An 89,788-nucleotide genomic window follows, 5' to 3' on the forward strand; every position below is an offset into this window, starting at 1 on the left:
TCATCCTGAGAACTTTGTAAAAATTGTATCAATCTCTTTAGAATAAAATCATTGCTCCCTATTTTCAAATACATCCACAATACAACGGATTCTTGATTTCTAGTAAATTAATTCCCAAATAAATCATAGCCATACCTTTTAGTATAAGTAGGTACATCTTATTGCAAAAGCAAATAATAGCACTCCAAATTTATATAAAGTGGAATACGAATTCCAAAACTTTATTTCCTTTCTTTATTTCAGTTTTTCTTTGAGATAGTATGCAGTATGAGATTCTTTAACCTTTAACAATCCTTCTGGAGTTCCTTCAAATAATAATTTGCCCCCATGTTTACCACCACCAGGACCAAGATCGATAATCCAATCGGCCGTTTTTAATACATCCATATTATGTTCAATGACAAGCACCGTATGCCCTTTTTCAACCAAACTGTGTAATGCAAATAATAATTTTTTAATATCATCAAAATGTAAACCTGTTGTAGGTTCGTCGAAAATAAAAAATAAATGGTCTGCGTTACTTTCCAATCCTAAATAATAAGCAAGCTTCAATCTTTGAGCTTCTCCTCCTGACAAGGTAGAAGAAGATTGTCCGAGTTTGAGATAAGACAAGCCAACATCATGAAGTGGTTTTAATTTCTTTACAATTTCCTTTCTATCTGAAAAAAAATGCAAGGCTTCTTCAATACTCAATTCCAATATATCAAATATATTTTTTTCCTTGCATTTTACTTCCAGGATTTCATTTGTAAACCGTTTACCGTTGCAATCTTCACATACTAAAGTTACATCTGCCAAAAATTGCATTTCCACTACAATTTCTCCGTCTCCTTTACAATTTTCACACCGACCTCCTTCTACATTAAATGAAAAATGTTTTGGCAAATAACCCCTTAATTTTGAAAGTGGCTGTTGTTTAAATATGTCCCGAATTTCATCATATGCTTTAACATAAGTAGCGGGATTACTTCTGGAAGACCGGCCAATTGCTTGCTGATTTACTAATTCAACCTGATGAATTCTTTTATAAGCACCACTTATTTTTGCAAGATTTTGATCATCCCGTAGCTCATCATTTAACTTAGATTGCAATAAAGGATAAAGCACATGTTTTATCAAGGTTGTTTTACCTGACCCAGATACACCGGAAACACAAATCATTGTTTGCAATGGAAAATGGACCGTCAAATTCTCAATATTATGCAAATTCACTTCTTCCAAAATAATTTGGTCCATATTCGATTTGCGGTATAATGGAATTGGAATTGTGTTTTCACCTGTAATATAAGAGGCTGTCAAATTCTTTTTTGACTCTTTTAAAAAATCGGCATAACTACCGGAATACACAACTTCACCTCCATGGATTCCAGCTCCCGGACCAATGTCTAGAATTTCATCTGCTTTCTTGATTACTTCTTCTTCATGCTCTATTACGATAACTGTATTCCCTAGATCCCTTAAGTGCATGAGGGCTTCTACTAATTTGGAAGTATCCTTGGGGTGTAAGCCAATACTGGGTTCATCTAATATATAAAGGGAAGCCGTTAAATTAGAACCTAAAGTTCTTGTAAGATGGATTCTTTGAGATTCTCCACCACTCAAAGTACTGGATAGTCTATCAAGTGTTAAATAACCTAAACCAATCTTATTTAAAACTGCTAACCTATTTTGGATTTCAAACAATAATCTCTTACCAATTTCAAAATCGTAATCATTGAGTTTAATTTTTTCAAAAAAATAGATTAGCTCTTCAATAGGTATAAACATTAAATCCAAAAATGTTTTCTCTGCAAATTTTACATACAATGCCTCCTTCCTCAATCGACTTCCTTTGCATTCATAGCAAATTGTTTTTCCTCTATACCTAGCCAGTAAAATTCGATTTTGAATTTTATATAATTTTTCTTCCAATTCCTTAAAAAATGCTCGGATACCAAGAAAAGCTCCACTTCCATTCCACAAAATATCTTTTTGAACCTGACTTAATTGCCGATAAGGCGTGTGCAATGGAAATTTAATTTTTGCAGCCATAGTCAATAATGGCGTTAACCATTCACTCACTTTCTCACCAGACCAACATGCAATGGCTCCATCATATACTGTCTTTCCTGGATTCGGAATCACCTTATTTTCATCTATCCCAATAATACGTCCATACCCTTCACATTTTGGACAAGCACCAAAGGAATTATTATAATTAAAAAACTGCGGACTAGGCTCTGGAAATAAGATACCATCTAATTCAAATCTAGATGAAAATGAATGCACTGAGCTTTCTTCCAAAATTAATTCACAATCACCTAGACTTTCTGCAAATGCTGTCAAAATAGAATCCGCAATGCGTTTTCGGAAATCCTCATCCACTTCTCCTAGAATGATGCGATCGACTACAATCATACATGACTTTAAGGCTGCATCTGTTACCTTTTTCGTTAATAGTTTATTCTTTTGGCTTATAACATCCTCAATTACACTCAATTGATGATTCCAAAATATCCTTGTAAAGCCCTTTTGTGACAGCATTTCCAACTCTTGAGAAAAGCTGCGTTCTGGATAGTGTTGTTGCATTTTAAAGGCGATATAAATTTTTGACCCTTTTTTCTGGGCTAAAATAAAATCAACCACATCCTTAACTTCATTTTTTTTAACTTCATTCCCTGATATTGGAGAATATGTTTTACCTAATTTGGCAAATAAAAGGCGTAAAAAATCATAAATTTCGGTCATAGACCCTACCGTAGATCGGGCGTTTGAAGAACTTACTTTTTGTTCAATTGCAATTGCTGGACAAAGACCTTTTATATAATCTATCTCTGGCTTTTTCATGCGATTCAAAAACTGTCTTGCATAAGCAGATAAACTCTCGACATAACGTCTTTGGCCTTCAGCATAAAGCGTATCTAAAATCAAAGAGGATTTTCCAGATCCTGAAACACCAGTTACAACAACCAGTCTATTTTTGGGAATCAAAACATCCACATTTTTTAAATTATTGGATCTGGCTCCTTTAATTTCTATAAAATTGGAAGTCTGTCGAGCTTTAGGTAATGTCATTTAATTTAAATCAAACTGCAAAAAGACTCATTTTTAAGCGAATCTGGAAGAAAATTAATAAAAAGCTCTAATATTTGGCATTTATTTTGATATGTTTGTACTGGTAATCATTGAATGCGGTTAAAATTTCGTTAAAACGACTTAAAGAATGCAGCGGCTACGATGATTATCGTATCTTTATATCATAATTGTTTTATAAACCATCAATTAACGCGCCTATAGATTAAAACTTCTACACTTTATTAATTCTTAAATAAATAAGGGTATGCAAGCAATTAATCTATCCGATCAGGCTCTGATCGACCAGTATCTACAAGGCAGCGAATCCGCTTTCGCAGAATTAATTCGCCGACATGAACAAAAGATTTATACATCTATATATTTGTTTGTGAAAGACCGAGAATTGGCCGAAGACCTCTTTCAAGATGTATTTATCAAAATTATAGACACCTTACGTAAAGGCACCTATAATCATGAAGGTAAATTCTCACAATGGGCTATAAGGATAGCTTATAATATGTGTGTTGACCAATTCCGGAGGAATAAGCGTCGTACAAAAGTTTCGGGAGGTGATGATTTTGACATTTTTGATGTCTTAGAATTACCCGATGAAAACAGGGAAGACCAATTGATTCGTTCAGAAACGCACGACCGTATCCGTCAATTAGTGGATTTATTGCCAGAAGAACAACGAGAAGTAGTGATTTTAAGGCATTATGCCGATATGAGTTTTAAAGAAATCTCACTTTTAACCAGAGTTAGTATAAATACTGCTTTGGGTCGTATGCGCTACGCTTTAATCAATATCCGGAAAATGATGGAGGAACGTTCTATGGTTTTACAATAATTTCTTTAGCAAAACCTTAACACAAATTTGAAACCAACAGCAAGAAATTGTCGTTAAGATATTAAATGAGAGTTTTTAAGCTTCGTTAAAATCGGGATTACATTTCCCACAGGGATTAGGAGGACCGCGTCGCCAGATGCGGTCTTTTTTATTTTAACACGCTTCCTCTCCAATTCTTATCTCAACATAAATTTACATAATCTTCACTTCCTAAAATAGTGCACGTCTTTGCACAAAGTTCTATAGATAAAGGGCTTTTTAGAAGTTCGACTATTTATTGATTCGCAGTGTATTTATTGAGTCCACCGTAATATATTAATCTCCATCCTCCAGACGCTTTTGCAAACCTGCGGATAATCATTAATTGATATTTTTTTTCTTGAATCCGTTCTTCAATAATAACATTCGCCATATTGATGTAATAAATTACATTGTCATTCCGGTCAAATGAAGTATGCAATACCCATTGGTCGGCTGTATAATAATATGCGTCTTTACGAACATCTTCAGGGTCTGCATGATCTGGTAATCCTTCCAAAGGAAAAACAATATGCTCCATTTGAAAAACACTATCCGTATGAAATTTTTGATAGAAGGTTTTAAAATCATTCGGCAATCCTTCAAAATTTAAATAGTGCGATTCCTGCTCCTGGGATTTTTCATGAATAGCAACTCCAGTTTTAGGCTTACAAGCACTAAAAATTGAAAGGATAAGGAAAAATATAAAAATTCTAATATTGAATGGCAACGGCCCATCCAAAATTCTCAAACCAATCGTGAAATATGGTATAATTTTTTTCTTCATTTTCTGAAATTAAGCTAGCTTTTTGAATTCTATATTGCGATTCATTAAAAGTGTCTAAATCCAATTTTATCTGTTCGGCAAAATGAATTCCTTTTTTCCCATGGGCTTTATAAACTGCCTCTTTAATAGCCCAACTCACAATTAAATTTTCATCTACCTGTGAGTTTAAATTAACTTGATACTCTTTCGAACTTAAAAATCGTTTTGCAATTTTATGAATTTTATTTGAATAAATTTGTAAATCAAATCCAATGATATTATTTGAAATCGCCAAACCAGTCCAATCACCAGAATGCGAAATAGAAAGATGCTGATTTGTGTCATGCAAATGTAATTTGCCTGCTTCGTCTTTATATAAATGACTATCTAATTTCCCAGTAACCTTAAAAATTAAATATCTGGATGCTAAATATTCCCGCATTTTATCCGGATGAATAGAATGTATCCAAACAATTTGCTTATCATCCCAAGGCATTTCATTTAAGAAAAAATCATTATCTTCTACTATATGCCAAATAATTACATCTGCATTCTGGAGTGAAACGTTCTTTACAATAGGCATGTTAAAGAATTATTTTTGAGCATATTTCAATGAAAAAGATCTAAAATTAAAACAGGAATGTAAATGATTTTTAAAGCAATTCAAAAAATTTAATTTATATAATTAGAAAATCCAGTATTTCCTGTCTAAAACACTTTATCATTGACCATTAGCTATTGATTCTTGACGCTTAACCATTAACTCTTAACCATTGACTATTGACCATTAACTAGTAACCATTGACTCTTAACTATTGACCATTAACTATTGATTCTTGACTCTTGACTATTAACTCTTAACTATTGACTCTTAACTATTAACCATTAACTATTGACTCTTAACTCTTAACCATTAACCATTAACTATTGACTCTTAACTCTTAACCATTGACTCTTGACTCTTAACCATTGATTCTTGACTATTAACTATTAACTATTAACTCCTTCCCCATTGAAATGAATTGGTATCAATTCCTATTAATTCTAAAGCTCTATTTGTAATTGTACGAACAAGTTCTTCTATTGATTTAGGTTTAGAATAAAAAGATGGGATTGCAGGACAGATAATTCCTCCAGCTAAACTAATCCGCTGCATATTTTCTATATGAATTAAATTGAAGGGACTCTCTCGAAATACAAGCACTAATTTTTTTCTTTCCTTTAACATAACATCTGCAGCTCGACTTATTAAATCATCAGAAACACCATTCGCTATTCTTCCCAGTAATCCCGCAGAACATGGACAAATTATCATAGCATCAAATTTTCCTGATCCAGATGCAAAGGGCGCATTAAAATCACTTTTTGCATACCTTTTAAATGAATATTTTTCCAATGCATGATGCTCATTTTCCAAAGCCCAATTAATCTCTGCATTTTCAGAAAGTACTATTGCAACTTCATGTTCCTTTATGTTTTCCAAAGTATCTAATAATATTCTGGCAAAAATAGAACCACTTGCTCCTCCTATTGCTATAACAATCTTCATTTTTGGAATTTTATAAAACTTCACCTACTACAAAAATACTTCCGGTAACAAGAATCAAATCCTCTTTCTGTGCATTTCGTTTTGACTGTGTAAAGGCTCCACGTACAGATTTATAAACTTTGCCTTTCAAACCAAAATGCAATGCTTGTTCTTGTAATTGTAACGCTTCCAATGCTCTAGGCAAATTTGCCTTGACAAAATAATAGTTTGCATCCTTAGGTAATAAACTCAAAACAGGACCCAAAGGTTTATCTTTCACAAACCCACAAATCAAATGCAGCTGCTTATAATTCATGTCTTTTAATTGCTCCACTAAGAACTTGATTCCATCTTCATTATGGGCACTTTCTAATACAATCATTGGTTCTAACGATTGAATTTGCCACCTTCCTATCATCCGGGTCAATTCAACGACCTGTTCCATAGCATAAATTATCTTGTCTTTATTTAAATGAATTCCAAGTGTGCTATGTAAAATTTGACAAGCAGCTAATACCGTTCTAATGTTTTCAGATTGATAATTACCCTTTAAAGATGGATTTATCTGAATTTGTTCATCAAAAATTTCAGTTTGAATTTTTTCAATGCCATATAAATTTTTTTGCCAATTAAACTTTAAAATTAATTCGTCTGCATAATATAAAGTTGCATTTTTAGATTTGCTATAATTTGAAAACACTTCCTTTGTTTCATCTTGTCTTCTACCTATTAGAACTGGAACCCCATCCTTAATAATACCTGCCTTTTCAGCTGCAATTGCTTCCAGTGTATCTCCTAACATGTCACTGTGATCCCAACTTATATTTGTAATAATACTCAGAAGTGGTTTAATAATATTTGTAGAATCTAATCTACCACCAAGTCCAGTTTCAATGACTGCATAATCAACTTTCTGATCTTTAAACCATGAAAATGCCATAGCAACTGTCATTTCAAAAAAAGAAGGTTTTATTTCTTCAAATAAATTCTTATAACGATCTACAAAATTGCGAACAAAAAGCTTAGAAATATAAACACCATCTATTTTTATCCGCTCTCTATAATCTTTATAATGTGGGGAAACATATAAACCAGTCTTAAATCCATGTGCTTGTAAAACGGCAGCCAGTAAATGGGAAACAGAGCCTTTTCCATTCGTCCCAGCAATATGAAAACATGGAATTGACTGTTCTGGATTTCCCATTGCATCACAAAGAGATTTAATATTCGTAAGATCTTTTTTGAATGCGGATTTTCCGAGTCGATGATACATAGGTAATGCATCATACATATATTGCAGTGCCTCTGAGTATTTCATGATGAATAAAAAATATTTTTCCTTTTCAAGAATTCAATTTCAGGCGATACTATTTTGCAATAATTATTTTCTTGAATATTAAGTGTTGTTTTGTTTCAAAACTGCAGATGTAAATTCCAGCTTGCAAATGGGTAGGATCAAATTGATACTTTTTATGAAAACTAAACATAAAAATGGTTCGACCTTTATCATCTATTAGTTTTGTCTTCACCTCGCCTTCCAATGTTGTTTCAATGTTAAATAGTTGATCCCCGGTTAAAGGGTTTGGATAAATTGCAAGTTCAGGATTTTCATTCCAGGCAATCGGTTTGTCAATCCCTACTACTAAAGTATCGGATATGGCTTTTGTAATTAAAAATTGACCTTGCGTCTGTACTTTGGTTTTGTTAAATTGAGCAGATGCATTATTGCCTGCTTGTAAACCAACGCTAACATCAGAAAATAACCAAGTACTTGTATCTGCATTTGGAACTCTTTTAAAAAGTTTCAATTCATCCATTGTAGTTTGAGTTGAAACGGCTCCAATATTTTGAAAATTCATATTTTTAAAAGCAGTAAATGAGGTATTTGATCCAAAATTATGCAATATCCAATAAGCAGGACTCACGGGTTTCTGAATTGGATTGAATCCAATTGTAGGGATATAATTAATTCTGGTAATACAAAGCTCTCCATTCGGATAAACACCACTATCTTCAGAATCAATGATTAATCCTGTTAATCCAAATGAGTAACTTCCTTTATTGCGAATATCCAGTCGATGGCTAAAACCTGGTCCTACAGGTGCCGTCGAATTTATGATGCTTACATTTCCTGACAAGGAGGCATGAAACGAATTTTGCTTGTCAAGAATTAAATCTACACCTTCATTAAATTGATGATAACTAAGCATTCCTGGATTATTTGTATGTGTCCTTGTCAAATGCATGATTTCGCGGATTTCACTTTGACTTAATGCGCGATCATAGGTACAGATTTCATCCATTTCACCTTTAAAATAACGATCTCCTCCATTTAAATCCGCACCTATAATGAGTGGACTTTCAAAGGATTGAGGTACAACCGTTACCGTATTTGTAAACGGGACGCCATCTTTATAAATTGTAATTGCATCCGGACTCGCAACGATTGCTACATGTGTCCATTCACCAGGTATTAATCGCGCTTTAGATACCCAATTATACCCTCCTGCGTCCCAATGATATCGAATATCTCCATTATTTAATACACTTAAACCTGCAGCAGTACCTGCATTGCGTTTAAATAAGAGGCCAGCCCAATCTTTTTGATTTCCGTTTGATTTTATCCATGCCATCATTGTAATTGTATTTGTAATCTTACCGAGTGGCGGAATTTGAGCATAGGAACCAGCTCCGGTTAAAGACAATGCTCCTCCTGGTAAACTATCTTTTTCACATTGATTTTTTACATTCACATAGATCGTATCGTAAAAACTTCCGGTAGCATTTTTCAAATTCATGACGATCTGTTTTAATCCTTGCGAATTAAAAATAGCTTTTGGTGTTCGTGTTTTATCTCCAGTCAAATACCGGGTATCTGGTATTGTCCAAGTCCAACTTGCCCCGTTATGATTAACTGCAGAATAATCATCAAAATAAAATGTATCGCGAATACAGAAGGATTCTAATTTATCTACCATTGCTTGTGCAACTACTTTCGATTCTTCAAATAAAGAATTTTCCCAAACTCCAAATCCCCAACATCCATTTCGGATTTTGCCATCCCGATAAAACGGTTTTAAGCGATTGGTTTCTGCACTGACAGGCAATCCATCAGAATACGCTTGCCAATCGACCATTCCATCCGTCTTATAAAAAACACCTCTAGAGGTACCTAAATACACTCCTCCATTGGTACCATATTGATGCAAAATATCAGTAATTGTGATGTTATCTAATTTAGTACTTGTAAGATTGATCCAACTCAAACCACCATCTATAGTTTTATAAACTTTTTTTCCATTGGAACCATAGGTCAGAGCAATCCAAAGTTCATTGGGATTTGTTGCGCTCAAAGAAATTTTTGCACGGTCGTTATTATTTGGCAACGGCAACGGGGTACATCGATTCCAGGTTTTCCCACCATCTAAGGTTTTCCATAATGAATCATCGGTTCCATCCCATTGGGTTGTATAAATTATTTGCGGATTAAACCTTGAAATTTCAATTTCGAAAACTTTGTTATCGACATTCCCAGGAAAGGTATACAATAGCTGGAATGTTCCACCACCATCCAAGCTTTTCCAGATTTTATTATCTCTTCCCAAGTAAATGATATTCCAACATTGAGGATGCCAAGTCATTTGACTATTCGCATAATATGCATAGGTTTCATTTGGGAAAAGTCCAACGGGGAAATAACTAACACCAGAGGTAAATCCAGTTTTTAAAGCATATCCTCCAATATCAGAAAAATAAGTTTTCCTTCCAGGTCCAGGATTTACATAACCTGTAGCGGCTTCTGCTCCACCCATTCGATAAAATGAAGTGGCTGGAAAACTTTCGTGCCAGGCCATATTGCCATTGTGATATCTTCCACCGACCAAAATATCTTCATTCCAACCGGCATCAAATCCCCACAAATTTGCTCCAGAAATACCATCCATTCTGGCTTCACTAGTTTGGCCAAAATCATTTGAATAATTGATTCCACCGTCACTTCCAATCCACAAATCATTTCCTTGTGCAACCATACATTGTATATCTGGATGACTCCAGGGTAGACTGCCTACATATCCGCCTAATCCGGTCCAGGTTGCTCCTCCATCAACACTTTTAAACCAAGAAGTTCCTCCTGCAATTAATTGATTTTCATTTTTAGGATTTACAATAATTGCCATATCATAAAATCCTTGATTAAATCCATTGGTCCCATTATGAGCCATTAAATTTGTATGTGTAGGGATTGAATAGGTTCCGCCAATTGCATTCGTTGGGTTGGTATTATTCCAGCTATCTCCTCCATTTAGGCTCACAAAAACTCCTACATATCCATTCAATGTGCCTCCATTTCCACATAAATAAGCATAAAGTTTATTGCTATTGGATGGGCAAACTGCAATAAGTGCTCCTGTAACTGTTTCATTAATTCCAGGATTATACCATCCATTTCCAATTGTAAACCAGAAAGTGCCACCATCCGTAGACCTCAAAAAACTAGAGGAATTGCCATTTTGTTTTACACAATAAATGGTAGCTTGATTATTTCTTCTAAATTTTATGGTCCAACATTCTTCTGGAAAGACTTTTGTCCATGTTTTACCACCATCTGTTGATTTTATAAGTCCTTTATTTGTTGCTGCAAAAATTAATTGTCCATCCGTTGTTCTGATTGCTAAATCATTTGTCCACAAACCATTTTCAGAATACACTGTGGTCCAATTCTTACCACCATCATTTGTTTTAATAATTTTTCCACTTGTTCCAGCATACACTGTATCCGGATTTTTAGGATGAATTTTAACGGCTCCAAATGCTCCATGAAGAATATTACTCGTGGTTAATGTCCAGTTTTTACCATGATCTGTGGTTTTCCATACGCCCCCATCTTCACCTCCTGCATAAAGTACTGTTGAATCTGATAGTGCGATATCCATAGAATAGATATTAGTTTGCCAGGTAACTTTCGTTAATCCATCGGTATCAAAAGTTTTATTCGGGCCTGCAAATTTCCAATTTCCTGCGGGAGATCTTGAATGAATACCCTGTGATTTTCGCAATTGAATTCGTTCAACTTCTTCAAGATTTATTTCTTCGTTTGTTTTTTCATAGACTTGACCATCATGATGCATATTTTTTTGTGCCCAATACATCCATCGTTTATAATATTGAGTGTAGCTACTTTTAACAAATGGGATTTCAGCGAAATAATCCCGATATGCTTTTTCGACTTCAAATACATTTGGGTTTTCCTTAAAAATAAATTTAATAAATTCAGGTGTATTTTTATCAATAACTAAATGACCCGGTTTCTCTTGTGCAAAAAGGAAATTACTGTAGCTAAGAATTAGATAAAGTGCGAAAAAGATATTTCTCATTTTAATGAATTAATTAATAAAGGTATTGCTGATTTCAATGATTCGTACCGAATTTTTTCTAGAGCGACCATTTCTCTTGTAGAATTGGCTGATTCTTATTTTCTTCCAAACAGTCAAAAAATCGTTTTTTCGATATCAATTCTGCGCCCATCGTTCGGAGATGTGGAGTGTCTTGCTGACAATCGATAAATTTAAAATTTTTCTTTTGAAGAAATTTCGCAAGATGAATTAATGCAAATTTTGAAGCATTTGAAGTTTTTGAAAACATAGATTCTCCACAAAATATTTTCCCAATTGCCAAACCATAAAGGCCTCCTACCAGATATTCATCTTTCCAAACTTCAACAGAATGAGCAATTCCCATTGCATGTAATTCAAGAAATGTGTCAATAATTTCCTGGTGTATCCAGGACCCCCCTTGCCCTTCCCGTTCGCTTGTTTTACATTGGAGTATTACAGAAAGAAAATCTTTATCAAAACTTAGAGTAAACTTTGATTGATTAAAATAGCTGTGCATACTTTTAGAAATGTTTATATTTTCAGGATATAATACCAATCTAGGAGTTATACACCACCAAAGTATGGGTTCGCCAGCAGAATACCATGGAAAAATTCCATTCTGGTATGCTAATAAAATCCGTTCAACTTGCAGGTCTCCGCCAATACCCAATAAGCCATCTTCTTGAGCTAATGCCGGATGTGGAAAAATGAATTGATTTTCCGGTATTGTATAAACCGGCAACTTAATTACACTTTGATGGTTTCAATGACGGCTGATAATCCCCTTTCACAAAGGGCATCTTTCATCGGACGTAAAACGGAAAAGCTAGCCGTTTTTACGATGGCTTTGCCTTTAAAGTGAACAAGCAATGACAATTGTTCTGCTTGTTCAAATGAATGGCTACAAATGTCCATAAGACTTTCTATTACCCAATCAAACGTATTGATATCATCATTATATACGATTAATTCTGATAAATTTCCAACTGAATCTTCTACCAACACGTCTTCTTCAATTGCTTCCCAGGTACCTGGATTTGTTTGCGTCATGAAAGTAAATTAAATAAGATTATTCAATGTTTGATTTATAGCCTCGAAATTAGGTAAATTTCCTGGATTTTCCAAAATTTCTGAATACCGAAGCAATCCTTCTTTGTCAAGAATAAATGCAGATCTTTTTGAAACCCCTTTTAGTCCGAAATTCCATTCTTCTTGTAAGCAATCATATGCTTTGCATGTAATTTTATTAAAATCTGAAAGTAGAGGAAATGGTATCTGATTCAGTTCTTTAAATTTATTTAAAGTGAATGGTGAGTCTACCGATATGCCAAAAATTTGTGCATTTGCTTTCTCATATATAGCTATATCATCTCTCATTTGACACATTTCGGCAGTACATGCTCCGGTAAATGCGAATGGAAAGAATAAAAGCAAAATGTTTTGTCCCTTAAAGTCTTCCAGATTAACCATTGTTTTGTCACTGGAAACTAAATTAAAACCTGGGGCTTTTTCTCCAATATGTAATGTATGCATCTAATTCTCGTTTATGAGGGCACAAAATTAGATATTTGTTTTTATTTTCAAAATACAAAATGGATAGTTTACGAAAGTCTTTCATTTTATTGCATATTGGGGTGTTTTTATTCGGTTTTACAGGTATTTTAGGCAAATTAATACTTTTACCTGCACTCATTTTGGTTTGGTGGCGGTCATTATTGACCTGGATTCTGCTTTTGCCACAGATGTTTAAGAATAATGGATTTCAAACCATGAATCGCAAAAACTTATTCACATTTCTTGGAATTGGTTTACTTGTTGGTTTGCATTGGATTTGTTTTTATGGTTCCATTAAACTCTCCAACTCTTCAATTGCTATGATTTGTTTAGCTTTTATTCCTTTATTTACTGCATTTTTTGAAGCCTGGTTTCACAAAAAGAAGCTCAAACGACTAGATATCTTTATAGGATTGATTACACTTCCAGGCATGTGGATGATTTTACAAAATATAGAATTAAACTATAGGCTTGGATTTGGCATCGGAATTCTGGCTGCCATTTTATCAGCAAGTTTTGCAACTTTAAATAAAAAATATATAAGTAAAAGTGATCCCATAAGTATTACCTGGATCGAACTATTTTCTGTTTGGTTATTCATGACCATTTTACTCCCAGTTGTATTTATAATAGATCCTTCTGCAAATTTTTTACCATCCAAAATGGATTGGTTGTATTTATTTATATTATCCTATTTATGTACGGTGGTATCCTATGTTTTTGTGGTCCGTTCCTTAAAAAATTTAAGTGCTTTTACAGCCATGCTTGCCTTTAATTTAGAACCTGTATATGGTATCATTTTAGCGGTTGTATTAATCCAAGAACATAAACAATTGAATGGAATGTTTTATTTAGGTGTTATTATTATATTGGCAAGTGTTTTTCTTCATCCTTTCCTTGAAAAAAACTTAAAATCCTTTACGAAATTAGAATCTGATTAAAATAATTGTAGAACTTTTGAAAAAAAACTATCGGATCAGCTTTTTTTAAATTTCTGTGATTTACATTTACAACCTGAAACAAAAAATAGATTATGCCTTTTTCACTACCCGAATTACCTTATCCACCACAAGCACTTGAACCGCATATAGATAGTCGCACCATGGAAATTCATCATGGAAAACATCATGCTGCATATACCAATAATCTCAATGCTGCAATTAAAGATAAACCAGAGGACACTATGTCTATCGAAGATATTTTAAAAAATCTGGATATGACAAATATGCCTTTACGCAATAATGGAGGTGGTTTTTATAACCATTGCTTATTTTGGGAACTCATGTCTCCACATGGAGGTGGAAATCCAAATGGCAATTTATCAATTGCTTTAGAACGAGATTTTGGTTCTTTCGATACTTTTAAAGAAAAATTCGCACAAGCAGCCGTTAGTAGATTTGGATCCGGTTGGGCGTGGTTATGTGTACATCCAGGTGGTAAATTAGAAATTTGTTCGACCCCTAACCAAGATAATCCATTAATGCCAAATACTGGTTGTGGTGGATATCCGATAATAGGTTTGGATGTATGGGAACATGCTTATTACTTATTGTATCAAAATCGTCGTCCAGACTACATCGCTGGATTTTACAATGTGCTCAATTGGGAATTCGCTGAAAAAAGATATAATTCCTTTAATTCGTAATTCTTTTTTACAACTTGTATAATTTTGCATGCGTTCAGATATCACTATTGAAATCTGTTGTGCAGATATTCATTCCGTTATCCTTGCACAAAAATATAATGTAGATGCTATTGAACTGTGTGTTGATCTTCATCATGGCGGATTAACACCTAGTATTGCTTTAATAAAAAAAGCCAGAAGTATCTTTAAAAAAGAAATGGCAGTTTTCTTTCGACCCCGAAATGGAAATTTTGTCTACGATGAAATAGAACAAGAAATCATATTAGAAGATATTCAAACTGCAATCGATTTAGGCATAGATACCATTGTAGCTGGTGGATTAACAAATACTGGAAATCTTGATATTTCATTTTTAAAAAAATTACGTGCTATTTCTCAAGGTAAAATCTTAAGTTATCATCGCGCTATTGATGTTGCTGAAAATCCATTGAACGTTTTATCTCAATTAATAGAATTCAATGTTGATCGGCTTTTAAGTTCGGGATGTGCATCCAATGCAGTAAACGGAATTCAAACTTTAAAAAACTGGAATCAAAAATTTGGTGATCAAATAGAAATTATGGCAGCCGGAGGAATACAAGCTGAAAATATTGGGGATATCCTCAACAAAACTGGATTAAAAAGATTTCATGCTTCTTTACGTCAGGCTTCAAATCAAATAGAAGGAATTATGAATCTTGGATGCAAGGAACAAGCAGATGAAGCATTGATCCAGGAATTGATCCATAAGGTAAGTATAATTAATTCGAAGTGAGCTTTTGCAATTCCCTCCTATTCTTAGTCGTTGGTTTATGTTCCAAAAAAATAAGCTAAAATTTGAAAATTCCTGCCTTAAAATCTCTTCCTCTATTTAATAAATAACAACCATTATAAGCCATCTAAATTTTGTATTACATGGTTTGGCTTTCAAGAGTTCAAACAAAACAAATATTCTTACAGGTAACTTGACTCATTCTTGAAGAGCTAACAATGTTTACTGCCTGACAAGTATTTATAAACAGAAAACAAATATTTCATTAATAAAAAATTACGCCGTAGAAAAGTTTGATTCTAATACCCCCACATTTGACGCTCCATTTACTATATCCAATGTCAGATGCCGTTTAGTTTTTAAATCTATCAGAAAACAAGAACAGGACTTATTTAAAATTTGCTTTCCAAAGTAGTTTTTGGATTTCTTCATCAGGTTCTAATTGATACATTTGTTGAAGGACCCACGGAGTGCGGAAAGCGACATAAGGAGAAAGTGGTTTTACTTTATACCTTTTTGGACTTGGCAAACAAGCTGCAATTTTTGCCGCTTCCTCTCTACTAAGATATTTAGCATCTTTATTAAAATACTTTTTTGAGGCCGCCTGAATACCATAGATGCCATCTCCCATTTCAATGACATTCAAGTACATTTCCATGATACGTTTTTTACTCCATAAGGTTTCGATCATTAAGGTAAAATATACTTCCAATCCTTTTCTAATCCAGCTTCGGCCTTGCCACAAAAAAACATTTTTGGCCACTTGTTGGCTTATCGTAGATGCCCCCCGTGTTTTTTTAGGTTTTCTTTTATTATGCTCCATAGCTTTTTCGATACTTTCCATATCAAAGCCATAATGTTCCATAAAAATTTGATCTTCAGCACCAATTACTGCCAATACTGCATTTGAAGAAATATTTTTTAAACAAACATAATCCCGGTTAATCCCATGACCAGAAAGCAGACTCGAAATTTGGGTCACGGTAAATGGTGGGAAAACTAATATGAGTGCAAATAAATAGAAAAAATGAAGGAAAATAATCAGGCCTAACCAACTTAAAGCTTTTAGATACCATCGCCAGGAACTGTATTTTTGGAAAAGTTTCCATAAACCTGTTTTTAATTTTAATATGCTAAGCTTTAATTGCATTTAGTTCCCTTCATCTATGGTCAAAATTATATACTTTTGGCATATAATTATCCATATGATTTGGTTTTTAAGAATCTTCCTGTTTTTTATTGCTAGTTTTTTTATTTTGCCATTTTTTCGGGTTGAAGATCCTTTCCGGTCTATTGCATTGCGTTATTTTTCGATTCCCGGAGAAGCTTGGATATACGACCATAACTGTATAGGTGACCGCATCTATTTTTATGAATATTCACTTAATCAAACCCAATATCAGCAGCGTTACGATGGGTATAATAAAATCCTGGATTATAAGATCCCTGAAAACGACCGATGCAAAGGTGTATTAGCTTCTAAAGTTATGATTCCCATTAAATACTTTCCGTACTTCAGATACTGGAGCGAACCTCTTGATGCGGATCGTCCGTCCTTTATTCTTTTTTTAATGGTCAATCTTGTCAAAGTATTTTCCATATTATTATTGATATTGACTTTTGTCAGAAAACGTTGAAAACAGAATTCTACTATAATTTCATTTTTTTTCAATTGAATTTTACGGGTTATTTAAAAATATAAATTTCTTTAAAAGGATTTATTTTTGAATGTTTAAATAAATTTACAATTGAATATTTAATAAATAAAATAAATTCGATTCCAAATTACATCCTGAGTAAACCCACAATTAAAATAGAGAACAACCCTGGGATCACCTTATGCTCTATTCATAATTTGAATTCAGGCATTCCGATTTTCATTTTAATTTTTCTACTTTGCGGTTCATCGGATGAAATTGAAGTACGGTTTCTCTTAAAAAATTTAAATCTAAATGTGTGTAAATTTCAGTTGTCGTAATGCTCTCATGTCCCAACATTTCCTGCACAGCTCTAAGATTTGCACCACCTTCAACAAGATGCGTTGCAAAAGAATGTCTAAATGTATGTGGACTAATGGTTTTATGAATACCGGCTCTTCGCACATTTTCTTTTACGATTTCAAAAATACTTACACGGCTTAATTTTTTTCCAAATCGATTTAAAAAGATAAAATCCTCATGGCCATTAATTCTAGGTAGTTGATTTCTAAAATGATCCCGATAGTACTTAATTTGCAAAATAGCTTCCTGACCGATTGGAACAAGACGTTCTTTGTTACCTTTTCCAACTACTTTTAAAAATCCACTTTCCTCATGCATATTTGAAATCAATAATTCAGTGAGTTCACTTACTCTCAAACCACAGGAATACAAAGTTTCGATAATGGCCCGATTTCGGTGCCCTTGATCATTACTCAAATCAACAGCATTCAAAATAGCATCTATTTCTTGGATGCTCAGCACATCCGGTAATTTTCGACTTAATTTCGGACCTTCAATGAGTTCCGTTGGATCATTTTGTATTAGATCTTCAATCAAACAATATTTATAGAAAGCTCTAATGCCAGATAAAATTCTGGCTTGTGATCGATCTTCTAAAGCAAATTGCTGCAGCCAAGATAAAAAATCTTCAATATGATTCATTTTGACTTGATCCGGGGATAAGCTCAGGTGTTTTTGTTCTGCATACATCCTCAATTTATCGATATCCCTCACATAGGCTTCCACTGAATTTAAGGAAAGGGAGCGCTCTAAACCCAAATAATGCTTAAAACCTGTTACACTTGAATGCCAATCCATTGGACAAAATTAAGATGGAAGGGATTTCATGCGCTATAATTCAAAAGACTTATTTTTGAGCTCAATTCTGAATATGAGTGTACAAAGAAAAGAAGTTATTGCTTTAGATGAACAAGATCCTTTAAAACATTTTAAAAGTCAGTTTTTGTTTCCAAAAACCATTGAAGGCCATGATTATCTGTATTTCTGTGGCAATTCTTTAGGACTACAAGCTCAAAAAACCCGAGGATATGTAGATCAGGAACTACTGGATTGGGCTCAATTTGGGGTCACCGGACATCACAATGCTAAAAATCCTTGGTATAAATATCATGAATTTTTAACCGATGCTATGGCCAATATTATAGGAGCTAAGCCCATTGAAACAGTTATTATGAATACCCTTACTGTTAATCTTCATTTGATGATGGTAAGTTTTTACAGACCCACTAAGCAGCGATTTAAAATTTTAATTGAACATAGTACATTCCCTTCAGACCGATATGCCGTCGAATCTCAAATCCGTTTTCATGGATTTGATCCGAAAGAAGCCTTATTGATCTTAAAACCAGAGCCTGGAGAAGATTATATTTCAAAAGAAACAATTCAATCGATTTTTGAAAAAGAAGGAGATACTATTGCACTTGCCTTAATAGGATCGGTAAATTATTATACTGGCCAAGCATATCCAATTCCATTTATAACCAAATTAGCGCATGAATCAGGTTGTAAAATTGGTTTTGATCTTGCACATGGTGCTGGAAATTTATTTTTAAATCTTCATGAGGATGGCCCAGATTTTGCAACTTGGTGTGGATACAAATATTTGAATGGTGGTCCTGGAAGTTTGGCGGGTTGTTTTGTACATGAACGACACGCCTATAATTACACAATTCCAAAATTTGCAGGTTGGTGGGGACATAATAAAATGACACGATTTAAAATGGAACCACTTTATGAATCTATGCCTGGTGCAGAAGGATGGCAGCTTAGTAATCCACCAATTTTACCAATGGCATGCCTTTTGGCATCCTTAGAATTATTTAAAGAAGCTGGAATGAAATCCTTACGAAAAAAATCTCTAGAACTCGGAAATTTACTATTTACTTTATTAGATGAATTAAAAGATCCAAATATTTCAATAATCACTCCAAAATCAGAAGATGAACGAGGTTGTCAGATTTCAATTAAAATAAAAAATGCAGATAAAAAAATATTCCATAGAATTTCAAAAAATGGAGTTATTGCAGATTGGCGCGAACCAGATGTTATCAGAATTGCCCCAGTACCACTTTATAATACATTTACAGATGTTTTTGAATTTATGGAAATTTTAAAGAACGCAATACATGATTAATAAACATAATAAAATTATTATTGCAGGAAGTGGCTTGGTTGGCAGTTTACTTGGTTTAAGATTGTTACAAAGGGGATTTGATGTAGAACTTTTTGAATCCAGATCAGACATGCGAAAGACCGATATAAGTGCCGGTAGATCTATCAATCTTGCATTATCTCATAGAGGCATTCGGGCTTTAAAATTAGCAGGTATAGATCAGGAAATACTATCTCAGGCAATTCAAATGAAAGGCCGCATGATTCATGATTTGAAAGGAAATCTCCAGTTTCAAGATTATAGCTTAAGACCTGGAGAACACATCAATTCAATATCCAGGAGAAACTTGAATGTAATTCTTATGGATGCCATTGAAAAAATAAAACCCCATGCGATCCATTTCAATACGCGTTTAGTTCGAACAGAAAAAGATTGCAGCGTATATTTTTTTGAAGATCAAGATAAAGTTGAAAAATCCATCTATAATGCAACCTTAATTGGTACGGATGGTGCAGCGTCCATTGCACGAAAAATGATGTTTGAAAGAACCCCTCAATTGCGATTTAATTATAGCCAGTCATTTCAAAATTATGGATATAAAGAATTGACCATTCCGCCAGGCATCCATAAATCTTTTGCAATTGAAAAAAATGCATTGCATATCTGGCCAAGAGGAAATTTTATGATGATTGGACTTCCGAACCCAGATGCTACCTACACGGCTACAATTTTTTTGCCATATCATGGAAAGGATAGTTTTGAACTTTTACAAACAAAAGAAAACGTATTCCAATTCTTTGAGACCTATTTTTCAGATGCAGTACCTATCATGCCAGATTTATTAGAAGAATTTTTTGCGCATGCTACAGGCCATCTTTATACTGTTAAATGTGCACCCTGGAATTTTGAAGATAAAATTTTATTAATGGGCGATGCTGCACATGCTATCATCCCATTTTATGGTCAAGGAATGAATTGTGGGTTTGAAGATGTTTATGAATTTGATACCTTATTAGACAGTTATTCAGATTGGGGCAATTTGTTTCATCATTTTTCTAATATTAGAAAACCCAATGGGGATGCAATTGCAGACTTAGCAGACGATAATTTTATTGAAATGCGGGATAAGGTTGCCGACCCTGTTTTTCAACGCAAACGCAAGTTGGAAATGCAGCTTGAAAAACAATTTCCAGCATATTTTTCAAAATATGCCTTGGTAACGTTTCGTCCAGATATTTCTTATTACGACGCGATGATTAGAGGCCGAAAACAAGATGCTATTTTAATGAAGATCTGTCAAAATGAAAAAATGGAATGGAGTGAATTAGAGATTGAAACTATTTTTAATAGTATGAACTCTGAAATTGGTGTTTTAAATTCAGAAACATAAGCAAAAAAAATTGGGCTTGGATCCAAAATTATTCAGATCAAACATATTTGCCGATTACAAACAAAAGTAAGTAGTACTCTAAAATCACTTATCCTGTTTGGAAAATACCCGTTTTAACAGATCTGTAGTTCTGGATGCGAAATTATGTCGAATGTCTTTCTCTTCTTCTTCTATTTTTTTAAACAATCCTTCTAAAGCTTTATTGGTCACATAATCTGACATATCAGGATTTGCTTTCTTAACAAATGGTATTTGGTTATACTTACCGATCGCTGAAGCCCATAGTTGAATTGCTCCAACTCTTTCCATGGACTCTGTAATAATCGGCTTAAATTCATTATAAAGTGCCTGGTTAGTAGTGCGTTGCAAAAAAACAGTAGCTGCATTATCTTGTCCTTTCAAAATATTCCAGGCATCGGCAATCGTCATTTGTTTAATGGCATTTAAAAAAATAGGTTTTGCTTTTACAGCGGCATCTTCTGCTGCACGATTTAATTTTTCAATAACATCTTCTTCAATGGAACTAAAACCTGGCACTACTCTTAATTTATTACATACATTTTGTGCTTCTTCAGGCAAGAAGATTTTATAAGCACTTTTAAAATATCCGTCTTTTTGAGCAAGCAAATCAGATCCTTTACTAGTACCATTTGACAAAGCTTCTTTCAACCCTGCGGCAACATCTTCTGTACTTAAGTCCGTTTTTATAACTTTTTTCAAAAGCTTATCAAATTGAGCCGAACAAGAGCTTAAAAAAAGTACCGAACTTACTGCAATACATATAAATTTCATGGTTTTCATTTTAATTAGAACAGCAAAACTATCTTATTTAGCTGGTTGGTTTGGTTAAATCTTTGTGAAAAATAATGCTGGTGGTTCTAATAAATTAATAATAGCCTATTGATTTTTTCATTAAAAATTAGAATAAGCGCGTCGGAATAGTAATTTTATGCCCACATTTGAACAAAAATAGTTTCAATTTAAGATTATGAAGATAAGTGGTCAGCATCATAAATTTAGTGTTGGTGGTTTATTAGTCACCTTGGGAATAATTTTTGGAGATATTGGGACTTCCCCTTTATATGTAATGCAGGCCATAACTAAGGGAAAGATTATTTCTCCTGAATTAGTTTTAGGAGGCGTTTCATGTGTTTTATGGACATTGATAATATTGACAACTGTCAAATATATTTATTTAGCTTTAAATGCAGATAATAAAGGCGAGGGTGGAATTTTCGCACTTTATGCATTGGTTCGTAGATATAATACGAGTTGGGTTATTTATCCTGCAATATTAGGCTGTGCCACCTTAATTGCAGATGGATTTATCACACCTCCTATTTCAATTTCTTCTGCGGTAGAAGGGATTACATTAATATATCCTGATATTAAAACGGTACCCATAGTCATTGGCATTATCATCGCAATTTTTGCTTTTCAACAAGTTGGAACACAAACTGTTGGCATCACATTTGGCCCTATAATGTTCATTTGGTTTACTATGATTGGAATTTTAGGTTTTAATCAAATAACCAATCACTTAGAAGTCTTAGCTGCTTTTAATCCGCAATATGCTATTAATTTATTAATGAATTACCCACAAGGATTTTGGCTACTTGGAGCTGTTTTTCTCTGTACTACTGGAGGGGAAGCCCTATATTCGGATTTAGGCCATTGTGGCAAATTAAACATTAGAATAAGTTGGAGTTTTGTTATTGTTTGCCTGGTTCTCAATTATTTTGGACAAGCTGCCTGGTTGCTTAGTAATCTGAATGGTCAACCATTGGCTGAAGGCCAGCGTATCTTTTTTCAACTTATGCCTGAATGGTTTTTGCCAATTGGAATTGGAATCGCAACCATTTCAACCATTATCGCAAGCCAGGCTTTAATTAGCGGGGTATTTACTTTGGTTAATGAAGCCATGAAACTTCATCTATGGTTTCGAACCCGGGTTAACTATCCATCCACTTTAAAAGGTCAAATTTATATACCAAGTATTAATTGGTTTTTAATGTTTGGATGTATTGCAGTTCAATTAATTTTTCAAACTTCGGAAAACATGGAAGCAGCCTATGGGCTTGCGATTATAATAAATATGTTGATGACGACTATGTTGTTGAGCTATTATTATAAAATTAGGTTTCATCGCACCTGGATCGGATTAAGTTTGCTTATCTTTTATATGTGTTTTGAAACTGTATTTTTAATATCGAATATTGATAAACTGGCACATGGTGGATGGTTCACATTGACTTTGACAGCAATTTTTGCGACTATGGTATTTGTATTATATAATGCCCAAAAAATTCGCGACAAGCATACCCGTTTTGTTCAGTTAAAAGATTTTATTCCTGTTTTAAAAGATTTACAAGACGATAATACAATTCAAAAAGAAGCTAGCCACTTGGTTTATCTAAGTATGTCTGAAAGTAAACAACTTATAGATTCCAATATTATGTATTCTATTTTGCGTAAAAAACCAAAACGAGCAGATGTTTATTGGTTTGTGCATGTACAGATTTTGGATGAACCTTATAATAAATCATTTCATGTAGATACCATTGTACCAAAAGAAGTATTTTTTGTGCACTTACGATTTGGTTTTAAAGTAGAACACAGAGTAAATTCAATGTTTCATGAAATCGTTGATCAAATGGTCGCGAGTGGAGAGGTAAGTGTGAAAAGTCCTTATCCTTCTATCCGAAAACACCATATTGATGCCGATTTCAAATTTATACTTTTACACACCAGAGTTTCCGCCGATACTGAATTAACCGGTTTCGAGCAATGGGTTGTAAGAACGTATCGCATGATTAAAAAAATCAGTCTACCAGCTGTTGAAGATTTTGGACTTGAAATGTCCAATGTAGAAGAAGAAATCGTGCCTATTCTTGTTGGCAAAAAAGCAGAGATGCATTTAGAACGCGAACACTAAATTAGGATTCGTCTGTTAGATTTGACAATATTTTTGATTTAACCCAGATCATGTTTCATTTTGAATGAAGCCCAAAATAAATTCAAAGATCACAGCGCATATTCAAAGTTAATTCTATTTTTTTTTGAAAGAAAACGTACGCAGGTAGAACTTAAATATTTGCAAAAATATACGAACAATAAGACATTTTAATGTGTTGGTCAATTCGTCTTAAACGTTTAAAACGTATTCTTCCACATCATACTTTCTACAGGCTTCGTAGTGCGATCATTGTATTTTGCATTTGATTTTTTATTATAATAGTTTTCTATTTTACCTTCAACAGCAAAATAAATTAATTGTCCAATTGGCATTCCTGCATAAATACGAACAGGATGAACGCAACTAATTTCTAAAGTCCAAGTATTGCAAAATCCTACATCCCCTTTTCCAGCAGTAGCATGTATATCAATTCCTAAACGACCAACACTGGATTTGCCTTCTAAAAATGGCACTGCATGATGTGCTTCTGTATATTCTTCAGTAACTCCTAAGTATAAGGTACCTGGACAAATTACAAATCCATCTTCTGGAATTTCAATATAAGAAATGGTATTATGCTTTTTCGCATCTAATACTGGAGCATCATAAACTGCGAGCGTTTTTCCTAAATGCACATCGTATGAATTCGTTCCAAGACATTTAATATCAAATGGTTCAATTAAGATATCCCCCCTTTCAATAGCCTCTAAAATTTTAGTATCACTTAGTATCATTTTCAATATTTAATTTCCACCCATAAATAATTCCATCATCTCCACAAGAAAATAAGGTCTCCATAAATTGCATCCAATAAAGGCTATTCACAGAATGCATGTGAGCTGCAAATTTAGGTGAAGAAATTTCCTTAACCAAACTCCAATTTGCTTTATTCCATATTCTTATACTTTTATCTCTGCTAGCCGTTGCAAAAAATGGACTCCCCTCTAGATTACAGATATCATTCACACAAAACCAATGCGATTTAATTTCTATTACAGATTGGTTGTCAGCATTTAAAACCCGAATCATTGCGTCTAAGCCACCGGTAATCAAATACTTTTCTGATTCCAAATAACACATTGAAAAAATGGTTTTCTGATGATACTCATGAATTTGATGAATTATTTGTAAATCTGGCAAACTAAGAATATGAATGGTTCCATTAGAGTCCCCAATAAAAGCAGTATTATTCTTTGAATCAATTGCTAAACTCCTCAATTTTGCATTGCTAATTTTTAAATGATCCATAAGCTTACCATCTCTTGCGTTCCACAAGGAAATAATTCCATCTCCAGCTATTGCAACCAGAATTTCATTCCATTTAGCTAAGCGGTATATAGAATGTTGATGAAATCGAAATCGTTTAGCTGTGCTACCTTTTTCAAAATCAATATAAAAAAGATCTCCAAGCATGGTTCCGGCAAACAATACTCCAAATTCGGAAAAAGCGGCCAATGAAAAAATACGCTCCCCTGTAGAAGCAAATAAGATACCATCAGATGTAAGTTCCGAATTCCATTTGCAGATTATTCCATCACTTCCAGCACTAAAAAAAGTATGCCTCTCAAACCCATTGCATAAACAATAAACGGCTGCCTTATGGCCTTGAAGTTTATGTGTCTGAATAATGAAATTAGATTGCATGAAATAAAAATTATAGGATCGCAAAATACTTGAATTAAAATTTTACAAAATCGAGAATTCAAATATTGATTTTATAAAATGAAAGTAAAGTAAATTCTAAATCATATAGTGCCTTCAATAAAATACTGCTACCTCTTCTAAAGTTTTCCGATGCAATGCAGGAACACTAACTTGTTCAGCAGGAAAACCAACAGGTATCAATAAAAAAGGTTTTTCGTTTTCTGGTCTCTTTAAAATTTCTTGTAAAAAATTCATCGGACTCGGTGTATGTGTAAGACAAACTAAACCAACATAATGGATTGCTGCAATTAAGAAACCACATGCAATCCCGACAGACTCTTGCACATAATAATTCTTACATTTATTGCCATTCTTTAGGTCATAGGTTTTTTTAAACACAATAATTAAAAATGGAGCCGTTTCCAAAAATGGCTTTTCACAATCGGTTCCTAATTTAGCAAGATCATCCAGCCATTCCTGAGGCATCCGGCCATGATAGTTTTCATATTCTTCTTCTTCTGCCGCAACTCTGATTTTTTTCTTAAGAAGAGGATCCTGTACGATACAAAAAGTCCAGGGTTGTTTATGCGCTCCAGAAGGTGCAGTACTTGCTGTGCGAATTAATTGTTGAATAAGTGATATGGGCACTGGTTTTGAAGAAAACTCCCGAACGGTTCGCCGATAATCCATCATATTGTAAAAATCATCCCCTCGGGAAAGCATTTTTTGATCCGTATAAGTAAACGGTTGATATGAAATAAAAGAAGGCTCCATATTTGCAAATTTTTTCAAAGATCTCCTAGCTGTGGTCTTACAATAATTTCTTCTAAAACCGCCGAAGGACTTAATTCAATGGCACATAGTACAATTTTGGCGATATCTGTTGCTTGCATTATTCTATCTATAGGTAAATTAGCACCTTTCCAGGAATCAGACCAGGTAGCTCCAGGTAAAATAGATGTTACCCGGATCCCCTTATCTTTCAATTCTTCACGCAGACATTTACTAAATCCCAACAATGCAAACTTGCTTATACAATATGAACTTCCTCCAGGATAAGAATCAAGACTTGCAATTGAACACATATTAAATATATGCCCTGAATTGCGATGAAGCATATTTGGCAATATAGCACGAGTCAAATGATATGCACTATATAGATTTGTGTTTAACAATTGCTCTAAAGTCCCTTCGGGTTCAGCACTTATAGTACCTGGCAAATATACACCTGCATTATTAATTAATATATCCACTTCTCTAAATACGGATAAAATAGAAATCGCCAATGCTTTTATTGCTTCTTTGTTAGAGATGTCACAAGCGAAATAAAAAACTTTACATTTTGGGTTTAAAGCAAGCAGCTCTTGCTTTACTTTATCTAAATCACCCTCTGATCGGGAATGTATAAAAACATTAAAACCTTTTTGTACTAATGCAATCGCAATGGCCTTTCCTAAGCCTTTACTTGCACCTGTTATAACTGCATTCATGTTGCAAGATAAATAAGCTATTGCTAAATTACAACAACTATTCTAAAATCAGCCTGAACTTAATATTGAATCCCGCTTAAATTATTACAAACAAAAATAAAATACAAAAAGTAAATTTCAAACGTAGAGTCCCTAAATAGTTAGAACAAATAAAAGACACCTGAAGTAGTACTTAATGTGCTACTTTATAATGAGTACATCACTTCCTATAAAATTTGTTCCGGCTGAACAGGAAAGAATGTAGGTTCCCTTTATCAAATGATTTGTACTCAATGGTTGCTGTTTAAGCACTTCATTCGTTTGAATGAGTCTTCCATCAAGATTATAAATACGCAATTGAAATACATCATTGGGTATTTTAAAATAAATTTTATCAGTGGTTGGATTCGGATAAAATAGATTTGAATTTCCAAACACTGAATTCATTTGCACCTTGTTAAATTTGATAGCAAATTCTTGCAAATATTGATCATACCAAGCCATTTCAAAAGACGGATCCAATATAATATCTTTTGGGTCCCCGGCTTTAATGTAAAATAGTGGTAAATCCTGATTCCATTTTAGTGGTATGCCTTCGCTCCAACTTATAGCAATTGAATTTCCATTCATAAAAGTACTGGAAGTTTCTAATTGCAATCCACATATTTCAAGTGAATCCGTTTTTAAATTTTGCAATCGAAATTGAATTCCGAGCATTGGTACATTTGAATTTAAAAAAACAGGAATCCAATAATTTCCATTATTAAAAACAGCCTCTTTAATATTTAAAATCACATCATCAGAAATCGCTCTGGTAATCATGGTCTCTGATTTAAATCCATCATAACTTAAATCGATATCACCCATTTTTAAAGCGAATACATTGACATTGGTCAATGGAAAATTTGGCACATTGATCCCTTTAAATTCAATTTCGGAAATAGGTCGATTCGGTTTAGCAACAGAACGCCAATCTGAACGTAAAAAATACCAAGGTTTTACGTTTGTAAAACTCTCTTTAATACCTAAAATTAATCTTCTTAACTCTGTGATATCAGAAGCCGTTATATTAAAATTGTTATTTACATCCGCAGCAATATTTTGAAGTGTATCCTTAAACCTACTTATATTTAAAATATGTCGCTGAATTAAAATTATATCTTTTGTAGTAATAGCATCTCTTGCTCCAGTATTTTTAACAAATCGATAATTATACTGCCCTATTTTTTTTGTTTTTAAAGTAAAGCCATAATGAATTCCACTTTGTTGCGAAACACAATATTTCTGAATTAAACTTGGATTCTCAAAGACAAGAGAATCTGGTACTACTCTGATTCCAACATCCGTAGCAATCTTGCCACCAATATCAGCTCGTTGCGACATAGAAAGCAAATTGTATACAATACTTGCAGTACAATTAAAACGATCTGTAACTGTCAAAGTATAGCTTCCGGGTGATTTATTGTTTAAAAATGAAACCGTATCACCTGTGGACCATTTATAAGTATAGGGTTTAAAATCTCCAACCGGACTTAAATTGACAAATCCTTCATCCACACAAATTGCATCAGATTGATTATTGAATTGTTTAAAACTGTTAAAATATTTGTGGATATTTAAAAAGGTAGTTCCAGTTCTTATTTGTCCGTTACAGATATCTTCCAAAGACCATTGTCGCCGAACTCGGATAGGAATATTACAATTTTGCGAAATTCTAGTATCAAAATAAGATATTTTAACAGAACCTAATGTCTTCGGTAATTTTAACAATTTCTGAGTAAAATCATTCAGACTATCTGGATAATCAATCGTTGTATCTGCAGGCATATAAATATCCGTAACATTCAAATGTTTAATTGTAATATTTTGATTACAACGAACTTGCTCGCCAATTGAATTTGTAATTGTAAATATTCGCAACACCAAATCTGCATGATTCTTGCAATCCCCTTTTTGATAAACTTCTAAATAAGAAATTGTGACTGCACCACCATTGTTTTCTGTAACTTTTGGAACTCCAGTTACTGAAGTATCATATTTAGACCCTTCAATTAAAGTAATTGGAGCAGGGCAATCAACCAAAAGTGTGTTGGGACCTTTAGGTTTGGCAAACAGGTAAAAAACACTCCCTGTCAGAATTATAACCATTAACCATGAATTACTTCGTCTCATTTCTCCGGTTTAAAACAGTTTAAAAATAACTCCACTTTCGCGAAAAACAAAATGCACAAGTGTAAGCAAATGTTAAAATTACATATTAAAATAAGTGTTAATCTATATTCGTGTTTTCTGACGAGGATTATCCAACAGAAATAGTTTTATATAAACAAAAAATATGTTTTAAAAGTTCCAGGAATTGATTGCTTAAAAAATTTCTGACCTAGGATTTGCGTTTTTCAATAAAGCGAATATTGCGTTGAATACCCTTTAAGCCCGTCCGTTTTAAAGCTGAATTATTAAAACGATATTGAAATTCAGATTCGTTCATTTCCAACCATTCTAAACTTGTTATAGTTCCTGGATTTTTTGAATTCACAAATTCTTCTTCATCTGTATTTGTAGAAAATCGGTTCCACGGACAAACCTGCTGACAAATATCGCAACCAAAAATCCAGTTTTCCATTTTGCCATGAAACGTATCCGGGATAGCATTCTTTAACTCAATGGTTAAATAAGAAATACATTTACTAGCATCCAAAAGATAACCATTTGAATGGAAAGCTTGTGTAGGACATGCATCGATACATTTTCGACAAGTACCACAATAGTCCTTTATGGGTTGATCATATTCAAATTCAAGATCTGTTAAGATACATGCTAAAAAAAAATAAGAACCGCTTTTAGGATGGATAGAGAGTGTATTCTTTCCAGTCCAGGCAATTCCTGCTTCATGTGCCCAAACGCGCTCTAATACAGGCCCGGAATCAACAAAGGCTCTGGCTTGAATATCCCCAAATTCTGATTTCATCCATCGAATCAATGCTTTCGTTTTAGTCCGGATAACTTTGTGATAATCTTTCCCTATGGCATACATTGATATTTTAGGACGATCATCAGAAATTTCTTCAACTTTTTGAAAATAATTTAGTGAAAATACTAGAATTGATTTGGTTCCAGGTATTAGTTTATTTGGGTCTATTCGAAAATCGAAATATCGCTCCAGATAACTCATTTCTCCATGATAATTTTGATGCAACCAGTGTTCCAGTTTACGAGCTTCGTCCTCTAATTGTCTTGATTTAACAACGCCAACTTTGTCGAAACCCAATTGTTTTGCAAATTTTTTTAATCCTTCCGCTGAATGCTTCATGAATACTTAAAAAATATGGAATTAATTCAAAATTTATAAAATGCGAATACAAGATTAATGTAAGTTTAAGTAATAATTGCAATTTTAACAAGAAGAACAGAATTCATGGATAAATACATAAAAAAAAAGCCTGCAGGAACTTCAACCTACAGGCTTACCACATTATGAAGAAAGTCAAACGATAATACGCTTTGATTTTATCTCTTAAATGCAACTTTGGCTTTTAAAAATCAAACCAAATACCACATTCTATATTCTTGATATCATTATCCTTCCATAATTTATTCATATCCATATTGGCAAATAATTTAATAGCCCCAATATCAACTTGTGCACTCAAACCATACCTAAAATCTTCAAAACCAAAATCTTCCTCCGTTTCAATAGACCTTTTAGGATCTTCTGTTTTAGTTTCCAATTCCTGATGAATTAAAAGTCCAGCATAGCCACCTAAACCAATTCCAATTTTACCAAGCCCTTTTATTTTATTACTTTGCAAATAAAATCCCAGTGGTATTTGCAATTGATGAATTACAAATTGTGATTTTTTAATTTGATCATTTTTAGTATACACCAGTGATTGCTTTGGCACAAAATCTATTTTTTCCTTAAACTCAAATTGACCAATTCTCCAACCAAAACCAGTCATCAACATAAAATTTGGAGATCCTAGATAAATTTTTGTAGGTAAGAATGTAAACGTATAACTCCAGGATCCCCAAGATTTAATTTTTAAATCATCTTGTGTAGATTCCGGAATAGAATTTCCGAAATTCAAAATATTAAATCCTAAATTAAAATCAAGAAATCCAACATTGGCAGAAGATTTCTTTTTATCCATTTTCTTTGAATGGTCCTTATCAGGAGCCTTGTTTTCACCATGACTTCCTTTTCCTAATTTTCTTTCCTGTTCGCGCTTTGCATTATCTAGTTCCCTTTTGTGTTCTTCTATTTCTATTTTAATATCTTTCATAGACTCTTCTAATTCTTCGTCGATTTCAGAATTTGAATTCTGCGACTTAGAATCAATGATTAAAATTTGTTTATTTCCTAAGTTAAATCTCGTAGTATCCACTATTTTAGGAATAGGCTGGACTTCTGGTGCCACTGGAGGCGTAGGAGGTTCAGGAGGAGTTACCTGTGCATTGATTAAACTACAACTTAAGAATATAAGCATAGCTATAGAAAAGACTTTGTTTTTCATTTTATATTGTTTTATGAGTAAGTGAATGTTTTACTTAATTACTTGAATTTCTTAGATTAATGGATTTAGAAAATTCCAATTTTTCATTTTTAAAATGTATTGCTAAAACTGGACGATCATTTTTTTCTATATTTTCAATACTTAACGCATCGCCTGACCATTGCTTGGCCTTTTTTGAAATAAACCCAAAAAAACCTCTTTTAATACTTCCCTTTAAAGTTTGGTCCTGTGGCTTTGACTTTACATTATCTTCTGGATTCAAAGTTTCTACATTCTCAACATCAGAATTCATTGGTGCCTCTGCTAAAATAGGGTCATTGGCTATTTGAGTTGCTTGGTATTTATTTTGAACTTCCAATGTTTCCCCTTTAAAAGTAGCAGGATTATTTTCTAACAGATTTATGCTCTGTTTTTCTAATTGGTTTGCTTTTGAATTCTCTTGGACTGATTCATTCATTGCAATTTCTTGAACTATTTCTTTAAGGTGAACAACATTTTCTTGATTTTTAAAATTTACAGTAACCGGAGCTTCATCCTTAACCCGGATCGTAGTGGAATTTACTTTTGTATTTTTGACCGGGATTTCCTTTGCATTATTAAATACATCCACAAGCTGAGGTGCTTTATCTACTGCTATTAAACTCTTGTTCAAATCATTCGAGTTTGATTTGATATTTGATTGTTCAACAATTTCAGAATTTTTAGCTGGAGAATTATTGGAAACTTGTTTTAGAATAATTGTAGCAGATATTAATAGCACAAATGATGCGGCGATTAAAAACCATTGTTTATTATTTTTAAAGTGTGTTTTTAGTGCAAATTTATTCGTTTGATTTATTTCAACTTGATTCAAAATCTTATTAAAAAGATTTGGATTTGGTTCTTCAACATCAAACGAATGTTTAGATTGCTGAATATATTTTTTCAACTGGTCTGACATTGTTAGTATTTTTTTTTAAAATTTCAATCAATTTTTGTTTGGCTCTCAAGTACTGACTTCTAGATGTTCCTGAAACTATTCCTAAGGTCTTTGATATTTCTTCATGACTATATTCTTCAAATACATGCAATGTAAAAACGATCCGGTATCGATCTGGCAACATTGCTATAGCTTTGTGTATTGCCTGGATATTATTCTCAAATTCCAATTCATGAATCACCTCTTTTTCTTCTTGAAGGTTTATCATCCCCGGATTTTCATCCAATTCTTCAAACTGAATTTTTTTTCTGTTTTTAACTGCTTGTATTGCCGTATTTACACAAATTCGCTTTATCCATGCACTTAATAATTCCTTGTTTTGAAGTTGGTCAATGTTTTCAAAGATCTTAATAAAACTTTCCTGCAAAATATCATGTGCATCATCTTCCTGGTTTAAAATCCGAAAACATAGATTATACATCGGCTTGGAATACATATCATACAGTGTTTTAAAGGCTGCATGATCTTTCCGTTTAACCCGATCTACCAAATGTTCCATAAAGGTTTTTCGTTTGCTTTCATTCTAAAGATTGGCCAAAATAGAAATCGTTGCATTAAAATTAATAATTTTTTTTAAACCGTTCACTACGATACGTTGTAGGATCAAAGTATAAAATGATTTATCCTCTAAATTATTTTAAAATTAAATGAATTAATATACCTCCAAATATTGCGTTTATCTTGTTTGGCATTATTCTATCATGCACTTTGCCGTATTTTCAATATTAAAGTTTAATATTGCCTAAGAATTAAATTATAAAGCCATTCATAGTTTACCGTGTTTTTTAAAAAATATCTGATTTACCTATCCCTTGCTATTTGTATTAATCCAGTAATGGCGACTCAATTAATTGATAACCAATATTTTACCAATAATTTAAAAGTATATTCAAACATTTGTAAAGCGCCCTCAGCATGCATAAACAACCTGCATCTGGTTCCTGCTGGATTCACTGTTGAAAAAATAATTGGCTATTTTGATAATCCATTGGTGGATCCGAATGCATATGTAAACTGCAACTCACAGTCTTCACAAACAAAAACTGGAACTATTGGTAAAGATGAAAAACTTCCAAACTTGCAATCTTCTTGCAACTTGTTATGCAATAAAGACTTTGAAGATGACAAATTGGTTCAAAATGGTGCATTTGGGTTTTTTCACCAAGACCTTGTATCCTGTTGGAGCACCACTGCTACAGATCAACAAATTGAAATTTGGGGAAGCGGCTTTGGTGGAGTACCTGCTTATTCTGGAAATCAATTTGTAGAATTAAATGCAAATATGGTTTCTACTTTATTTCAAAATTTTACAGCAGCTTTAGGGGGCAGGGTACAAATCTCATTTGCACATAGAGGACGAGCAGGGACTGATGTTCTAAGTGTTGAAATTGGACCTGTAGGAGGCATACTACAAAATCTTGGAAACTTTTCAGCAGACAGAAATGCTTGGAAATATAATACGATAAATTATACATTTCCGGATACTGGAAAGACGAACTATACTTTGCGATTTAAATCCGTAAGTGCCGCAGGAGGTGCCACTGTAGGAAATTTTTTGGATGCGATATCCATTAGCCTACCGCAACCTTCAGCTTCCTTTACAATCATTCAACCAAATTGCCCGAATGATCAAAATGGAATAATTAAAATACAAGGAAAACAGGGTTCACCTCCGTATAAGTATAACTGGTTGTCGCCAATTAATTCAATGGATTCAACAGTTTACGACGTGTCTCCAGGAGTATATCAGGTAGAAATAAATGATTTTTATGGTTGTAGCGAGACCTTAACAGTGCGTATGGATTCGAATTTTAAAAGCGATTCTGTAAACCAGATTCAAAAGGTTTGCGAATCCTATAAATGGCCGGCAAATGGCCAAACTTATACCCAAGATGGTTTATACAAAACGGTTTTAAAAAACTTAAATGGATGTGATTCTATCATAAACCTGGATTTAGAGATATTTAAAGTACATTTTAAAATAGATTCATTTAAAATATGTCATGCGTTTACCTGGCCAATAACGGGTAAAACATATTACAAAAATGGAAGGTACCATGATACGCTAAAAACCATTTACGGTTGTGATTCAATTTTTAGTTTGAATCTAGAGATTCTTCCAGAAAACAAACAAATTGAAACTATAAAAATTTGCAATTCATATACTTGGCAAGTCACCGGATTAACCTACACGCAAAGTGGAATCTATTCAGACACTTTCACCAATGCATATGGATGCGATTCAATACTAGTTTTGGATCTCCAAATTTGGACATCAAATCAATCGACAGAAACCATAAAAAAATGTGAATCTTATAGCTGGCCAATAAATGGTCAAACGTATACCCAAAGTGGCTTCTACTATGATACTTTAAAAAATGTATTTGGATGTGATTCTATACTTACTTTAGACTTAGATATTTTACCAATCACAGGAAGTAAGTTAACAGTAAAAAATTGCGAATCTTATGTTTGGTTAGTAAATGGCAAAAAATTTATTCGAAGTGGTATATATTCAGATACACTTACAAATATTTTTGGATGCGACTCTATACTTTTACTTGATTTGGAAATATTTCCAAGTTTTAAGCGATTCGATACAATAAAAATTTGCGAATCCTACACATGGCCAGTAACTGGAAAGCATTATCTGAGCAATGGAATTTATACTGCGAACTTTCTGAGCCAATTCGGATGCGACTCTTCCTATTATCTTAAACTTGAAATCCTTGAAAGCACCACAGCGGTGCAAACTGTTTCTGCTTGCAATGAATACACCTGGAGCGCAAATGGAATAAACTATCTAAAAAGCGGAACCTACCCATTGCATTTGATCAACAAAGATGGATGTGATTCCATCCTGTTTCTAAATCTTGAGATTCATCCTGAATATAGATCCGAAAATGATGTTCAGGTATGCGATTCATATACCTGGCCAATAAATGGAAAGACATACAATAAAGCGGGTAAGTATTTATTTAAGTTCAATACAAATGATGCTTGTGATTCCATTTTTATTTTAAATTTAAAGATTAATCCAAACTATACGTTTTATGATACTGCAAGTGTATTTGATCATTTTATTTGGCCTGTAAATCAAAAATTATATGATCAATCTGGTGTATTTCATCAACTTTATAAAAGTGTTGAAGGCTGCGATTCTTTGCGAATATTGCTATTAGAAATTAAATATATAGGAACTGTTTATGTACCCAATGTGTTTACACCAAATGGAGATGGAATAAATGACCAATTCACAGTATTTGCAAGTAAGGAAATAAATACTATCGATCGACTTAGAATTTTTAATCGTTGGGGTGAATTGCTTTATGAATTATTGAATTTTCCACCAAATGTTTCGCATTATGGTTGGGACGGCAATTTCCAAATGCAAAAAATGTTATCCGGTGTATATATTTATACAATAGATTGGACAGACCTTAAAGGTGAAAAACATATTGAGTTTGGAGATGTGACTTTAATCCGATAATTCAACTAAATTTAAAGGATACTTTTAATATGATTTCATCAAATACCAGCACTCGCATTAATTGTTATGTGTCACCCTATAACGACCGTGCAACAAAAGAACAGAAAGACAAAAAATGAAATTAATAACCTGGAATTGCCAAGGAGCATTTAGAAAAAAAGCAGAAACAATTTTGCTTCAGCGACCAGACATTTTAGTAATTCAAGAATGTGAGCATCCAGAGAAATTAAAATTTAGTTCAACGACACAATTACCAAATGACATTTATTGGTATAGTGATGGCAAAAAAAAAGGAATTGGGATATTTTCATATTCAGATTATAAATTTGAACTTCTACCTGATTTTAATCCAATGTTCCGCTACATAATTCCACTTCGTGTGACGGGTAACGGACAAACATTTACACTTTTGGCGGTTTGGGCTATGAATAATAAAGAAAACCGTGAAGCACGTTACATAGGACAAGTATGGTTTGCTATTAATTACTACAAAAATATAATAGGTAACTCGACAATTTTAATTGGGGACTTTAACAGTAACAAAATTTGGGACTATAAAGACCGTGTTGGAAATCATTCAGAGGTTGTAAACAATCTTGCTAAAATAAATATTCATAGTGTTTACCATAAGCACTATGACATCGAGCAAGGAAAAGAAAATCATCCGACCTTTTTCTTACAACGCAACAAAGACAAGCCTTATCACATTGACTATTGCTTTGCTTCGGAAGACCTTTATATCAAAGTAAAGAATATAGAAATTGGAACATACGCAAATTGGATAACTCACAGCGACCATACACCGATGACAATAAACTTCGACCTATGAAACAAGAAGGGCGAACGCATGAACACGGGTTTGGCAAAAATGGCGGTTCAGTGTTCCACAAACACCTTTGTGGTTAATCAAATTGGTTCTCCGCATCAACATTAGTGGTGAAAATCGCCACCTTCGCCAAGCCCAAAACCGTTAGCTGAATAAATAATAATAGTTTAAAATAAACTCGACAGAGCTCCCTTAATTTTTAGGTTCACATATATTAAAGCCATCTCTATGGCTAATATCTTCTCGTTAGCCTAAAAATTTAGCTCGACGGAGCTCCCTTAATTTTTAGGTTCACATATATTAAAGCCATCTCTATGGCTAATATCTTCTCGTTAGCCTAAAAATTTAGCTCGACGGAGCTCCCTTAATTTTTAGGTTCACATATATTAAAGCCATCTCTATGGCTAATATCTTCTCGTTAGCCTAAAAATTTAGCTCGACGGAGCTCCCTTAATTTTTAGGTTCACATAAATTAAAGCCATCTCTATGGCTTTAATTTATGTTCACCAATTACAGGTTTCACCATTTTTGTTTAGCCATTTTTCAGCTTTTTGATATTCTGGCATTACTTTTTCAACTAAAGCCCAAAATCGGGGAGAATGATTCATATGCACTAGATGCGCTAATTCATGCACAATGATGTAATCTGTTATAAATTGTGGCGTCAATAGTAAGCGTGAGGATAAATTTATTATTTTATTTGAACTGCAGCTCCCCCAATTACTTACATTATATTTTATACGGACAGATTTAATTTCCTTTTTAAAAAACTGATCATTGATTTCAAAAACCCTTTTAGAAATTTCTGATTGAAAAAAAGAAGCCATGATCCGACTAATTATGGTACTGCATAATTTGTGTTTTTGATATGCATTAATTCCAATTGGAAGATGAATCACCAAGGTCTTTCCTTTTAGGTTGCCCAGGGCAGTTTTTCGATCTATATCTTCTAAAATTTCCAAGACAAATTCCTGATTTCGCAATTGAATGCATTGACCAGATTGATAGTTTCTAGGGACATATCGGCTTCTTAAATTTTGATCTTGTTCAAATTTTTTAATAACCCAATTTTTAGCCCAATCCAGATGTTTTTCCTTTTGACTTATGCTTAATAAAATGGGTAATCTTAAGATCGCATGATGTTTACCAAGACTGATCCTGGCCGATCTTCGGTTTTCATAAACCGTTTCCATTTTTAATGAAAAATCACGAAAATGGATCTCCGAAAATTCTGAAAAAGCCTTTAAATTAGGCATATTTGTTTTCAAAATCTTTCATAACATCAATCAATACGTTTACACTTTCCTGTGCCAAAGCATTATATAAAGATGCTCTAAAACCACCGACTAAACGATGCCCATTTAAGCCAACACATCCTGCTTGTTTACAGCTTTCAAGAAATGCTGTTTCATGCTCTTGATGCTTTGCTATAAATACTACATTCATCCGGGATCGATCCTCCAAATTTACAGTCCCTTCAAAAAGGGCATTTCGGTCAATTTCTGCATATAAACTAGAAGCTTTTTGTTCATTTCTTTTCTCCAATTCTTGTAAACCGATCTCTTTAATCCACCGTAAAGTCAACATTGTTACATAAATTGGAAAAACAGGAGGTGTGTTATACATGCTCTCCTTATCAATATGGGACTTATAATTTAACATGCTCGGAAGCTTGCGATTTATTTTATTCAGAATAGACTTCTTGATTATTACAAGGGTCACTCCCGCCGGCCCTAGATTCTTTTGAGCACCTGCATAAATCAGTGAAAACTTTGAAAAATCCAGTTGACGGCTAAATATATCACTTGACATATCACAAACCAAGGGTACTGAAATTTCAGGCCAGGAATGGTATTGAGATCCATAAATTGTATTATTAGATGTGATATGAAGATAGGTCGCATCTGGTGGCACTATGAAATCTTTAGGAATATGCCTGAATTGATCCGATTCTGAACTTGCTATCACTTCTACTGGACCAAATAGTTTGGCCTCCTTTATTGCCCCTGCAGCCCATACTCCTGTATTGATATAGCAGGCTTTTCCTGATTCATCTAATAAGTTCATTGGAATCATATAAAATTGACTGCTGGCACCCCCTGATAAGAATAAAACCTCGTAATCTTCAGATAGACCCATTAATTCCTTAACCAGGTTTGCAGATTCTACCATTACAGCCTCAAATTGTTTACTCCGATGAGAAATTTCCAGGATAGATAAACCCATACCTGCGAAGTCTTTTATTGCTTCTCCTGCTTGAATCAATACTTCTGGTGGTAAAATTGCAGGGCCGGCGTAAAAATTATGTTTTTTCATACTTCTGATTAAAAAGGCAAAGTTAAAGATCCTGTCGGGTCAAAGTAACATTATTGAATGTTTTAATATGAACTTTTTAGCATAAAATATTAGCCATTTCGTCCTTTTTAAAGGCATTTTAAAATAAAGCTCACCTTTTCGCATAGGTCGCGCTTTAATTTTATGCTACTCTAATTCACTATTCTAAACTATTTAAACGAAACATGATGGAAAAATCAGTCCAAAGTAACCTGAAAATGTCCCTTCAAATTCAAAATCCTGTTGTTGTATTCAACAGAGTAGCCTTATTTGTAGTTTACTTTTGGTTCGGATTTTTAAAAGTACTTGCCATTTCTCCTGCTGAAGGTTTAGTTACCAGGCTACATACACAAACTATCAGTTCTTATATTACCATCACGCATTTTCTAATTCTTTTAGGCGCTTTTGAATGCTTGATTGGCATATTATGGTTATTTCCAAAATATACAAATATTGCATTTGCCTTATTTTCAGCACAAATGCTCACTACCTTTTTACCTTTATTTTACTTGCCAAATGATACCTGGCAAAATGGATTTGCACTTACATTAACAGGTCAATACATTATCAAAAATGTGGTTTTAATTGCCAGTGCTTTTACCGTTTTAATGTATGGTAAATACAAACTTGTAAAAATTAACTCTCAAAATATTTAATCCATCTTTTTATGAAAAAACCAAGCTCAAAATTCAATGCATTCATTGTATTAAGTATAATTACTATTAGTCTAAACCAAATCGAGGCACAAGGTTGTGTTGCAATACGCAATGGAAGTGCAACCTGCTCACATGAAATGAATCCAGGCCAGGGTGGAGAAGGTTGGCAATTTAATACTTCCTATAGATATTATAAATCGTTTCGCCATTATCGGGGTAAAGAAGAACAAGTAGAACGGGTTGAAAATGGTTCCGATGTTAGAAATTATTCAAATTTTCTGGATATGTCCCTAATACGGAATTTCAATAACCGTTGGTCATTAAGTGTAAATTTACCATTTCAATCTGTTAGAAGAACCTCCCTTTATGAGCATGATGGAAAAACCAGACATGAAACTTCTGCAGTAGGTCTAGGTGATGTTAGATTTTCTGTAAATGCATGGTTATTTAAGCCATCTGAAAAAGGAAATATTCAAATAGGATTAGGCATAAAATTACCAACGGGTGATTATAGATATCAAGATTTTTTCTATAAAAATGATACAACCGAGTTACTTGGAGCCGTTGATCAATCGATTCAACCAGGCGATGGTGGAACAGGATTTTCTACAGAGCTGAATGCTTATTATAACATTACAAAATCGATTGGTTTTTATGGCAATCTGTACTACCTTATTAACCCAAGAGATCAAAATGGCACTTCCACAACACGGGGAGGAACAGCATCTGCAACAGCCATTAAATACAGAACTGCAACGATGAGTGTCCCTGACCAATATATGGTAAGAGCTGGTGTGAATTATAGTATTTCAAAATTTACAGTTTCTGCTGGTGCCCGTTTGGAAGGGATTCCTAGTGAAGATTTAGTTGGTGAAAGTAATGGTTTTAGAAGACCTGGATATGTAATCGCTTTAGAACCATCCATTTCTTATCAATTAAATCGCTTTAATATTTTTGCAGCAGTACCTATTGCACTTGAAAGAGATCGCGTTCAAAGCGATTCAGACAAAAGAAGAACAGCCGATACCGGTACCTTTACACAAGGAGATGCAGCTTTTGCTGACTATTCAATTAACCTTGGGTTTAGCTTCCGTTTTGGTAACTCTGGAATGTAATTTCAAATTATAATATTCCCTTTTTAAACGATGTGGAATGGAGGGAGATGTATTATTACATCTCCCTCTTTTTATTAAATGTAGTTTAAGAATTTAATAAATTAAACCAATTTGCATTTAATTCCATAGACACCAATTCCATATTTATCTTTGCAAGTATCAAAATCATGCACTAAAGGATATGCCAAGAATTTCAATAACTGTTAAAAATGCCATTGTATATTTTTTCTTATTAGCATTTACCTCCTTAGTTCTAGGCTATTCTATTTATAGGATCAGCTCAAATAAAATACTCGAAAACGCTACCCTGTCATTAAATCATAACAATGAATCGGTGGTCACACAATTCAACACCTTTTTAGAAGACATTCGAAGAGATATTTGGTTCCTATCTGAAAATCCATTTTTGTATGCATTTTTAACTAATAGAAATGATCAGGAATTAAAAAATAACTTATCGAAAGAGCTTTTATCCCTTTTAGCAATTAAAAAACATTATTTCCAAATTCGCTTAATAGGATTAGATCAAAAAGGAAAAGAAATTATACGAGCTGAAAAATTTATTGATAGTATTGGTTTAGTTGATAATTTACATTTACAAGAAAAAGGAGAACGGGACTATTTCAGAGAAACCATTCAGTTACCGAAAGATTCTCTTTATTTTTCAGAAATTAATCTAAATCAGGAATATGGTAAAATAATTATGCCCATGGTTCCTACCATGCGTGTAGCAAAGCCCATATTTCAGAATGATAAAATATTTGGAATTCTAATTATAAATATAGATCTAAGTTATGTATTTAATGAGCTTAAAAAAATAGCAGGAGCACAATATAATTTAAGATTGATTAACTCCAATGGTTACTACTTAATCCATCCTGATAGTTCACTAATATATGGTTTTGAATTTGACAAAGCACCTTCCATTTTTCCGGCCAATACCAATCAGGATATTCTTCAAGGATTGTTATCCACTGAAAATGAAATTTATGCTATCCAGGATTATTTTTATCCGCGCGATAATTATCACTTGCACTTTTGCTTAAGTGCTAATAAAAATATACTACTATCTGTTTTTAATCAATGGAAATCAGATATTATACTTCTAACAGTATTTCTAACCCTTATCTCCTTATTTATAGCTTGGTGGTGGACACAAAGGCAAACTAAAGAATTTAAATCAATAACTAAAACGATCATTAATTTTGGCAAAAACCCAGAAAATGTTAAATTGCAAATTGATCGGGATGATGAAATTGGAGATTTAGCAAATTCCTTTCAGGAAATGGCAAATAAAATTAATCTCAATTTAACGGAATTAAAAATAGCTAAAACGGAAGCCATTGAAGCAAATAAAGCCAAATCCGAGTTTCTGGAAAATATGAGTCATGAAATTCGGAATCCATTACAATCTATTTTAGGAATGACTGGAATGTTGAATCAAAATAAACCCAGACCAGATCAACAAGTATTTATTGACACATTAAAATTTAGTTCAGATACTTTACTTACCCTTGTAAATGATATTTTAGATTACCGAAAACTAATTCATGGCCAAATTGAATTAAATATCCAGAAAACAGCCTTAAAAGAATACATTGACAATATTCTTAAAAGTCATTTATTGGATGCATCCAATAAAAAGATAAAATTAAAATTAAATCTTGATCCCATTTTATTCAATAAATTCATATTCACAGATCCGATCCGTTTAGGACAGATTTTGCATAATTTACTTTCAAATGCAATTCGACATAGCCGACTTTCTAGTGAGGTGTGCTTAAGTTTACAGTTATCTTCAAAAGAAACACTTTTGTTTTCAATAGAAGACCATGGTTCTGGATTATCTGCAGCAAACATTGAAAATATTTTAAATCAAAAACCAGTAACAGGAGAATCCAGACAGACTCAAAATGTTGGACTGGGCTTGCCAATTGTAATTAATTTATTAAAACTATTTGATTCTAAACTCGAAATCATATCAAATGAAAATGCCGGAGCATCATTCACTTTTTCATTAAAATCCTTAATGCAGGAAATTAAAAATTTAAATGAATGGAAAGATTCCTCAAGTTTAAATTTAAAATCCTATATTCAAACTGTTGCTTGCATTGATGATGATGCTCAAAATACATTTTTTTATTCACAAGTATTTACAAAATATTCCATTCAAACAAACTGTTTTAATTCACCAGAAATATTTTTAAAAAATGAGAATTTAAAGTATGATCTCATTATTTCAGATCTCAATTTCCCAGACACAAAATTGAAAGATCATCTTGTTAATTTTAAAAAAGCCTTAAATGAAAAAGGAATCCTTATTTTAATATCCGCCACTGATGATATTGATGCCATACTTGGGGAATTAAAATTTCAGTTTGATTTAATTTTACAAAAACCCATTTCGACTGAAATTTTAATAAAAGAACTGACCACAATAATTTTTCAAAAAAATTACGAAGCACCACAATTACAAAACTTATACAACAACTATGATTATCAATTAGACAAAGTTTTAATTGCATTTGAGTTAACCCTTTCAGAATGGAAAGAAATGAGTACCAAATTAATACATACAATACAACAACAAAATATGGAGGAATTTGACAAAGTATATCATAAAGTAATTAATTCAATTCGGACATTTGAACTCCACTCTTTTCAAAAATTATTAGATACGCTCCGATTTAATATAGAAACCCAAAATGCAGATGTTCCTGCACTGATAAATAAGGTATCATTGCCTTTAATAAGCTACCAAAAAATATTTGAAGTTGAAATTTCAAAATTAAAGAGTTCTCAAATATTAAATATTGAAGGGTAAAAAATTTAGAAATTAAAGTTCTTCAATAGTTTTTAATAATTCGGCTTTGTATTTTTCTCCAATAGGAATATGTCGATCATTAATAATCAATTCATCCAGTAGGATCACTTGAATTTTTTTACGATTCACAATATAAGATCTATGAACCCGAATAAAATCAGGAGGTAACTTATCTTCCAATTCTTTCATACTAACCAAATTCATGGTTTGTGATTGTTCCTGGACAAAGTTTGCATAATTGCCTTCCGATTTAATAAAGAGGACATCTTCAAATTGAATTCTAACCAATTTTGACCCATCTTTTAAGAAAATGGATTTGTCTTTAATTGTTGATTTTGGCAATTCCAGAGTGTTTCCGTCGACTCTGTCTATTGCTTTCAAAAATCGATCAAAACTTAAAGGTTTTACTAAAAAATCTACTACTTGGTCATAATCATAGCTTTTCGCCGCAAATTCTGCTTCAGAAGTAACCATAATTACTGGAACTTGAGCTTGCATGAGTTCTAAAAATTCCTGCCCTTTCATATCTGGCAAGTTATAATCCAAAAATATGAGATCAAGTCCTCCAGCAGCCAATAAACTCAAACCATCTGTGGCATTATTGGCTAAAATACAGTAGCTCACTTTCTCCGTTTTTGAACAAAAGTGTTTTAGCAAATCTCCAATCAGTGGGTCATCATCTACAAGTAAACATCTAAATGCCATAAAGCTATCTTAACCCATAAATTCTACCACAATCGTGCCATCCTTTATAATTTAAATTGTCCATTTCATCAATTATTTAAGCCATTTCGTAAAAAAATGATTTTCCAGGGGCATGCTTGTATTAATTTTGAGGCATGAAATCGCCAATTAAGATCCTAACGTGGATTTGGGGAGATCATAAAAAATCAGTCCTGGAGTTAATTTAACAAAAGGACTTTTGAAGATATTTATTTTCACATTATAGTTTTGGTTTAAAAAGCTCTCAGTCATCCAAAAATAAATTTTAAATAAAAATATATTTAAAATTTAGGAGTTCTTGGTTGACTGGGTGTTTTTTTTTATTGGTATTCACTCATTTTTTATAATACAAAAGCCGCATCGATGAAAAAACAAACTATTTTAATTTTATTTAGTCTTTTAATCTTTGGTCAGAACCTAATAGCTCAAAACAAAGATTCCAACTATAAATCCACCATGGCAAATAAGTGGTTGGATATAGCCCTTGAAGCCACTGCCAATGAAGTAGATCGGGTAGGTGCAAAGCCAACCATACAATCCAGAACTTTAGGAATTGCTACTGCTGCAATGTATGATGCCTGGGCAGCATACGATGCAAAAGCTGTTGGTACCACTTTTGGAGCTAAATTGAGAAGGCCTGTAGCAGAACGAACCAATAAAAACAAAGAAATTGCAATAAGTTTTGCAATGTTGAGGGTATTACAAGATATTTATCCAGAAGATAAAGCATTTTTTTTAGAACATTTTAAAAAAATGGGTTTTAACCCTAATAACACAACTACAGATAAAACCAAACCAGAAGGCATAGGAAATCTTGTTGCCGCGGCAATACTTAAGGAACGTCATCATGATGGAGCGAATCAATTAGGGGATGAAATTGGAGGAAATGGCAAGCCGTATACTGACTATACCTATTATACCCCAATGAATACATATAAAAATGTAATCAATCCTGACAAATGGCATCCATTGCCCTTTGTAGATGGAAAAGGAGATACTTTTTTAGTTAATTTTTTAACTCCTCATTGGTATCGGGTTAAACCTTTTGGCTTAAAAAATTCTTCTCAATTTAGAGCACCTGAATACCCTAAAGTGGGTTCTGATCAACTGAAAAAAGAAGTTGATGAAGTAATCGATTTTAATGCTAATCTTGACCATACAAGAAAATCAATCATAGAGTTTATGCGTGACGGACCACGGTCTACCGGTCAAGCAGGACATTGGTTGCGATTTGCACAAATGGTTTCTTCAAGAGATAAAAATAATTTAGATAGGGACGTTAAACTTTTTTTTACGGTAGGAAACACAGCCATGGATGCATTCATCGCTTGTTGGGAAACAAAACGATTCTATGACAGTGCAAGACCCTGGACTTTAGTTAGACATTATTATAAGGGCCAACAAATAAAAGGATGGGGTGGACCAGATAAGGGTACCCAAACGATTCCAGCTGAAAGATGGCATCCGTATTCTCCAGCTAATTTTGTATCCCCACCGTTTCCTGCTTATGTTTCTGGTCACAGTACCGTAAGTGGTGCTTGTGCTAAAATACTTGAATTATTTACGGGCAGCGATACATTCGGGGAAACAGAACATAGAATATGCGGTATTATTACGGAAACTCCGGGCGACCCTGTTTCTTTACCCTTACCTACCTTTACTGCAACAGCTGATATGGCCGGAATTTCAAGGGTCATGGGTGGTTATCATGTACAAGCAGATAATATTGCCGGATTAAAAATGGGTAGAGACATTGCGCAATACTTATGGAGCGATGTCTTTCAAAAATATTTTGACGGGACTTACAAAAAATAATTCCAGGATTTAAATTTCTTAAGGAATATAAAATTTTAAAAAAAGTTGCTTTATTTTTCAATAAAGCAACTTTTTTTATATACAAAAATCTTATATGTGATAAAAATATCTTTCTGAAATAAATTCCAAATGCAGACTTAACAAATAAAATATTTAGGTCATTTTCAAAAAATCCCATGAAACCGATTAAGGTATTGGAATCATAATATATTGAATAATGGGAACTAGGAATAAATTTATATCAACTCTTCTTTATCTTTCTTTTTATGCTTTACGATTTTAGCATCTAAATAAAAAATAATTTCTTCTGCTATATTTTTAGATTGATCCCCGATACGTTCCAACTTTCGAATAATAGATAATATATGTAATGTTTGACGTCTTTGATCCGGATACATATCTAAGCATTCAATGGCTTTATAACTTGCAACTTCATTTAATTTATCCAGCATTTTATCCCTTTTATATACGGTCCGTGCCAACTTAGTATTTTCCAGGATATAAGATTCTCTTAATTCTTTTACCATTTCAATAGAGATACTTAACATTTTATCAGCATCCATTTGCTTTATAATATCTCCATTGAAATCTTCTTCAGTGTCAGAAATAAACTCAGAAATACCGCAGGCGATATCTGCAATTCGTTCAAGATTGGTATTGATCTTTAACGTAGAAAGTACAAATCTTAAATCCGAAGCAACAGGTTGAAGCAGTGCAATAAAATCTTCACAATCTCTGTCAATACTAAGTTCATATGCATTGACTCTCCGCTCTGTTTCTTGTATTTCTAAAGCAAGGTCCCGGTCAAAAGCTCTTAAGGATACTTCGGTTTTATCCAATTGTTTAATCACAAGATCCCACATGGATATTAATTTATCTCTCAATTCCTGGATTTCATTTTCTAGATGAAGCATAACTACTCGTTTTATTAGCCGAAACGACCTGTGATATAATTTTCCGTTTGTTGTTTATCCGGATTTGTAAAAATTTTCTTGGTTTCATTAAACTCTACCAAATCACCTAACAAGAAAAATCCGGTATAATTGCTCACCCGACTAGCTTGTTGCATATTATGCGTTACTATTAAGATTGTAAAGTTATTTTTTAATTCGTAAATGAGTTCTTCAATTTTACTAGTGGAAATTGGATCTAATGCAGAAGCAGGTTCATCCATTAATAAAATGGAAGGTTCAATGGCCATTGCCCGGGCTATACATAAACGTTGTTGTTGACCACCAGATAATTCAAAGGCAGATTTTTTCAATTTATCCTTAACCTCTTCCCATAGAGCGGCTTGCTTTAAAGATTTTTCAACTTGTGACTCAATTTGATTTTTATCCGTAATACCATTCACTCGCAATCCGTAAGCAACATTTTCATAAATTGTTTTAGGAAATGGATTTGGTTTTTGGAAGACCATACCAACATTTCTTCTCAATTGATCAACTTCAGCAGTTTTAATTTTATATATATCTGTTCCATCCACCAATATATCACCTGATATTCTAACGCCTTCAATCAAATCATTCATTCTGTTAAACAATCTCAAAAATGTAGATTTACCACATCCAGATGGACCAATTAATGCAGTGACCGTTTTCTCTTGAATCTGCATGCTAACATTTTTAAGCGCATGGAACTCGCCATAATATAATTCAGCATTTTTTGTTTCTATTTTAATGCCCATAAGCTTACTTCATTTTAACTTTTCGTCCAAAATAATTTCTCAAAAAATTCGCTAATAAATTTACAAATAAAACGATAGCGATCAAAACAACTGCTGTACCATAAGCTATGGGTCTGCTACTTTCTATATCGGTACCACTTGTAGAAATTACATATAAATGATAAGGCAATGCCATACATTGGTCAAACATAGAATGTGGAAGTTTTGGCAAGAAATAGGCCGCAGCTGTAAACAAAATTGGTGCTGTTTCTCCAGAAACTCTTCCGATTGCCAAAATTAATCCTGTGATAATATTTGGAAATGCAATTGGCAATACAACTTTTCTAATAGTATATAATTTTGAAGCACCTAATGCATAACTAGCAAGTCGAAACGTCTGATCCACTGATTTTAAACTTTCTTCTGTAGTACGAATAATTAATGGCAATGCTAATAAAGCAAGTGTTAATGAACCAGCTATTATAGAGGCACCAAAATTTAATTGATTTACGAATAAAGACATTCCAAATAATCCAAAAACGATGGAAGGTATCCCAGCCAAATTATTTGTCATCATTTTTATGAATTTTTTCAGATTCCCATCCTTTGCATATTCATTTACATAAATACCTGATAAAACGCCAATTGGAAATGCAACAATCATGCTGCCGATTACCAAATAAAAGGTACCAACTATCGCCGGAAAAATCCCACCTTCTGTCATGCCTTCTTTTGGCATGGTACTAAAAAATTCCCAATTTATAACTCCAATTCCACGCTTAACAATAAAAAACAAAATTAAGAATAGAGTTGCAATAATAATATAAGATATTAATCGTGCAATCCAAAACATTACAGTTTGGTGAATTTTTTTCTTTCGATTAATATTTACCGGAAATTCAAGCATACACTATGAGGTTCTTCGATTAGCAGACATTCTTTCAACTAATAAATTTGTAATCAGAGTGATTATAAATAAGATACAAGCTAATGCAAATAAAGCTTTAAAATGCAATCCACCAAAAGGTGCTTCGCCCAATTCTGCAGCAATCGTGGCAGGAATTGTTCTAACTGGTTGAATTAAACTCTTAGGAATAACAGCTGCATTTCCAGTAACCATTAATACTGCCATTGTTTCACCAATTGCGCGTCCAATACCCAAGATTGCAGCTGCGGTTATACCTGAAGAAGCATATGGTAAAATTACTTTTCGAATTGTTTGCCAATGGGATGCGCCCAGTGCAAGGCTTGCTTCCTTCATAGCTCTTGGACAGGTGCGAATAGCATCTTCAGAGACTGTTATAATCGTTGGAAGCGCCATAATTGCCAGTAAAATACTTCCTGCTAATGCGGTTTCACCAACTGGTAAATTAAATACTTTTTGTAAAAATGGAACGATTACTACTAATCCAAAAAAACCATAAACTACAGATGGAATTCCAGATAAAAGTTCGATAATCGGTTTCAATATTTTCCGAACTCGCTCATCCGCAATCTCAGCCAAATAAATAGAAGCTGCTAACCCAAGGGGTAGTGCAAACAAAATTGCGAAAAAACTAACCAACAAAGTACCCAATAATAATGGCAAGGTACCCATAATAGCAGCAGGTTGTGCTGTTGGAAACCATTCAAGACCTGTTAAAAATTTACCTAAGGATATTTTTTCTAAAGTGATCTCTTTAGTATTTGGTGATATAGCCAATTGCCTTTCAGAAAAAAAAGCAATAGCGCCTGGTACTGTATCAATATAACGATTTACACAAACACTGAGATATTCAAAATTTGATCCAAGTTGCTCTTTTGTAAAATGGTCATCCAACTCATTTACCGAAATTCTTTTTATCAAATCATCATGCCCTCCTATTTGATTCCAGTTGACAATTTTTTGATCAAAGATATCCTTAACTTGATTATCAGACAATTTAGTAATTGGATTCTGAATGTTTACATAGAGCCCATAATGTTCTTCAAGTGGCGAAGAATTTAAAAATGATATCCCTTCTCTAAATAAAAAGAAAACAATCAACAAGACAATGAAGGCTGAGATATAACCACAGCCTTTTATAATCCATTCAATAAAATGTTCAATAAAGAGTCTCAAAAATTAAAAGTCTTATTTGTTTAAAGGTATATATCCAACTTCTTCCACCATTTTTTGACCTTCTGCAGATAAGCAATAGTCAACGAATGCTCCCACTTTTGCTGCAATTTTTATATCGTAAATGTAGTATAATGGTCTGGATATTGGGTACGCTTTATCTTTAGCTGTTTCTAAACTAGGAGCCACGAAAGTTTTGCCCTGATCATACGATACATGGATCGCTTTAACCTCTGGTGTCATATATGCAATACCTATGTATCCAATAGCTCCTTTAGTCTGACTAATAGATTGTACAATTGCTCCCGTAGCAGGCATGTTTAAAACAGTGCTCGCATAATTTTTCTTATCCATTACATGTTCCTTGAAAAACTCATAAGTTCCAGAACTATTCTCCCGGGAATACACAACAATTGTTAAATCCGCACCACCTACTTCTTTCCAATTGGTTATTTCACCAATATAAATTTTCTCTAATTGCTCTCTTGTTAAATTTTCAACTTTATTTTCAGGATGCACAATCACAGCCAAAGCATCAACTGCTATTGTTTTTACTTCAATCGCAATTTGTTTCTCTAGTAATTTTAATTTTTCTTCTCCTTTTAATTCTCTAGAGGACATAGCAATATCCGTATTACCATCCATTAAAGCAGTGATTCCTGTACCACTACCCCCACCTACAACTGCAATTGAAATATCCTGGTGCGTTTTCATAAAGTTTTCAGCAGACTTCTGTGCAAGGGGCAATACCGTATCGCTTCCTTTAATTTTCAAAGTATTGGATTTTGAATCTCTTTTTTCCTGACTCGCATTATTGCAGGCAACTAGTAATAATAAAGAGGCTACTAATAAATTTAATATTTTCATGATTTTAGTTTTATTAAAATTTAAATTGTGTTCTTAATGTAAAAACATTGTCTTTCAGATCATTCTCAAATCCCTTTAAATTACTGGCTTTTTCATTCGTTATGAGGTCATAATAAGCCATAATATACATGTTTTTAAAATAATAGTTTATGCCCAACCCCAAGGTAGAATACTTAATATCTGTTGCATTTAATTTGCTATTTGCAACTCCAATATTTTCTGGCTCAACATCTGTATTTGGATCATACCAATCGTATTTAATCAAAATTTGAAAATTTGTTTTTCCAATTTTATGCAAAAAATAAGTTGTTAAAGCATTAAACTTCCTGGAATATGTATCAAAGTTAGGTGCTGTGGCACTTTTAGGACTATCAGATGTGCTGGCTGAACTTGGTTGAATTCCACTGACCCACTCCGCTCTTAGCGTTGTCAATCCAAAATTTGATTTAATGGCATATTGGATGTCTGCACCTAAATATTGTCTTAATGCTGCAGATCCCTTATTGTTTGTTACAGTATCCTGCAATACATACTGAGGCAGGCCATTTAAATTTTCGGTCTCAAAAAGATAATTTGTACTTTGGATGAAAGATCCATGATAAAATGAGACCCCACCGCTCAGATTTCCAATTCTCAAGCCTTTATCTATAGAAATTCTGGCAACTATATCTTTATAAGAATCAATGTCAGCGGCTGTAGCATTACCATTATAAACGCCAAGTTCAAATGTAAAGGGCTTCAATTTAAAATAACTTAACTTACAACCCAGATCCGCTTCTGCTGGCAATAATGTAGTCGAAAACCGAGCCCTTTCAGGGCCTTCGTGGTTTGCTGTAGAATAGCTTTGCTCAAATCCAAAAGGTCTTGGAAATAAACCTGCTGTATACTTCAATCCTATTTTTGTAAATGTATAAGACGCGTACATATCATGCAGAGTAATCCCTCGTTCTGTGTTTTCAGTGACAAGAACCCATTCAAAGGGGCTAGCATTATAGGCTACCTTTAATCTTGAACGGCGAATACTAACGCGATTATTAATATTAGCTCCAAAATCACCACCAGGATATTTGGATCCTTTCTTCTCTGTCCACTGAAACTGCGGTTGGGTATAACCACTTAAATGAATTCTTTTCAAAATTTTGATCTCATCAGAATGCACTTTCAACAACGAATCAACATTGCCTGAATTTTGAGCATGAGAGAACGATAGACCCATAAATAGGAATAGCAATAACCAATAAAATTTCATTTCAACTTTTTTACAACACAAAGGTAGGTTCCGGACCGTGGTCTAATATTAAGCCAATATTAAGAAATGGTTAAGTATTTAAGGCAGAGATCAATCTAAATAGCAGTGAAAATAGCCAATAATGACAAAATCAACGAGTTTTCAGCTACCTTTAAAACCCAATATTGGCACGCATATTTACTTCATGAATACCTTACAATATTCAAAAGTATTATTTATAGGATCTCCAATTTGAATAAAATATATCTGTGAAGATTTCGTATCAACTTCTATAAAATAAGAATTCTGACCTTGTAAGATTGGTATTTTTACCTTCGACAGCAATACCCCGTTTGCGGATGTTAATTTAAGGATTGCATTCTGCGACCTATTTCCATTCCAAACTTCAACCACTATAATTCCTGGAGTTGCAGAATGCACACAATTCAATTTTAATGATTCTTTAGAAACTGATTCATTTTCTGACTTTACCAATTTACAATTGCTTGCATTGTTTGTTAAAATAGATATATCATTTACGGTATTTTCTATACATTTCAAAATAATATCTAATCGATCTGTGTTTGCAATTTTTGGTTTTAAGTTTAAGAACTCTTGTCTCAAAATACACAAATCTTCTTTATACTCAAGCATCCCTTGCAAAGTCATTCGATCTCTTATATAAATTGGCGGCCCTGCTGTACTTGAAACTAATGGTTCCAAAGAAATTATTTGAGAAACACCCACTTGTTTAAAATAAATATCCTCAGCATGTATAAAAAGTGCTGATAATTTTTCCAAAACAAGACTATCTTCAGGCAAATAAATTTCATCCACAATTCTTTTCAATTCTGATTCCCAATTTAAATTTGGGTCATTCTCCAAAGCAGCAACTAAGATTAAAGAAACTTCTTCGCCAGGATTTTTTACTAGATGCATATAATTTTCAACAGCTCTGGCTCCTTTATTAAAAAAATCGAGCAAGGTTTGAGATCTTCTTTTAATCATTGGTAAAAACCAACGATCGCGAGCCCAATGCATTGGGGGTTCTATGCCAGGTGTTCCCAGATTTCCATAGCTTGTCGGCGCAATTGAATGAACGATATTGCAAACATGAGTAGACCCACCATTCAGTGCCGTGTTATTGACATCAATAAGATAATCAGCATTTCTTGTCAATTTTTTGATGGCCTGCAATTCTTGAGGATTTCCTAAATTCATACCATAGGTATTTACACCAACCAACTTTTCAGGATACGTTTGTTTCACATATTCTGCTACCCGATCATCTACAATTGCATGATAAGACATATCTGAAATGGTATCCAATTCTTTACAATCTCTGCAACGGCCTAAGTCTGCACTTTGCATACTAATACCATCTATTGGAAACGAAAAGATATAATCAAGCATGCGCTTTTGCCAATTCCAGGCATCCGAATTGTTTGGACAAATAATACTAGCATTATGGCTACAACCTAAATTTGGGTTTGCACGAATAATTTCATCAAAACCCCAACTGTAAACTCCAAGACCAGCTAGTACTTTTATTTTATAATGGTGTGCGGATTCCAATATTCTTAAAATTTGAACTGAGCGAAAAGAATCTATTGCATGTTCAATATCCAAAGGCCATGATCTTGCAGCGAAAAGACCCCAGATCGAAATTTCATTCAATCCGATTTTTTGCATTAATTGAAATGTGTTTTCGTAATCTTGAATTAATTCTTCATCGATCCAAATAGATGGCCAATTATCATTTGGCCTTGGTGAGCTTGCCAAATCATGAATCCAACCTAAGTAGCCACGATGGATAAATTGATTTGAAAATACCTTAGAAGACAAGCATGAATCCATATCTGTTGGACTAAAAAGTATATCCCTGAAATAATTAGAATTTGCAAAACTATTTGATGGGAAACTACCCCGGTCTCCATAAACTCCATTTTTAGCATCTGCAATCGTCATCAACGGACAATTATAAATAACCGTAGAAAGCTCTTGCTGTGATGCGACATAATGTGTGTTTACATTCACAGAAACGATATAGATAGAATCCTTTAGAATGGACAAAGGGGTTTGTAATAATTGAGTCTGCCAACCTGCATTTGATTCCTTTTTAAATTCGTTATTTGTTAGTTCAATACCTTGTTGATTCCAAATTCTACCAATATGAATACCAGATTCACTTGTTGCTTTCCAATACAGAATTCCAACGATAAGTCCATTTTTTGAAGATTTAAATTTTAAACCTAATTCATATGGTCTATTCTCTGTGAAGTCGACTACAGAAGGAGTTTGACAACTAAAGATTGAAACCGTATTTTGATTTCCAGGAATCTTCTCTATCTGAAGTCGATTTTCTTGGCTTTTAGAAATTAAATTTTCCTGACTAAAACCAATAGGATTTAAAATTAAAAAACAAACTCCAAAATACAAAAATCGGAAAGTATAGATCATTTACAAACTATGCGTCAAACAATTATTTGTACAAAGATAAAAACTACCTGCCATTAAAATGAAAATGAAATCGAACAGGCTGGTTAAATAAAGCATGAAGACAATGAAATTATGCATTCAGATAAAGAACTGCAATATGTTATTTACAGTATGAATATTTTTTAAAATTCCAAACAAGCCATTATATTTACAAAAATAATTAAACAAATGAATCGTCGATCGTTTTTGAAAAAATCCAGCTTATTAGGCGGTTTGGCCATAGCTGTCCCATCATTTATTACAAACCCTATACAAAAAGGGAAAAAGCCTAAATCTGTTTTGATAATAGGCGCTGGATTTTCTGGTTTAGCAGCAGCTCATGCTTTAAAGAAAAAAGGTCTTAAAGTAACGATTCTGGAAGCTAGGAATCGGATTGGAGGGCGTGTGTTTTCTTTTAAACCAAAATCTGCAACCGAGACAACTATTGAACTTGGTGCTGAATGGGTTGGAAATTCTCATCAACGGATAATAGATCTTTGCAAAGATTTTAACCTTGACTTATTTAATAATCAACTAGAAACACATCTTACATATCAAGGAGCTTACCAAACAGCAAATACCTGGAATTTAAGTCCAGAGTTTGAAAAATTTTGGAAAGATAAAACTGCACTTTGGGCAAATTTAAATCCAGTACAAAAGAAAAAACTTGACAAACAAGATTGGTGGAGATATTTATCAAATAAAGGATTTACAGATCGGGATTTGATGTTGCGGGAATTAATGGATAGCACGGATTTTGGAGAAAGTATCCGACATACTTCTGCTTATGCTGCATTTGCTGAGTATGCAGAAAGCAGTGAGAAAAATGAAATGGATTTAAAAATAAAAGGAGGCAATCATTTGTTGGCTGAAAAATTTGCAGATGCCATAGGTCGCGAATCCATATTCATAAATCATAAAGTTTTACAAATCACACAGGATCCAAAAGTTGGAGTACAAATTTTATGTGAAAACGGCGCTCCATTTAAAGCAGACAAATTAATATGTACAGCACCCACGATCGCATTACAAAAAATAAAATGGTTGCCTACTTTACCTGCGATCCAACTGGATGCGATGAATTCTTTACAATATGCAAGAATTGGTAAATTCCCAATGGTATTTTCTGAACGATTCTGGCAAACTGAAAACTTTGATATGATTACAGACACACCAGCACACTATTTTTATCATGCCACAAAAGATCAGCCAGGAAAAGAAGGTGTTTTAGTTTCATATGCAATTGGAGAAAAAGCGGATGTTCTAGCCTCTGTCAATCAAGCACAACGGGATCAAATTATTCTAGAAGCGCTAAAACCTGCTTTTGGCGATGTTAAAAAATACTTGAAAGAAAGTTTAGTTTACTATTGGGGTGTGGATGCCTATTCTAAAGGTGCATATGCATTTTATGGGAAAGGCCAATGGTTTGGCACCATGCCTATTTTAAAACAATCTTTTATGCATACTCATTTTGCAGGTGAACATTTAGCAGATTGGCAAGGATTTATGGAAGGTGCAATTAACAGTGGTGAAGAAGCTGCAGAAACTTTATTGAATTAAATGCATTATAGATTTAAATCTATTATCCTAAATTGTTTTTTACTGCAACTTATACACAATAATAACTCATTTTATAGAAAAATTTGTTCATTGCACGCTTTTAAAATATAAGATCAAGTTAATTTTCCGAACCATTGTTTTTTTATAAGAAGACAATACTAAGTCAAAATGGTATGAGTACACTATTCATGTTGATCTGAAACCCAAACCCATGGAATGAGGTTCGAGAACAAGCTAGTGTTTACAATTTCATCGTTATTGATATGCCTTTATATTTCAGGTTCACTTTGCAAAACAGGATTTAAGTTTTGTATGTTCTATAATAAACAAAATGGAATACTTTTGGATTCATTTTGTAAATCTGAATTTAATTAGTTTTGAAACCTGGCAATCCAAGAAACGATAATAAGTCTTTTTGATATTTATAAACATCAACCGGCTTATTTAAAATCAAAGGAATCAACTTTTGATAATGCTCTTCCTGTTCAAGTTTAAATGCCTTACAAATTAAAACCAGGTCAATTAGTACTTGTTTTTGGTCACTTGTGATTCCTTTATTGAAACCAGATTTCAACACAAAATTATTTAAGCATTCTTGTTCAGCCAATAATCGATTGTCAGAATACAATTTATGAATCATGTTTGAAACGCTGTCTCTTAATTGCCACATGGCGAATGGAACCGTTCTATCCAAATTCAAAGATAAATTACTTTGTGTAAACTTCTCGAGGACTCGAGAACTGCTTTTATACGCTTTGTTTTTCGCAATTTTATCATTTTCTTTTTTTGCTAATAGATTTAAAGTTTTATCCACAGGGCGAAAACCAAATCGATAATAAAACCAAAATGCACCGGATTCAATTCCTTCCGGATTGCCTAAACCATATTGATAAGGTTCTATTTCGAAATAATCAATACTAAAAATTTGACGATATGTGCGTAACAACTGACACAAAATAAAACCAGATTCCCCACCTCTGAACCATTCAAAAATATTAATACCAAATAATGCACGTTTTCCTAAAAGCCAGGCACCTCCATATGCTGCCGGATATCCATTTTTAAATAAAGTATAACCAACATAAGATTCTATCGGTAATTGTCTACATGGGATCATCGTAAATAAAGCAATTGAAATTCCATTTTCCAATTGATAATACCGAATGCTCTTAGCGTCCATATAGGAAACAGGTTCTGTTTCCCGTTGTAAGAGCATTAATTTTAATTTTGAAACAACTTGAATACATTCCTGAAGATCCGCATTCACCGCTGACGATTCAGGCAATACTCTATTTAACAATTCCAAATGATCAAACTTTTTCAATATGGATCGGTGATAAAAAATCGAAGACACCGGAATTTTATTAAACAATTTTGAATGAGATTGTTCTTTAAGTTTTATTTCAAATTGCAAGTTTAATTTATCAAATAAATAATCTTTTAACAAAACCTGAGATTCCAATCGATTAAAAATAGTTACGAGAAAATTTAAATATTTTGGTCTTTTTACATTTAGGTAATTCAACATTTCTAAATTAGAATCTGCAATACTGCAAATTTCCTTTTCAAGATCTGGTAAAACAAACTTAAGGCATTCTTTAAATTCAAGACCTTCATCCTTAAAATCATATAGATCTATAGGAATCTTCATTTCTAGCATCCATTTAATGAGATCATGAGAAAAGTTAGAACGCATGATCGTAAAAGGAAGTCCGGAATTTGACCATTTTTCTTTATGCTCAGATTTTAATTTTTTCAGAAAACCAGAAAGCCTCAGGAGCTCTGCCTGAGCCAATTTAAATATTTGAGAATCCGGAGGATGCGCGATTATAAATAGAAGTGTATTTGCATAATCCGGGAGTAGCTGATTTAATGGGAGCTTTTGTTGTTTTAAGCCATGTAATAATATTGATTTTTCAGAGTGACTTTGTTCATCATACTTGGTATAAACAAGTTGTAGTTGTTTGAATAATTTAGAAAACGAGTGCATTATATTGCAAATATATAGGATTTCATCAGCCGACTACTCTAGAAGAACTTGAAGTAGGACGATTTTTGCAAGGTATTAGCAAAAAAAAACCCAGAAAAAAAAATTCCCGGGTTTTTTAGATCTTTTTAAAGAAGATTACTTTCTAACAGCATCGGAAAGTCCTTTTCCAGCTTTAAATTTAGCAACTCTTCTTTTCGCAATTTTAATTGGCTTACCAGTTGCTGGGTTTCTTCCAGTTCTTGCTTTACGTTCAGCAGTTGAAAAGGTACCGAAACCAACAAGGATTACACTTTCTCCTTTTTTAAGGCTTTTCTCGATAGCAGTAAGAACTGTATCTAAGGCAGTAGCAGCTTGAACTTTAGTTACTTCTGCTTCTTTGGCGATCGCACTGATCAAATCAGCTTTATTCATGTTTTTAAGTTTAAATGGTTAATTTTACGCCACAAATATATATTAGATATTTTGTTTATACAAGACATATATAAAAAATACTTATGCTTCAAAGGCTTAAAGGATCGGCTTTTCAGGCTAAATTATTACCTAAATGCCTGTAAAATAAGCATCTCTGAATTAAAATAACCGTCAATTACCTATAAAATGGACTCTTTAAAAAGAAAAAATAATTTGATTCTTTGGCTGTTCTGCTTTAGTTTTTGCTGTTTTTCATTCTCTTGTAACCGGGGAGTTGGTTGTCCAGGCGAAGATGCACAGGTAAAAGTGAATAAGAAAGGAATGCCGAATTCCAAACCAAAATCCGGCTTATTTGACAAAAAAACAACTAAAAAAATGAGTAACAAATAAGGTCCATTGTAAATTACCAATCTGGAAAATCAATTTTTAAAACTTTTAATTTCCTTTTGATTATAAATCTCTAATGAGTGTTTCCTGTTTACCCAATTGAGCCAATGAATTAAATGTGTAAACTAACCAGAAAACCAATACCCCAGGAAAAATCACAACCCACCACGCTGATGGATTTAATCGTGCGGTATGCATTAGGGTGCCCAGGCTAATTTGATCTATTGGTAAACCTAAGCCTAAAAAAGATAATGCGGCTTCTAATAAAATAATATTTGCAATCCCAAAAGCAAACACAGGTAATAAATCAAGCACTAATTTTGGCAAAATATGCTTGGCAAATATCTTCCAACCAGATTGTCCAATAACAAAAGCTGAAGTAATATAATGCTCCTGCAAAATATTCATTGTAAAGCTTCTGGCATATTTTGCAATATTAGGTATATAAATCAAGGAGATAATTCCTGCCAAAGTGTAGGTACCTGGATTCTTAAAAATTTGCAAGAGTAATAATAAAATCAAGAGGACAGGAATGGATTTCATGATTTCTATATATCTTAAACTAAGTCCATCAAAATTGAAAGCAATCTGAGGATTCCGATTTCTTAATAAATAGGCAGTTATCATTAAAATTACTATACACAAAATAAAATATAACAACATTTCAATATTTACAAATCGCCACTCTGCAAATAAACCAAGCCCATAGATTAAAACGACTCCTGCAATAAACAAAAGGGACCAAGAATAAATTGAAATTTTATGATATCGTTGAGAATGAAAAACAAATAAAGATCCAATAAGCAAGCCTGGCAAAAATGAAAATAGAATGACAAGAATAGACAAACTTAAACTCTTTTTAAGACCATACAAACAAGCTGCAAATACATCTCGGCCCAAATCATAGGAGCCTAAAATATATTTAAATTGCTTTTCATTTGAAGAAAATGGAGGCAACCATGCAGCTTCAGAATTCATTTCCTTAGCATCCAAATAGATCCATGGCCAAATAGAAAAATCGTATTTAAGTTTTCTATAGTCCCACTCTGCAAGGGTACTTAAGTCTGCCATAAATTGACTTCCATGAGGAGCATCCCCCTGGATTACCATAAAATACCATGCATTTTGATATTTACACAACAAAGGTTTAGATCCAAAAATAAAATCGGAGAAGCAGAATACAGCGGCTATAAGATGAATTGAAAGCATCAGCAAGCGGTACTTTCTCCAGCATTTTTTATAAAAACTAACGATCATTGATTTTGTATTCTTGGATCAAAATAGCGCAATAAAAAATCGGAAATCAAAAATCCCAAAATCGTCATCATAGCACCTAACAAAAATAAAAATTCAACAACTGGCCAATCTCTACTTGAAATGGATTGGAACATTAATCTTCCCAATCCAGGTATACTAAAAATTTGCTCAATAATTAATGCCCCGGAAATGAGCGCTGGAAAAATTCCAGAAACCCACACAATCAAAGGAATCAGTGCATTGGGCAAGGCTTCTTTACGCAATGCTTGCTTCCAGGATAAGCCACTACTTAAGGCTCGAGTCCAATAGGGTTTTTGAATGCTCTCTTCCAATCCATTTTTAATGAATCGCGTTAAATATGCCAAACTGGGAATGACAAGACAACATAATGGTAGGATGTAATAATTCGGGAAATAGATCCAAATTTCAAAAGGATTCTTGGATGCCACACCCTGCATACCTGCTGGAAACAGATGGAGCGCATCCGGATTTGCAAATAATAGTAGCAACAAGGTGGCCAACCAAAAACCAGGAACCGAATGCAGCCATACAAGAATTAATCCAATACTTTGCATCCATTTGGAATTTGGAAATCGAACACTTCTATAAGCGACCCAAAAGCTTAGAATAATCACTATAAATAAAGCGGGAATCTGAAGTGCAAGAGACCAGGGAAATGCTTTGCTTATTTTTGTTTTCACTGGAACTTGATCAATTAAAGAATTTCCAAAATCCATTGAAACATATTGTTTCAATTTTTGATGAAAACTACATTGCAAGCCATTCCAAATAAAATGAGGAAACACATTTAAACCATTAAAAATGATTTCTTGTTCAGGAAGCATACTAAAATAAAATAATGGCAAGGTGTTTTGGGAAGACTTATTGTACTCAAGACTTTGTTTTTCATCTGCCATGATCAGGTCTTCATAAGAACCCGGTATTAAGCGAATCATCCAAATGCTAATAAAAAAAATCACCAGCAACATGAAGAATCCACTTAAAAGTCGTTTTGCAATAAAATAAACCATGCTAAGGGTAAAGTTATTCAGATAATCAGAATATTTAAAAAATATTTATAAGTAGTATACCAATCCTTTAGAATCTGAAAACAAGCTATAACACCAATTACTATAAAATGCAAAGCATAAATCAGAGAAATTCATATTTTAAAATATGATACTATATTCTAAAAAGCAACCAGCTAAAGTTCTTTTGAATAGATCCTTTTATAAAGCTTAATTTCAATATTAAATTTTATACTAAAATATTTCAATAGTACATTGATTCTAAAATTTTGCAATAATTATGGAATACTTGCTACCCAAATTCCATATTTTTTTTGCAATGCCTTTATCTCATTTCATTGGTTAATCTAATGGAACTTTGATTAAAAAAATCAGCTATCTAAAAATACTATTTTGAGCTCATTTCGTAATTTCATTTTATAATTATTAGAACTTTATTTAAATTTATAAGCTTTAACATCTTTGTCGTTTAAACTTTAGATCTTTGGATATGAATCGTTTTAATAAATTCCTGGAAATTTGAGGACTACCTTAACATATTTTAATGATTGGAACATTTTAATCAATCTATTTTGCTTATCATTGACAGGAGAATCTTGAAACCAGCAATAAAATCAACAAATGCAAACATTTCTTTAAAAAAAGCGTATACATAATAGTAGTTTAACAAAACATGCCAGTCAGGAACTTACATAAGGAATCCATAGTAAGAATCATTATTTTAATTTTATTTGTTGGAAACCTATCCATATGTGCTCAATCTAATGAGGGAACTGAATTTTGGTTCACCTTTATGCAACACCGGGATCAAGGAAATAAAAGAGTTTGCATGATTACTTCCAAATACAATATTACAGGTCAAATAGAAATGGCTTCTATAGGTTGGATTCAAACATTTAATGTTGCAGCGAATACCGTCCAAATAATTTCCATTCCAATAGAGGCTGAAATACTAAGTAGCGAAGTAATTGAAGAAACCGCAGTCAGGGTAAACACCAATTTACCAGCCTCCGTTTATATGCATCAATATAATGAGCTGAGATCTGATGCCAGTCTGGTGCTTCCCGTGCCTTCCTTAGGTAATAGTTATTATATCATGAGTTATACGCCCTATGAAAACAGGGATGATCATTATCCATCGGAGTTTGCAATCGTTGGTGTTGAGGATAATACTGAAATTGAAATTTTAGCATCAGCAGCTACAAAAGGAGGTTTAAGCCGGGGTACTTCCAGGAAAATTATCTTAAATAAAGGTCAGACTTATCAAGTTCAGGGAAGGCTTTCAAGTGAGGATCTAACTGGTAGTTTCTTGAATGGATCTAAAAAATTTGCAGTTTTTAGTGGAAACCGTTGGGTTCAAGTTCCAAATGGATGTGGAAATCGAGATAATTTACTAGAACAAATGCCACCCATTGATAGTTGGGGAAAAGCATTTATCACCGTTCCGACAAAAAATACTTCCAATGATATTTTTAGAATTCTAGCTGCAAATAACAATACCCAAATTGAAATTTATTCCAAAGGGAATGTTCTTGAACAAAGCTTTACTTTACAGCAAGGAAATTGGCGTGAACTTCGGATTAATGCATATGCAACATATATAAAAGCTTCAGAACCTATATTAGTCGCGCAATATCTTGTGGGTGGAGAATGCAATGGACATAATAGTATAGGTGATCCTGCCATGGTTTTGTTGAATAGCCTTGAACAATATCGCGATACGGTAACACTTTATAATTCTCCATTTGAAAAAATCACTGAGAATTATATCAATATTGTATTGAAAGCACAGGATACATCTTTATTTCAATTAGATGGCAGGCCTTTGAATAGTTTCAATGCAAAATTCCAGACCCTTGGCCCAAATGATGAATTTGCGTATGCTCAAATTGATATTCAGGATGGGCCACATACACTTATTGGAGGAGGCTGCGGTGTGATTGCAATCGCCTATGGTTATGGTTATGCTGAATCCTATGCTTATGGTGGTGGTGCTAATTTTACAAAAATCAACAACCGTCCAATTCCTGATGGTGGATGTCTTCATGATACGATCTTTTTTAAATCAGGATTACCTGAAAATAAATACACTGTAGCTTGGGATTTTGGAAACGGTAACAACTCCACCTTTCATGAAGTGAATCAAATTTATGATCAATTAGGAAAGTTTCAGGTAAAATTAAAAATTACCAATTTATGTTTAAACACTGTGGATTCAATAACAAAAATTATTGAAATTACATTGCGGCGGGATTTAAAATCGAGTGGAGATACCATACTATGTGTAGGAAAAAATGCATTTCTATTTGCAAGCGATAAAGCCGGGGCTAGTTTTGTTTGGACTGGTCCAAATAATTTTAAATCGCTGGAACAAAATCCAAGACTTCAAAATCTTCAATTGGAAGATCAAGGAATATATACCGTTGTAAGTACTATTTTAGGCTGTGACTCTTATCCAGATTCTATAGAAATAGAAGTGATCAAGAATCCTAATCCAGAATTAGGAACTGATACTTTTTTTTGTGGAGACAAGGCATTTCTTAATTTAAATCCGGGCAGTTTTTATAATTATTTATGGCAAGATGGATTTACAGGGGCTTCCTATCTGGTAACAAAAGAAGGACGATATCACTTATTTGTTGAAAACGATTTTGGTTGTATTGGAGAAGATTCTATTTATATATCAGAAAAATGTCCGGTAAGTATTTATGTTCCAAATGTATTTTCTCCAAATGGCGATCAAATTAATGATTTTTTCTTTCCAGTCCTTAAATATTATACTGCTTATAAATTAGAAATATTTGATCGTTGGGGTAATTTATTATTTATATCAAATCAACCTGAGGTTGGATGGAATGGAAGGTTTAACGAACACACCATGATGCCAGGTGTTTATGTATATGTGATATTGTATGAAGGATACGATGAATTTGGGCGCTACGTAAAGCGAAAGAAAGCCGGGGAGTGCAATTTGTTACGCTAATTTTTTCAAATACTTAGCCAATCATAAATCAGAAATTAGAAATATTCAAAAGGAATCTGGCAGCATATCTTTTGCAAAACTGATTCACCCATGAATCCATTTCTAGTATGCCTTGTCATGGAGTTAATGTTCCTATTTGTCATTTTATATTTACCCATTTCCAGCATTTCTATGCTCTTTAGCAATCTATTGCGACGCGTTTCTTCTCTTTTTGCTTCGGTAATATATTGAATGTATTCTCTCTTATGCGAGTTTGAAAATTTATCAAATGCACTTTTTGCAATCGGATTTTGCTCAAGGGCTCCAATAAAATCATCTGTTACTTGAATTTTATGATCTAAAATTTGCTTTACTACTTTAGGAATTTTTACGCCTTGTTCATTCAATTCCATAGCCTCTTTGATACAAGCAATTAATAGATTTTAGTGAGTAAATCCAGTAAGGTTTTAATTTTACCGAAATCACCCATAGCGGTTTTCCCATTATCTGTCATTAGATTTTGTGATTTGACCATTAATTCTTCTTTCCAGAATCCAAAAGCACAATGCTGCTTAAATGCAGCCATGCTGCACAGAATTTCTCCCCTGTATTCAAAATGAGGAAATCCCCATTTGATCGTTTCATTGCAATGCGGACACTGCTCATGAATAAGTTGTCTTATATTCCAATATTGGTTTTGAAAATTTTCAGATTTGGAAATATAGGTATCGATGCGATGGGTGAAGGAATTCATGCGTTTAATTTATAAAAAAAAGGATAATAGAATCTGGACATCTTAAAAAATACTATTCCAAACTATGGTATTAAATTCTCAATTTGTACATAGACTAAAACATTTTAATTATTCTCGAAATCTGGGTATTTTCTGTCGTTACGACTTTTATAAAATAAATTCCTTTTAAAAAAAGATGTGAATCGATTGAAACTTGATGCTGATTGCAAAATCTCTCTATATAAACTGTCTTCCCTTGTTCATTTACTATATTTACTTTTAAGTCTGCAACCGTTTCTCCAAGTTCAACAATAATTTGATTGCCAATAAAAGAAGGGTATATTGATATTTTAGAATCTTGTGTTAAAACTTCTTTGTTAGCCGTTATTTTTTTAAAACAAACTTCTAATATAGGCCGCTTAATAGGATCTGGATAATCACTTGAACATAGTTTCATACTGTTGAACAATGATTTATCTTCTAAGCTAAGTATCATTCCATAATTGGAAGAAGGATTTTTATACCATTCCTTAACAAAATCCGTAATATCAATATTTGGATAATCCTGAATCATGGAATTACTTGTTTTTAAATATTGTGCTCCCGTCGCCGTTGAATTGGGGGCTGTATTCCAGGTAACTGAATTTTCATCCCAATTCGAAATGATTTTCCGAAGATAACATGCATTATTTCCGGATTGACCTTGATTAGTAGAAAGCGAATTATAAAAAAGGGACATGGATGCATGCTCAATTTCCAAATTTTGTGGAATTTGAGATAAATCGAATTTTAATAAAGAATTTCCTTGGCCTTCGATTCCAAAAAATGTCCAGGAAAAGGAAATCAAATCAGGATAATCCCCATAATTTGTTGAAGGTTCTATAGAAAAAATAAAAGCATCTTGCCCATGAATTGCATCTGGTTGTAAAATCAAACACGTATCCCTTAATGGTATGGTTTCTATGACTAATTTGGGGCGCCTATCTGCTTCATCACAATCGCTTGAACAAAATTTCATACTACTTAACAAGCTTAAATTTTCAAGATCCAAAAGCATTCCAAAATTTTCAGAAGGATTGTTTTGCCATTCTTTTACAAAATCTGTAATTTCAATTTCAGTATAATCCTGGTTGGGCGAACTACTTTGTGGCAAATAAATCGCACCACTAAAAGTGCTTTTAGGCTTAGAATTCCAATTTACTGTATTTTCAGTCCAGGGGGAAATCACTTTTTTAAGATAACATGCATTAAGACCTGCCTGTCCCTGATTTGTGGAGCTTGCATTATGGTATAGAGATAGATAAGCTCTTTTAATTTTGTCTTGAGCGGATAGCTTCGTCAAATCAAACTTTAATAAGGAAATCCCGGCCCCTTCCTGCCCAAAAAAGGTCCAATAGAACGAGATAAAATCTGGATGATCCCCAAAATTTGTAAAAGGCTCTAGTTCGAATAAGAATGCATCCTGACCTTCGCCTGGCCCCGGTTGTAATACAAGCACTTGTGCTCTCAAAGAGAAACCTGCCAGCAAACTACCCAAACAAAAAAACCAAGTGTAAAATTTCATAATCCGATATTTAATACTTTATTAACAAAATTAGATCTAATTCTATTAAAATCAGCAATTCGTTTCCAATAATTTACGTTTTATCACCTGAAAATTAAGGGTTTTCAGTGCTTGAAATACATAAAAAATAAAGATTTGACTTGATACAACTTGAATCGTGTAAATTTTTAGCCTGAACAGAACTTTGATACCTTTGTTTGGATACTTATAACTTAAACCATGTCAAGTAAAGTCATTTTATACTTAGTTTTAAGCAGTTTTATACTTTTTGGAGCTGCAATTTCATTCAATAAAAATTTTGAAATCGCAAAGAACATAGAAATCTTTGTCAATGTCTATAAAGAAATCAATGCAAATTATGTAGATGAGACCAATCCTGCAACCCTTATGAAAACCGGGATAGATGCCATGCTACATCAATTAGATCCTTTTACAAATTATATTACAGAAGTTCAAATTGAAAACTACAGAATAGCAATTGAAGGAAAGTATAATGGAATTGGAGTGCGTGCTAAAAAAATAGGTGATTATGTAACGATTACAGAGGTTTACAAAGACTACCCGGCGTTTAAGGCCGGTATAAAGGTAGGCGACCAGGTGATTGCTATAAATGGTCTGGATGGTAAAGGGAAGGAAAGCGAAGACCTTTTTCAAATTGTTAGAGGAATGCCTAAAAGTGAAGTAGAATTTACCGTAATGAGGCCAGGTATTAAAGAAAAACTCAATTTAAAACTTATCCGAGATGAGGTGAATATCCCAAATGTACCCTATTCCGCTATGGTAAATGATGAAATTGGTTATGTTGTTTTAAGCACTTTCACAGAAAATGCAGGTAAAAACATCCGGGATGCTGTGAAAAAATTGAAAGCTGATCACTCCACCTTAAAATCTGTAATCCTGGATTTAAGGGATAATGGAGGAGGCCTCTTAGGGGAGGCTGTTGAGGTTTGTAATGTATTTATACCACAAGGACAATTAGTGGCCAGTACGAGAAGCAAACTAAAAGAACGGGACCAACAATATAAGACTCAAAATGTACCATTTAGTGCAGAAATGCCATTAGTGGTATTGATTAATAGTAAATCTGCTTCTGCTTCAGAAATTGTTAGTGGAACGATCCAGGATCTTGATAGAGGTGTAATTATTGGTCAAATTTCATACGGAAAAGGACTTGTACAAAATACAAAAGATGTTGGATACAATGCCAAGGTTAAATTGACGATTGCCAAATATTACATCCCTTCCGGCCGCTGTATTCAAAGTGTAAAATATGAGAATGGGGAACCCGTTCATTTACCAGATTCTTTACGGGTAGCATTTAAAACCCGGAATGGTCGGACTGTTTATGATGGCGGAGGGGTACGCCCGGATATTGAATTGCCAGATGCCAATTACCCTGAAGTTGTTCAAAAACTGATAGATCAGGATATGATTTTTAAATACTGCACTGATTATTGTTTGAAAAATCCTGCTCCTGCAGATGCTAAAGGCTTTGAATTCTTAGGTTTTGAAGATTTCTTAAGTTATTTGAATAAAAATAACTTTGATGATCATAATGTGTTGGAAACCAAATTGGAAGAATTACAAAAACTAAGTGAAAAAGAAATTGACAAGGCGATTCAAGAATCATTGAATGGAATTAAATCACAATTAAATCAAAAACAGTGGTTTGAAATTAATAAACATAAAGAATTGATTATCAATATTATAGAAGAAGAAATCGTGAGCAGAAGTTTTTATGAGGAAGGCAGTTTACAAAAACGGATGACGCATGATCCTACAATAGCTGAAGCAATTAGTATTCTAAGTAAACCAGATCAGTATAAAAAAATCCTGACCCAAGGAAAGTGAAGCCAATTATCTTAAATATTGAAACTGCCACTAAGTTTTGCAGTGTTGCAGTATCTAAAGGAGATGAATTGATCTCCATTTATGAGGATTTTAATGGAGACCACACGGCTGTATTAAATACCTTAATAAGAAGTAGTTTAAAGGAGGCAGATATTGATATTCAAGATTTGGATGCTATTTCTGTGAATGAAGGTCCGGGATCCTATACAGCGCTTCGCGTAGGGCTTGTAACTGCGAAAGGCATAGCCTATGCCCTGGATAAGCCATTAATCTTAATATCGGGTTTAGAAGCACTTGCACTAGCATGTCACGGTCAATATCCAGGGAGGGAATTCTACCTATCCATGTTGGATGCCCGGAGGGATGAAGTGTACCTTAGTATATATAATGCTAATATGGAGCAAATAATTCCGCCCCAGGCAGTGATTTTAAATAATGAGCTCAGGGAAATAGTGCAATTACATGAATTCAAATGCGTTATAGGAGGGAATGGAGCACTAAAATGGAATACCTATATCCAAAACTGGCATGTTGAGATAGCAAATGTTGAGAGTTCAGCAAAACATTTGATTCCTTTGAGTTTTAAGAAATATGAACATAAAATCTTTAGTTCTGTAAATCTTGCAAAACCGTTTTATTTAAAAGAACCCAATATTACGGTAGCTAAAGAAAAACTTATAAACCATTGAACTTTAGGCAAGTTTACACGCTTAATATATATAAGCACTTTTAATATATATGGGACCTAAAAATAATTTAAGCCATCTTAACAAATTCGGCACAGTTTTAGCTAATTCTTATCCTGTTATTGCGTATCAACTAAAAACTGTGACATGAGGAATAAAAAGAACGAAACGATTACTCTCAAGAAAGGACCAAAAGAAGTTCAATTAGACTACTCTGATTTAAGGAGGGCTGTATTGGTGCTTCGTGCTGTTAATCACAAACTTCGCCAAAGAGTGATTGACTTGCTCGAGGAGAACGATACGATGACTGTCACAGACATCTACATTAAACTTCGATTGGAACAATCGGTAGCCTCACAACATTTAGCTATTTTGAGAAGAGCGGGAGTTGTCGCAACAGAGAGACAGGGTAAATTTATTTACTATTCTCTCGATAGGGACAGACTAAACCAAATCTCCAAATTGGTGGAGGATTTGGCTGGGTAAAATCCCAGCAAACCATGGATCTTGATCAGGCAATAGTACACACTGCAAGCTTACTAACTGATTTACAGTACCTTAATAAATAAAATAAATATTTAATATTTATTTGCAAATTCAAATAATCTTCTCATCTTTGTTCTGTTAAGGTCAACTACGAAAATCAAAATAAGATACTCTCGATGAAGAAGATTAAGGTTACATTTAATCCTGTCCAACTCGATTATTCCTGTGAGCTCATGCGCGCTTTGGCGCATCCGCTACGGTTGAAAATTCTAGAGTTTATTGACAGGAATGGCTCCGTAAATGTTAATAAGATTTACTCAAGCCTCAAAATTGAACAATCCGTTACCTCTCAACACCTCAGTATTCTCCGAATAACCGGTGTCATTTCCACAGAAAAATTAGGCAAATTCGTGCATTGCAGCATTAATTATCCTTGTCTTGAAAAAGCCGAAAAAGCTGTAAACAACTTTTTAGGTAGAACACAAGCACAGGCTTAATATAGTCTACATTAGCTTTAGGATAAGCTTTTGCTTTGCAAGGCGGAGTAAAAGCTTATCAGAAGCTAGGTTAAACCTGGCTTGTAAATTCGAAATTGAAATTTAAATTGGGCGGTTATATTAAGTGATTATTCATATTAAGCACTCCATTATAACATTCTAAATGGTCTGAGCTTTAACGGATTCACTTGGCTTCAGCAGGTTGTTTTAATTTTTTATAGAAGATAAAAAATAAGCAAATGCCACAAAATATGGAGGAATCGGCTACATTAAATACGGGTCTGAAAAACTCAAACTCCTCGCCTCCCCAGAATGGAATCCAATTTGGAAAATGGCTATTAATCATTGGAAAATAAAACATATCAACCACTTTTCCCATAAGGAAAGAGGCATAACCACCATCGGGTGGGAATAACACCGCTTGTCCTCCATGATATGGAGACGCTGAAAAAATGATTCCATAAAAAAGGGAATCGATAATATTTCCTAATGCTCCAGCCAAAATCATTGAGAATGAAATTATCAAGCCGAAATATTCATTCGATTTGATCATCCTATAGAGTAAATAAAATAAAAAGCTAACTGCTACCAAGCGAAATAAACTGAGGATCAGCTTTCCATATGAGCCCCCTAGACTTAATCCAAAAGCCATGCCCTCATTTTCAACAAAATGAATTCTTGCCCAACTTAATCCAAAGATTAGGAATTCTTCACCCTGTTCCATATGGGTTTTAACCCAAATTTTTGAAGCCTGGTCAATAATTAAAATCAACACAATGGTGATTGCCGATAGTGAAAATAAATTTTTAGACTGCATTTAATGGCAAAATTATACGATTTATATAGAATCGTTAAAAAAAGAAAACTAAATGAAAAACTGAAAACTGAAAACTTTAATTTATGTATTCATAAATTAAAATAATAAAAATGTAACTATCTGATTATCAACATGAATATAATTTTATTATTACTAATGATCAGGTCCTTTACTAATAATAATAAAAATCAAATTATTTGACGAGACATCAAACCCGAATCCATAAAACAAAAAAGTTGATTCATTTTAAAATTAACTATGCTCTACCTTAAAATCTCGATTTTTTCTGATTGAATAAAATTCTTTCCTGTGATTTCAACAATATACATTCCATTTGGAATCGTAGTTGGTATTTGTAAAATATACTGTGCATTTTCATTCGCTTCAAAAATACAGTTTGCAAAAGATTGCCCATTGACATCAAGCAGTTTGAACTTGCATTTATCTACTTTGGTAATCCTGCTTAGAAAATATAATTGATTACCTATTATTGGATTAGGATAGAATTTAAATGCTGAGATCCTTCCCTTTAAAATCTCATTATTATTTACTGTTATATTGCATCCTGGTACAATACAACCATCCGTATCAAAATGTAATAACCAAGGTTTTGTTGTTTGAGATTTACGATCACCAACAAAACCTGGAACAACATAGGTGTTAAAGGGGGTTGGGGTGATTGGGTGCATTTCTACACTCCAGGAGCTTTGATCTGGACCTAATGCATAATACTTTTTATACCATAAGCTATCTCCGTTCGGGCCCACTTTAAACAGAATACCATATGCAGTAGAGTCCCTTGGGGCTTGAGAAACATCTCCAGAAGCAATGTATCCGCTGCCATCCATACATTTTACAAGTGAATAATGTGAAAACAGCTTCATATTATTTGGATTTGGAGCTTGTATTCGAGTTGACCATATTAAGGTATCCCATTCAGGGCTAAATTTCATTATATATGCTATTACATTATCTGTAATCGGACCATTTTGTTTTTCAATGTTTTTATCTATCTGGATGACCCAGGTTAAATCTGGATTTTTGATAATTGCATAATGCTCAAAACCTGCAAATGAAAAATTTAATAATTCCTTTTTTACTAATAATTTTTGAATTTTGTGCGTCAAATCAAATTTTATAAAAGCGGGATAGATCGTATCGGTAGCTTTATTCATTACATATCCGACCAATTCAATATTCTCATTAATTTGGCAAAATATTTTTTTAGGAACAAAATAATAAAATGGATAAACATTAAAATCAAATTGATCCCTTATATTAAATAAAGAATCCAATATTAATATTTTTGCATATCTTACTTTGTCTTTTTGAATTGAATTAATCAATAAAATCCTATTAGGATGCTCTAAAAACCCACCAAAAATTGTTATACCTGTTCCAGAATCCTTTGGTACTTGAATTTCCTTTGCACGAATAATATCCCCATTCTTTATATTAAGCTCATATATTACAGGACTATATAACAGAGAATCTTTTGGATATGAATAAATATAATGGTAATAAATGGAATCATTCTTCTTGATAAATGGAAGTCGGTATAATATGAATGGAGAAACAGTCGTTGGTATCAAATTTTTTTGAAACAATAGCTTTCCGGTATAGTCAAATCGAGCAAAATATGCTTGAATTTTATATTGGCTGCTATCTCCGTTTTCATAATAAGGATAGTTTCCTAAAACTGCGATTCCATTAGAATCTGCTGCAGCTACAAAAAGAATGGATTGTCCTTTATCTCCACCTTTTATTGGAGGAATAATACTGAAAAGGGTTTGACACAAAACGGGTATTCCAAAACAAATAAAAACTATTATACAAATAGTTGATTTCATAAGTTATTTTTTTGGGTTATTAAAAATTCCTTTTGATTTGACTATTTATTTGAATATTACTTTGCTGGCTTCAATCTGATTTCCGGTTAAATCATATATTCTAATAAAATAAATCGAACCACGCAAAAGTGAAGGCAAACAGAGATATTCGTTCAATTTACATTCAGCATTAAATACCTTCTTGCCTTGGTTGTCATAAATACCAATCTTAAAGTTTAATTCTGAATATTCATTTTCAGATAACCTGATTTGGAAACAATCTTCAAATGGATTTGGGATAATTTTAAAATGCGATGCTTCTTTCTTTTTACCGGCTTTAGATTTGGAAGCATAAGGCCATAAAGGCAGAGGCCAATCAATTTGTATGCTATAATACGCATTTAGCCAGGCCCTAAGTTCATTTGAATAATCACCATAAGATTGATGAGCAATTGAATTTAAACCTTGCAATTGTTCTAGTGATAATGCATAAATATTTACAGAATCTGAAACAAAGTCGGCAAGCATTTGGGCTGCATTTACTAAGACCTGAAAGTCATTATTAGCTTCTAAACTGATACCAGATACTAAAGCAATTGCTTCAAAATTTTCGTTATTCCAAAGTTCACTGATTTGATTTAAAGTTATTAACTCTGGATCTAATTTGTTAACCCAGTCAAGATATAGTTGCGATTGCAGATTTATTGCTCTCAAACAACGAAGCGCTTTACTTGAAATTGCTGATTTTTGAAAAGAAAGCTCACTGATTTGTCCTTTTAAAATTACAATTTGAATCGAATCTATTTCCGTTTCCAGTTCTTGATTCTGTAAAACTAATTGATAGTTTAGCGAATCCCATGTCTGCAAGAGTTGAATGGTATCACAATCCTCAATTTGATTATTATCATATTGTCTAACTCCTGATTTATAATCATATAAACAAGTAGCTATAGGTAAATCAGATTCACCTCCTTTAAATTCTCCTTGATATTGAAATTCTTCAAGTGGATTTTGTTGATCAAAATAATTTGTTATTTCTTGTCTTGGATCCGCTGAATTCATAGTAGGACTTGTGCTTGCAACATGCTGATTTCCTGAAGACATATTTTTACTACCCCAACTTGCCTTTAAAGGATACGCATTTGCTGCTACAGCATTTGTCCCATCAGTTTGCCAACGATTGCATATTGCATTGGTTAAACTTTGTGCATTGTACAATTCTAGCTGGCTTCCATAAAATAAGTTATTGCTAAATAGATAGTCGTTTTGTGGTGAAATTATTAAAACATTAAATTTAAAATTATTAGAAAGCCAATTTCCTGAACTTATACCAGTTGCACTTATAGAACCATGTATATAATTCTTATATACATACACATCTTTACATCCCTGTATTCGTATTGCCTGATATTTATCATAACTAGAAATCAGATCTGAATTTTGAATCACCAATCCTGAACCAGAACTACCAAAGGATTCTTGAAATCCTCCTGTGATTTTATCCTGCTCTTTTTCTATAACTGTTTGAAAAGATTCTATTCGTGATTTTGAAATATACAAGGCACCGTAATAAGAAAAAATACCTGTATTCATTCCTGAACCCGAGATGATACTATTTATAATTGATCCTCTGCAATTATTAAGGTAAATTTCACGCAATGCTTTACTTGCACTTGCATCAATTAAACTATTATTCGTAATAAGCAATCCTTGAAGGCCATTTCTGGCATATATTCCAAGACCATTATTTCTAAATACACTATTACTAAATTCGATTTTATCAAAATTAAATGCATTTATACCGTTCTCTGAATACTCTATTATTGAATTACCTAAAACTCGAAGTGCCGGTCCATTTGGAAGTCCAGATCCTGTAGTATATGGGTATAAATAGATACCATCCCAATTGCCAAGCTTGGATAATCCTGGACAATTGGGATATGGGCCATCCTGCTTTGTTATTTTATAATTTATTAAGGTCAACGAACCACTTCCTTCAATCAGTATTTTCTGATTCTTACAAAGTTGCATTGTTCCATTTTGCCAAATTGTTGGTTGATCTATAATAATATCCGAATTCTGGCAATCCACCGGATTGAAATAAGGATCATTTTCACAATCTGTTACCACCGCTGCCTGGAATGAATTAACTATAAATTCATGCATTACTTCATACTGTCCATTTGTAAATTTTTTCTCCTTGCAATTGCCATAGTATGACATCCAATTATCTAAAGGAATTGTCCAATCCAAAGTAGTATCATTACAATCATCTGGATACGAATTAATTTCTTGCTTTTGGAGACAAGCTGAATTATTAAACCAATCCCATTCATCTGCTAAACCATCATTATCTAAATCCATTGTATAGGCGTCTGCAGGGGTATCTGCTATGCCATCACTTTGATGTCCATTAAGATTTGTTCCATCTTTGCATTCCCATGGATGTTCAAATGGTGTTCTGTAATAATCCGGATTACCTTTTCCAAAGGTATGCCACAATCCAAGGGTATGACCCAATTCATGAACTAAAGTTGGAATAGGTCCAGCAGACATTAATATATTATCTCCACGAATTCCTGCACCTCCACCAAATTTGGAAGTAGCATAAATATTGATTGCATTAGCATCATATCCAAATAAACCAGGATTATTCCTAATTTTATACCAAGCAGCAAAACCGGAAGGTATTGTATCTTGGCCTAAATCAACTACATCCGGACAATCACCATCAAATGTAAAATGTATATTTCCTGATTCATATGCAGTATTAAGTCCATTTAACCAATCTGCATAAATCCGTTCTGATGGAACTGTTTCAGATGTAGGACGATTCTCTTTAACAAAATGAAATTTTATCTTAATACAAACTTTAGGAAATTGTGAAGGATTGGAATTGGGATCTATAAATGATTTTGATAACGCTCCAATTTTAGAAGCATCGCAGGGTTCTCCAGATTGACTTAAACCAATACAATTACATATTAAAATAATCATATATATATATATATATGATTTATAAAACATTGTATTTTGGTTAAGTTGTAATCTTGAAAGCAATTTTAGATTTTCCATAGCTCTAATTTTAAATTTATAAAACATTTCCTGTAAATATAAGAAATTGAATCGATTTTTAAAAGCTAAAATAGAATATCATCATCTTATCAAATTACTTTAAACTTTTCAATTTTGATAACGATATTCATTTTAAAGAATTGCAAATAATACAGCAATTAGATTATAATTTACAGCTTTGAAAAACTCAAATCACTAAAAATTGTTTTAGTTCCATGCAAGAATTCAGAACAATAGAAAAGATAATACCTCCACCAAAACCACATATGGTTGGTGATGGTTTTAGGGTCCACCATTTCTTTCCAGGCAATGGGTTTAATGATTTGCACAGAATGAGCCCTTTTTTTATGTTGGATTACAATTCAAAATTTGAATTTAGTCCAAGTGAGAACCCCAGAGGTGTCGGAGTCCACCCACACCGCGGATTTGAGACTGTTAGCATTTCATTTCAAGGCAAAATTGCCCATCATGATAGTGCTGGTAATCATGGTATTATTCAAGATGGTGATGTTCAATGGATGACAGCTGGTTCAGGCGTTTTACATAAGGAATATCATGAAAAAGAATTTAGCAAACAAGGCGGAATTTTTCATATGGCCCAACTGTGGGTAAATCTTCCAGCTCAATTTAAAATGACTACTCCCCGCTATCAGGAAATCACTAAATCAGATATTGCTATATATCCTTTAAATGGTGGAATTGTTGAAATCATTGCCGGAGAATACCAAGGTGTAAAGGGTCCGGCTAAAACCTTTAGTCCGGTGTTACTTTATAAAATTACCTTACAAGCAGGTGGCATTTTTGAAACTACAATTGAAGAATCCTTTAATTGCTGTATGCTGATAATAGAAGGAGAGGCAAGCTATTTCAGTGAAGAACTTGCTACCCAAGATCACCTGGTTTTGTTTAAAAATGATGGCCATAAAGTTCAATTTATAAGCAAATCCGGAGCTACGATGTTATTTATGGCAGGAGAACCCATTCATGAGCCCATTGCAGCATATGGACCCTTTGTAATGAATACTGAGGCGGAAATTCAAGAAGCATTTTTAGATTTTCGAAATGGAAAATTTGGCTATCTTGATGAATAAACTAATTATAAATTGTAAAATAAAAATATATGCTGAGTTACAGAATTATTCTCAACTTTATGGTTCTGTATCCCTATAAGTGTGAAAAAACTGCTACTATCAGCAATACTATTAGTTTATGTTTTAGGTATAAATTCCCAATTGGGAATATTGTACCCTATTAAAACGAATGAATTAAAAGGCGGCGGTGGCTGTTGTTGCGGTCAGTTTAATGAGATTTTCTTTCCAAATCTGGATTTTGAAGCCGGACCTTCGCCTTCTCCAAATACCTTTTTTACTTATGGGGTTGGCTCAAATTTTGGAGGCTGGACGGTAACCCGAGCAACCATAGACCATTGTGATGGAGGCGTTGGTAACTTAGGTGCTGGAAATCCAAATGGCTCCAGCTTTTTCATAGACCTCCACGGGTCACCAGGTTTTGGTGCTATTTCTTATGATTTGTTTGGCCTTACTCCCGGAAACCAGTATCGGATTGACTTTTGGACTGCTCAAAATGGTGGTGGATTTTCATCAGATGGTACTTTGAAAATAGCAAATGGTGTTTGGTTAAATGTTAGTTGGACGGTCAATGTTTCAGGTGCTGTTGCATGGCGCAAAGAATCTTATATGTTTACTGCTTTAGCAAGTGCTGCCACTATGGAGTTTAGTAGTACAGGGCCAATGAATTTTGCTGGAACACTGGTCGATGATATTCATATATTTGAATGCCCTGGCGATATTGAAATGCCAACTATAAATAATTTGCAAAATGATCTTGAAGTTGAGTGTGAAAGTGAAGTTCCAAAAGTCCCAAAATTAGATGTATCCGATAATTGTGATCCAAATCCAATTATTAGTTTCAAAGAAACCAGAGAAAACATTGATCCGTGTACAAAAAAAATCACCCGGAAATGGGAAGTAAAAGATATCTGTGGAAATATAAACATAGAGGAACAAATAATAGATGTTATTGATAAAACACCACCTCAATTTACAAAATTACCAGAAACAAAAATTGTATTCTGTGATAAAGATGTAGTCAAAGAATTTAATGACTGGATTAAAAAAAATGGAAACGGAACTGCCATGGATCTTTGTGGACCTGTTACCTGGCGAACAAGTTTTGATAGAATTCCAAAAAAATATTGCGACACAATACTTACAGAGTTTATTGTTAAAGATCATTGCGGACAAGAAACCTCTGAATTTGCTTCTTTTATTGTTCGTGATACGAGCGCACCAAAATTTATAATTCTGGCACAATCCAAAAATTATGTTTGTATTCCTAATACAATTGATTCTTTAAGAAACTGGCTAAAATTCTTTGGCTTTTCAAAAGTTAGTACCGACTGTGATACCGTAATTCTTTCATCTAATTTTAATGGAGACACTACAAGAAATCCTCTTAAAGTTACTTTTTATGCAAAAGATCGTTGTGGAAATTCAGATAGCACAACCGCAAGTTTTTTATACCGAAGTAATAGCGATACTTTTAGAATTACCGAATACTCTTGTGCTTTTACAAGTAATACTATTGATACGAATAAATATACTGTGAATGGTTGTGATAGTATTGTCATTCATCAAAAAATAAAACGACTTTCTGATTCTACTTTGATTTCTTTAAATACCTGTGATCCAAAACAAAAATTAACCGACACAATCTATTTACTCAATTCAAATGGTTGTGATTCTGTCATTTTTTACCAATATCAATTAAACGCTATTCATCAATCAGTCACTCAGAATTTTAGCTGTCTGATTCAAAATACTTTTAATGATACCATTATTGTCTCCGGTCAATTTTGTGATTCTCTTTTAATTACTGAACATATTCCTTTGCGCAAGGATAGCACAAGCATTCAGGATTTTAGCTGCGATTCAACAAAGCAAGGTGTTGTCGTCACAAATCTCAAAAATAATTTTGGCTGCGATAGTATTGTAACTGTAAATACAATTTTTACTGCTCAACAAATTACACAACTTATCAAACAAGAATGTGGTCTTTCTAAAAATTATATTGACACCACCATTTTTAACTTTGGCAATTGTGATAGTCTCGTAATTACTTCTCACATCGCACTTCGTATAGACAGCAATTTTATACAAAGTGCTACTTGCGATCCAACTAAAACCGGATTCTTCACTAAAGCTTTCTTAAATCAGCTAGGCTGCGATAGTATTGTTATTGAATCCATTCTTTTAAATCCTTCGGATTCGGTTTTTATTTCAAAAAATTCTTGTCTTCTTTCTCAGGCTGGCACCATTACACAAAAACTGAGTAACCGTTTTGGTTGTGATAGTATTATTCAAACAACAACCAGCTTTCTTCCTGCAGATACCCTTTACTTGCAATTGAATACTTGCAATCAAAATAATGTTCGTATCGATACCACAATATTTACAACAGCAACGTGTGATAGTTTAGTCATCACCGATATTCGTTTTACACCTGCTGACACGAGCATTTCAAATTTGTTTACCTGCAACCCTTCGAACGTTGGGATCGATACTTTGATCTTTACAACCAACACCTGCGATAGTGTCGTTTTTCAAACTACAACTTTGCTACCTTCGGACACGACCACAATTTTATTGACTTCTTGTTTGCCTGCTATGGTAGGATTGGATACTTTAATTCTTAATAATACTTTAGGATGTGATAGCGTAATTTTTATGAATACTTCCTATGCGCCGTTGCAATTAAATTATCAACTGGATTCTATTCACTGTTTTAATCAAAACGATGGCGCCTTTAAAATCCTAAATAGTACTGATTTTGGTTCACCCTTTGAAATTTATTTCAATAATACAATTCTTACAAATCAAAATCAAATCAATAATTTAGTTCCGGGTACCTATGAAGTCTTTGTCAAAGACAATCAGGGTTGTTTGACCGATTCTGTTTTGTTTACATTAGAGAATCCAACGGAATTAATTACCGATTTAGGAAATGATCTCGAAGTTAAACAAGGAACTCGTGTGCAACTTAATTTAATATCCAATAAGAATTTACAAACTATTTTTTGGCAACCTACTAATATTTCCAATTGCGTTAGTTGCAATCAAATTGATGTAATCATCGATCAGGATACCTGGGTTTATACACTTGCCATTGATGACCGGAATTGCAGTAGTTTAGACTCCATTTTTATTCGAGTTAAAAAATCTGGGAATGTTTTTGCTCCCAATGTCTTTTCTCCTAATGGCGATAACATCAATGATTATTTCTATATTCAAGGATTTGATCAGGCAATTGTAGAAATCTTATTTATTTATGACCGCTGGGGTAATAAATTATTTGAAACCTATAATGTACCAGTTAATATACCAACAGCTGGATGGAATGGTAAACATCAAAATAGAAACATGAATCCTGGTGTATATATTTATTATGCTAAAATACGAATTCAGGATGTTGATGTGGTGGAATTATTTGGTGATGTCAATTTAATTAAATGATTCAATTTCCTAAAATCTTAAATAATAGACTTTCAATAATTCAAATAGCATTAAGCTGTTTTCTCCTATTCCTGGTTTTTAATTCATATGCACAAATAAATTGTTGTTGTGGAACACCAAATGAGTTAGATTTTCCAGGCTTTGATTTTGAATTAGATCCAATTCCTGCTCCTGCAGGATATAATTATTATTTTGCTGTAAGCAATCTTGGACCCTGGACTATAACGCAAGGAATTGTTGACCACGGCGATAAAGACTATTGTGGAGGTTTAGCTTTTGGCAATCCGAATGGAGCATCAAACTTTATTGATTTGTTTGGCTCTGCACCAGGCGGAAGTACTGTAGGTACTATAGAATACACCTTAACGGGCTTAACTCCTGGTTATGTTTACACAATTGAACTTTGGTATGCTACATTTACGGCAAATGGTAACTTTTCAGCAAATTTAAAAATTGGAAATGGAGCTTGGTTAAATGCAAATTGGACTGCAAATAATCCTGGTAGTGTAATCTGGTTAAAAAAATCGTATTCATTTACAGCATTAGCTGCATCAACAAATTTGTCAATGACTGATACCGGTCCGAGCTCGGCTACTTATGGAATCGGTATGCTAATCGATGATTTAAAAATCTTTGAATGTCCAAATGATCTAGAAAAACCAGTTGTAAACAATCCACAAGATGATTTGGAAATTGAATGTGATAAGGATGTACCGAAAGCACCCAAATTGGATATTTCTGATAGTTGTGATATAAATCCAATCGTTGTTTTTAAAGAAACAAAAGAAATTAGTAATCCTTGTACTTCAAAAATTACCCGTGAATGGACAATTACAGATGCTTGTGGAAATATTACAAAAGAAAATCAGATAATTGATATTATTAATAAAACACCACCTCAATTTACAAAATTACCAGAAAATAAAGTTGTGCATTGTGACCAAGATGTACTTAAAGAATTTAATGACTGGATGAAATTTAATGGAAATGCTATTGCAACAGATGAATGCGGTGCCATAAGTTGGAGATCTTTTATTAGTCGACTTCCAAAATTATATTGTGACAGTATTGTAGTTGATTTTATAGCAATTGATCATTGCGGACAAGAAAATGTTGAATCTGCAACTTTTATTGTAAGAGATACCACAGCACCCAAATTTATTACCCAAGCTCAATCCAAAAATTTCTTTTGCGTTCCTGCTATCAGAGATTCACTTAATGTCTGGTTAATGTCTAGTGGCTTCTCTATAAATACGAAAGATTGCGATACAACTATTCTAAGCAATACTTTTGATGGTGACTCTACTAAAAATCCAATTACTGTTACTTTTTATGCGAAAGATCGTTGCGGAAATATTGACAGTAGTACTGCTATATTCTCTTATCGAAACGGAAGCGATACTTTTAGAATTACCGAATACTCTTGTGCCTTCACTAGTAATACTATTGATACGAATAAATATTCCGTGAATGGTTGTGATAGTATTGTCATTCATCAAAAAATAAAACGACTTTCTGATTCTACTTTGATTTCTTTAAATACCTGTGATCCAAATCAAAAATTAACCGACACAATCTATTTACTCAATTCTAATGGTTGTGATTCTGCCATTTTTTACCAATATCAATTAAACGCTATTCATCAATCAGTAACTCAGAATTTTAGCTGTTTAATTCAAAATGCTTTTAATGATACCATTATTGTCTCCGGTCAATTTTGTGATTCTCTTTTAATTACTGAACATATTCCTTTGCCTACTGACAGTATCATGATTCAGAATTTTACTTGCGATTCCACAAAGCAAGGTGTTGTTGTTACAAATCTCAAAAATAATTTTGGCTGCGATAGTATTGTAACTGTAAATACAATTTTTACTGCTCAACAAATTACACAACTTGTCAAACAAGAATGTGGTCTTTCTAAAAATTATATTGACACCACCATTTTTAACTTTGGCAATTGTGATAGTCTCGTAATTACTTCTCACATCGCACTTCGTATAGACAGCAATTTTATACAAAGTGCTACTTGCGATCCAAGTAAAACCGGATTCTTCACTAAAGCTTTCTTAAATCAGCTAGGCTGCGATAGTATTGTTATTGAAACCATTCTTTTAAATCCTTCGGATTCGGTTTTTATTTCAAAAAATTCTTGTCTTCTTTCTCAGGCTGGCACCATTACACTAAAACTTAGTAACCGTTTTGGTTGTGATAGTATTATTCAAACAACAACCAGCTTTATTCCTGCAGATACCCTTTACTTGCAATTGAATACTTGCAATCAAAATAATGTTCGTATCGATACCACAATATTTACAACAACAATGTGTGATAGTTTAGTCATCACCGATATTCGTTTTACACCTGCTGACACAAGCATTTCAAATCTGTTTACCTGCAATCCTTCGAACGTTGGGATCGATACTTTAATCTTTACAACCAACACCTGCGATAGTGTCGTTTTTCAAACAACAGCTTTACTACCTTCGGACACGACCTCAATTTTAATGACTTCTTGTTTGCCTGCTATGGTAGGATTGGATACTTTAATTCTTAATAATACTTTAGGATGTGATAGCGTAATTTTTATGAATACTTCCTATGCACCGTTGCAATTAAATTATCAACTGGATTCTATTCACTGTTTTAATCAAAACGATGGCGCCTTTAAAATCCTAAATAGTACTGATTTTGGTTCACCCTTTGAAATTTATTTCAATAATACAATTCTTACAAATCAAAGTCAAATCCATAATTTAGTTCCGGGTACCTATGAAGTCTTTGTCAAAGACAATCAGGGTTGTTTGACCGATTCTGTTTTGTTTACATTAGAGAATCCAACGGAATTAATTACCGATTTAGGAAATGATCTCGAAGTTAAACAAGGAACTCGTGTGCAACTTAATTTAATATCCAATAAGAATTTACAAACTATTTTTTGGCAACCTACTAATATTTCCAATTGCGTTAGTTGCAATCAAATTGATGTAATCATCGATCAGGATACCTGGGTTTATACACTTGCCATTGATGACCGGAATTGCAGTAGTTTAGACTCCATTTTTATCCGGGTTAAAAAATCTGGGAATGTTTTTGCTCCCAATGTCTTTTCTCCTAATGGCGATAACATCAATGATTATTTCTATATTCAAGGATTTGATCAAGCAATTGTAGAAATCTTATTTATTTATGACCGTTGGGGAAATAAGATATTTGAAGCTAAAAATGTTCCGGTTAATATACCCACGGCTGGATGGAATGGTAAATTTCATGGAGACCAAATGAATCCTGCCGTTTATATTTATTATGCTAAAATACGAATTCAGGATGGTGATGCAGTTGAATTATTCGGTGATGTCAATTTAATTAAATGAGAAAGAATTATGTCGCTTCTGTACTTGAACAACCAAAAAATTTAATCCTAACATTTTGTATTTGCTTCATTGCACATAATTTCTTATTTAGTCAAAATAATTGTTGTTGTGGTATTCCGGCTGAACTTAGCTATCCAAATCTTGATTTTGAATCTCCTCCTATGGCTCCATCGGGTGGATGGATCGATTATATAGCCGGCGATAATTATAATGGCTGGAATATTACATCTGGTTCTATAAGTATTCACGATCCTGGTCATTTAAATTTAGGTGCTGGCAATCCAAATGGTTCAACACAACATATGGATTTACATGGCTTCAATCAGGGATCTGCATCGTATACTTTAACAGGACTTACCGCTGGAAATATATATACAATTTCTTTTTGGTATGCAATCCATTCCTTCGCATCAAGTGTTTCAGCTAGATTGACGGTTAATGGCGGTTCTTTACTAAATGTTTCGTGGAATGCGTCTAATCCTGGAGATGTGATTTGGCTATCTGCAACTTATAATTTTACCGCTAATGGTTCAACAGCAATTATGGAATTTATTGGAAGTGGATCCACACCATGTTGTGGTATGCTGATTGATGATATTCAAATATTTGAATGCCCAGCTGATCTTGAGGTTCCTGTCGTTTTAAATCCTCCTGAAGATCTGGAAGTAGAATGCGAGAAAGATATTCCCAAGATTATGAATTTAATGTTGAGTGACAATTGTGACCTTAACCCATCTGTAAGTCTTAAAGAAACCATCGAAATTTTTGATTTATGTTTTAAAAAAATTACCCGCAAATGGACGATCAAAGATGCTTGTGATAATATTACAATAGAAGATCAAGTAATCAATATAATTGATAAAAATCCACCTGAATTTACAAAAGACCCTGAAACAAAAATTGTATTTTGTGATAAAGATGTAATCAAAGAATTTAATGACTGGATTAACAAACATGGTAATTCATTAGCAAGTGATCTATGCGGACTAGTAAGTTGGCGAAATAACTTCGAAAGAGTCCCTAAAACAAGTTGTGACACCATCTTGAGTGAATTTATAGCTATCGACCATTGCGGAAAAGAAACTTCTAAATTTGCATCATTTATTGTTCGTGATACGAGCGCACCAAAATTTACAATACAAGCACAATCCAAAAATTATGTTTGTATTCCTAATACAATTGATTCTTTAAGAAACTGGCTAAAATTCTTTGGTTTTTCAAAAGTTAGTACCGATTGCGATACGGTAATTCTTTCATCTAATTTTAATGGGGATACTACAAAAAATCCTCTAATAGTTACTTTTTATGCAAAAGATCGTTGTGGAAATTCAGATAGCACAACCGCAAGTTTTTTATACCGAAGTAATAGCGATACTTTTAGAATTACCGAATACTCCTGTGCCTTTACTAGTAATACTATTGATACTAATAAATATACCGTGAACGGTTGTGATAGTATTGTCATTCATCAAAAAATAAAACAACTTTCTGATTCTACTTTGATTTCTTTAAACACTTGTAACCCAAATCAAAAATTAAGCGACACAATCTATTTACTCAATTCTAATGGTTGTGATTCTGTCATTTTTTACCAATATCAATTAAACGCTATTCATCAATCAGTAACTCAGAATTTTAGCTGCCTGATTCAAAATGCTTTTAATGATACCATTATTGTCTCCGGTCAATTTTGTGATTCTCTTTTAATTACTGAACATATTCCTTTGCCTACTGACAGTATCATGATTCAGAATTTTACTTGTGATTCCACAAAGCAAGGTGTTGTTGTTACAAATCTCAAAAATAATTTTGGCTGCGATAGTATTGTAACTGTAAATACAATTTTTACTGCTCAACAAATTACACAACTTATCAAACAAGAATGTGGTCTTTCTAAAAATTATATTGACACCACCATTTTTAACTTTGGCAATTGTGATAGTCTCGTAATTACTTCTCACATCGCACTTCGTATAGACAGCAATTTTATACAAAGTGCTACTTGCGATCCAACTAAAACCGGATTCTTCACTAAAGCTTTCTTAAATCAGCTAGGCTGCGATAGTATTGTTATTGAAACCATTCTTTTAAATCCTTCGGATTCGGTTTTTATTTCAAAAAATTCTTGTCTTCTTTCTCAGGCTGGCACCATTACACTAAAACTGAGTAACCGTTTTGGTTGTGATAGTATTATTCAAACAACAACCAGCTTTATTCCTGCAGATACCCTTTACTTGCAATTGAATACTTGCAATCAAAATAATGTTCGTATCGATACCACAATATTTACAACAGCAACGTGTGATAGTTTAGTCATCACCGATATTCGTTTTACACCTGCTGACACGAGCATTTCAAATCTGTTTACCTGCAATCCTTCGAACGTTGGGATCGATACTTTGATCTTTACAACCAAGGCCTGCGATAGTGTCGTTTTTCAAACTACAACTTTGCTACCTTCGGACACGACCACAATTTTATTGACTTCTTGTTTGCCTGCTATGGTAGGATTGGATACTTTAATTCTTAATAATACTTTAGGATGTGATAGCGTAATTTTTATCAATACTTCCTATGCACCGTTGCGATTAAATTATCAACTGGATTCTATTCACTGTTTTAATCAAAACGATGGCGCCTTTAAAATCCTAAATAGTATTGATTTTGGTTCACCCTTTGAAATTTATTTCAATAATACAATTCTTACAAATCAAAATCAAATCCATAATTTAGTTCCGGGTAACTATGAAGTCTTTGTCAAAGACAATCAGGGTTGTTTGACCGATTCTATTTTGTTTACATTAGAGAATCCAACGGAATTGATTACCGATTTAGGAAATGATCTCGAAGTTAAACAAGGAACTCGTGTGCAACTTAATTTAATATCCAATAAAAATTTACAAACTATTTTTTGGCAACCTACTAATATTACCAATTGTGTTAGTTGCAATCAAATTGATGTAATCATCGATCAGGATAGCTGGATTTATACACTTGCTATTGATGACCGGGGATGTAATAGTTTAGACTCCATTTTTATCCGGGTTAAAAAATCTGGGAATGTTTTTGCTCCCAATGTCTTTTCTCCTAATGGCGATAACATCAATGATTATTTCTATATCCAAGGATTTGATCAGGCAATTGTAGAAATCTTATTTATTTATGACCGCTGGGGAAATAAATTATTTGAAGCTAAAAATGTTCCGGTTAATATACCCACGGCTGGATGGAATGGTAAATTTCATGGAGAGCAAATGAATCCTGCCGTTTATATTTATTATGCTAAAATACGAATTCAGGATGGTGATGCAGTTGAATTATTCGGCGATCTTAGCTTAATCAAATGAAATTCTTAGTCTCAAATTTTAGAAAGACTCCATATCACTTATGGGTGTTTTATTTGTTTTTATTTTGGTATCAAACTAAAAATGTACAGGCTCAGGTAAAATGCTGTTGCGGCACAGTTCAAGAAATGAATTTTCCTGGTCTTGACTTTGAATTTGGTCCAGATCCCCCACCCGGATGGTTTAATAATTATTTTTCGGGCAGCTTTATGGGTCCTTGGAATATTACAACCGGCAGCGTAGACCATGTTGATAAAGATCATTATATTATGACGAGCTATGGCAATCCAAACGGCCCTTCAAATTATGTTGACTTATATGGATCACCAGGATTTGCCAGTGGACCCGGAACCATGAAGTACCCCCTAACAGGATTAACCCCTGGATATCTTTACACCATTGAATTTTATTATGCAATTTTTTTATTACCAGGAAATTATAGCGCTTCTTTAAGAATAGCAAAAGGAAATTGGTTAAATGTAAGTTGGAGTGCAAATAACCCTGGTAATGTTATTTGGTTGAAAGCATCCTATAATTTTACTGCACAAGCAAGCTCTGCAGATATGGAATTTTCAGATTCAGGCGGTACCCCTTCATATGGTCAGATTGGTATGTTGATCGATGATATAAAAATTTTTGAATGTCCAAATGATCAAGAAAAACCAGTTGTAAACAATCCACAAGATGATCTTGAAGTAGAATGTGAAAAAGATATTCCAAAAGTTCCAAAACTGGACATCACTGATAATTGTGATATAAATCCAGCGGTAAGTTTCAAAGAATCTAAAGAAATTATTAATCCTTGCACTTCTAAAATTACCCGTGAATGGACCATTAAAGATGCTTGCGGAAATATTGCATTTGAAAATCAGATTATAGATATTATTGATAAAACACCACCTGAATTTATAAAATTACCCGAAACTAAGGTTGTGTATTGCGAACAGGATATTGTTAAAGAATTTAATGACTGGATTAAAAAGAATGGATATGCAATTGCAGCCGATGTGTGTGGCGCTGTAAGCTGGAGATTTTATGTAGATCGACTTCCAAAAAAATATTGCGACAGCACGGTAGTTGATTTTATTGCAATAGATCATTGCGGACAAGAGCATGTTGAATCTGCTGCCTTTATCGTAAAAGATACACTCGCACCAAAATTTACAATACAAGCACAATCTAAAAATTATGTTTGTATTCCTAATACAATTGATTCTTTAAGAAACTGGCTAAAATTCTTTGGTTTTTCAAAAGTTAGTACCGACTGTGATACCGTAATTCTTTCATCTAATTTTAATGGGGATACTACAAAAAATCCTCTTAAAGTTACTTTTTATGCAAAAGATCGTTGTGGAAATTCAGATAGCACAACCGCAAGTTTTTTATACCGAAGTAATAGCGATACTTTTAGAATTACCGAATACTCCTGTGCATTTACAAGTAATACAATTGATACGAATAAATATACTGTGAATGGTTGTGATAGTATTGTCATTCATCAAAAAATAAAACGACTTTCCGATTCTACTTTGATTTCTTTAAATACCTGTGATCCAAATCAAAAATTAACCGACACAATCTATCTACTCAATTCTAACGGTTGTGATTCTGTCATTTTTTACCAATATCAATTAAACACTATTCATCAATCAGTAACTCAGAATTTTAGCTGTCTGATTCAAAATACTTTTAATGATACCATTATTGTCTCCGGTCAATTTTGTGATTCTCTTTTAATTACTGAACATATTCCTTTGCCTACTGACAGTATCTTGATTCAGAATTTTACTTGTGATTCCACAAAGCAAGGTGTTGTCGTTACAAATCTCAAAAATAATTTTGGCTGCGATAGTATTGTAACTGTAAATACGATTTTTACTGCTCAACAAATTACACAACTTCTCAAACAAGAATGTGGTCTTTCTAAAAATTATATTGACACCACCATTTTTAACGTTGGCAATTGTGATAGTCTCGTAATTACTTCTCACATCGCACTTCGTATAGACAGCAATTTTATACAAAGTGCTACCTGCGATCCAAGTAAAACCGGATTCTTCACTAAAGCTTTCTTAAATCAGCTAGGCTGCGATAGTATTGTTATTGAAACCATTCTTTTAAATCCTTCGGATTCGGTTTTTATTTCAAAAAATTCTTGTCTTCTTTCTCAGGCTGGCACCATTACACTAAAACTTAGTAACCGTTTTGGTTGTGATAGTATTATTCAAACAACAACCAGCTTTATTCCTGCAGATACCCTTTACTTGCAATTGAATACTTGCAATCAAAATAATGTTCGTATCGATACCACAATATTTACAACAGCAACGTGTGATAGTTTAGTCATCACCGATATTCGTTTTACACCTGCTGACACGAGCATTTCAAATCTGTTTACCTGCAACCCTTCGAACGTTGGGATCGATACTTTGATCTTTACAACCAACACCTGCGATAGTGTCGTTTTTCAAACTACAACTTTGCTACCTTCGGACACGACCACAATTTTAATGACTTCTTGTTTGCCTGCTATGGTAGGATTGGATACTTTAATTCTTAATAATACTTTAGGATGTGATAGCGTAATTTTTTTGAATACTTCCTATGCGCCGTTGCGATTAAATTATCAACTGGATTCTATTAACTGTTTTAATCAAAACGATGGCGCCTTTAAAATCCTAA

The 89,788-nt window shown here is 33.4% G+C and carries 66 protein-coding genes (1 of these 66 running past the window's edge); 25 read left to right on the forward strand and 41 right to left on the reverse strand.

The features are described from left to right. Window positions 1-234 precede the first annotated feature (234 nt). Entirely contained in the window at window positions 235-3,054 is a 2,820-nt protein-coding gene (gene uvrA / locus IPO86_15080; protein ID MBK9729431.1) for an excinuclease ABC subunit UvrA, read from the reverse strand. A 265-nt stretch (window positions 3,055-3,319) separates the two neighbouring features. Here uvrA and IPO86_15085 point away from each other — a divergent pair, with 265 nt between their 5' ends. Then, window positions 3,320-3,901, forward strand: coding sequence for a sigma-70 family RNA polymerase sigma factor (locus tag IPO86_15085; protein ID MBK9729432.1), 582 nt, complete (start codon window positions 3,320-3,322; stop codon window positions 3,899-3,901). A 274-nt stretch (window positions 3,902-4,175) separates the two neighbouring features. Here IPO86_15085 and IPO86_15090 read toward each other — a convergent pair whose 3' ends face one another. The 8 genes from IPO86_15090 to IPO86_15125 all read right to left on the reverse strand — a co-directional run bounded on the left by IPO86_15090 (window position 4,176) and on the right by IPO86_15125 (window position 13,121). After that, window positions 4,176-4,706, reverse strand: coding sequence for a hypothetical protein (locus tag IPO86_15090; protein ID MBK9729433.1), 531 nt, complete (start codon window positions 4,704-4,706; stop codon window positions 4,176-4,178). Next, on the reverse strand, window positions 4,633-5,268 hold the full coding sequence (locus IPO86_15095; GenBank protein MBK9729434.1) for a 4'-phosphopantetheinyl transferase superfamily protein: 636 nt from the start codon (window positions 5,266-5,268) through the stop codon (window positions 4,633-4,635). Before IPO86_15095 ends, IPO86_15090 begins: the two co-directional genes overlap by 74 nt. Window positions 5,269-5,682: 414 nt before the next feature. Further along, window positions 5,683-6,234: a UbiX family flavin prenyltransferase gene (locus IPO86_15100; protein MBK9729435.1), complete on the reverse strand. Its 552-nt coding sequence runs from the start codon at window positions 6,232-6,234 to the stop codon at window positions 5,683-5,685. 10 nt (window positions 6,235-6,244) lie between these two features. Then, a complete protein-coding gene (locus IPO86_15105; GenBank protein MBK9729436.1) occupies window positions 6,245-7,531 on the reverse strand; it encodes a bifunctional folylpolyglutamate synthase/dihydrofolate synthase in 1,287 nt (428 codons plus the stop codon). A gap of 49 nt (window positions 7,532-7,580) precedes the next feature. Continuing rightward, the gene (locus tag IPO86_15110; protein ID MBK9729437.1) at window positions 7,581-11,588 is read right to left on the reverse strand and encodes a T9SS type A sorting domain-containing protein; all 4,008 of its coding nucleotides are present in this window, start codon (window positions 11,586-11,588) and stop codon (window positions 7,581-7,583) included. A 58-nt stretch (window positions 11,589-11,646) separates the two neighbouring features. Continuing rightward, a complete protein-coding gene (locus tag IPO86_15115) occupies window positions 11,647-12,330 on the reverse strand; it encodes a leucyl/phenylalanyl-tRNA--protein transferase (protein ID MBK9729438.1) in 684 nt (227 codons plus the stop codon). Between the two features lie 5 nt (window positions 12,331-12,335). Further along, complete coding sequence (locus IPO86_15120) at window positions 12,336-12,638, reverse strand: ATP-dependent Clp protease adaptor ClpS (protein MBK9729439.1); 303 nt, start codon at window positions 12,636-12,638, stop codon at window positions 12,336-12,338. 9 nt (window positions 12,639-12,647) lie between these two features. Next, window positions 12,648-13,121, reverse strand: coding sequence for a redoxin domain-containing protein (locus IPO86_15125; GenBank protein ID MBK9729440.1), 474 nt, complete (start codon window positions 13,119-13,121; stop codon window positions 12,648-12,650). Window positions 13,122-13,180: 59 nt separating this feature from the next. On the opposite strand from IPO86_15125, the gene IPO86_15130 reads away from it, so the two are divergent. The 3 genes from IPO86_15130 (at window position 13,181) to IPO86_15140 (ending at window position 15,541) form a co-directional block, all read left to right on the forward strand. Beyond that, the gene (locus tag IPO86_15130; protein ID MBK9729441.1) at window positions 13,181-14,083 is read left to right on the forward strand and encodes a DMT family transporter; all 903 of its coding nucleotides are present in this window, start codon (window positions 13,181-13,183) and stop codon (window positions 14,081-14,083) included. A 92-nt stretch (window positions 14,084-14,175) separates the two neighbouring features. Beyond that, the gene (locus IPO86_15135) at window positions 14,176-14,787 is read left to right on the forward strand and encodes a superoxide dismutase (GenBank protein MBK9729442.1); all 612 of its coding nucleotides are present in this window, start codon (window positions 14,176-14,178) and stop codon (window positions 14,785-14,787) included. 28 nt (window positions 14,788-14,815) lie between these two features. Next, complete coding sequence (locus IPO86_15140; protein MBK9729443.1) at window positions 14,816-15,541, forward strand: copper homeostasis protein CutC; 726 nt, start codon at window positions 14,816-14,818, stop codon at window positions 15,539-15,541. Window positions 15,542-15,926: 385 nt separating this feature from the next. Here IPO86_15140 and mtgA read toward each other — a convergent pair whose 3' ends face one another. Then, window positions 15,927-16,688 (reverse strand): monofunctional biosynthetic peptidoglycan transglycosylase, encoded by a 762-nt coding sequence (gene mtgA, locus IPO86_15145; protein ID MBK9729444.1) that lies wholly within the window; start codon window positions 16,686-16,688, stop codon window positions 15,927-15,929. Window positions 16,689-16,743: 55 nt separating this feature from the next. On the opposite strand from mtgA, the gene IPO86_15150 reads away from it, so the two are divergent. Next, window positions 16,744-17,175, forward strand: coding sequence for a hypothetical protein (locus tag IPO86_15150; GenBank protein MBK9729445.1), 432 nt, complete (start codon window positions 16,744-16,746; stop codon window positions 17,173-17,175). Between the two features lie 240 nt (window positions 17,176-17,415). Here the strand turns inward: IPO86_15150 and xerD are convergent, their stop codons facing one another. Beyond that, entirely contained in the window at window positions 17,416-18,336 is a 921-nt protein-coding gene (xerD, locus tag IPO86_15155) for a site-specific tyrosine recombinase XerD (protein MBK9729446.1), read from the reverse strand. A 73-nt stretch (window positions 18,337-18,409) separates the two neighbouring features. On the opposite strand from xerD, the gene kynU reads away from it, so the two are divergent. Both kynU and IPO86_15165 read left to right on the forward strand, forming a co-directional pair. Next, window positions 18,410-19,672: a kynureninase gene (kynU, locus tag IPO86_15160; protein ID MBK9729447.1), complete on the forward strand. Its 1,263-nt coding sequence runs from the start codon at window positions 18,410-18,412 to the stop codon at window positions 19,670-19,672. Further along, entirely contained in the window at window positions 19,665-21,041 is a 1,377-nt protein-coding gene (locus IPO86_15165; GenBank protein ID MBK9729448.1) for an FAD-dependent monooxygenase, read from the forward strand. The genes kynU and IPO86_15165 overlap by 8 nt, the downstream gene beginning before the upstream one ends. A gap of 84 nt (window positions 21,042-21,125) precedes the next feature. On the opposite strand, the gene IPO86_15170 is transcribed toward IPO86_15165, so the two are convergent. After that, complete coding sequence (locus IPO86_15170; GenBank protein MBK9729449.1) at window positions 21,126-21,842, reverse strand: DUF4197 domain-containing protein; 717 nt, start codon at window positions 21,840-21,842, stop codon at window positions 21,126-21,128. 187 nt (window positions 21,843-22,029) lie between these two features. Here IPO86_15170 and IPO86_15175 point away from each other — a divergent pair, with 187 nt between their 5' ends. Next, on the forward strand, window positions 22,030-23,976 hold the full coding sequence (locus IPO86_15175; GenBank protein MBK9729450.1) for a KUP/HAK/KT family potassium transporter: 1,947 nt from the start codon (window positions 22,030-22,032) through the stop codon (window positions 23,974-23,976). A 218-nt stretch (window positions 23,977-24,194) separates the two neighbouring features. Here IPO86_15175 and IPO86_15180 read toward each other — a convergent pair whose 3' ends face one another. From IPO86_15180 to IPO86_15220, 9 genes are all read right to left on the reverse strand, one after another. Continuing rightward, window positions 24,195-24,731 (reverse strand): dCTP deaminase, encoded by a 537-nt coding sequence (locus IPO86_15180; GenBank protein MBK9729451.1) that lies wholly within the window; start codon window positions 24,729-24,731, stop codon window positions 24,195-24,197. Next, on the reverse strand, window positions 24,718-25,641 hold the full coding sequence (locus tag IPO86_15185; protein MBK9729452.1) for a hypothetical protein: 924 nt from the start codon (window positions 25,639-25,641) through the stop codon (window positions 24,718-24,720). Before IPO86_15185 ends, IPO86_15180 begins: the two co-directional genes overlap by 14 nt. A 114-nt stretch (window positions 25,642-25,755) precedes the next feature. Beyond that, window positions 25,756-26,415: a nitroreductase family protein gene (locus IPO86_15190; protein MBK9729453.1), complete on the reverse strand. Its 660-nt coding sequence runs from the start codon at window positions 26,413-26,415 to the stop codon at window positions 25,756-25,758. Between the two features lie 14 nt (window positions 26,416-26,429). Beyond that, entirely contained in the window at window positions 26,430-27,131 is a 702-nt protein-coding gene (locus IPO86_15195) for an SDR family oxidoreductase (GenBank protein MBK9729454.1), read from the reverse strand. A gap of 180 nt (window positions 27,132-27,311) precedes the next feature. Further along, on the reverse strand, window positions 27,312-29,282 hold the full coding sequence (locus tag IPO86_15200) for a T9SS type A sorting domain-containing protein (protein ID MBK9729455.1): 1,971 nt from the start codon (window positions 29,280-29,282) through the stop codon (window positions 27,312-27,314). A gap of 208 nt (window positions 29,283-29,490) precedes the next feature. After that, window positions 29,491-30,420 carry a tRNA epoxyqueuosine(34) reductase QueG gene (gene queG / locus IPO86_15205; GenBank protein MBK9729456.1) on the reverse strand — a complete coding sequence of 310 codons (930 nt, stop codon included), beginning with the start codon at window positions 30,418-30,420 and terminating at the stop codon, window positions 29,491-29,493. Between the two features lie 223 nt (window positions 30,421-30,643). Then, window positions 30,644-31,624: an outer membrane beta-barrel protein gene (locus IPO86_15210; protein MBK9729457.1), complete on the reverse strand. Its 981-nt coding sequence runs from the start codon at window positions 31,622-31,624 to the stop codon at window positions 30,644-30,646. Between the two features lie 34 nt (window positions 31,625-31,658). Continuing rightward, window positions 31,659-32,564, reverse strand: coding sequence for a hypothetical protein (locus IPO86_15215; protein MBK9729458.1), 906 nt, complete (start codon window positions 32,562-32,564; stop codon window positions 31,659-31,661). After that, a complete protein-coding gene (locus tag IPO86_15220; protein MBK9729459.1) occupies window positions 32,527-33,102 on the reverse strand; it encodes an RNA polymerase sigma factor in 576 nt (191 codons plus the stop codon). The genes IPO86_15215 and IPO86_15220 overlap by 38 nt, the downstream gene beginning before the upstream one ends. Before the next feature lie 336 nt (window positions 33,103-33,438). On the opposite strand from IPO86_15220, the gene IPO86_15225 reads away from it, so the two are divergent. Then, window positions 33,439-36,093: a gliding motility-associated C-terminal domain-containing protein gene (locus IPO86_15225; GenBank protein ID MBK9729460.1), complete on the forward strand. Its 2,655-nt coding sequence runs from the start codon at window positions 33,439-33,441 to the stop codon at window positions 36,091-36,093. Window positions 36,094-36,208: 115 nt separating this feature from the next. Beyond that, entirely contained in the window at window positions 36,209-36,922 is a 714-nt protein-coding gene (locus IPO86_15230; protein ID MBK9729461.1) for an endonuclease/exonuclease/phosphatase family protein, read from the forward strand. 500 nt (window positions 36,923-37,422) lie between these two features. On the opposite strand, the gene IPO86_15235 is transcribed toward IPO86_15230, so the two are convergent. Next, window positions 37,423-38,175 (reverse strand): M48 family metallopeptidase, encoded by a 753-nt coding sequence (locus IPO86_15235; protein MBK9729462.1) that lies wholly within the window; start codon window positions 38,173-38,175, stop codon window positions 37,423-37,425. Continuing rightward, on the reverse strand, window positions 38,168-39,235 hold the full coding sequence (serC, locus tag IPO86_15240; protein MBK9729463.1) for a 3-phosphoserine/phosphohydroxythreonine transaminase: 1,068 nt from the start codon (window positions 39,233-39,235) through the stop codon (window positions 38,168-38,170). The genes IPO86_15235 and serC overlap by 8 nt, the downstream gene beginning before the upstream one ends. A gap of 206 nt (window positions 39,236-39,441) precedes the next feature. Here serC and IPO86_15245 point away from each other — a divergent pair, with 206 nt between their 5' ends. The 3 genes from IPO86_15245 to IPO86_15255 all read left to right on the forward strand — a co-directional run bounded on the left by IPO86_15245 (window position 39,442) and on the right by IPO86_15255 (window position 43,848). Continuing rightward, complete coding sequence (locus IPO86_15245) at window positions 39,442-39,909, forward strand: hypothetical protein (protein MBK9729464.1); 468 nt, start codon at window positions 39,442-39,444, stop codon at window positions 39,907-39,909. A gap of 11 nt (window positions 39,910-39,920) precedes the next feature. Further along, entirely contained in the window at window positions 39,921-41,024 is a 1,104-nt protein-coding gene (locus tag IPO86_15250) for a transporter (GenBank protein ID MBK9729465.1), read from the forward strand. A gap of 181 nt (window positions 41,025-41,205) precedes the next feature. Beyond that, window positions 41,206-43,848 carry a hypothetical protein gene (locus tag IPO86_15255; GenBank protein ID MBK9729466.1) on the forward strand — a complete coding sequence of 881 codons (2,643 nt, stop codon included), beginning with the start codon at window positions 41,206-41,208 and terminating at the stop codon, window positions 43,846-43,848. Window positions 43,849-43,860: 12 nt separating this feature from the next. Here IPO86_15255 and IPO86_15260 read toward each other — a convergent pair whose 3' ends face one another. Further along, window positions 43,861-44,553 (reverse strand): response regulator transcription factor, encoded by a 693-nt coding sequence (locus IPO86_15260; protein MBK9729467.1) that lies wholly within the window; start codon window positions 44,551-44,553, stop codon window positions 43,861-43,863. 381 nt (window positions 44,554-44,934) lie between these two features. Here IPO86_15260 and IPO86_15265 point away from each other — a divergent pair, with 381 nt between their 5' ends. Continuing rightward, window positions 44,935-46,386: a vanadium-dependent haloperoxidase gene (locus tag IPO86_15265; GenBank protein ID MBK9729468.1), complete on the forward strand. Its 1,452-nt coding sequence runs from the start codon at window positions 44,935-44,937 to the stop codon at window positions 46,384-46,386. Window positions 46,387-46,622: 236 nt separating this feature from the next. Here IPO86_15265 and phoU read toward each other — a convergent pair whose 3' ends face one another. The 7 genes from phoU to IPO86_15300 all read right to left on the reverse strand — a co-directional run bounded on the left by phoU (window position 46,623) and on the right by IPO86_15300 (window position 54,705). Next, window positions 46,623-47,300, reverse strand: a complete 678-nt coding sequence (gene phoU / locus IPO86_15270; GenBank protein ID MBK9729469.1) for a phosphate signaling complex protein PhoU — start codon at window positions 47,298-47,300, stop codon at window positions 46,623-46,625. A 14-nt stretch (window positions 47,301-47,314) separates the two neighbouring features. Next, window positions 47,315-48,073, reverse strand: a complete 759-nt coding sequence (locus tag IPO86_15275; protein ID MBK9729470.1) for a phosphate ABC transporter ATP-binding protein — start codon at window positions 48,071-48,073, stop codon at window positions 47,315-47,317. 4 nt (window positions 48,074-48,077) lie between these two features. Beyond that, the gene (gene pstA, locus IPO86_15280) at window positions 48,078-48,959 is read right to left on the reverse strand and encodes a phosphate ABC transporter permease PstA (protein ID MBK9729471.1); all 882 of its coding nucleotides are present in this window, start codon (window positions 48,957-48,959) and stop codon (window positions 48,078-48,080) included. Between the two features lie 3 nt (window positions 48,960-48,962). After that, a complete protein-coding gene (gene pstC, locus IPO86_15285; GenBank protein MBK9729472.1) occupies window positions 48,963-50,153 on the reverse strand; it encodes a phosphate ABC transporter permease subunit PstC in 1,191 nt (396 codons plus the stop codon). Window positions 50,154-50,165: 12 nt separating this feature from the next. After that, window positions 50,166-51,017, reverse strand: coding sequence for a phosphate ABC transporter substrate-binding protein (locus IPO86_15290; GenBank protein MBK9729473.1), 852 nt, complete (start codon window positions 51,015-51,017; stop codon window positions 50,166-50,168). A gap of 13 nt (window positions 51,018-51,030) precedes the next feature. Then, window positions 51,031-52,266, reverse strand: coding sequence for a hypothetical protein (locus IPO86_15295; protein MBK9729474.1), 1,236 nt, complete (start codon window positions 52,264-52,266; stop codon window positions 51,031-51,033). A 177-nt stretch (window positions 52,267-52,443) separates the two neighbouring features. Beyond that, the gene (locus IPO86_15300; protein ID MBK9729475.1) at window positions 52,444-54,705 is read right to left on the reverse strand and encodes a DUF4082 domain-containing protein; all 2,262 of its coding nucleotides are present in this window, start codon (window positions 54,703-54,705) and stop codon (window positions 52,444-52,446) included. Between the two features lie 207 nt (window positions 54,706-54,912). Here IPO86_15300 and IPO86_15305 point away from each other — a divergent pair, with 207 nt between their 5' ends. Beyond that, a complete protein-coding gene (locus IPO86_15305; GenBank protein MBK9729476.1) occupies window positions 54,913-56,283 on the forward strand; it encodes an FAD-dependent oxidoreductase in 1,371 nt (456 codons plus the stop codon). Between the two features lie 367 nt (window positions 56,284-56,650). Here IPO86_15305 and IPO86_15310 read toward each other — a convergent pair whose 3' ends face one another. The 4 genes from IPO86_15310 to IPO86_15325 form a co-directional block, all read right to left on the reverse strand. Further along, window positions 56,651-58,273, reverse strand: a complete 1,623-nt coding sequence (locus IPO86_15310) for a hypothetical protein (GenBank protein ID MBK9729477.1) — start codon at window positions 58,271-58,273, stop codon at window positions 56,651-56,653. A 135-nt stretch (window positions 58,274-58,408) separates the two neighbouring features. After that, on the reverse strand, window positions 58,409-58,684 hold the full coding sequence (locus tag IPO86_15315) for an HU family DNA-binding protein (protein ID MBK9729478.1): 276 nt from the start codon (window positions 58,682-58,684) through the stop codon (window positions 58,409-58,411). A gap of 450 nt (window positions 58,685-59,134) precedes the next feature. Beyond that, window positions 59,135-60,280, reverse strand: a complete 1,146-nt coding sequence (locus IPO86_15320; protein MBK9729479.1) for an ABC transporter permease — start codon at window positions 60,278-60,280, stop codon at window positions 59,135-59,137. A 44-nt stretch (window positions 60,281-60,324) separates the two neighbouring features. Beyond that, window positions 60,325-61,284, reverse strand: coding sequence for an ABC transporter permease (locus tag IPO86_15325; GenBank protein ID MBK9729480.1), 960 nt, complete (start codon window positions 61,282-61,284; stop codon window positions 60,325-60,327). A 745-nt stretch (window positions 61,285-62,029) separates the two neighbouring features. Between IPO86_15325 and IPO86_15330 the strand changes: the two genes are divergently transcribed. Then, complete coding sequence (locus IPO86_15330; GenBank protein ID MBK9729481.1) at window positions 62,030-64,339, forward strand: gliding motility-associated C-terminal domain-containing protein; 2,310 nt, start codon at window positions 62,030-62,032, stop codon at window positions 64,337-64,339. Window positions 64,340-64,374: 35 nt separating this feature from the next. Here the strand turns inward: IPO86_15330 and IPO86_15335 are convergent, their stop codons facing one another. From IPO86_15335 to IPO86_15345, 3 genes are all read right to left on the reverse strand, one after another. Next, window positions 64,375-64,731: a YdeI/OmpD-associated family protein gene (locus IPO86_15335; GenBank protein MBK9729482.1), complete on the reverse strand. Its 357-nt coding sequence runs from the start codon at window positions 64,729-64,731 to the stop codon at window positions 64,375-64,377. A 20-nt stretch (window positions 64,732-64,751) separates the two neighbouring features. Continuing rightward, entirely contained in the window at window positions 64,752-65,072 is a 321-nt protein-coding gene (locus tag IPO86_15340; GenBank protein ID MBK9729483.1) for a DUF1801 domain-containing protein, read from the reverse strand. A gap of 94 nt (window positions 65,073-65,166) precedes the next feature. Next, window positions 65,167-66,615, reverse strand: coding sequence for a DNRLRE domain-containing protein (locus IPO86_15345; GenBank protein MBK9729484.1), 1,449 nt, complete (start codon window positions 66,613-66,615; stop codon window positions 65,167-65,169). Between the two features lie 219 nt (window positions 66,616-66,834). On the opposite strand from IPO86_15345, the gene IPO86_15350 reads away from it, so the two are divergent. From IPO86_15350 to IPO86_15365, 4 genes are all read left to right on the forward strand, one after another. Then, window positions 66,835-68,466 (forward strand): S41 family peptidase, encoded by a 1,632-nt coding sequence (locus IPO86_15350; GenBank protein MBK9729485.1) that lies wholly within the window; start codon window positions 66,835-66,837, stop codon window positions 68,464-68,466. Then, a complete protein-coding gene (gene tsaB, locus IPO86_15355; GenBank protein MBK9729486.1) occupies window positions 68,463-69,155 on the forward strand; it encodes a tRNA (adenosine(37)-N6)-threonylcarbamoyltransferase complex dimerization subunit type 1 TsaB in 693 nt (230 codons plus the stop codon). The genes IPO86_15350 and tsaB overlap by 4 nt, the downstream gene beginning before the upstream one ends. Before the next feature lie 144 nt (window positions 69,156-69,299). Then, a complete protein-coding gene (locus IPO86_15360) occupies window positions 69,300-69,638 on the forward strand; it encodes a helix-turn-helix transcriptional regulator (GenBank protein ID MBK9729487.1) in 339 nt (112 codons plus the stop codon). A 176-nt stretch (window positions 69,639-69,814) separates the two neighbouring features. Beyond that, window positions 69,815-70,135, forward strand: coding sequence for a helix-turn-helix transcriptional regulator (locus IPO86_15365; GenBank protein ID MBK9729488.1), 321 nt, complete (start codon window positions 69,815-69,817; stop codon window positions 70,133-70,135). 184 nt (window positions 70,136-70,319) lie between these two features. Here IPO86_15365 and IPO86_15370 read toward each other — a convergent pair whose 3' ends face one another. From IPO86_15370 to IPO86_15380, 3 genes are all read right to left on the reverse strand, one after another. Continuing rightward, on the reverse strand, window positions 70,320-70,952 hold the full coding sequence (locus IPO86_15370; protein MBK9729489.1) for a lipoprotein signal peptidase: 633 nt from the start codon (window positions 70,950-70,952) through the stop codon (window positions 70,320-70,322). Window positions 70,953-71,215: 263 nt separating this feature from the next. Beyond that, window positions 71,216-72,802 (reverse strand): T9SS type A sorting domain-containing protein, encoded by a 1,587-nt coding sequence (locus IPO86_15375; protein ID MBK9729490.1) that lies wholly within the window; start codon window positions 72,800-72,802, stop codon window positions 71,216-71,218. 45 nt (window positions 72,803-72,847) lie between these two features. Beyond that, window positions 72,848-75,856 (reverse strand): right-handed parallel beta-helix repeat-containing protein, encoded by a 3,009-nt coding sequence (locus tag IPO86_15380; protein MBK9729491.1) that lies wholly within the window; start codon window positions 75,854-75,856, stop codon window positions 72,848-72,850. Between the two features lie 215 nt (window positions 75,857-76,071). Here IPO86_15380 and IPO86_15385 point away from each other — a divergent pair, with 215 nt between their 5' ends. The 5 genes from IPO86_15385 to IPO86_15405 all read left to right on the forward strand — a co-directional run. Continuing rightward, entirely contained in the window at window positions 76,072-76,947 is an 876-nt protein-coding gene (locus IPO86_15385; GenBank protein MBK9729492.1) for a pirin family protein, read from the forward strand. A gap of 81 nt (window positions 76,948-77,028) precedes the next feature. Beyond that, window positions 77,029-80,388 carry a gliding motility-associated C-terminal domain-containing protein gene (locus IPO86_15390; protein MBK9729493.1) on the forward strand — a complete coding sequence of 1,120 codons (3,360 nt, stop codon included), beginning with the start codon at window positions 77,029-77,031 and terminating at the stop codon, window positions 80,386-80,388. Continuing rightward, window positions 80,385-83,762, forward strand: coding sequence for a gliding motility-associated C-terminal domain-containing protein (locus IPO86_15395; GenBank protein ID MBK9729494.1), 3,378 nt, complete (start codon window positions 80,385-80,387; stop codon window positions 83,760-83,762). The genes IPO86_15390 and IPO86_15395 overlap by 4 nt, the downstream gene beginning before the upstream one ends. Then, the gene (locus IPO86_15400) at window positions 83,759-87,109 is read left to right on the forward strand and encodes a gliding motility-associated C-terminal domain-containing protein (protein MBK9729495.1); all 3,351 of its coding nucleotides are present in this window, start codon (window positions 83,759-83,761) and stop codon (window positions 87,107-87,109) included. The genes IPO86_15395 and IPO86_15400 overlap by 4 nt, the downstream gene beginning before the upstream one ends. Beyond that, on the forward strand, window positions 87,106-89,788 hold the 5' portion of the coding sequence (locus IPO86_15405) for a gliding motility-associated C-terminal domain-containing protein (protein MBK9729496.1). The gene runs 695 nt beyond the window's last position; the window shows 2,683 of its 3,378 coding nt (coding positions 1-2,683); the start codon lies at window positions 87,106-87,108; the stop codon falls past the right edge of the window. The genes IPO86_15400 and IPO86_15405 overlap by 4 nt, the downstream gene beginning before the upstream one ends.

The organism is Saprospiraceae bacterium, from assembly GCA_016717265.1.
Taxonomy (GTDB): Bacteria; Bacteroidota; Bacteroidia; order Chitinophagales; family Saprospiraceae; genus Vicinibacter.

Bases quoted from the DNA above. Each gene is read 5' to 3' on its own strand.
- IPO86_15215 (MBK9729458.1), bottom strand. From the start codon at position 32,564: ATGTCAGACCAGTTGAAAAAATATATTCAGCAATCTAAACATTCGTTT.
- IPO86_15180 (MBK9729451.1), bottom strand. From the start codon at position 24,731: ATGATACTAAGTGATACTAAAATTTTAGAGGCTATTGAAAGGGGGGAT.
- pstA (MBK9729471.1), bottom strand. From the start codon at position 48,959: ATGCTTGAATTTCCGGTAAATATTAATCGAAAGAAAAAAATTCACCAA.
- IPO86_15400 (MBK9729495.1), top strand. From the start codon at position 83,759: ATGAGAAAGAATTATGTCGCTTCTGTACTTGAACAACCAAAAAATTTA.
- IPO86_15090 (MBK9729433.1), bottom strand. From the start codon at position 4,706: ATGAAGAAAAAAATTATACCATATTTCACGATTGGTTTGAGAATTTTG.
- uvrA (MBK9729431.1), bottom strand. From the start codon at position 3,054: ATGACATTACCTAAAGCTCGACAGACTTCCAATTTTATAGAAATTAAA.
- IPO86_15230 (MBK9729461.1), top strand. From the start codon at position 36,209: ATGAAATTAATAACCTGGAATTGCCAAGGAGCATTTAGAAAAAAAGCA.
- IPO86_15120 (MBK9729439.1), bottom strand. From the start codon at position 12,638: ATGACGCAAACAAATCCAGGTACCTGGGAAGCAATTGAAGAAGACGTG.
- IPO86_15220 (MBK9729459.1), bottom strand. From the start codon at position 33,102: ATGGAACATTTGGTAGATCGGGTTAAACGGAAAGATCATGCAGCCTTT.
- IPO86_15380 (MBK9729491.1), bottom strand. From the start codon at position 75,856: ATGGAAAATCTAAAATTGCTTTCAAGATTACAACTTAACCAAAATACA.
- IPO86_15175 (MBK9729450.1), top strand. From the start codon at position 22,030: ATGAAGATAAGTGGTCAGCATCATAAATTTAGTGTTGGTGGTTTATTA.
- IPO86_15200 (MBK9729455.1), bottom strand. From the start codon at position 29,282: ATGAGACGAAGTAATTCATGGTTAATGGTTATAATTCTGACAGGGAGT.
- IPO86_15225 (MBK9729460.1), top strand. From the start codon at position 33,439: ATGGCGACTCAATTAATTGATAACCAATATTTTACCAATAATTTAAAA.
- IPO86_15260 (MBK9729467.1), bottom strand. From the start codon at position 44,553: ATGGCATTTAGATGTTTACTTGTAGATGATGACCCACTGATTGGAGAT.
- IPO86_15315 (MBK9729478.1), bottom strand. From the start codon at position 58,684: ATGAATAAAGCTGATTTGATCAGTGCGATCGCCAAAGAAGCAGAAGTA.
- IPO86_15255 (MBK9729466.1), top strand. From the start codon at position 41,206: ATGCCAAGAATTTCAATAACTGTTAAAAATGCCATTGTATATTTTTTC.
- IPO86_15135 (MBK9729442.1), top strand. From the start codon at position 14,176: ATGCCTTTTTCACTACCCGAATTACCTTATCCACCACAAGCACTTGAA.
- phoU (MBK9729469.1), bottom strand. From the start codon at position 47,300: ATGCTTCATCTAGAAAATGAAATCCAGGAATTGAGAGATAAATTAATA.
- IPO86_15170 (MBK9729449.1), bottom strand. From the start codon at position 21,842: ATGAAAACCATGAAATTTATATGTATTGCAGTAAGTTCGGTACTTTTT.
- IPO86_15125 (MBK9729440.1), bottom strand. From the start codon at position 13,121: ATGCATACATTACATATTGGAGAAAAAGCCCCAGGTTTTAATTTAGTT.
- IPO86_15300 (MBK9729475.1), bottom strand. From the start codon at position 54,705: ATGATCTATACTTTCCGATTTTTGTATTTTGGAGTTTGTTTTTTAATT.
- IPO86_15365 (MBK9729488.1), top strand. From the start codon at position 69,815: ATGAAGAAGATTAAGGTTACATTTAATCCTGTCCAACTCGATTATTCC.
- IPO86_15185 (MBK9729452.1), bottom strand. From the start codon at position 25,641: ATGCAATCTAATTTCATTATTCAGACACATAAACTTCAAGGCCATAAG.
- IPO86_15195 (MBK9729454.1), bottom strand. From the start codon at position 27,131: ATGAATGCAGTTATAACAGGTGCAAGTAAAGGCTTAGGAAAGGCCATT.
- IPO86_15210 (MBK9729457.1), bottom strand. From the start codon at position 31,624: ATGAAAAACAAAGTCTTTTCTATAGCTATGCTTATATTCTTAAGTTGT.
- IPO86_15350 (MBK9729485.1), top strand. From the start codon at position 66,835: ATGTCAAGTAAAGTCATTTTATACTTAGTTTTAAGCAGTTTTATACTT.
- IPO86_15295 (MBK9729474.1), bottom strand. From the start codon at position 52,266: ATGAAATTTTATTGGTTATTGCTATTCCTATTTATGGGTCTATCGTTC.
- IPO86_15335 (MBK9729482.1), bottom strand. From the start codon at position 64,731: ATGGAATTGAATGAACAAGGCGTAAAAATTCCTAAAGTAGTAAAGCAA.
- IPO86_15320 (MBK9729479.1), bottom strand. From the start codon at position 60,280: ATGCTTTCAATTCATCTTATAGCCGCTGTATTCTGCTTCTCCGATTTT.
- IPO86_15385 (MBK9729492.1), top strand. From the start codon at position 76,072: ATGCAAGAATTCAGAACAATAGAAAAGATAATACCTCCACCAAAACCA.
- IPO86_15360 (MBK9729487.1), top strand. From the start codon at position 69,300: ATGAGGAATAAAAAGAACGAAACGATTACTCTCAAGAAAGGACCAAAA.
- IPO86_15095 (MBK9729434.1), bottom strand. From the start codon at position 5,268: ATGCCTATTGTAAAGAACGTTTCACTCCAGAATGCAGATGTAATTATT.
- IPO86_15290 (MBK9729473.1), bottom strand. From the start codon at position 51,017: ATGAAAATATTAAATTTATTAGTAGCCTCTTTATTATTACTAGTTGCC.
- IPO86_15265 (MBK9729468.1), top strand. From the start codon at position 44,935: ATGAAAAAACAAACTATTTTAATTTTATTTAGTCTTTTAATCTTTGGT.
- mtgA (MBK9729444.1), bottom strand. From the start codon at position 16,688: ATGCAATTAAAGCTTAGCATATTAAAATTAAAAACAGGTTTATGGAAA.
- IPO86_15235 (MBK9729462.1), bottom strand. From the start codon at position 38,175: ATGCCTAATTTAAAGGCTTTTTCAGAATTTTCGGAGATCCATTTTCGT.
- IPO86_15140 (MBK9729443.1), top strand. From the start codon at position 14,816: ATGCGTTCAGATATCACTATTGAAATCTGTTGTGCAGATATTCATTCC.
- IPO86_15305 (MBK9729476.1), top strand. From the start codon at position 54,913: ATGAATCGTCGATCGTTTTTGAAAAAATCCAGCTTATTAGGCGGTTTG.
- IPO86_15245 (MBK9729464.1), top strand. From the start codon at position 39,442: ATGGAAAAATCAGTCCAAAGTAACCTGAAAATGTCCCTTCAAATTCAA.
- xerD (MBK9729446.1), bottom strand. From the start codon at position 18,336: ATGGATTGGCATTCAAGTGTAACAGGTTTTAAGCATTATTTGGGTTTA.
- serC (MBK9729463.1), bottom strand. From the start codon at position 39,235: ATGAAAAAACATAATTTTTACGCCGGCCCTGCAATTTTACCACCAGAA.
- IPO86_15330 (MBK9729481.1), top strand. From the start codon at position 62,030: ATGCCAGTCAGGAACTTACATAAGGAATCCATAGTAAGAATCATTATT.
- IPO86_15130 (MBK9729441.1), top strand. From the start codon at position 13,181: ATGGATAGTTTACGAAAGTCTTTCATTTTATTGCATATTGGGGTGTTT.
- IPO86_15190 (MBK9729453.1), bottom strand. From the start codon at position 26,415: ATGGAGCCTTCTTTTATTTCATATCAACCGTTTACTTATACGGATCAA.
- queG (MBK9729456.1), bottom strand. From the start codon at position 30,420: ATGAAGCATTCAGCGGAAGGATTAAAAAAATTTGCAAAACAATTGGGT.
- kynU (MBK9729447.1), top strand. From the start codon at position 18,410: ATGAGTGTACAAAGAAAAGAAGTTATTGCTTTAGATGAACAAGATCCT.
- IPO86_15310 (MBK9729477.1), bottom strand. From the start codon at position 58,273: ATGCACTCGTTTTCTAAATTATTCAAACAACTACAACTTGTTTATACC.
- IPO86_15275 (MBK9729470.1), bottom strand. From the start codon at position 48,073: ATGGGCATTAAAATAGAAACAAAAAATGCTGAATTATATTATGGCGAG.
- IPO86_15110 (MBK9729437.1), bottom strand. From the start codon at position 11,588: ATGAGAAATATCTTTTTCGCACTTTATCTAATTCTTAGCTACAGTAAT.
- IPO86_15325 (MBK9729480.1), bottom strand. From the start codon at position 61,284: ATGATTCGCTTAATACCGGGTTCTTATGAAGACCTGATCATGGCAGAT.
- IPO86_15395 (MBK9729494.1), top strand. From the start codon at position 80,385: ATGATTCAATTTCCTAAAATCTTAAATAATAGACTTTCAATAATTCAA.
- IPO86_15100 (MBK9729435.1), bottom strand. From the start codon at position 6,234: ATGAAGATTGTTATAGCAATAGGAGGAGCAAGTGGTTCTATTTTTGCC.
- IPO86_15105 (MBK9729436.1), bottom strand. From the start codon at position 7,531: ATGAAATACTCAGAGGCACTGCAATATATGTATGATGCATTACCTATG.
- IPO86_15165 (MBK9729448.1), top strand. From the start codon at position 19,665: ATGATTAATAAACATAATAAAATTATTATTGCAGGAAGTGGCTTGGTT.
- IPO86_15340 (MBK9729483.1), bottom strand. From the start codon at position 65,072: ATGAATTCCTTCACCCATCGCATCGATACCTATATTTCCAAATCTGAA.
- IPO86_15370 (MBK9729489.1), bottom strand. From the start codon at position 70,952: ATGCAGTCTAAAAATTTATTTTCACTATCGGCAATCACCATTGTGTTG.
- IPO86_15375 (MBK9729490.1), bottom strand. From the start codon at position 72,802: ATGAAATCAACTATTTGTATAATAGTTTTTATTTGTTTTGGAATACCC.
- IPO86_15085 (MBK9729432.1), top strand. From the start codon at position 3,320: ATGCAAGCAATTAATCTATCCGATCAGGCTCTGATCGACCAGTATCTA.
- IPO86_15250 (MBK9729465.1), top strand. From the start codon at position 39,921: ATGAAAAAACCAAGCTCAAAATTCAATGCATTCATTGTATTAAGTATA.
- IPO86_15150 (MBK9729445.1), top strand. From the start codon at position 16,744: ATGATTTGGTTTTTAAGAATCTTCCTGTTTTTTATTGCTAGTTTTTTT.
- IPO86_15345 (MBK9729484.1), bottom strand. From the start codon at position 66,615: ATGAAATTTTACACTTGGTTTTTTTGTTTGGGTAGTTTGCTGGCAGGT.